This window comes from Alistipes muris, assembly GCF_943193205.1.
Classification (GTDB): domain Bacteria; phylum Bacteroidota; class Bacteroidia; order Bacteroidales; family Rikenellaceae; genus Alistipes; species Alistipes muris.
This window is the reverse complement of sequence record NZ_CALPDD010000001.1, coordinates 115,344-229,865: the sequence shown is the minus strand read 5'-3', so window position 1 is coordinate 229,865 and position 114,522 is coordinate 115,344. Positions and strand designations below refer to the sequence as shown.

Genomic DNA, 114,522 nt, shown 5'->3' with positions numbered 1-114,522 from the left:
GGTTTGGGCGCTTCGCCCTCCCACGCCACACGCACAGGCTGCGCCGGGGCCAGCGCAAGGCCGTCCTTGGCTCCTAAGTTGCGGAACCATTCTATTTTGCCCCATATCGAGTTGACGATTATGTCCGGCAGCCCGTCGCCGTCCCAGTCGGCCACCGACAGCACCGTGTAGCCCCATTTGCGTTCGGCCGGACCTTGTATCGAGCCGTTCTCTCCGGCTTGGATGCGGAGCGGCCGTCCCTCCGCCTTAAAAAGTTTCGGCGCGTCCCACACCGGGTTCTCCCCGCCCGAAAGATTGCGTATCAGCGCGATTTCGCCCGCCGAGTTTCCGGCTATGATGTCTTGTTTGCCGTCGCCGTCCCAGTCGAATGCGCAGGGCGTCGACAGCGCGCCGAATTTCACCAGGTCGGCTTCCTGCCGGAAATAGAGCGGCTGCCCGAACTGCGGCATTCCCTTGCGGACCTTGCCCGTGTTGCGCACCCACGCCACCCGGCCGTCTTCGTCGCCCACTACCAGATCGGGGCGCCCGTCGCCGTCGAAGTCCGACACCACCGGCACGATCATCTCTATATGGAAGCGGATTTCGCCTTTCTTGTTCGCCAGCTGGCGGCCTGCCGCAAAGCGCGGTTCGCTGCGGGTTCCCGTGTTCTCGAACCACGTCAGCCCGTCGACGAATTCGCCGCAAATCAGGTCCAGGTCGCCATCGCCGTCGAAATCGGCGATGCAGGGGTTCGGCGCTCCGTACACGTCTATCGGCATTCCCCCGGCTTCGATTTTGCCGCGGTTCACATAGTTCCCGCCGACGTTCTCCAGCAGATACACATGGCCGTGCAGCGGTCCGCGCGTCCAGCGCCCCTCCGCATCGTATGCGTTGTCCCAGCCGTAATCGTCCCACGTGTCGATGCCTACAACGATGTCTTTGTCGCCGTCGTTGTCCCAGTCCACGTAGTTCCACATGTTGCTGCGCGACTTCTTGTAGGTCGCGCCCAGCACTTCGCCCTCATACTCGATCTGCTGTTTCTCAGCATAGGGCGCCTCGAAGAATCCGAGGTGTTCCGTCTCTTTCGACAGCACATAGGGCGTCCCGTCCACCTCCGAAAGGCGGATGTTGTTGAGTCCTTTTTCGCTGATACGGACCGCCGCGGCGAAAAGGGGTTTCTTCGCCGTGCCGATGTTCTTGAAATAGTAAAGTCCTTTGTAGGGGCGGTCGGGGCACGATACCAGCAGGTCTTTCACTCCGTCGCCGTCATAGTCGTACGGAATCGGAATGCCCCACAGGCCTACGCCCAGGTCGACCGTCAGCCCGGGATTGTTGTAGCGTAAAGCGCTAACGTTTCCTGCCGGACAGAGGGGGGGGGGAATTCAGGGCTTCGCTTGCCGTTTCCGCAGCCCGGACCGGAGTTGCCGTTCCCACCTGCAACAAGGCACCCGCCGCCAAAACGGCACGGGTCAATACAGAGGTACAAATTTTCATGTCTATCATCGTATTTATTATTTAAATCGTTTTAGCAACTTTTCAAAAAAAATAGTTACCTCCCATATCTTGCAGCTTTTTCTGCCCCGCGAATCTTGCTAAAACGTTTTAGCAAATCGGCAAAAAAAGTCGTCACAACGACTTTTCCATTTCTTTTTCAGCGGGTTCCGCCGCCTTGTCCGACACGCCGTACCCGGCGATTTCGGGCGTCAGAACCACCCGCGAGCTGCTCGCAGAGCGTTCCGCACGGTCTTTCTGCGCAATGGTCTTCATCAGCAAGTCGAGGGCTTCGGTCCCGAAACGTTCGATAGGCTGGCGCACATAAGCCACGGCCGTCTTGTAGATGTCGAACGCTTCGTTGCTGTCGAAGCAGGCCATCGCGAAGTCCTGCGGAATCCGCCAGCCGTTGCGGAAAATCGTTGTCAGTCCGACGGTCGCCAGCGTGTTGGTCGCAAAGACAAAAGCCTCCACGCCGCGTTTCTTCGCGTCGCGGACCACTTTCTCCATCCAGTTCAGCTTGTCGTGGCGCAGGTGGTGGATGTGGATATTCTCCGCCAGCCCGGCGCGGGTCATGCAGGCCTTGTAGCCGTCCTCGCGCTGGCGGATGTTCGACAGCGACATGGCGTAGGAAATCATTTCGATGCGGGTGAATCCCTGTTGGAGCAGGGCCGTGGTCGTCTGAAGCCCGGCCCGGCGGTTGTCGAGCACCACGCTGCTCGCCTCGGCGCCCTCGACTTCGCGGTCGAGCAGCACGAGCGGAACGTTCTGCTGCGCCACGTTGCGGATGATGTCGTCCGAACCCTCGCACGGCACCACGATCAGTCCGTCGATGCCTTTGTTGCGGAAAACCTCGATCAGGTTCTCCAGCTTCTGCGGATTCTCGTCCGTGCTGCCGAACAGCACCGTATACTTATGTTTATAGGCCCGGTCTTCGATGCAGCGGGCGATGTCGGCGAAAAACTTGTTCGAGATGTCCGAAACGATCACCCCGATGGTGTTCGTCTTGCCGCTGCGGAGCATCCGCGCCGCGTTGTTGGGCTGGTAGTTGAGCTTGTCGGCTATTTCCAGGATGCGCTGCGCGGTCTCTCTGTTGACCCGGTAGTTCTCCTGCCCGCAGTCCCGGTTGCTCATCACGAACGATACCAGGGCGATGGATACGCCCGCTTCCGTAGCAATGTCCTTGATGGTTACCTTGCGTGTCGCCATAATCTTCGCTGTTTTTGCAAAATCGGGAAATACTCTTACCTTTGCAAAGGTAATTAAAACGTTTTAACAAACAAATTTTTCCCGTTCTTTTTTCCAATCGGACCGTTTGTATTATGGCTGCCTACGGCGAAGACCTCGATTTTCTGAAAGCGCACAGCATCGGCTTTCTCGAACTGACCGACCCCCAGGGTGCCGCCCGGATATGTATCGTACCCGGCTGGCAGGGGCGTGCGATGACCTCGACCGCCGCAGGACGCGCCGGCACGAGTTTCGGCTGGCTCAACCGCCCGCTCATCGCGTCGGGCGCCGTGCGGCCGCAGTTCAATCCGGTAGGCGGCGAAGAACGCTTCTGGCTCGGTCCCGAGGGCGGCCCGTTCTCGCTCTACTTCGCGCCCGGCGCACCGCAGGAATACGCCAACTGGCAAGTACCCGCGGCGCTGGACACCGAACCCTACAAGATAGCGGAACAAAGCGCACAGCACGTACGTTTCACCCACGAAGCAGTTTTCCGCAACGCTTCCGGCACCCGGTTCGAGGTGGGCATCGACCGCCGCATAACGCTCCTGCGGCCCGAAGACGCCGGAATGGAACTGCCCGCCGGAGTGTGCGCAGTGGGGTATCGGAGCGAAAACCGCATCGCCAATCGGGGTTCGGAGCCGTGGACGCCGCAGAGCGGTGCTCCCTCCGTCTGGCTTTTGGGCATGTTTCCGCCGTCGCCCTCGACCACGGTATTCCTGCCTTACGACACGGCGGCCGAGGGCAAGATAGTAAACAGCGATTATTTCGGCATCGTTCCCGCCGACCGCCTTTCGGTGGGCGAGGGGCTGGTCTGCCTGCGCATCGACGGCGCTTTCCGCTCGAAAATCGGTCTGCCGTGCGGCCGCGACTGCGGTATCTGCGGCAGCTACGATTCCGCATCCCGAACCCTTACCTTAATCAGATATGCCCGTTCGCGGCCCGGCACCCGCTACGTCGAAAGCCGTTGGGGCGAGCAGGCCGACCCGTTCGGCGGCGACGCGGTCAACGCCTACAACGACGGTCCGACCGAGACGGGCGAGGTGATGGGGCCTTTCTACGAAATCGAAACCTCCTCGCCGGCCGCGTTCCTACAGCCGGGCGACGAGCTCTGCCACGCGCAGGAGGTATTCCATATCCAAGGACCGGAGCAGGCGCTCGCCGCCGTCATCCGGCCGCTGTTGTCCGCCGACCTCGAGAAGATTAAAAATTTATTCGATTGCTAAAACGTTTTAACAACATGAAGAACCCGACCTACACCATTGGCGTCGACTTCGGAAGCGATTCCGTCCGGTGCCTCGTCGTCGACACGTCCGACGGCCGTGAAATGACCTCGGCAGTGTGTGCCTATCCCCGCTGGAAACAAGGACTTTACTGCGACCCGGCGCAGAACCGCTACCGCCAGCACCCGCTGGACTACATCGAATCGCTGGAACGGTGCGTCGGCGAAGCGCTGGCGAAATGCGGCGCGGAGGTGGCCGCCAACATCCGCGGCATCTCGTTCGACACGACGGCTTCCACGCCTGTACTGACCGACCAGCAGGGCACGCCGCTGGCCCTGCTGCCCGAATTCGCCGAAAATCCCGACGCGATGTTCGTGCTGTGGAAAGACCACACGGCCCTCGCCGAAGCGGATTGCTTAAACGATTTAGCAAAACGCTGGGAGACCGACTATACCCGCTACTGCGGCGGCACCTATTCGTGCGAATGGGTGTGGGCCAAGGTGCTGCACTGCCTGCGCAACGACCCGTCGCTAAGGGCCAAGACCTACTCGTGGGTAGAGCACTGCGACTGGATATGCGCCCTGCTGGCGGGCGACACCACGCCGGAGAAAATAGCCCGCAGCCGCTGCGTGGCCGGCCACAAAGCCATGTGGCACGAGGAGTGGGGCGGGCTCCCGCCGTTCGGGTTCCTGACGGCCGCGGACCCGCTGCTGGGCATCTTCGAGGGGCATCTGTACCGCGAAACCGTCACGGGCGATGTGCGTATCGGGAGCTTGTGCGCCGAATGGGCGTCGCGGCTGGGGCTGCAACCGGGCATCGCCATCGGCATGGGGGCCATCGACTGCCACGTGGGAGCCGTCGGCGCGGGAATCGTACCGGGGACCCTGGTGAAGGTAATGGGGACCTCGACCTGCGACATAGTGGTGGGCACCTACGACGAAGCCGGCGACAAGGCCGTGCGGGGCATCTGCGGACAAGTCGACGGCTCGGTGCTGCCGGGATACGTCGGATTCGAGGCGGGGCAGGCGGCGTTCGGCGACATATACGCATGGTTCCGCCGGCTGATGGCATGGCCGCTGCGCCGGATAGCGCAGAGCGACCCGGCGCTGGAAGAACGCATACTTGAAGAACTGACGGCCGAAGCCGAACGCCTGCCGCTGAGCGACGAAGACCCGGTGGCGCTCGACTGGCACAACGGCCGCCGCACGCCCGACGCCGACCCGCGGGCACGCGGAACACTCGACGGACTGACGCTTGCGACCTCGGCCCCGGCGCTGTTCAAGGCGCTGGTCGAAGCGACGGCGTTCGGCTCGCGCGCCATCAACGAACGGATGCTTGAGGAGGGAGTGACGATAGACAACATCATAGCCATCGGAGGAATCGCCCGCAAGTCGGCGTTCGTCATGCAGACGATGGCCGACGTCATCGGAGTGCCTATCCGGGTAGTGAGCAGCGACCAAGCCTGCGCCCTGGGAGCGGCCATGTTTGCAGCCGTAGTGGCGGGAATCCATCCGTCGGTCGCGGCCGCACAACAAGCCATGAGCCCCGGATTCTCGGCCGAATACCGCCCCGACCCGGAACGCCATGCGATTTACGACCGGCTTTACGCCCGCTATCTGCAACTCGGAAACACCCGCTGAGGACCCGGCAGAACGACGTAGAGACGCGGCTGCGGTCGGCAGAAAACGGGAATTCAACGGGTCCGGAGAGCCGCAGAACGCGATTTTTCCCACAAAAAACGCTATTTTTTTGCTGCGGGATGGGAATTTTAGATAATTTTTATATCTTTGCGAAGAAAACAAACCCAAAAATCATTAGACATGAAAGAGTTGGTAACGAAAATCAATGCTGAGTTCGAGGTATTCGCCGCTAACGCAGCCGCTCAGGTAGAGAAAGGCAACAAGGCCGCAGGTACCCGCGCCCGCAAGTCGGCTCTGGAAATTTCCAAGCTGATGAAGGAATTCCGCAAGGTATCGGTAGAGGCTGCGAAATAAGCCCCCGCGCCGAGCGAAAACCAAAAAGGCCGCCCCTTCAAGGGGCGGCCTTTGTTGTTGGATGGCATAAGCACTTCGCCTTTCCACAGGATGGTGACGTTTCATATAAGGAAAGATTCTTCGTCGCTTACAGCTCCTCAGAATGACAAGGAGGCGGCACTCGAAATGACGAGGCAGGAGAGCCGCGGCGGAAAGAAGAATGCTCAGAATGACAAGACACGGGGAGCACAGCCGGACAACAGGAAACGGACGGGCTCCGGAATGCCCTGGCGAAAACGCAGCGAACTTGAACAACTCAGAGCTCGATACCGTTCTTCCGGAACACCTCCAAGTCCTGCGGCCGAAGCCCGGCACGAAGATAAGGAACGGCCTCGTTGTGGTCATTGAGATAATAACGCGGAGCCCTCCTGTCGAACGCGGGACTGACCAACGACACGGAATCCCTGACATAAGGACTGCTGATGGCGGCGATCTGCGCCATGGTATGGAACAAGGCGTGGGTATTGGCGGGAACGTCGGAATTGGCGGCGGCCGTCTCGGCGACCCCGGGGAACGCGGCGCGATAATCGGGCGAAAACCAGGCGAGCGAAGCGACCCACAACTGATAAGCCGTAGCGGTGGGAGAAGCGTGGAGAAAACGCTGCCGCTCGTCGTCGAGCAAATCCTCGCCGTGGTCGGCGCAATAGAGCACGGCGGACGACACGCCGCTGAGCGAACGGAGGTAAGCGATGGTCTCGGCGAGGAAGTGGTCGGTATAACAAACGGAATTGTCGTAGGCGTTGCACAACTCACGGGCATTCTGGGGCGCGATGGAGACGTTGTCGTCGGGCAGGAACCGCGCGAACTCGCGGGGATAACGCTCATGATAGCTGAAATGCGACCCGTAGCAATGGAGGATGAAGAACAGCCGCGGCGAAGAACTCCGGCGGACGGCTTTCTGCACCTCTTCGAGCAGCTGCATGTCGTGGCGCGGAGAACGGATATAGACCAGATGCCGGGCGTCGTGGGCCAGGCGGTCGATCATGGCCCCCTGCTGCGACTGGTTGGAAATGAACCAGGTATCGAACCCAGCCTCGTTGAAGAGCGCGGGGAGCCCCTTGCGGCGGAACAGCTCCTCGTGCTGGTGGGTACCGACGGACGAAAGGAACAAGGGCACGCTTTTATGGGTGGTGTTGCTCTGGGTGAGTATGTTGCGGAACAAGACGACCTCCTTCTCCTGCGAAAGCCGCGGGTTGGTAGGGCGGCCGTAACCCATCAGCTGCCAGTTCATGGCCCGCGAAGCCTCGCCTATAATATATAGGTAAATCTCGCGCTCGGGCACCCGGTCGGGCCGCGATGCGGAATAAGAGAACCCCTCGGAAGTATCGTCGAAACGGTAGGCCTTGCGGAACTCGATGCCGCTGAGCCGCATGTTATAAAAAGCGTTGACGGGGAAAATCTCGTCGCGCAGGACGTGCTTGTGCTCGCTGAAATGGTAGGCGGGCCACAAAGCCAAGGCCCCGAGGACGAACAACGACGCGCCCGTGAGCCCGACAGTCATGCGGGCGGTGCGGGAAATATAACGCTTATGCCCGATTTCGCGGGCCGCGAACCACAGCAACGGAAGATAAATCGCCAGGACGAGCACCACGGCGGGATAAATGTTCTCCAACAACTCGCCCGCCTCGCCGGGATTGGTAGTCAAGAGGTTGGTGAACATGTCGGTGGCGATGACGGAATTGCCGAAGAGATAAAGCAACACGATCTGAAACGTACTGAAGAAGATGAAAGGAAACGCGCACCAAATCATGATGCCCGAACGCCGCAGGAGGACGCTCCACATCATATAGAACCCCAACGGCAGCAGAATGAGGGCCTCGACCGTCCAAGCCGGATAATGCTCGGTACAGGCCAGCACGCAATTGGGGATGATGAGAGCCACGAAGAAATAGACGGTCAACAAGGTGGTGAAACGGCTGCGCGTATGGCGCCAGACCCTGACACGATGCCTGTTCGGAGAAGTAGCCATGGACTAAAAAGCTTCGTTGATACTGAGCAGGAAACCGCTGGTCTTACGGCCGAAACCGTAGTCGACGCGCACGTTGACCCGCTTTTTGAACTCCCAACGCAGACCGACGCCGTAGTTGGGCAAGGTATGCGACCAATCGAACCGGTCGCCGGAACGCTCGCTGAAGACATTGCCGGCACCGCCCCAGACCGTGCACCCGAAACGCCGCCAGATACGCTGGCGCAATTCGAGCTGGACCGTGAGCAGGCAATTGTCGGTGTAGCGCCCCTCGTAATAACCGCGCATGCGCCGGCTGCCGCCCATGCGGGCGAGCATGGGCCATGGAGCGGCGGCGGAATTGAACTCGCCGTAGAAATCGAACGCCAGGGTACAATCTTTCCAAACACGCTGGAACCAGTCGAACGTGAAAGTAGCGCGGTAAAGGGTAGTTTCGCAGGACCCGAGCGCCTTGGGGAAAATGGTCCCTTCGAGACTGGCGTAGAACCCGCGCCACGGGCCGGGAATGAAATCGCGCGAATCGTACTCGACGATAGCACCGATGCCGGTGAGGGTGTAAGAATGCTTCTGGTGACGGATGTAACTATCGCCCGCAGCGTCGAACTTCGTGCCGTCAGTATGCTGGAAACTGAGCCGCGAACCGACGTAAGTGTGGGGCAGGACGCGATAGACGTAACGCGCATGGACCTTGTACTGCTTCTCGACGTAGGAAGTTTCGGGGTTGCGGCGCGCATCGCAGTAACCGATGCCCCACAAATCGCGGGGCGCCGAAACGAACATGGCCAGATAATCCATCTTGCTGCGGCTGCGCCGGAAATAAGTATTGCCCTCGACGCCGACGGAGTAAAAACCGGAAATGGAGACGGTGGCGAAGACGGAGACGTCGGAGGGCGGGATGAGGGAATCGGTGCGGTCGATGCGATAAAGCCCTGCGGCCAGCACCCCGATTCCGAAGTTGTTGGTTTTGGAATAATTAGGCCCCCCGGCGAAGGTGAGGTCGATCTTCTTCTCGAAAGTACGGTCGACGGCCGACTTGCCGAAGTAGTCGATGATCCGCCCGACGAACGACCTGCGCCGGACGGGCGTATCGGCCGGGAGGGAAAGCGAATCGACGGCAGCGGGAGTGGCGGGACTCTGCGGCCCGCCGGACGGGGAGACCCCGGCCCGAACGACGAAGCACGACCCGAACAACATGAAAAACAAAACGATGCGGCGGAACATCCGGATTTATCTGTAAGGCTCGACCGCCTTGTAGAAAGCCTCCTTGTCCGCCTCGGAAAGCACCCCCTTGCGGATGAAAACCAACTCGCCCTCCTTGGAAACGATCATCAGCACGAACTGGTTGTTGCAATCGCCCAGCCCCCAGGCGGTACTGAGCGTACGGTCCTGGTCGGCGAGCACGACGGCGCCGTTCTTGGCGGTGCGCTTCTTAGCCATGCTGCGAGCCATGCCGTTGGGAATCATGGGAGCGTCCTTGAGGTTCATGACGCCGAAACCGTAGAGGTTGTCGCCGGCGGCCCTGTGGTTCTGCTCCATTTCGATGGTGAAATCCTCGTTCTGCTTATGACGGTCGGGATCGACGTAGAATATCAGGAGGTTCTTTTTACCCCACTGGGGCAACATGGCCGGATTGCCGTCGAGGTCGAGCACCTCGACGTTCGACACCCTGCGGCGCGTCTCCTGCGAACCGGCGAACGGCGCGGAACTCAGAAGCAGGACGACCAGCATCGCGATACGTTTCAATTTCATGGCTTTCACGTTATAATCTGCACTTGCGGATGCGGGACAAAGGTACGACATTTCCCCCAATGTATAACTCCCCGCAGGCGACAATATTGTTCGGAACGTCTTCATTGCCATTTACAAAAAGATTGCCTATCTTCGCGGAAAACAACCGACCATGCCGGAAAAATACAAAATACTTTTCGTCTGCCTGGGCAACATCTGCCGCTCGCCGGCCGCCGAGGGCGTCATGCGGCACCTTGCGGAAACGCAGGGGCTGTCGGAACGGCTCGAAATCGACTCGGCAGGCACCTACGGAGGCCATCGCGGCGAACTGCCCGACCCGCGGATGCGGAGCGCGGCGGCGAAACGGGGACTTGGACTTACGCACCGCTCGCGGAAGATAGAGGAAGAAGACTTCGCGGAATTCGACCGCATCGTAGTCATGGACGACATGAACTACGAAGATGTCCATCGGCTGGCGCCGTCGCGCGAAGCGGCCGAACGGATTGACCGCATGCGCGAATTCTTCCGGAAACACCCGGACCGGAGCCATGTGCCCGACCCGTATTACGAAGGGCACGAGGGTTTCGAGCTGGTGCTGGACCTGCTGGAAGACGGCTGCGAAGGACTGCTGGAAACACTGAAAAAAGAGGGACGCATCTGACGTCCCTCTTTAGGCGAATATCGGGCGGACCCTAAAAATCGAGCCCGAAACTGATGCTGTAAGTATTGCGCAGCAAGGTGTTCTTTTGGGCGAAAAGGTAGGCGAAGTCGAGCCGCAGGTGGAGGATGCGGAGCCCGGCGCCGACGCTGGCATAGGAGGGGTAGTAATCCCGCCGCTCGCCGTAATGGTATCCGGCCCGGAACTGCACGAGCTGCATGAGGTTGTACTCGGCGCCGACCGACACCTGGCACCCGCGCACGGGCGAAGGCGAAAAACAATAACCGAAATCGGCACCGACGGTCAGTTCGTGGGCGTCGGAAAGGAACGTATCCAACGCGACGCCGGCCGTGAGGCTGATGGGGAGCGAATAATCGCTCTTATGGAAATAACCACCCAGATTACCGAGCTTGGCGCCGACGCGCAAAGTGGAAAAGTCGCCGACGCTGTTCAAGGGCTTCATCCAACCCACGCTCAAATCGACCGCCAAGGCATCGCCCGAACCCTCGGAGCGCTTGAAGTGCATGTAACGGGTGACGCCGCCGACGGCCCAACGGTCGCCGATACGGCGCGAATAACCCAAATCGACGGCCATGTCGTTACCGCCCTGCTCGCGGAAGAACTGCCGCCAACCGATTTGGGTGAGGTTGAAATTGTCGAAACGCCAATAACCCGTAACGGCGTAATAATTGGACTTGCCCTGCCCGTAATAAGAAGACGAAACCTGCGACGGCATGAGCGAAAAAGCAGCCATGGCCGGATTGCTGTAAATGGGGTGGGAACCCGAAAGGGCAGTCATGGCGACACCGCCCATGGCGAGCGTCTTGGCGTCGGGCGACGGGAGCCAGGCGACCTCCTGCGCCGGGGCCACCGACAGGCTCAACACGAAGAACGGGATGGACAAGAGACGTTTCATGGGAAAGACGATTAGATAATGCAAAGATAGTGCAATTCTACCGAAACTTGACAGGCAGGGGAGAAACAATTACGTCGCTGCACTCCGTGATTGTCTGCGTCGCGGCGGCAAAACATCTGCGACAGAAAATCCCTGCGGGATACTGCTTCGGGAAGAACAAACCAGCTCAAAATCCGGGGAAACAATTACGTCGCTGCACTCCGTGATTGTTTGCATCGCGGCGGCAAACGAAAATCGCTGAACTTTCCATGAAAGACCGGATATGAAAAAAACACCCGCCCGAATAAACTCGGCGAGTGTTTTTTCATATCCGCGATGTCCGAAGACATCGGTTCAGCGATTTTTCGTCTGCTCGTACCGCTCCTTAACAATTCATAGCGCCACAGCAGTGGATGACCTGGCCGGAGACGTACGACGAGAGGTCGGAAGCGAGGAACAAAGCGACCTTGGCGACGTCCTCGGGCGTACCGCCGCGACGCAGGGGAATCTGCTGGTACCAACCCTCCTTGACCTCGTCGGGCAACTTATCGGTCATGTCGGTGATGATGAAACCGGGAGCGATGGCGTTGGCGCGGATACCGCGGGGACCCATCTCCTTGGCGATGGACTTGGCCAGACCGATCATACCGGCCTTGGAAGCGGAGTAATTGCACTGGCCGGCGTTGCCGCTGACGCCGACGACGGACGACATGTTGATGATCGAACCGCTCTTCTGACGTGCCATGATGGGCGTGACGGCGTGGATGAAGTTGAACGCAGACTTGAGGTTGACCGTCAGCACGGCGTCCCACTGAGCCTCGGACATGCGCATCATCAAACCGTCCTTGGTGATACCGGCGTTGTTGACGAGAATGTCGATACGGCCGAAATCCTTGACGATTTCGTCGATGACCTTGTGCGTATCCTCAAAATTGGCAGCGTTCGATGCGTAACCCTTGGCCTTGACGCCCAAAGCGGCGATTTCGGCCTCGGTAGCCTTGCCGTTCTCGTCGATGTTCAGGTCGGTGAAAGCCACGTTGGCCCCCTCGGCGGCGAACTGCAGCGCGATGGCCTTGCCGATGCCGCGTGCAGCTCCCGTCACGACAGCCACTTTTCCTTCGAGTAATTTCATAGTCTTCAAATATTTTATGTTGAATCGTTTTGCCTGTTGCGCCGCGAAGATACGAAAAATATTTGAAACACGGCCGGAAACTCTTGAATTTCGGCGAAAATGACTTATCTTTACCCATCGAAAGAAGAACCAACAAAAAACCCGCAAAAAACTTATGGAAAGAGATTCCCGGATTTTCGATCTGATCGGTGCCGAACGCAGCCGTCAGATGCACGGCATCGAACTGATCGCCTCGGAAAACTTCGTGAGCGACCAGGTGATGGAAGCCATGGGCTCGGTGCTGACCAACAAGTACGCCGAGGGCTATCCGGCAGCCCGCTACTACGGCGGCTGCGAAGTGGTCGACCAAATCGAAAACCTCGCCATCGAACGCATCTGCCGTCTCTACGGTGCCGAGTATGCCAACGTGCAGCCCCACTCGGGCGCGCAGGCCAACATGGCGGTATTCTTCGCGTGCCTGCAACCGGGCGACACGTTCATGGGGCTCGACCTGGCCCACGGCGGACACCTTTCGCACGGCTCGCCGGTAAACATGTCGGGCAAATATTTCAAGGCCGTAGGGTACAAGCTGGACGAAGCGACGGGACGCATCGACTACGACGCGATGGAACGGCTGGCGCTGGAGTGCAAGCCCAAGCTGATTGTGGGCGGGGCCTCGGCCTACTCGCGCGAATGGGACTACGCCCGGATGCGCGCAATCGCCGACAAGGTGGGCGCGCTGCTGCTGGTCGACATGGCCCACACGGCCGGACTGATTGCGGCGGGGCTGCTGGAAAACCCGGTGAAACATGCGCATATCGTGACCTCGACGACCCACAAGACCCTGCGCGGACCTCGCGGAGGTATCATTCTGATGGGCAAGGACTTCGAGAACCCGTGGGGACAGACCACCCCGAAAGGCGCGGTGAAGATGATGTCGCAGATACTCAACTCGGCCGTATTCCCGGGCATCCAGGGCGGGCCGCTGGAACATGTCATCGCGGCCAAGGCGGTGGCGTTCGGCGAAGCGCTCGACCCGAGCTACAAAGAATACCAGCGCCAAGTGCAGAAAAACGCCCGTGCGATGGCCGACGCCTTTGTGAAACGCGGCTACAAAATCGTGTCGGACGGCACGGACAACCACCTGATGCTGGTGGACCTGCGGACGAAGTTCCCCGACCTGACGGGCAAGCTGGCCGAAAAATGCCTGGTGGCGGCCGACATTACGACCAACAAGAACATGGTGCCGTTCGACAGCCGCTCGCCGTTCCAGACGTCGGGCCTGCGCTTCGGGACCCCGGCCATCACGACCCGCGGTCTGAAAGAAGACAAGATGGACTGCATCGTGGAACTGATAGACCGGGTGCTGCACGACCCCGAAAACGAGGAGAACATTGCATCGGTACGCCGCGACGTGAACGCGCTGATGGCCGAATATCCGCTTTTCGCATGGTAATCCGCCCGGCCGACATGGAAGAAATCGTGGGCTTCTTCCGCCGTTTGGACGAAAACAACACCCGCGAATGGTTCGACGCGCACCGCAGCGAATGGACGCATGTGAAGGCGCTGGCGGCGAAGCTGACCGAAGAACTGATCGAGGGAATCGCGGCGTTCGACCCCACGGTACGGGGACTGCGGGTGCAGGACTGCACCTACCGCATAGCGCGCGACACGCGGTTCTCGAACGACAAAAGCCCCTACAAGAACTGGCTGGGAATCTTCGTGGCGCCGAAAGGCAAGAAATCGGGCTATGCGGGCTACTACCTGCACATAGCCCCGAAAGGCGACCGGATGATAGGCGAGCATATGCTGATTTCGGGCATCTACTGCCCCGAACCGCTGCTGCTGCGCTCGGTGCGCGAAGAAATTCTTGACAACGGAACGGAACTGCAAAAAGCCATCGACGCGGCCAAAGGATTCCGGCTCAACACGGACAACAAACTCAAACGCGTACCGACGGGATTTCCGGCCGACTGCGAACACGCAGAGCTGCTGAAGCACAAGGACTGGTGCGTAGAGAAACCGATAGACGAGAGTTTTCTGTATGCCGAAGATTTCGTGGAACGGGCGGTCCAGGAATTCCGGAAGACGCACGGCTTCATCGAAATCATCAACCGGGCCGTGCAATACGCCTACGAAGAAATGATGTAAGATAAAGGCGCCGACCTCACGAGAAGTCGGCGCCTTTATTTTTTGTTCCAGATTCTTCAGAATGACATTTCCTACTCGACCGTGACGGACTTGGCGAGGTTGCGCGGCTGGTCGACGTTGCGCCCCTTGTAGACGGCGATGTAATAAGCCATGAGCTGCAAGGGAATCGACACGACGATAGGCATGAGGCACTCGGTGATGACAGGCACCTCGATGCAATAATCGGCCGAACGCCGCACCTGCTCGTCGCCGCGCGCCATGACGGCGATGATCTTGCCGCCGCGGGCCCGGACCTCCTCGATGTTGGAAGCGGTCTTCTCGTACGTATGGTCGGGCGTGGCGATGGCGACGGTCGGCATCTCGGCGTCGATGAGCGCGATGGGCCCGTGCTTCATCTCGGCGGCGGGGTAACCCTCGGCATGGATGTAGGAAATCTCCTTGAGCTTCAAAGCCCCCTCCAACGCCGTGGGGTAATTGTAACCGCGGCCGAGGTAGATGAAATTGTGGGCATAGGTGAAAATCTTGGCCAAATCCTTGATTTGGTCGCCGACCTTCAACACCTCTTCGAGCGTCTGCGGCAACTCCAGCAAAGCCTTGGAGACCTCGCGGTAGTAATCGTCGGAGACGGTGCCTTTCTCGCGGCCGATGGCGAGCGCGAGCATGGCCATGACGGTGACCTGCCCGGTGAACGCCTTGGTCGAAGCGACGCCGATTTCGGGTCCGACGTGGATGTAAGCCCCCGAATCGGTGGCGCGGGCGATGGACGAACCGACGACGTTGCAAATGCCGAAGACGAAGGCCCCGGCCTTGCGGGCCAGCTCGACGGCGGCCAAGGTATCGGCCGTCTCGCCCGACTGCGAGACGGCGATGACGATGTCGTCCTCGCGGATGATGGGGTTGCGGTAACGGAACTCCGAGGCGTACTCGACCTCGACGGGGATGCGGCAGATGGATTCGATCAGATGCTCGCCGATGAGCGACGCATGCCACGAAGTACCGCACGCGACGAAGATGATGCGGCGGGCGGCGACGAACTTGTCGCGGTGGTCGATGACGCCCGAGAGCTTGACCTCGTAGGTCTCGGCGTTGATACGGCCGCGGATGCAGTCGACCAACGTACCGGGCTGCTCGTAAATCTCCTTGAGCATGAAGTGGGGATACCCGCCCTTTTCGAGCTGGGAAATCGACAGCTGGAGCTTCTTGATGTCGATGTTGCTCTCCCGGTTGTCGAGGGTGACGACCTTCAAAGGCTTATGGCGGTTGATGACCGCGACCTCGCCGTCGTTGATGTAGACGAAATCTTCGGTATACTCGATGATGGAAGTGGCGTCGGAACTGAGGAAATACTCGTCCTGACCGATACCCACGACCATCGGGCTGCTCTGACGCGCGGCGATGATTTCGTCGGGGTTGTTCTTCTCGATGATGGCGATGGCGTAGGCCCCGACGACCTGCTTCAAAGCCTGCTGCACGGCTTCGAGGAGCGAACAGCTGTTGGTCTTGCGGACGTACTCGATCAGATTGACGAGCACTTCCGAATCGGTGCTGCTGCGGAAAGTATAGCCGTTCTCGACGAGGGCGTCCTTGAGCACGCGGTAATTCTCAATGATACCGTTATGAATCAAGGCGATGTCCTCGGATTCGGAGTAATGGGGATGGGCATTGACGTCGTTGGGCACGCCGTGCGTCGCCCAACGCGTATGGGCGATACCGATATGACCGAAGAGGTCCTTGCCGTCGAGGAAATGCTCCAGATCGGCGACCTTGCCCTTGCATTTGTAGACGTTGAGCCCGCCGCCGGCCCCGACCAACGCGACGCCCGCACTGTCGTAACCGCGATATTCGAGCCTGTGCAGGCCCTTGATAAGGATGGGGCAGGCGTCGCGCCCGCCGACATAACCGACTATTCCGCACATGATGGGTCTTGGTTTTAGGGGTGCTAAATTAAGAAAAAAATCCGAATCGCCCTGCAAAAAGGCCCGGATTTGAATCCGGGCCCTGGCGTCTATTGTGCGAAATACTTATAAAACAGCGGAATAGTCTCGACGCCCTTGTGGAACTGGTCGAGCCCGAAACTCTCGTTGGGCGAATGGATGGCGTCCTCGGCCAACCCGAAGCCCAGCAGCAACGACTTGATACCCAGAATCTCCTCGAATCCGCTGATGATGGGAATCGACCCGCCCGAATAGAAAGGCAGAGGCTTGCAGCCGAAAGTATCGGCGACGGCGCGCTCGGCAGCCTTGTAAGCGGGCATGTCGGTAGGCGCCACGTAGGGCATGCCGCCGTGCAGGAACCTGACGGAGACTTTGACGCTCTTGGGCGCGACGCGACGGAAATGGGCCTCGAAGAGTTTGCCTATCTTCCGGAAATCCTGGTTCGGAACCAGCCGCATCGAAATCTTGGCCGAGGCTTTCGAGGGAATCACCGTCTTGGTTCCCTCGCCGGTATAACCGCCCCAAATGCCGTTGACGTCGAGCGACGGACGGATTCCGGTGCGTTCGAGGGTGGTGAACCCGGCTTCGCCCTCGACGTCGCCGATACTGAGCGAACGCTTGTAGGCGGACAGGCTGAAAGGCGCCTTGTTGAAAGCCCGGCGCTCGGCGGGCGTGAGCTCGCGGACATCGTCGTAGAAACCCGGAATCGTCACGCGGCCGTTCTCGTCGATAAGACCGGCGACGAGCCGGGCCAGCACGTTGGCGGGGTTGGCGACGGCACCTCCGAAGAGCCCCGAATGGAGGTCCTTGTCGGGCCCGGTCACTTCAACCTCCATGTAAGTCAACCCGCGCAACCCGCAGGTAATGGAGGGAGTGGACATGGAGAGCATGGAGGTATCCGACACCAGAATGACGTCGGCTTTCAACAACTTTTTATTGCGGCGGCAGAAACCGTAAAGGCTGGCCGACCCGATCTCCTCCTCGCCCTCCAACATGAACTTGACGTTGCAGGGAAGCGAATCGGTGGCGCACATGGCCTCGAACGCCTTGGCGTGCATCCACAGCTGCCCCTTGTCGTCGTCGGCGCCGCGGGCCCGAATGCGGCCGTTCTCGATGACGGGCTCGAACGGGTCGGTCCGCCACTCGGCACGCGGGTCGACGGGCATGACGTCGTAGTGGCCGTAGACCAGAACGGTTTTGGCCTTGGGGTCAATGATTTTCTCGGCGTACACCACCGGATTGCCGTCGGTAGGCATCACCTCGGCCCGGTCGGCACCCGCCTTGACCAAAGCCGCGGCGAGCCACTCGGCGCAACGCTGCATGTCGGGCTTGTGCTCGGACTGCGCGCTGACCGACGGGATACGCAGCAAGTCGAACAACTCGCTGATGAAACGCTCCTTATTGGCGTCTATATAATGCTTTACTTTATCCATGTCTACAAGTTGCATATGGTTTTGATTTCGCTGATGAAACGCTGGGCCAGCGCATCGGCTTCGGCCATCGTCCGGGCCTCGGTGTAGATGCGGATGATAGGCTCGGTATTGGACTTGCGGAGGTGGACCCAGCAGTCGGCAAAGTCGATTTTGACGCCGTCCGTATCGTTCACGTTTTCATGGGCATATTTGGCCTTTACCTCACGCAGAACTTTATCCACGTCGATAGCCGGAGTGAGCGAGATTTTGTTCTTGGACGCGAAATAGGCCGGGTAAGTGGCCCGCAACTCGGTCATCTTCATGTTCTTGGACGCGAGCCACGTGAGGAACAAAGCCGTGCCCACCAGCGCGTCGCGGCCGTAATGGAGCTCGGGATAGATGACCCCGCCGTTGCCCTCGCCGCCGATGACGGCGCCGACCTCCTTCATCTTGGCGACCACATTGACCTCGCCGACGGCCGACGCGAAGTAACTGCCGCCGTAACGCTGCGTCACGTCGCGCAGAGCCCGCGACGACGAAAGGTTGGAAACCGTATTGCCCGCCTTGCGCGAAAGGACGTAATCGGCCACGGCGACCAACGTATATTCCTCGACGAACATCGAACCGTTCTCGCTGACGAATGCCAGCCGGTCGACGTCGGGGTCGACGACGATACCCAGGTCGGCCTTTTCGCGCACGATGGCTTCGGCGATAGCCGTAAGATTCTCAGGCAGCGGCTCGGGATTGTGGGCGAACTCGCCCGAAGGCTCGCAGTTGAGCTCGACGACCTCGCAGCCCAGTTCGCGCAGCAATTTGGGCATGACGATGCCGCCGACCGAATTGACCGCATCGACGACCACCTTGAAATGCCGTTTGCGCACGGCCTCGGCGTCGACCAGGGGCAGCGCCAGCACGCGGCGGATATGCTCGCCGTTGAAATCCTCGCGAGAGATGACATGACCGATGGCGTCGATGGCGGGGTAGTCGAAACCGCACTCCTCGGCCATGGCCAGCACCCGTTTGCCCTCGGCATCGGAAAGGAACTCGCCCTCGGCGTTGAGCAGCTTGAGGGCGTTCCACTGGCGGGGATTGTGCGACGCCGTAATGATGATGCCGCCGTCGGCCTTTTTAGTGATGACGGCCATTTCGGTGCCGGGCGTGGTACACAGCCCGACGTTGATGACATCGGCGCCGCAGGCCAGCAGGGTGCCCTCGACCAGGTCGCCGACCAACTCGCCCGACAGCCGGGCGTCGCGCCCCACGACTATGGTAAGTTTTTTGCCCGGATTGCGCTCGGCGATGAGCCGGGCGTAGGCCGTAGTGAACTTGATGACGTCGGGCGGCGTCAGGTTGTCGCCCGCAGGCCCCCCGATGGTGCCGCGGATGCCCGAAATGGATTTGATGAGCGTCATGGAAAGTATGCTGCAATTAAAGGTAAACCGGACTTCGGGAACGACGAAATTTTCGCCCGAAGTTTTGTAATTCGATGTAAATATATTACTTTTATGCCAATTATGAAAATCAAAAATCAGACGACCATGCGTACTATTCCCGCTTCCGAATTGATTATCAACGAAGACGGCTCCATTTTCCATCTGCATCTGCGTCCCGAGCAACTGGCCGACACGGTGATTCTCGTGGGCGACCCGGGCCGTGTGGCCCTGGTGGCCGAACATTTCGAGAACGTGGAATGCCGCGTCTCGAACCGCGAATTCAACACCGTGATCGGAACCTACAAGGGCCGGCGCATGACGGTGCTTTCGACGGGCATCGGCATCGGCAACATCGACATTTCGGTGACGGAGCTGGACGCGCTGGCCAACGTGGACTTCGCAACCCGGCAGGAAAAGGCCGAGAAACGGCAGCTCACGCTGGTGCGCCTGGGAACCTCGGGCGCCATCCAGCCCGACATCAAGGTAGGCGACTTCCTGTTCTCGCGCACGTCGGTGGGCTTCGACGGACTGCTGAGCTACTACAAAGGCCGCGACGCCGTCTGCGACCTGGAACTGGAAGAAGCGTTCGTGAAGCACACGGGCTGGTACGAGAAGATGCCGCGCCCCTATTTCGTGAATGCGGACAAGACCCTTTTCGAGCATTTCAAGGATGCGACGACGGAGGGCATGACCATCGCGGCACCGGGCTTCTACGCCCCGCAGGGCCGCTGGGTGCGGCTCGAACCGCACGACGCGCATCTGAACGAAAAAATCGAATCGTTCGACTTCGGCGGCCGACGCATCACCAACTTCGAGATGGAAGGCTCGGCGCTGGCGGGCCTGGCGGCGCTGATGGGGCACCGTGCGGCGACGATCTGCACGATTATCGCCCAACGCATCGCGCTGGACGCCTGCACGGACTACAAACCGTTCGTGAAGAAAATGATTGTCATGGCGCTGGACAAGCTGGCGACCCTGTAAGAGAAAAGCAAAGAACATAACAGAAATAAACAGAAAGAAAAAAGTATGAAATTCTCAGTATCAAGCTCCGCACTGCTCTCGCTGCTGGCGACGACCGGAAAAGTCATCAGCAACAAAAATACGCTGCCCATCCTCGACTACTTCCTGATGGAGTTGAGCGGCAGCGAACTGAAGGTGACCACCTCGGACCTCGAAACGACGCTGGTAGGCTCGATAGCCGTGGAGAGCGTGGAGAGCGAGGGCACGATTGCGGCCCCGGCCAAACTGATGCTCGATTCGCTCAAGGAATTTCCGGAGATGCCGCTGACCGTCGACGTCAACGACCAGAACTGGGAAATCAAAATCAACTGGAAGAGCGGCTCGCTCTCCATCCCGGGAGCCAGCGCCGTGAGCTATCCCGCCGTGCCGCAGCTGAGCGCGGAGAAAAAGGAACTGAAGATGGATGTCGACACGCTGGTGGCGGGCATCAACAAGACGATATTCGCGACGGCCGACGATGAACTGCGCCCCGTGATGAACGGCATATTCATCAGTCTGACGCCCGGCGCGCTGACGTTCGTAGGCACCGACGCCCACAAACTGGTGAAGCACGAATCGGAAATGGAGAACGCGGAGACCGCCTCGTTCATTCTGCCGAAGAAACCGGCAAACCTGCTGAAATCGGTGCTGCTCAAGGAAGACGACGCCATCGAAGTGGCTTTCGACTCGAAGAACGCCCAGTTCAAACTCAAGAGCCACACGCTGGTATGCCGGCTCATCGAGGGCAACTACCCGAACTACAATGCGGTGATTCCGGAAAACAACCCCAACAAGGTGCTGGTGGACCGCATCGAACTGCTGAACGGCATCAAGCGCGTGGCCGTCTGCTCGAACCCGACGACCAACCTGATCCGCATGGACATCGCGGCCAACAAGATAACGCTCACGGCCCAGGACATCGACTTCTCGGTATCGGCCAACGAAACGATTTCGTGCAGCTACGACGGGCAGGAAATCTCCATCGGCTTCAAATCGACCTTCATGGTGGAAATCCTCTCCAACATGGAGACCCCGACCGTGATGGTGGAACTGGCCGACTCGACCCGCGCGGGCGTCTTCAAACCCGTCTACGACGAGAAGCAGACGAGCGCGACGCTGATGCTGCTGATGCCGATGATGATTAACGCATAAGGGCGCGTATGAAACTGAACCTGAAGCGGCCGATCGTCTTCTTCGACCTCGAAACCACGGGTGTGGACGCCTCGAAAGACCGCATCGTGGAAATCTCGATGATAAAGGTCATGCCCGACGGCACGGAAGATACCCGGACCCGCCGCATCAACCCCGGAATGCCCATACCGGCCGAAGCGACGGCCGTGCACGGGATAACGGACGCCGACGTGGCCGATGCGCCGAAATTCGCGCAGGTGGCCAAGTCGCTCGAAGAATTCATCCGCGGCTGCGACTTCGGAGGATTCAACTCCAACCGCTTCGACCTGCCGCTGCTGGTCGAGGAGTTCATGCGGGCGGGGCTCAGCGTAGACCTCAAGCGCCGCAAATTCATCGACGTGCAGAACATCTTCCACAAAAAGGAACAGCGCACGCTGGTGGCGGCCTACAAGTTCTACTGCGACAAGGAACTCGAAGACGCCCACTCGGCCGAAGCCGACACGCGGGCGACCTACGAAGTGCTCAAGGCCCAGCTCGACCGCTACGACGACCTGGAAAACGACGTGGACGCGCTGGCGGCCTACTCCTGCCGGGGCGAAGCGGCCGACTATGCGGGGCGCATCCTCTACAACGAAAAAGGGGAGGAGGTCTTCGGATTCGGCAAGTACAAAGGCCGCTCCGTAGCCGAAATCTTCCGCGAGGAACCGAGCTACTACGCGTGGATGATGAACGGCGACTTCCCGCTCTACACCAAAAAGGTCATTACCGAAATCCGGATGCGCGATAAACTGAAATAAGGAATGAAACGACTGTGCGTCGCCGTGCTGCTGACGGTATGGGGGCTCTGCGCCCTGGCTGCGGAGAAATCCGGAATCATCGTCAGCATCAACGGCACAAAATACTATATCCACACCGTGCAGGCGGGAGAGACGCTCTACGGCCTGTCGAAAACCTATGCGGTCGGCGAACGGGTCATCGTCGAAAACAACCCGGAGACGGCCGCAGGACTGAAAGCGGGGACGAGCCTCAAAATCCCCTACGTGGCCTCGCTGGCCGAACAGATGCCGGAGAAGAAGCTCCGCCGGACCTTCACCAAACACTACGTAGCCAAGGGCGAGACGCTCTATGGGATCTCGCGGGAATACGAAATCCCGATACAGACCATCATCGAGGACAACCCGTCGCTCGACCCGATACGCCTGCGGCCGGGCGAGAGGATACTGATCCGCAAGAAGAAAATCGGCTCGGAAGACGAAGCTGGAAGCCGCGCGCAGTGGGAAGAATACCGCTCGTCGCTCAACAGCATAGCCGCCCCGGGCGACGCCTACCACATTGTCCGGCAGGGCGAAACGTTCTACTCGCTCTCGAACCACTACGGCATCAGCGAAGAAGAACTTTCGCGGCTGAACGACGGGCTGAAACCCTCCGAACTGAAAGCCGGAGCGATGATAAAGGTACCGAGCGCCGAAGCTCCGGCCCCGGCACGACCGGAGACACCGGCAGAAGAACCCGAAACACCCGTCCCGGCCGACACGCTGGAGCAGTCGAAACCTTTCGGCGAAGTGGAATTCCGGGCGCTGAAACCCTCCGAGACGCTCAAGGTGGCCCTGCTGCTGCCGCTCTCGACGCAAACCGCCGGAGCCAACACCAACTACTTGGAATTCTACCAAGGCTTCCTGCTGGGGCTCGACAGCGTGAAAACCCGCTACGGCTATTCTGTCGACCTGACGCTGTTCAACACGGGCCGCGACAAGGAAAAGGTGGAGGAATTCATGAAGAGCGAAGAATTCCGCAGGTCCGACCTCATCGTAGGCCCCATCTACGAAGAGGAAACGCACGCGGTGGTCCGCTTTGCCGAAAAGCGGCGGATTCCGGTGGTATCGCCGCTGGCCCACATCGAAAACCTCGGAAGCGATGCGCTGTTCCAACTGGCACCGGCCCCGGCGCACAAATACGACAAGATAGTCGATTCGCTGGACGGCCGCCGCATCACGCTGATATACACGGCCGACACGGACCATGAATTCGAGGCCGAGATACTGGCGCTGCTCGGCGACCGCGAATACCGGAAGCATACCTATAAATATGAACATCCCAACGACATCGCCAAACACCGCAGCTACAGCCCGGCCGATCTGACGCCATTACTGAACAACGAAGAGAACAACCTGTTCATCATCATGGCCGACAACGAAGTGGACGTGGACCGGATTCTGGCGGCGCTGGCCTCGGCCGACACGAGCATCACGACCCGCGGACGCATCGTACCCCGCTTTGCCGTGCTGGGCAATGCGCGCTGGAACCGTTACAGCAACATCGACCGCGCAATGTTCTTCAAGGACCGGGTGATTTTTCTGACGACCTACCACGCCAAACGCGATGCGGATGCCGTGCGGGCATTCGACGGCGCCTACATCCGGGCGTTCGGAACGCTGCCGACGCTCTACTCGTACCGGGGATTCGACACGGCGATGATTTTCTGCCCGGCCATGTTCGGCGACATCGAATACGACATGGAGGGCCGCCGCTACCGGCCGCTTCAGACGGCCTACGTCTTCGGGCAGGAGCAGGAGCACCAGAACCACGTGAACAACAACTGGATGCGCGTGAACTACCAATCGGATTTCACCATAACCGTCGAATAAGGCATGGGAGCTTTGACCAACGGGATTCCCGAAAAAACCATCGAACGACTGAGCGAATACCGCCGCACGCTGCTGACCAGCCACCGGCAGGGCATCACGCACATCTTTTCGCACGTATTGGCCGGAATCCACGGAATCACGGCCGTGCAGGTGCGCCGCGACCTGATGCTGATAGGCTTTTCGAGCGACACGAAAAAGGGCTACGACGTACAGGTGCTCATCGACTACATCAGCAACATCCTCGACAGCCCGGCGCCGATGAACATCGCCGTACTGGGCATGGGCCACCTCGGGCAGGCGATTACGAAGTACTTCAACGGCAAGGGGCTGAATCTGAAGATCACGGCCGCATTCGACGTCGACCCGGAAAAGGTGGGCAAGAAAATCGACGGCATTCCGTGCTACCACATGAACGCTTTCGAGAAGATGGTCGAAGACAAGGACATTTCGATTGTCATCCTCTCGTCGCCGACGAAAGTCGCGCCGGAGCTGGTGCTGCCCATCATCAACGCCGGAATCAAGGGGGTGCTGAACTTCACCTCCACGCCGCTGAACTTCCCGCAAGGAATCGTGGTCGAGAACTACGACATCACGACGCTGCTGGAAAAAGTGGCCTACCTGGTCAAGGAAAACGACGCTTCCAATCCTTAGGCGATGCGCGTTTTCGAGGGATTCGGTTCGCTGCCGGGTTTCAGACATGCGGCCGTGACGGTAGGCTCGTTCGACGGGGTGCACCTCGGCCACCGGGCGCTGCTCGAACGGCTGACAGCGGAAGCTGAGGCCGCCGACGGCGAAAGCATCGTCATGACTTTCGAGCCGCACCCACGCATAGCGCTGGGCCGGGCCGAAGGACTGCGCCTGCTGACAACCTTGGAAGAAAAGATAGGTCTGCTGGAACAATCGGGCGTCGACAACGTGATTGTCATCCCGTTCGACCGGGCATTCGCCGCGCTGTCGGGACGCGACTTTATCGAACGCTGCATCTGCGGTGCGGCAGGCGCCGAAACGCTGATTGCCGGCTACAACCATCGGTTCGGCCACGACCGAACCGGAGCCGACGAAATCGAAGCGTCGGGGCTGCTGCGGGTAGTGCGGGTCGGCGAATACCGGCTCGACGGACAACATGTCAGCTCCACGGTCATCCGCCGACTGCTCGACGAGGGCAAAACCGCCGAAGCCGAACGGCTGCTGGGGCGCAGAATGAAGAATTAAAAATGAAAAATTAAGAATCCATCTTCTACATCATGAAATCTTTCGACTGCCGGATTCGCGTGTGGTACAAGCACACCGACCAAATGAGCATCTGCCACCACTCGAACTATATCTGCTACTACGAAGCGGCCCGCAGCGAATGGATGCGCGCGCTGGGACTGCCGTTTGCGGAGGTCGAACGCCGCGGCATCATGATGCCCATCCTGGAAGTGCAGTCCAAATACCTGCGTCCGGCCTACTACGACGAACTGCTGACGGTGCGCATCATGCTCAAAGAACTGCCCGCGGCCCGCATCACGTTCCACTACGAAATCTACAACGAACGCGGCGACCTGCTCAACACGGGCATGACGCAGCTAGGATTCATCCACAGCGACACCCGCCGTCCCTGCCGCTGCCCCGAGTGGTTCCTCGAAGTGCTCGGCAAGCAGGAATAAGCGGGCCTGCCGAACTTACGAACAAAAAACGGGAGCGGATTTTTCCGCTCCCGTTGCCATTCGGACGCATCCGGCGCTACTTCTCGATCAACGAAATCGAACGCTGGATGAAATCGGTAAGGCTCTTGCCCTTGAGCATGCCGTTGGTCAGCAAGGCAAGGTCGATGATCTGCCGCACCAGCCGATTGCTGCTGCCGATCTCCTTGAGCCGCTCGTTGCGCTCGTCGCGCAGGGTGACGATTTTCTTGGAAAGCTCCTCGCGCGTGGACTTCTCCTCGGCCGAAAGCTCCTCCTCCTTCTTGCCTTTGACCACTTCGTCGAAGCGCGCCTCCTCGCCGACAGCCGCGTCGATTTTCTTGGTGATGCTCTTGAGCTTGTCGCCGTAGGCTTTCTCCACGTCGGCCAAAATGTCGATGACGATAGGGTGGTTGGCATTGACCGCGATGGTGAAATTGTCGGGCATCTGACCGTAGAACTGGCTCATTCCGCCGCCGCTCACCTGCGCCATCTCCTTCATGCGGCGCATGAACTCGTTCTGCGTGATGACGACGGGGGCTTCGTCGGGCGACATGGGCTCGAACGAAATCTGATAGTGAATCTTCCCGTCGGCGGGCATCTGGCTCTCGAAGACCGGGGTGAGAATCTCCTGCTGGGCTTCGGTCAGCGCCATCTTGAGTTGCTCGTCTTTCTGAATGAGCTTGTCGACCACGTCGCTGTCGACACGGACGAACCGGGTGCCCTGGTTCTTGGATTCGTACCAGTTGATATAGTGGTTGTCGAGCTGGCCGTTCATCTCCAGCACGTCGTAGCCCTTGCCTTTGGCCGCTTCGAGGAACGTGTGCTTCTCCACGGGGTCGTCCACATAAAGGAAGATGAGCGTCTTGTTCTTGTCGGTCTGGTTCTCCTTGACGAGGTCGGTGTACTCCTTGGCCGTGAAGTACTTGCCGTCGACATTCTTCCACAACATGAAATCGTTGGCTTTCTCGGCGAACTTCTCGTCCGTAAGGATGCCGTACTGGATGAAAATCTTCAGATCGTCCCACTTGGCCTCGTAGTCGGCGCGCATGGTGGTGAAGAGTTCCTGCAAGCGGTCGGCGACCTTGCGGGTGATGTAGCTCGAAATCTTCTTCACGTTGGCGTCGCTCTGAAGATAGCTGCGCGACACGTTGAGCGGGATGTCGGGCGAGTCGATGACGCCGTGCAGCAGGGTCAGATACTCCGGCACGATGCCTTCGACCTGGTCGGTGACGAAGACTTGGTTGGAGTAGAGCTGAATCTTGTTTTTCTGAATCTCGAAATTGTTGTGAATCTTGGGGAAATAGAGAATACCCGTCAGGTGGAACGGATAGTCGATGTTCAGATGGATGTAGAAAAGCGGATCGTCGCTCATGGGGTAGAGTTCGCGGTAGAACTCCTTGTATTGCTCCTCGGTGATTTCGGTGGGCTTGCGCGTCCAGAGCGGCTCTACGTTGTTGATAACGTTGTCTTTGTCGGTGTCGACGTATTTGCCGTCTTTCCACTCCTTGACCTTGCCCGAAACGATGGGCACGGGCAGAAAACGGCAATACTTGCGCAGCAGGTCGTCGATTTTCGACTGCTCGGCATATTCGAGGGCGTCCTCGGAGAGGTGCAGCACGATGGTCGTACCGCGGTCGCGCTCCTCGTCGAGCTCCTCCATCTCGAATTCAGGCGTTCCGGTGCAGCTCCAATGCACGGCCTTGGCACCCTCCTGATAGGAGCGGGTGAAGATTTCGACCTTGTCGGAGACCATGAACGACGAATAGAAACCCAGACCGAAGTGGCCGATGATGGCCTGGTTCTGGTATTTGGCCATGAACTCCTCGGCACCCGAGAACGCAATCTGGTTGATGTACTTGTCGACCTCGTCGGCCGTCATGCCGATGCCGCGGTCGGTGACGGTGAGCGTCTTATGCTCCTTGTCGGCGGCGACGCGCACGGAGAGGTCGCCCAACTCGCCCTTCACCTCACCGATGGAAGAAAGGGTCTTGAGCTTTTGGGTGGCGTCCACCGCATTGGAAATCAGCTCGCGCAGAAAGATTTCGTGGTCTGAGTAAAGGAACTTCTTAATCACGGGGAAGATGTTCTCCGTCGTAACTCCGATTTTTCCGTTTTTCATAGTTTTATCGTTGTTATTTGCATTGTTCGTCTGCGCGCAAGAAGCACAAAGGGTGTGCCAGCCCCTTTTTTCTGCCATTTTGGCAGTCCGGGACTGACAAACCGCTGCAAAAAAAGCGGACGACAAAGGGTGTCGGTCCGCTTTTCCAAGAAATATTCCCGCAGCTACCGGGCGTAAAGCCGGAATTTCATGCGCCATTTGTCGCCGGGAGCGACGGCCTGGAATCCGGCAGCGGCGGGGTCGGCGGCATTGGGCGCGTTGGTAGTCCACGACTGCGGTTCGGGACAACAATAAGGCACCTGCCCGCCGTTGTTCCAAACGGTCCAATAGGTCGTCTGCTTGTCGACCTCGTAGAACGTGCGGATGCCCGTCCGCAGATTCTCGACCAGCGCACCGCGGAACGGCTTGCCGTCGACGTCGATTTCGCGGAGCGTGAACCCGGCTTCGATGGGCCCGCACCCGGTCACCTGCAACCCTCCGTCGCGCAACTTGGCGAACTGCTCCGACAAAGGCAACTTCCTGCCTGTGGGAAGATTGCGCCCGCTCAGTTCAACCTGCTCGCCAACTGCGACCCGCATGACGTAATCGGCATCCGTACCGCCGGCGAACGGAATGCGCATGGGGGTATGGAATCCCACCCCCACGGGCATCGGCGTGCGGCTGCGGTTGGCCAGCATGACCTCCTGCTCCAACCCGCCGGCCGAAAGCCGATAGGTGATCTTGCACTTGAACTCATGGGGAAAATCCCTGAAAATCGCGTCGTTGGCCGCATTGGAATAGTAGCGGCACTCGATCAGCACCTCGCCGTCCGTCTCCACGGCCTTGGAAACCGCGAACGGCTGGCTTTTGAGAATGCCGTGGTGGTAGTTGTGCTCCTTCTCGATGGTAATCGGGTACTGGTAAGTACGCCCGTCGAAAGTATAGCGGCCGTCCTCGATGCGGTTGGGCGGAAAGAGAACCGGCAGGCCGAAGACCTGCGGACGGCCCAAGAAGGTCTCCGCCTCGTCGGCCGCGGGAGTGCGCAGAATCTCAGCGCCCAACCGAGTATTGGCCAACCGCACGAGGTTGGCGCCAACCGACGGGACGAGCAAAGCCGTATAATCGCCCTTGGAAAACTCCACGGCCTGCAAGCCGTGGAAATCGACACAGCGAATCATCGCCTACAGCAGATTTTCGATTTTGGCTTTCAACACGTCTTTCGAGACGGCACCGACCTGCTTGTCGACGACCTCGCCGCCCTTGATGAAGACGATGGTGGGGATGTTGCGCACGCCGTATTTCATCGTGATTTCGTCGTTGTCCTCGACGTCGCACTTGCCGATGAGTACCTTGCCCTCGAACTCGGCGGCGAGCTCGTCGACGATGGGGGCGACCATGCGGCAGGGGCCGCACCACTCAGCCCAGAAGTCGATGACGACGGGCTTGTCCTGAGCGAGAATTTCCTGGAAATTCTCCTTGCTGATTGCTAATGCCATAGTGATATGAAATTGAAGTGTTTTATGAAATCGAATAACGTATGTTGTTTTCGTCCAGATAATTAATCAACGACGAAGAAAGGCTGACCTTATGGCTTTTGGAGAAGAAACGGCTGGAAACGTTGTTCGCGGGGTCGAACAGGCTGATTCGGAAAACGGTGTCGCCTTTCGACTCGCGGACCTTCTCGGTCAGCTCCTCGACCAGCTGCCGGGTGACGTCGCCGACGGGCAGCTGCACGCTCAGCTCCTTAATCATCGTATCGCGCAGCTCCTGCAACTGGACCATCGAAATAATCTTGAACTCCAACTCCTTGTCGTTGTAGAGCCGGGGCTGCACCTTGCCGCGCACAAAAAGGAAGTAATCGGCGAAAAGGTACTTGCGGAAGTTTTCATAATCCTTGCCGAACAGCGCGAACTCGTGCGTGCCGTTGTAATCTTCGAGCGTGAACTTGCCCCACGGCTTCCCGGTCTTGGTCATCAGGTTCTGCACGCCGACGACCATGCCGGCCACGGCTATCTCCTGCCCGCGCATGGAATCGAGGTTCTCCAAATCGGAAAGCTGGGTCTTGCACATGTGGTCGATGATGACCTTGTAGTCGTCGAGCGGGTGGGCCGAGAGGTAAAGCCCCATCATTTCGCGCTCCTTGGAGAGGGTTTCCAGCTGGCTCCAATCGGCGCAGGCCGGAATGACGGGCGGCTGGATGTCGACCTGCCCGCCTCCGCCGAAAAGGCTTTGCTGGGCGTTGTTCTTCTCGGCCTGGTAACGCAGCCCATAGCGTATAAGCTGCTCCATGAAGGTGGCGCCGCTCGAATCCCGCAGGTCGGCGCCGAAGAACTTGCCGCGGTGGAACGTGGCAATCGAATCGAAAGCCCCGGCATAGGCGAGGTTTTCGAGACACTTGCGGTTGACGACGGCATAATTGACACGCTCCATGAAATCGTAGATGTCCTTGAACTTGCCGTTCCGGGTCCGCTCCTCGATGATGCTGTCGGCGGCCGCCTCGCCGACCCCCTTGACCGCAGCCAGCCCGAAACGCACGTCGCCCGCCTCGTTGGCCGAAAAGGTCTTCATGGATTCGTTGATGTCCGACCCCATGACGTTGATGCCCATGCGCTTGCACTCGTTCATGTAGATGGTGAGCTGGTCCACGCGCGTGAGGTTTCGGCTCAAGACGGCGGCCATGTATTCGGACGGGTAATTGGCCTTGAGGTAGGCCGTCTGGTAAGCCACCCACGAATAGCAGGTGGCATGCGACTTGTTGAACGCGTAGGAAGCGAACTTCTCCCAGTCGCCCCAGATTTTTTCGAGCACCTTGGGGTCGTGGCCGTTCTTCTGGCCGCCGTGGATGAACTTGGGCTTCAGCGCGTCGAGCTTGTCCTTGAGTTTCTTGCCCATCGCCTTGCGCAGCGTGTCGGATTCGCCGCGCGTGAAGTTGGCCAGCAGACGCGACAGCAGCATGACCTGCTCCTGGTAGACCGTCACGCCGTAAGTATCCTTGAGATACTTCTCCATGATGGGAATGTCGTAGACGATGGGGCTGCGGCCGTGCTTGCGGGCGATGAAATCGGGAATGTAATCCATCGGCCCGGGCCGATAGAGGGCGTTCATGGCGATGAGGTCCTCGAAAGTCGAGGGCTGCAGCTCGCGCAGGTATTTCTGCATGCCGGCAGACTCGAACTGGAACGTACCGACGGTGCGCCCCTCGCCGTAGAGCTTGTAAGTGGCGGGGTCGTTGATAATCGAAAAATCGTCGATGTCGACCTTGATGCCCTTGTTCTGCCGGATGTTCTCGACCGCATCCTTGATGATCGACAGGGTCTTGAGCCCGAGGAAGTCCATCTTGATAAGCCCGGTATCCTCGATGACCGAACCCTCGTACTGCGTCACGAGCATCTTCTCGCCCGTCTCCTTGTCGTCGGCCGTGGCGACGGGCACCCAGTCCGTGATGTCGTCGCGGCAGATGATGGTGCCGCAGGCGTGCACGCCCGTATTGCGGACGTTGCCTTCCAGCATCTTGGCGTAACGGATCGTATCGCTCAGAATGGGATTGTCCGACTGCTCGGCCTGCTTGAGTTCGGGCACATAGTCGATGGCGTTCTGCAAGTTGAGCTTCTTGTCGGGAATCCGGTCGGGCACCAGCTTGCAGAGACGGTCCGATTCGGAGAGCACCAATTTCTGCACGCGCGCCACGTCCTTGATAGCCAACTTGGTGGCCATCGTGCCGTAGGTGATGATATGGGCCACTTTCTCCTTGCCGTATTTCTGCGTCACCCAATTGAGCACGCGGCCGCGGCCGTCGTCATCGAAGTCCACGTCAATATCGGGCAGCGAAATACGGTCGGGATTCAGAAAGCGCTCGAACAGCAGGTCGTAGGCGATGGGGTCGATTTGGGTGATGCCCAGGCAATAGGCCACCGCCGAACCGGCCGCCGAACCACGGCCCGGACCCACCGAGACGTCGAGCTCCTCGCGGGCGGCGCGGATGAAGTCCTGCACGATGAGGAAGTAGCCCGGGAAACCCATCGTTTTCATGATGTGCAGCTCGAAACGCAGGCGGTCCTGGACCTCGTCCGACAGATTTTCGCCGTAACGCTTGCGGGCGCCGTCCATGGTGAGCTTGGCCAAGTAGTCGGCCTCGAACTTGATGCGGTAGAGCTTGTCGTAGCCGCCCAGCTTCTCGATTTTCTTGCGCCCCTCCTCCTCGCTCATGACGACCTGCCCGTTTTCGTCGCGCGTGAACTCGTCGAAGAGCTCCTGCTCGGTGATGCGGGCACGGTACTCCTCCTCGGTCCCGAACTCGGCCGGAATCTCGAAAGTCGGCATGATGGGGGCGTGGTCGATGGAGTAGGATTCGACCTGATTGCAGATGTCGACCGTAGTAGCCATCGCTTCGGGGTCGCTCTCGCCGAAGATGGCAGCCATCTCGGCCGTGGTCTTCAGCCACTCCTGCTTGGAGTAAAGCATGCGCTTGGGGTCGTCGAGGTCCTTGCCGGTCGAAAGGCAGATCAACCGGTCGTGCGCCTCGGCGTTGTCCTCGTCGACGAAATGGACGTCGTTGGTGCAGACCATCCGCACACCGTGCTTCTTGGCCAGCTCGCGCAGCTGTTTGTTGACCTCCAGCTGCATGGGGTAGGCCTCGTGGTTGGCCCGCTCGACAGTGGCCTTATGGAGCTGCAATTCCAGATAATAATCGTCGCCGAAAACGCTCTTGTGCCAACGGATGGATTCCTCGGCCTTTTCCAGGTCGCCCGCCGTAATGGCGCGCGGCACCTCGCCGGCCAGGCAGGCCGAACAGCAGATAAGCCCCTCGTGGTACTTCTCGATTTCGGTCCGGTCGGTACGCGGACGCATGTAGAAACCGTCGGTCCATGCCCTGGAGACGATTTTGGTGAGGTTGTGATAACCCTTGAGGTTCTTGGCAAGCAGGATGAGGTGGTAACCGCTCTGGTCGGGCTTGCCCTCCTTGTCCTGCAAACGCCGCCGGGCAACGTAGACTTCGCAGCCGATGATGGGCTTGAAATCGGGCTGCGCCTCCAACGCGGCGATTTTCTCGCGGCCGACGGCAGGGGCGTAGCCGAACTCCTTGTGCATGATGTCGAGCTGGTCGACATGGGCCTTGGCCTTGGCGTACTTCTCGGCATCCTCGGGCGAATCGTTCTTCCGCCGCTCCATAAGCACCAGCGTGTCGCGCTGCTCGGCCACGTAAATCTGAAGGTCCGGCACCTTGCCGAGCAACTCTTCGAGCGCGGCGAGCGCCTTCTTCAGATTCTTGATGCGGTCGTGCTTCTTGTGATTCTGCTTCTGAACGTAGTTGAAGAATTCCTTGATGCCGAACATATTGCCGTGGTCTGTCACGGCGATGCCGGGCTGTCCGTCGGCCATCGCCTTGTCGACCAGCTTGGGAATACTGGCCTGACCGTCGAGTATCGAATACTGGGTATGGACGTGCAGATGGACGAATTCGGACATGGAAACAGACGATTAAATGACCGCGGAGAAATCCGCCGCCGGCCGGTTCGCCGGAGGGAACTTTTCCGCTACGGCAAATATAACGCTATTTATGCGGAATTCCTTGGCAAGGCTCTTGCAATTTATCAACAAAATGCTTAATTTTATACAACCAACCGAACCCAAGTCCTATGCAAGACGAAACGATGGTTGTACTGGCGGAGTACAACACCTCTACCGAAGCCGAAATCACGAAGTCGATGCTCGACAGCGCAGGCATCTGGTCGACGATCCGCAACGAATACATGTCGTCGATCTATCCTGTGGGCACGATGCCCGCACAGGTGGTCGTCCGCTCGGAAGACTACGACAAGGCGCACGCCATGCTGCGCCACCGCTGAAAGAAAAGCCCTGCTTCCGAGCAGGGCTTTCGCTTCGTATCCGTTTTACGGATTCCAGATTTCCCAAGCCGCTTCGGCCTGCACGCGGAACATGCGTTCGCCGTTCATGACCCGGGCGCCGCGCTGCCGGCCGTAGTCCAGGAACTGCGTCAGCGGCGGATTGTAGACCAGGTCGAGCAGCCGGTGTGCCGGCGTCACATAGGCATAGGGAATGCGCGGGGCATCGTCGACAGCAGGGTAGGTGCCTACGGGCGTGGCGTTGACAATAAGCCGGCTCTGTTCGACGACTTCGCAGGGCAGGTTATCATAAGTGCAGTTGCCTTTGGCCGCGTCGCGCGAAACCAGCGCATAGGGGATATTGCGCTCGGCCAGCGCATATTGCACCGCCTGCGAAGCGCCGCCCGTGCCGAGCACAAGCGCCTGTTCGGGCAGGTCGTCGCCCAACAGCTCATCGAGCGACGCACGCAGCCCCGCAATATCCGTATTGTGCCCCGTCAGCCGCCCGTCGGCTTCGCGGCGCACGCAGTTGACCGCACCGATCATCCGGGCGTCGAACGAAAGCCCGTCCAAATAGCGCATCACCTCGCGCTTGTAGGGGATGGTCACGTTGAATCCCTCCAGTTCGGGCGTCCGTTCCAGCAGACGGGGCAGTTCTTCGATCGCCGCCAGTTCGTAAAGAGCATAGGCGCAGTCGGCGATTCCCTCACGCTCGAATTTCGCCGTGAAGTAGGCCGCCGATGCCGAATGCCCCAGCGGCCGGCCGATAAGTCCGAAGCGCCGCATGGCCTTACTTCCGTTTGCGGACTATGGCCCGGGCCGCGAGCTCGATTCCGTAGATGACCATGAAGCCCGCCACGCACAGCAGCACGGCCTGCATGTCGAACCGCTCCGGCCATACATTGGCCTCGACCAGCGGCTGAATTTTGCCGTGGCTGTCGGTGTAAGTCTCCAGCACTTCTTTCCACGGCCAAACCTTGTTGAGCGAGCCTATCATGAATCCCATCAACGTGGCCACCGTCACGTCGTGCCAATGCCGGAGCAGCCACGACAGCAGATGCGAGAACGAAACGATGCCCGCCACGGCACCCGCCAGGAATAGCGCGAGCACGGGAATATTCAGCTCGCCGACCGCCTGCAAAATAAACTGGTACTTGCCCAACAGCAGCAAAATGAACGCCCCCGAAATGCCGGGCAGAATCATGGCGCAGATGGCGATGGCCCCCGACAGCATGATGAACCACCACGTCTCGGGCGTCTCGGCAGGCGAAGCCACCGTAATCCACCACGCCACGGCTATGCCCGCAAGCAAGGCAGCCGCGCTCCGCCAATCCCATTTCCCGACCTGCCGGGCCACGAGCAGCGCCGAAGCGACAATCAGCCCGAAGAAGAACGACCACACGGCCACCGGGTGGTTCGTCAGCAGGTAGGTCATCAGCCGTGCGAGCGAGAAGACGGCCGTAGCGATACCCAGCAAAACGGGCAGCAGGAACCGCCCGTTGACATGGCGCCAGAATTCCCCGAACCGCAGTCGGCCGAGCAGGCGCAGGGCCGTCAGGTCCGCCCGGCGGATGGATTCGATGAGTTCTTCGTAGATACCCGAAATAAAGGCGATGGTGCCGCCCGAAACGCCCGGCACCACGTCGGCCGTACCCATGGCACAGCCCTTGAGCCACAATAGCAGAAATTTCATCCGTTATGTTTTAATCGTTTTCTTCCAATATCGGCACAGCGAGCTCCTCCCAATGCCGGAGCAACTCCAATGCCTGCGCATAAGCGCTGTGGTCCGCCGCCGCCCCGTTGACGACCCGATAGTAGGCTCCGGTTCCGAACAGACGCTGCGCAGTCAGCGCCTTGAGCTGCACCCGCATCCGGGCGGCCGACGCAGCGAAGCCCGCTTCGTCGAACGGCACGCCCCGTTCTTCTCCGGCGGCCGCCAGTCCACGGAGCAAAGCATCGTCGGGACAATAGTTTTCGAGGAACAGCTCCTCCGCAGGGTATTCCTTTTCGAGCCGCGACCGCTCCTTTTCGAGGTAAGCGACCGCAAAATCGCTGAATACGCCCCGCCGGACCAAAGCGCCATAATAAGCCGAATAGCCCGTCGTATCCGCTTCGGCCAGCAGGTCGGGCCGGATGCCGCCGCCCCCGTGGACCGGACGCCCCGTACGCAGGGTGCGGAAAACCGGCGTTCCGGCGTCGAGCGAATCGCGCACGGCATCGTCGTAGCGGCGCAGATGGTCCATATAGTATCGGCGGCGCTGTCCGTTCTGATAGGGACGCTGAATCATCCGCCCGGACGGGGTATGATAGCGCGCCACGGTCACCCGCACGGCCGAACCGTCGTCGAGCCTCACCTGCCGCTGGACCAGCCCCTTGCCGAAGCTCGGACGCCCGACGACCACGCCGCGGTCCCAGTCCTGCACGGCGCCCGCGACGATTTCCGACGCAGACGCCGACCGCTCGTCAATCAGCACGGCCAACTTGCAGTCCAGCCCCTCGCCGTCGGCGGGCGCCGAATAGCTTCGTTCCGCCACGGCCCGGCCCTCGGTCGAGACGATGACGGCACCGCGGGGCAGGAAAAATCCGGCCATTTCGACCGCCTGTTCCAGCAGACCGCCGCCGTTGCCGCGCAAGTCGAGCAACAATTGCCGGGGCCTGCCCAGCTTGGCGTAGGCTTCGCGGAATTCGTTCATGGTCGTGCGGCCGAAACGGTTGACCTTGATATAACCGGTTCCGTCGTCGACCTTGTAGGCCGCGTCGATAGTGTTCAGCGGAATCCGGTCGCGCTCGATGACGAAATGAAGCGGCGCGGGCTCTCCGTGCCGCACGACGTCGACCGCCACCCGCGAACCGCGCTTGCCGCGCAGGTATCGGGGCACGTCGGAACGCGTCAGCCCCACGGCGTCGAGCGTGTCGATACGCACAATCCGGTCGTTGGGCAGCACACCGACCCGCTCGGCCGGACCGCCGACGATGGTATTGACCACGATGACCGTATCGCGCAAAATGTTGAATTCGACCCCGATGCCGCTGAACCCGCCGTCGAAGCTCGCATCGACGGATTGCATTTCGTCGGCGCTAATATAAGCCGAATGGGGATCGAGCCGTTCGAGCATGCCTTCGACAGCCCCCTCGATCAAGGGCCCGGCGTCCACCTCGTCGACATAGAAACGGTTCAGATAACGGTAAATTTGAAAGAACTTCTGCAACTCGTCCGTCTCTTGCTTAGCGGCCGGAGGTTCACCGTGCGCCAGCAATCCGGCTCCCGAAAGGAGCACGGATGCAAGCAATAGAAAGAGCTGGCGCATGGAATTCTATCCGGTTTTATTTCAAGCTGCACGCAAGGTCAGCAAAGGCCACCTGCCGCTGCTCGCCCGAACGCATCTCCTTGAGCGTCACGACCTGCGCTTCGAGCTCCTGCGAACCGACGATGGCCACGTAAGGAACGCCCCGGCGGTTGGCGTACTCCATCTGCTTCTTCATCTTGCCCGCTTCGGGGTAGATTTCGGCGGGAACACCCGCATCGCGCAGCGCACGCAGCAAACCGAGCGACGCGGCTTCCTCCTCGGCACCGAGGTTGACGAACAGCACCCGCGTGGAGCTGTTGACCTCCTCCGGAAAGAGGTTCAGCCCGGTCATGACATCGTAGATGCGGTCGGCGCCGAACGAAATGCCGACGCCCGACATGTTGGGCATGCCGAAGATGCCCGTGAGGTCGTCATAACGGCCGCCGCCGCAAATCGACCCGATGGCGAAGTCGAGCGCCTTGACCTCGAAGATGGCCCCCGTATAATAGTTCAGCCCGCGGGCCAGCGAAAGGTCGAGGTCGACCTGCAAGCCGAGCCCGAGCCGTTCGGCATAGCCGAAGACGGTTTCCATCTCCTCGATGCCTTTCAGCCCGGTTTCGGAAGCGCCGATTACGGCACGCAACGCATCCAGCTTCTGGCGGTTATCGCCTGCGAGCTCAAGTATCGGCTGAAGTTTCGCGACCGCCTCCGGCTCCAGTCCGCGTTCGAGCAGTTCGGCCTTGACGTTGTCGAGCCCGATTTTCTCCAACTTGTCGATGGCCACCGTTATGTCGGTCATCTTGTCGGCATGCCCGATGGTCTCGGCGATGCCGTAAAGGATTTTGCGGTTGTTCATCTTGAGCGCCACGCGGATGCCCAGCGCCCGGAACACCCGGTCGACGATTTCGATCAGCTCGACCTCGCACAAAAGCGAGCGGGTGCCGATGACGTCGACGTCGCACTGGTAGAATTCGCGGTAACGCCCTTTCTGCGGACGGTCGGCCCGCCACACGGGCTGGACCTGGTAGCGCTTGAACGGGAACGCCAGCTCGCCCTGATGCTGCACGACGTAACGGGCGAAAGGCACGGTCAGGTCGTAGCGGAGGCCCTTTTCGCAGATTTTCGACGCCTGGCGCACCTCGCCGTCGGAGAGCCCGGCGGCATAATCGCCCGAATTGAGAATCTTGAAAAGGAGCTTGTCGCCCTCGTCGCCGTACTTGCCCAAGAGGGTCGAAAGGTTCTCCATCGAGGGGGTTTCGAGCGGCGCGAAGCCGTAGAGCCGGAAAACGCCCCTGATGGTGTCGAAGATATAGTTGCGGCGCATCATCTCCACCGGGGAGAAGTCGCGCGTACCCTTGGGAATCGAAGGTTTCTGCATTTTTACAAGGTGAAAAGTAGAAAGTAAACTTTGCGATTAAGCGAGGGCAGAGACTGCTTGCAGGCTATGCCGAGCGCAAGCAAAGTCAAAAACCCCGCAGGGGTTATTAAAAGTCAAAATGCGGCTGAGGCACCTTATCAGTTTTCGATCAGTTTGCGGTATTTCACGCGGTGGGGCTCCGTATCGCCGCCCTGCGCACGCTTCCACGCTTCGTACTCGCTGTACGAACCCTCGTAGAAAACCACCTGCGAATCGCCCTCGAACGAAAGGATGTGCGTTGCGATGCGGTCGAGGAACCAGCGGTCGTGCGAAATGACGACGGCGCACCCGGCGAAGTTCTCCAGACCCTCCTCAAGCGCCCGCAGCGTATTGACGTCGATGTCGTTGGTCGGCTCGTCGAGCAGCAGCACGTTGCCTTCCTCCTTGAGTACCAGCGCCAGATGCAGGCGGTTGCGCTCACCGCCCGACAGCACGCCGCACTTCTTCTCCTGGTCGGCGCCCGTGAAGTTGAACCGGGCGATGTAGGCGCGTGCATTGACCTGCCGGTTGCCCAGCATGATGAGGTCGGCACCGCCCGACACCACCTCGTAGACCGACTTTTCGGGGTCGATGGACTTGTGCTGCTGGTCGACGTAGGCCAGCTTGACCGTAGGACCTACGCGGAACGAACCCTCGGTAGGCTGTTCGAGCCCCATAATCATCCGGAAAAGGGTGGTCTTGCCCGTACCGTTGGGACCGATGACGCCCACGATACCCGCAGGCGGCAGCGAGAAATTCAGATTTTCGTAGAGAACGCGGTCGCCGAAAGCCTTCGTGACGCCCTGCGCCTCGATGACGACGTCGCCCAGACGCGGACCGTTCGGAATGAAGATTTCGAGCTTCTCTTCCTTTTGCTTCGTATCCTCGTTCATCATCTTGTCGTAGGCCGACAGACGCGCCTTGGACTTGGCATGACGCCCCGAGGGGGACATGCGCACCCACTCCAGCTCGCGTTCGAGGGTCTTGCGGCGCTTGGATTCCTGCTTCTCCTCCATGGCCATGCGGGCGGTTTTCTGTTCGAGCCAGCCCGAATAGTTGCCTTTCCACGGAATGCCCTCGCCGCGGTCGAGTTCGAGAATCCACCCGGCCACGTTGTCGAGGAAATAGCGGTCGTGGGTCACGGCGATGACCGTGCCCTTATACTGCTGGAGATGCTGTTCGAGCCAGTCGATGGATTCGGCGTCGAGGTGGTTGGTGGGCTCGTCCAGGAGGAGGACATCGGGCTGCTGCAACAGCAGGCGGCACAAAGCCACGCGGCGCCGCTCGCCGCCCGAAAGGACCGCAACCTTCTGGTCGGCCTCGGGACACCGCAGGGCATCCATCGCACGCTCCAATATGCTGTCCAGCTCCCAGCCGTTGGCGTGGTCGATTTTCTCGTAGAGCTCGCCCTGCCGCTCGATCATGCGGGCCATTTCGTCGTCGGACATGGGTTCGCACAACTTCATGTTGATTTCCTCGTACTCTTTCAGCAGGGCCACCGTCTCGGCGCAGCCCTCCTCGACGACCTCGCGGACCGTCTTTTCGGGGTCGAGCTTCGGCTCCTGCTCCAGGTAGCCGACCGAATAGCCGGGCGAGAAGACGACTTCGCCCTGGAAATTCTTGTCGATGCCGGCGATGATCTTCATCAGGGTCGACTTGCCCGAGCCGTTCAGACCGATGATGCCTATCTTGGCGCCGTAGAAAAACGAGAGGTAGATGTTGTTGAGCACCTTTTTCTGATTGGTGAAGGTCTTCGAGACACCCACCATCGAGAAGATGATTTTTTCGTCTGCCATATCTAATTTTGCGGAAATAATGTACAAGTATCTAAGACGGTGTCAAAGATAGCACAAGTCGAGAGCAATGCCAAATTTATTTGAGCATTGCCGAGGCGAAGTTTATCTTCTACAAAGATAGCAATAAAATGCCACGCAGGAAAATCCCGGCGCAGAAAAACGCCGATTCGGAGCGGCAGACCGCAGACTCACGGCACCCGACTAAGCCAGCTGCATCCCGGAGCGAGCCCATATAAAAAAGCACGGCACAAAACCCCGTTGGATTTCGTGCCGGCATTCGTCGGGCGCTAAATACGCTAATAGTTCTCTTTCTTCGGCTCGAAATAGGCCTGCGGATGCTGGCAGGCAGGGCATATCCCCGGTGCCTGGGAAGCCTCGCAGACATACCCGCAGTTGCGGCACTGCCACCATATTTTGCCGTCGCGCCTGAAGAAGTCGCCGTCCGAAAAGCGGCTCAGCAGCTTGAGGTAGCGTTCCTCGTGATGCGCTTCGACGGTCGAAATCATGCGGAACGCCGTGGCCACTTCCGGGAAACCCTCTTCCTCGGCGATGCGGCAAAAATCGCGGTACAGAACGTCCCACTCCTCACGCTCGCCGTGGGCCGCGGCCAGCAGATTCTCCTGCGTGGTTCCGATGGGTCCGGCGGGGTAAGCCGCCGTAATTTCGACGTCGCCGCCCTCCAGAAACTTGAAGAAGCGCTTGGCGTGTTCCTTCTCCTGGTCGGCCGTCTCCAGAAAAACCGCGGCCACCTGCTCGTATCCCTCTTTCTTGGCCTTGCTCGCAAAGAACGTGTAGCGGCTCCGTGCCTGGCTCTCGCCCGCAAAGGCTTTCAGCAGATTCTGCTCGGTGCGGGTACCCTTGATGCTTTTTTCCATGATGGTTTGCTTTTGGTTCTGCTCCCGCTGCAAAATCCGCAGCAAACCCGCCGCTCCGGCCCGTTCGGTGCACTTATAGAACCGTTCCGAGCAATGCGTCCGTATCGGCCCGGAAACGCCGGTACTGAAAGGGCAGGGACAGGGTGTCGGCGGCCTCGGGCGGCAGAACGCGGAAACCGGGTACGGCGACCCACACGGGAACGACACGCAGGGCATAGGTCATGCGGCCGCCCGGGTGGCGCGTAGCGTCGATTTCGGCCATCAGCCCGCCGTCGCAGTAACGCCGCTGCTGATTGGAAACGAAATTGCCGAGCGAATAGAGCACCACATGCGCCGAATCGGCTTCGTAAGGCTGGATGACATGGGGATGATGCCCCACGACAATATCGGCCCCGTGGCGTCTGAGAAACCCGGCCAGCTGCCGCTGCGCCGCATTTTCATGGCGCTGATACTCGTTCCCCCAATGGACGCAGACCACCACGCAGTCGACGCTGTCGCGACCAATCGCCCCCAAATCCGCCGCCATGCGCAGCGTATCTATGCGGTTGACCGCCGTGCCTTTCGGGACGGGCAGCCCATTGGTGCCGTAGGTGTAGTTCAGCAGGGCGAAACGGACCCCGCGGCAAACAAGATGCAGCGGATGATTGGCCGCACGGTCCAGGCTGTCCGCGAAAGTTCCGGTGTGACGGATGCCGCAGCGGTTCAGTTCCTCGACGGTCGTCCGGATGCCCACCGCATCGCCGTCGCAACAATGATTGTTGGCCAACGTGGCAACGTCCACCCCTGCGTCGGCCAGCGCATCGGCCAACGCCACGGGCGAACGGAACCTCGGATAGCCCGTGTAGTGCGAGGAGCGGGTGAGGGTGGTTTCCAGGTTGACCACCGTCAAATCGGCCGCCCGGAACCAGGGCCGCACAGCCGCAAAAGTTTCCGTATAGTCGAAGCCCGTTTCCCGCCGGGCCGCCGCGACCTGCGGCAGATGCTGCATGACGTCGCCCGTGAAGAGCAGCCGGACCGTCACCGGACGCTCCGGTTCCGGCTCCGGGTTCGGGGCAGGCGCCGGAACGAAATCGCAGCCTGCCAGCCAAAGCAGCAGGAAATAGCCCGTCAGCCGTTTCATTCGCTCCGCCTTTCCTTTTTGGGAAACCACCCTTTGGCGACCCGCCTGCGCTGCTCAAACAGCTCGCCGATCGACCAGAACGACGACGCGCCCCACACGGCCAGCAGGGTAGACCACAAAATATGGCGCACGGCGACGGAAGCTGCAACGGCCGCCGCCCCCATGACGAGAAACACCCACCAGCACCGCACGCCGAAATGATATTCGCCCTTGATGACCAAAGGATGGAACAGACCGATAATCAAAAACGTGGCGACGCCGATTACCAATCCTGTCAGATTGTATTGAGCCAGAAAATCCATGTTTGCAAAGATAGCGATAATAAGACAAATATTTCGGCTTTGCCCAAAACAGCAAAAAAAACGGGCGGTTCCCCCTCGGGAGCCGCCCTGCGAAAAAACGGGGTGTCTTTTCGGTTTAGAAGCTGTACTGAACCATCAGGTTGACGCGGTTGGCGTGGTTGCGGTCGGTAACCATGTTCTTGCGCGTGCCGTAGAGGTACTCGGCGGCGAAGCGGAAGCGCGACGAAAGGTGGTAGCAGATGTTGCCGAAGATATACTGACCCTGGCGATACTCGTTGTCGGCATAGAAACCGTTCTTATGCTCGACGCGAACCATCGAATAACCGCCCGAGAGAGCTACGCGGCGCGAAAGGTTGATCTGCGCGGCAGCCTGCCAGGCCCACATGGGCGTGGTCTGGATGCGCTCGGCATGCTCGGGGTTGGGCGTGAAGTCGAGGCCCGAACCGGTCAGGTCCTGAATATAGGGAGTGATGCCCTTGCCATAGATACCGTTCATGAAGAGTACTACCGGACGGGCCACCTTGATACGGCCGCTGAACTGGGCGCCCCAGCCGAGCAGCGTGGTGTTGTTGCCCGTGCGGGCGTTGTGGAGGTACATGTCGCGGATGACACCCGATACGCGGATGTGGCTCTCGCGGTTGTTGCCCCAAGCCAGCTGCAAGTAGGCCGGGAAGTCGGGCACGCGCTGGCGCAGCGGCGTGTAGTAGTCGCTGTAGGTGCCGCTCACGTTGGGCATTTCGGCTGCGATACCGAAGGTCATGCGGTCGCGGGCGAAGGTCACCTCGTAGCGGATCATCGTGGCGAAGTTGAAGTTATAGGCGTTGGGACCCCGGAAATCGACGGTCATGGGCGCAGCCTGCAGGTCGCAGAAAGTCGTCACGTCGCGACCCAGCGTAAAGCCGCCGAGCGAAACGTAGGCCGAACGCAGACGGGGCGTGTAGCTGCCCTCGCGGCCGCCGCGGAAATCGGCATCCATGAAGACGATGACACGGCCGAGCACGCCCGAATTGGTAATCGACTTCAGGAAGACGCGCGAGGTCGAGGCATCCATCATGAGCTTCTGACGCGTGTTGTAGCCGCCCGGAATCGGAATGTCGTAGGGTACGAAGTCGATGTTGTCCGAAATGCCGTTGAAGTCGTAGCCCGCACGCAGGGTCACCGAACCGCCCAGAGCCAGCGAGAAACGGTTGTCCTTCGTCGTGAAAACGAACTGCGGTTTGGCCGCCTGCTGGAATCCGTAACGATGGGTTTCATCGTAGTCCTTGATGGCGTTGTTCACGGCCGCGCGGTTGCGTGCGATGGCCTCCTGTGCCGCACAGCCGCAGCCGATGTTCTCGGTCTCCTGTACGGAGATCAGATAAACCGTCGGCGAGTACTCACCCTCGGGGGCTTGGTTCGAGTAGCGCTGCGCCGAGGCGGAAGTTGCGAGCAGCAGTGCCGCAGTCAAAAGTCGAAATGTTTTCATAAGCCGAATAAAATTTGGTTTTTTAATGAATTCTCACGTTTTGCATTTGGAATACAACGGGTTAATTTCACCCGGCAAATTAGCAAGTTGTATGCCAAAAGCCGACAGCGCAAATCGGATTCGCTGGAAGATACCTCAAAACGCACTCTTCGTTACAGCCGCACGACGGCGGAGCAAGAAGATGCCGATGCAAGTTTGCTTTTGCAGGCGGCTTGCGTTATCTTTGTACCGACAAGCCATCGGCAGCGACACGCCGCTTCGGCATCCGGTTTGCAGCCGACCCCTTTATATTTTATAGGTATGCTTTTTTCGATTTCGATTCTGATAGGCCTCTGCACCATAGCCGCCGACATGCACCACTACCGCCGCATGCGGCGCGAAGGCGCCGGCACGCTAAGACGCCGGCTGTTCATCGTATGGGCTTCTCTGACCAACTCGCTGCCCTTGGTCGTAGCTGTCACCAGCCTGTTGCTGTGCGACCATTCCACCACCTACATCCGGTGGTCGATGTGGATATTCTGGGTTTGGATAATTGCCTTGTTTCCGCGAATCGGATTCTATGCGCTCAACGCCCTGCATCGCCCCCGGCTCGGCATCCTGGCGGGTTTCGGTATCGCCGTCCTCATGATTTGGGGTGCGACCGCAGGACGCACGACTTTGCGGATCAACAAAATAGAGGTGTGTTCCGAGCGGCTTCCCGCGAGTTTCGACGGGCTGCGTATCGTTCAGCTGACGGATATTCACGTCGGCACGCTGGTACATCCCGACCGCGAGTTGCAGCGGCTCGTCGACAGCGTCAATGCGCTGAAACCCGACCTGATCGTCTTCACGGGCGACCTGGTCAACATCCGTTCAAGCGAGCTGGAACCCGACGTCATGCAGATACTGGCCCGATTCGCGGCTCCGGTTTATTCGGTCACAGGCAACCACGACATAGGCAGCTACATCAAGGACACCATCCGGCTGCCCAAAGCCGAAAGCCTGGCGCAGGTCATCGAGCGGCAAACGCAAATGGGGTGGCAGGTACTCCAGGACACCACCGTCTACCTGCACCGCGGCAATGACAGCATTTCGCTGTCGGGCATCTCGTTCGACCCGGCATTATACAAGCTCCGCCACGCCTCGGACCTGCATTCTCCGACCTTGGCGAAAGCCTACACAGACGTGCCCGAAGCAATCTACAACCTCACGGCCGTCCATCTTCCCCAGCTGTGGCCGCAGATTCGCAACATCGGCCGCGGCGACCTCACGCTGGCGGGCCACGTGCACAGCATGCAGATGAAAATCCGGATTTTCGGCCATAGCTTCTCACCCGCCGCCTGTCTCTACGAGCAGTGGAGCGGCCGTTACGACGCTGACGGCAAGACGCTCTACATCAACGACGGCATCGGCTACGTGGGTTATCCCATGCGGCTCGGCGCCTGGCCCGAAATCACGCTCATAACCCTGCGCCGATGTTCGTAACCCTCTCCGCTGCCGTCACGGCCGACGGCTTCATGGACGACCGCACGCCCCGGCGGCTGTTGGTTTCGACGCCCGAGGACATGGCCGAAGTCTATCGGCTCCGGGCCGAACACGACGCAATTCTCGCCGGGGCCGAAACCCTGCGCCGCGACAACCCGGCCCTGCTGCTTCGCGACCCCGAAGCACGCCGTCGGCGCACGGAGCTCGGACTGCGGCCCGACCTGGCGAAAATCACGCTGACATCCTCCGGGAACCTCGACCCGTCGATGCGCTTCTTCACCGAGGGCGACGCCGACATCTACGTATTTTCCTCCCGCGGCCTGCCCCATTTGAAAGGCGTTGCTGAAGTCATTCCAGCCGACACGCCCTTATCGGCCCGCGCCATCGTCACCGAATTGGAGAAGCGCGGCATCCGGCGGCTTTTCGTCGAGGGCGGCGCCCGCGTGCTCCGCATGTTCCTCGCCGAGGGCATGGCCGACACCCTGCGTCTGGCCGTCAATCCGGCGCTGCGGCTCGGCGAGGAGGGCAGGGCGCACTTCGCTTTCGCCCCCTCCAGCGACATTCCCTGCAAGCACGAACGCTTCGGCGGCATGGAAGTGACCCAATGGCAGCTGAAGCCCGACACCGCCGAAACCGACCTCCACTATCTGCGCATGGCGGTCGCAGAGAGCCGCAAATGCACGCCCTGCGCAACGTCCTATTGCGTCGGCGCGATTATTGTCGCTTGCGACGGTGCCGTTTTCCGCGGCTACACCCACGAGACCTCGCCGACGCACCACGCAGAACAAGAAGCCATTGCCAAGGCGCTGGCGGCAGGCGCCGACCTCCGCGGCGCGGCGATTTATTCCTCGATGGAACCTTGCTCGCAGCGGGCCAGCGAACCCGAAAGCTGCACGCAGCTGATTCTGCGCCACGGCTTCGCACACGTGGCGTTCGCTCTCTACGAACCCGACCGCTTCGCATGCTGCCGCGGAGCGCTGACCCTGCGCGAAGCGGGTGTCGACGTCCGGTTCCGGCCCGAGCTGGCCGACGAGGTGCGCGCCGCAAACGCCCATCTGTAACGGCGAACGGTCGCAGATTTACACCCATAAGGACCTAAAAATGTTCTAAAATGCCTATCGGAGAAAAACATATCCGATATATTGCTATATTTGCTTCCCACAATTGACAAATCCTATGAGAACAGCACTCAAGACCCTCCTTTCGGCAGCGGCGCTCTTCCTGCTGGCGCCTGCGCCGGCCCAGCAGCCCGCCGCGCTTTCGCTCGAAGAGGCGATTGCGGCCACGCTCGCGGACAACCCCGCCGTCAGGGCGGCCGAATACGAAGAGCGGGCCGCCGTCCAGGAACGCCGGGCCACCATCGGTCTGCGCATGCCGCAGATCAACGTGGTGGGGGCCTATGCCTACCTGGGCAAGGACATCGGGTTCGATTTCAACGAAATGAAAACTCCCGTCAAGGGCTTCGCCGGGCAGATACTCGGCAGCGGGCTGGTGCCGCCGCAGATGATTCCGCAGATTCAGCAGCTCCTCGACCCGATGCTCAACGCCGATTGGTTTCTCAAGATACAGGACCGCAGTCTCGGCACCGTCGGCGGTCAGGTGACCCTGCCTATCTGGCTGGGCGGTAAAATCAACGCCGCGAGCCGCGCCGCCAAAATCCAGGAGCGCACCGCCGTCGCGCAGGGCGACCAGACGCGCAACGCCTTGGTTTCGGAGCTCGTCGAGCGCTATTTCGGCCTTTCGCTGGCCTTGCAGGTGGTCGACGTCCGGCAGCAGGTGGTCGACGGCGTGCGGAAGCACCTGGAAGACGCCATCGCGCTTGAGGAAAACGGCATGATTGCCAAAAGCGAACGGCTCTACGTAGAGTTCAAGATGGCCGAAGCCGAGCGCGAGCTGGCCAACGCCCGCTTGCAGGCACAGACCATTTCGAGCGCCTTGCAGAATACGCTCAACCGCAGCGGCGAGACGCTCCCGCTGACTTCCATGTTCATCGTCGACCGCATCGAGGAGCTGAGCTATTACCAGGACCTCGCCGCCAAGTACAACCCCCTGCTCAACCAGGTCGCCCTGAAGCACGACCTCGCACAGGAGGGCGTCAAGCTCCAGCGCAGCAACTTCATGCCGCAGGTGGTGGCCATGGGCGGCGGTTCGTTCTACAACTACCAGGTCACGGGCATCGTTCCCCGCTGGGCCGTGGGCGTAGGAGTCAACTTCAAGATTTTCGACGGTCTGAACCGCGAATACAAATACTCGGCGGCCAAGCAGACGGTGCGCCGGGTCGGCGAGCTGCAGAACAAGGCCGAAAAGGATATTTCGGTGCTGGTCGAACAGCTCTACAACCAGCTTCTCAACTACCGCAACCAGATGACCTCCATCGACGCGTCGCTGACTTTCGCCGAGGAGTATCTGCGCATGAAAAACGCCGCTTTCCTGGAAGGCATGGCCTCGTCGTCGGACCTCATCGACGCTGAGCTGAATCTCGCAGGCGTGCGGACCGAGCGGCTGCAGGCGGCTTTCAACTACGACAAACTGCTGGCCCAGCTGCTCGAAGCGGCCGGCATCAGCGAAGAATACGCCTCCTATGCCCGCCGCGACAACGCCCGGGCCATCCATTTCGACAAGAAATAAAAACAGATTGATATGAAACGCAAGAACATTATCGCCATCATCGCCGCCGCCGTGGTCATCATCCTCGCGGTGGTGCTCATCAGCCGGTATCTGACCAAACACACGCCGATGCTGATTCAGGGCACGGTGGAGTGCACGACCTACAAAGCCTCGTCGAAAGTCCCCGGCCGCATCGACTGCATGAAGGTGTCGCAGGGCGAACGCGTCGAAAAGGGACAGCTGCTCTACGTGCTCTCGACGCCCGAGCTCGACGCCAAGCTCCAGCAGGCCGAAGCCGTCAAAAGCGCGGCATCGGCTTTGGACGCCGCAGCTGTCGCAGGAGCCCGCACCCAGCAAATCGAAGCGGCGCAGAACATGTGGGAAAAGGCGCAGGCCGGGCTGGAGCTGGCCCGCAAGACCTATGAACGCGTCAAGAACCTCTACGACCAGGGGGTAGTCCCGGCGCAGAAGCTGGACGAGGCTTCGGCCAACTACGAAGCGATGAAAGCCACGGCGCAGGCCGCCAAGGCCCAATATACGATGGCCCGCGACGGCGCCCGCAAGGAAGACAAGGAAGCGGCCGCCGCAAAAGTCCGCCAAGCCGAAGGGGCCGTGAACGAGGTGGAATCCTACATCAACGATGCCATGGTCTACTCACCCGTCACGGGCGAAGTATCGACCATCATCGCCGAGCAGGGCGAACTCGTCGGGAGCGGCTACCCGGTCGTAGCCATTCTGGACACGAGCGACATGTGGGTGACTTTCAACGTGAAAGAGACCCTGCTGCCCCATATCAAGGTCGGCACCCGCATGACAGGCTACATTCCGGCCCTCGGCTACGACACCGAATTCGAGGTGACCTACATCGCCGTGCAGGCCGACTTCGCCACCTGGGCCGCCACCCGCACGCAGGGCGGATTCGACATCCGCACCTTCGCCGTCAAGGCCCGCCCCGTGGGCGGTGTCATGACCCTGCGCCCGGGCATGAGCGTGCTGGTCGACTGGGATCAATTCGAGAAGTAGGGCATGGGCTTCCTGCGCAATACCCGCGACGCACTCGGGCGCGAACTCCGACGGCTGACGCACCAGCCCATGTACTTCGTGCTGATGTTTCTGCTGCCGCTCCTCTCGTTCGTCTTCTTCGCCGTCCTTTTCCAGAAGGGCGTGGCGCGCGACATTCCCATAGCGGTCCTCGACCAGGACCGCTCGACCCTCTCGCGCAAGGTGACCCAGATGATCGAGGAGACCCCCACGGCGCTGGTCGCCTACGGCATCCAGTCGATGGACGAGGGCGAACGGCTCATGCGCGAGGGGCGTATTTCGGCCGTCGTGCAGATTCCGGCGTTCTTCGAGAAGAACATTCTGAGCAACAGCCAGACCCATATCGAAGCCTACATTTCGGGCTCGAACATCACGGTCAACGGTCTCTTGTCGAAAGACATACAGACCGCCGTGACCATGTTTTCGGCCGGCATCCAGATTCAGCTGCTCACCAAGCAGGGCCTTACCGAGCGGCAGGCGATGGCGCAGCTTCAGCCCGTGCGGTTCGACAAGCACGTGCTGTTCAACCCCTATATCAACTACGGGTATTATCTGTCGCCGAGCTTCATGCCGATGATGCTGCTTATCTTCATCGTCATGGTGACGGTCTTTTCCATCGGCACGGAACTCAAGAACGGCACAGCCCGCGAGTGGCTCGCGTCGGCCGACGATTCGATGGGAGCGGCGCTCTTGGGCAAGATGCTTCCCGTCACCGTCATCATGTTCCTGCTGTCGCTGGTCATGTTCGTCATCATCTTCAAGGTGGTGGGCGTGCCGCTCAACGGCAGTTTCACGCTGATTCTGACGGGTACGCTGCTGTTCATTCTCAGCTACCAGTCCATTTCGGTGCTGATTGTCTCGATCATGGCCAACCTGCGTCTTTCGCTCTCGCTGGGCGGAGGTTATTCGGTGCTGGCCTTCACCTTCTCGGGACTGACGTTCCCGATTATGGCCATGTACCCCGTCATGCGCGCGGTGAGCAAGCTCTTTCCGTTCACCTACTACACCGACCTGTTCGTCGACCAGATGCTGCGCGGGGCTCCGGCCCGCTGTTCGCTGCCCGACTTGGGGTGCATGGCGCTTTTCATCGTCTTACCGTTTCTGTGCCTGCGGCGTCTGAGACGTCTTTGCACGGAAGAAAAATTCTGGGGGAAATCGTAGCATGAACCGTTTCGCACGACAACTCAAATCCTACGGTCAGCAGCTGCGCGCCGTCATGGCCAACGAATACCGCACGATTTTCTCGGACGGCGGCGTCATGCTGATTCTGATTTTCGCGCTCTTTATCTACGCCACGGCCTATTCGCTGGCCTACGCGCCGCAGGTCCTGCGCAACGTGCCCATCGGTGTCATCGACCTGAGCCGGACTTCGACGAGCCGCGCGCTGACCGAGACCTTCAACGCCGGGCCGAATACCTACGTAGCTTATCAGCCCGCCGACATGGCGGAGGCCAAGAAGCTCTTCTTCGACCGCGAAATCTACGGCATCGTCTACATTCCGTCGGACTACGAGGAAAAACTGCTCGGCGGACAGCAGGCCGTTGTGGCCATCTACTGCGACGCGAGCTACTTTCTGATGTACAGGCAGGTCTTCCAGGAGGTGGTGACCACTATCGGCAACACCGGGGCGATGGTCGAGTTCCAGCGGCTGATAGCCAAAGGGGCCAACATCCCGCAGGCGCAGGCCACCACACAGCCCGTCATCTACCAGGCCCGCAACATTTTCAACCCTTACCTGGGCTACGGCACCTTCGTCATGCCCGCCATCATCATGGTCATCATCCAGCAGACCATGCTCATCGGCATCGGCATGATCGGCGGCACCTGGCGCGAACACGGGCTCTACCACAAACTCTGTCCGGCGGGGCGGCGGCACATGTCGACGCTGCCCATCGTGCTGGGACGCGGACTGGTCTACGCGTCGCTCTACGCCGTGACGTGTTTCTACATCCTCGGGCTGCACTATCGGCTGTTCCATTATCCGATGAACGGCGCCACAGGCACGATTCTGCTGTTCATGGCCGTCTACATGGCCGCGTGCATCGGCTTGAGCATCGCCGTGTCGACGTTGTTCCGCTACCGCGAGAATTCGCTGCTGTTCCTGCTGTGGACTTCCATTCCGCTGCTGATGCTCAGCGGCGTGTCGTATCCGCGCGAGGGCATTCCCGACTGGCTTTTCCAGTTCGGACAGCTATTCCCCAGCAGCCACGGCGTCAACGCGTTCATCCGCATCCAGACCATGGGGGCCTCGCTCTCGGAGGTCTTCGCCGAAATCAAGGCGCTGGTCATCCTGGCTGTCATCTACGGCGGGCTGGCGTGCATCGGCATCCACCTGGTCATCCGCCGCGAGGGCGGCTGCGCGTGCAGCGCTCCGGAAAAGTAAAGCACCTTTCCCTCCATAGAAAAACCCCGCCTGGCAGGCGGGGTTTTCTCGCAGCACGTTATCTCGGACCGTGGAACGCACCCGGAGGAGGACCGCCCGCACCGGGACCTGCCCCGCGCCGGGTCGGCTGGGCCATGCCGTCGTAGTCCTTGATGTCGCGGGAACCTTTCTTGCCGAAGTGGCGCAGGTTATAGGTGAACTGCACCATATAGTAGCGGCCCACCACGCTGTTGGTGGCGTTCTGCGTCCAACCCGAGCCCACCGTGCGGACGAACGACTTGTTCTGGTTGAAGATGTCGTTGACACCGATCATGATTTCGCCGCGCTGGTTGCGGAACACCTTTTTGCCGATCCATGCGTTGCAAAGCAGATAGTCGTCGTTGTAGTTGTTCGTGAAGCCGACATACTGCGTGTAGGCGGCGCTCGCCGTGAGGGTGAAGCCCAGCGGGAAGACCACTTTCAGATTGCCCTGCGCCGAGTGGTTGAAATAGCGGTTCTTGCCGGCCGCCGCATCCAGCGAGTTCTTGGCTTCGTTGTAGGTGCCGTTCCACGAAAGGGTGAAGTCTACGTTCTCCGAAATGTTGCTGCCCAGCACGGCCCGGAAATTATAGCCCATGTTGCCCGTTTCGTTGCGCTTGCCGTCTATCCGGCTGGGGGTCAGCGAGTAGATGATGCCCGCCATGACGTTGAAGTTGCTCTTCAGAAAGCCTATCGGGAAACCGTAGCTCACGTGGGTCATCAGGTTCCAGTAGCCGCTCATGTTGACCGGACGCGAATACTGGAGGTAGGAGTAGTTGGCATCGACACCCGGAATCTCCACCGTCCCGTTGTAGCGCACATCGTTGGTGATGTAGTTCGACGCCGCCTGCATCGAGAACATCCACATGAACGTGCGGCCTTTCTCCACGTTGGAATTGGTGTAGTGGAAGTTGACACGGTGGTTGTACGACGGATTCAAGCCGGGATTACCGCTCGAAATATATTGCGCATCGGATATGTCGAAAATGCTTTGCAGCTGGGTGACTTCCGGATTGTTCGTGTAGGACGATACGAAAAGGCGCAGCGAGTTTTCGCGGTTGATATTGAGCTGTCCCATCATAAAATAGAGCACGTTGTCGTAGTTGTGCCTGATTTTCTCCGCATCGGTCTGCATCACCTGGCCGTCGAGCGACGAACGCTGATAGTAGACGTTGGCCACGAACGTATTGCGTTCCTTGGAGTAGCGGAAGCCCGGTCCGACGCGCTGGGTCAGGTAGTTGCTTTCGTAGGTGTTGGAAAGCGCAGGCATCGGGGCGATTCCGGCGATGGAAAAGTCGGCGCCCGTTTCATAGCTTTTCTTGTCGCGCTCCTGGTGGTCGTAGGCCGCCCGATATTGGAACGAGAGCTGCGCAAACTTGCTCACGGGTTCCGTGTAGGTGAACTCGCCGCGCAGCGCCAGCGTGGACGAGGGGGCCATGCTGCGCAGGTAGCGCAGCTGCGTGTAGGAATCCGCATCCCATCCCCACGGTGCATCGGCACCATCAGGACGCAATGGCAATACGGGCGCCACGTTGGAATACGAGTTCGAGTTGTTGGTGAAGTCCGAATAGCGGAACATCCCGTCGACGGTTATCGTCCGGCCTGGTTTGCCCAGCTTGGCGCGATAGATGGCGTTCGTCCGGACGTTGTAGCCCGAGCGGGCGCTCTTGCTGAAGTTGTCGGTCGGGGAGTAGCCGCTCTCGCCGTACTGCCAGCCTGTCGTCCGGCTCAGCGGGTCGTTGGACTGGAAGCTGAATCCCGGCCGGATCATCAGATTGTGGTTCGGCGATATTTTCCATTCCAGCCGCGCATTGAAGCGGTGGTTGTAAGCCTGCGTGTCGGAACTTCCGCGGGTCGACAGGGTGTCGATGCTGGGGGTTTCGTACCACTTCTCCACGGTCGATTCGTTTTCCGTGTGGGTGTTGTTGAAGAAATAGCTGCCCTGGAAAGTCACCTGGTCCCTCTTGCCCCACGTGTCGGAATAGTTCACTCCGACGGCGTTGACCGTCGCCACACCGCTCTGCGGCCGCACCATGTACTGGCCCACGCCGCCGCGGCGTCCGCCGCCCGTATTGCCCGAGACGCCCAGAATGTCCTCGAACGAGAAATTCTGCTGGTTGACGTTGTTGAAGAGCCCGATGACCGATATGCGGCTGTCGCCGCTGAAAATGTTGGCGTTGCCGCCCGCCAGATACTTGAAGCGGTCCCCGGTCTTGGTGTCGGCGTCGTAGCCCAGTCCGGCGTAGAACTTGCCGAACTGCCCCTGCCGCATGTTCTTGTGCGTGACGATATTGATGGCTTTGTAGCCCTCGCCGTCGTCCATGCCCGAAAATTCCGCGGCATCGCTCAGCTTGTTGTAGACTTCGATGCGGTCCACCGCCTGCGCAGGCAGCGACTTGATGGCCGTCGTGACATCTTCGCCGAAGAATTCCTTGCCGTCGACGAAGATTTTCTTCACCTCCTCGCCCTGCGCTTCGACCGCTCCGTCCGTAATCGTGATGCCCGGCATCTTCTTCAGCAGTCCCTCCACATCGGCGTCGGCCACCACCTTGAACGCCCCGGCGTTGTAGCTCACCGTGTCGCCTTTCTGCGAGGTGCGCAGCGTCTTGGCTTCCTTGACCACGGCTTCGATTTCCACACCGGGCCTGAGCCGTATTTCGCCCAGATTCTGCCGGGGAGCCGCTACCGTGAAGGTCGTTTCGTAGTTGTTGTAGCCGAGGAACGACACCGACAGCGTATATTCGCCGTAGGCGAGCGACGGCATCGAAACGGCCCCTTTGTAGGCCGACATGAAATGTTGCTGTTTGTCCGGTGCGGCCACGGGCGCCACCGTCAGCACGGCACCGGGTACCATGTCGCCCGTTTCGGCGTCGAGGACCGTAGCCGTGACGGCGCCTTTGCGTTGGGCGGAAGCCGCCGCGGCCGCCAGCGTAAGCAGGGTAGTAAGCAGTATTTTTCTCATCTTGAATCGGGTAACGCAATTTTCGCAGCGCGAAGTTAACTTATTTTGGCCGGACTTCCACCGGCGGCAGGGCGAATCGCCCAAAAAGAGGGGTCAACCGCCCGCCACCGCCGGGCACGAACGCCGCGGCCCCCTCGCTGCTTTTCGGCAGATTCGGAAGCCGCGGCCGGACGTCAAGTGCCGGTTCGTATCGCTATCGGGCCCGCTGGCTATTGTCGCAGGGTCTGTCCGCTCTCTTGCAGTCTTTATTCTGCTTGCAGCACTCCTTCTGCATCTTGCCGCGGTGCGCTCCGGGCATGGGGCCCTGCATCTGCGACCACTTCACGAACTGGTCGGTCGTCAGCAGCGATTTCATCTGCTCGGCTTCGGCCTGGCGGTTCTTGCGCATTTCGGCGTGCATGGCTTCCATCCGCTGAATCCGTTTCAGATTGAGCGCATAGACTTGCTTGGCCTGCGCCTCGTCCAGCCCCAGTTCACGGGTCATCCGTTCGGTCTGACGCTGTGCCATCTGCTCGACGGTGGGGCGTTCCTTGGGCTGCATCCGCCCGTTTTTCGGATTGTTGTTCTGCGCCGAGACGGCCGACCCTGCCAGCAGGCAAAGCGCTGCGGCAACTGCAATAATACGTTGTTTCATAGCTCTGATGAATTTTAAGTTATGGTTCTCCGATGCAAAGGTAGGGCCAAACGCAGAACCCGGGGCGGCACCCCGGGTCAAACGGCACGAACGGCGGGTCAACCGCCTATTCGGCAGGCTGAGCCGACCGCAGCCAGGCTTTGAATTCGGGTGCGCGGGCTTTGGAAACGACGATCCGTTCGGGCGTCGCGACTTGCAGCGACAGCGACAGGCGGCTGCCGAACCACACCACGATTTCTTTGACGGCACGGCGCGAAACGATGAACTGGCGGTTGGCGCGGAAGAAGTCGGCTTCGGGCAGCAGCGCCTGCAATGCTTCCAGCGTCCGGTCGAGCGGATAGATTTCGCCGTCGAAGCCGCAGGCCGTCACTTTTTCGTCGGAGGTGTAGCAGTAGGCGATTTTGTCGCGGTGCAGCGGAATGATCCGGTCGCGCACATGAACCAGAAAGGTCTCCTGCCGTTCGGCCGCCATCGCCTTGACCCGCGCACCGTAGGCCCGGCTCTCGCTGCCCGTCAGCCGGCGGAGTTTTTCAAGGGCCCGCTGCACGTCGGCGCTTTTGAGCGGCTTGAGCAGGTAGTCGATGCTGTTGACCTTGAAGGCTTCGAGCGCATAGCGGTCGTAAGCGGTCGTGAAGATGACCGGAGCCGCGATTTCCACTTCGTCGAAAATCCGGAACGAATCGCCGTCGGCCAGATGGATGTCCATGAAAAGCAGGTCAGGCTGCGGATGGTTCCGGAGATACTCCACGCTCTCGGCCACGCTTTCGAGCACTCCCGTCACCTCCACGTCCGGCGCCGTCTCGCGCAGAACGGCCCGCAGGTTGACCGCCGCCGCGGTCTCGTCTTCGATAATCAGCGCACGGAGCATGTCTCGGGTTTCTGAAGCGGCACCCGCACGGTGAATACCGTCCCGGTGTCGACGATTGCTATTTCGCACCCCGTAATCAGCCGCACCCGGCTGCGCAGGTTCTCCAGCCCGATGCCCGTCGAGGGCTCGGGTTCCAGTTTGGGCGCCTTGGGATTCGACACTTCCAGCCAGCCGGCCGCCACACGCACGCTGATACGGAGCGGATGGGCCTTGGTTATGGCGTTATGTTTCACCGCGTTGCCCACCAGCGGTTGCAGCGACAGCGCGGGCAGCAGCCACGAACGGTATTCTTTCGGCACGTCGATGTCGAAGAAGAGCTTGTCGGCATAGCGGATTTTGAACAGATAGCCGTAGGCTTCGAGGAAATCGAGTTCCTCGCCGAGCGAAAGCAGCGTGCTCTGCCCGTTCTGAATGATATAGCGGAACGTGTAGGAGAGCTGGTCTATATAGGTGAGCGCCTTGTCGTCGAGTTTCTCGCGCACGAGCATCGACAGCGAGTTGAGCGAGTTGAAAAAGAAGTGGGGGTTGATCTGCCCGACGAGCATGTTGTAGCGCGTCGTCAGATTTTCGTTCTTGAGCCGTTCGTTTTCCATCGCCACGGCCTGCTGCTGCGAAATCTGCACATATATCCAGCTGTAAAGCAGCGAAACCACCACGGCGAACGAGCACTTGAGCAGCAGCACATAGTCCAGCATCCGGGGCGCCATGAAAATAGGCAGCAGCCTGCCCGTGCGCCACTCGGTCACAGGGGCCAGGAAATAGAGCCCCGCGGCTACAGCCACGGCCCAGCAGCCGCGCACGATGAAGCGCCGCCGCGAATAGTCGTACCGCACCGGGGTGACGACCGACAGCAGGATGAACGAAAGCAGCAGATAGTAAATCAGCTGCAGAGTCAGCACAGCGCTTTCCGACGGGCGTTTGAAAAGCGCTCCGTAGTCGAATTCCTCGCCGTTGCGCCGCACCACCTTTTTCAGTACGGGGTGGGCGGCTTCCGATGCCGGAGCCGAGACGCTCACCGTCAGACTATCGCCGTCCGCAAGCCCCAACCGCCGGATTCGCGACATGGCCGCGTACACGCTGTCGCCGTTTTCGCCGATCAGATAGCCGTGACCGTCGGGCGACACCCACAGCAGTCCCGCTTCGTATTCTTCGGCCGCCGGCACCTCCTCGGGCGGCGGCGAAGGGGTGTTCGGGTCGACCAACAGCAGCAGCAGGTACGAGAAATTCACGACCAGGCTGACCGCCAGGGCGACCAGCAGGTTCAGCAGCACAGGATATTCGGTCCGCCAGCGCATCGGCCTACTCCTCCTTGAACCACGAGGCGTAGAGCATGTAGTCGTGCGCCGTGCGGCGGATGATTTCGTCGCGCTGTTCGGGCGTCACCTCCTTGACCTTTTTGGCCGGAACGCCCGCATAGACCGAATTGGGTTCCAGCTGGGCATTGGAGAGCACCAGCGCCCCCGCAGCGATGATGCAGCCCGACGGAATCACCGCATTGTCCAGCAGTATCGACCCCATGCCTATCAGGCAGTTGTCGCCGATGCGTGCGCCGTGGACCACCGCATTGTGGCCTATCGACACGTCGTTGCCGATGATGGTCTGCGACGGGTGCTTGGCTCCGTCATAGATGGTGTGGAGCACCGCTCCGTCCTGGATGTTGGTGCGGTCGCCGACCACGATTTTGTTGACGTCGCCACGCAGCACGGCGTTGTACCAGATCGAGCAGTCGCGGCCCACGGTCACATCGCCCAGCAGCACCGCCGTTTCGGCCAGAAAGGTATTTTCTCCTACGACGGGTTCGTGCCCGCGGATTTTTCGGATAAGCGCCATCTTATTCTCTCTTTTTTGCTTCCTGCCAAAGTTCTTCCATCCGCTCCGGCGTAAGTTCGTGCAGCGCATGTCCCTGCGCCGCGGCCTGTTCCTCCATGCAGTTGAAACGGCGGATGAATTTCTTGTTGGTTCGCTCCAAGGCCGATTCGGGGTCCACGCCGTAGAGACGGCAGGCGTTGACCAGCGCAAAGAGCAGGTCGCCGAATTCCGCTTCGAGGTCGGCCTGCGTCCCCGATTTCATTTCGGCCTCCACTTCGGCCGCTTCCTCGCGCACCTTGTCCCATACCTCCTCGCGCCGCTGCCAGTCGAAGCCCGTAGCGGCCGCCTTTTCGCCCACGCGGTAGGCCTTGACCATCGCCGGGAGCGAGCGCGGAACCCCGCCCAGCGTGCCGCTCTTGCGGTTTTTCTTCCGCAGTTTGAGCGCTTCCCAGTTCTCCTTCACCTGGTCGGGGGTATTGGCGTGGATGTCGCCGTAGACGTGCGGATGGCGGTATATCAGTTTGTCGCAGAGCGAATCGGCCACATCGGCATAGTCGAAAAGGCCCTCTTCCTCACCCAGCTTGGAGTAGAAAACCACATGCAGCAGCAGGTCGCCCAGCTCCTCCTTGATTCCCTCCATGTTGCGGTCGGTAATGGCGTCGGCCAGTTCGTAGGTCTCCTCGATGGTGTTGCTGCGCAGCGACTCGAAGGTCTGTTCGCGGTCCCACGGACATTCGCGGCGCAGGGTGTTCATCACCTCCAGAAGCCGCGCCGTGGCCGCAAGCCTTTTATCCTGTTCCATAAGATATAAGGTATTTCTTTGCCGCAAAGGTAAGCAAATCGCCCGGAAAAAAGTAACTTTGCAAAAAACAAATTCCCCAGCCGATGAAATCCCCGCTGCTCCTTCTTTTGTCGTTTCTCGCCTTTTCGGCGGCGGCACAGCCCGCTCCCGGCCCGATGATCCCCCGCGAGGGTGCCTTCGTCTTCGGTCCGGCAACGGCCCTCGCGGCCGACGAAGCGCTCCTGCCGCTGGCCCATTATGCGGCCGAATACCTGGGGCGTCCCGTCCGGCAGCAGATGACGGGTACGGGCGCCATTGTGCTGACCCTCGAACCCGGCGAGCCCTCGGAAGCGTACCGGCTCGAAATCGCCCCCGACTACATCCGCATCGGCGCCACCAGCCCCGGCGGAGCGTTCAACGGATTGCAGGCCCTTTTCCGGCTGCTGCCGCCCGAGGTCTACGCACAGCAGGGCATCCCCGACGGAACGGCGCTCGCCTGCGGCATCGCAGCCGACCGGCCGAAATACAGCTACCGCGGCATGATGCTCGACGTGGCGCGCACCTGGGTGGAAGTGCCCATGCTAAAACGTTTTATCAATCTGCTTTCCTACCACAACATCAACAAGCTCCACCTCCACCTGGCCGACGACGACGGGTGGCGCATCCAAATCCAGTCGCACCCCGAGCTGGCCGAAGTCGGCGGTTTCCGCGGCGGCGATTCGCCCGTGGCGCCCGTCTACGGCAAATGGTCGGAGAAGTACGGCGGTTATTACACGCAGGACGAAATGCGCTCGCTCATCGAGTACGCCGCCTTGCGCAACATCGAAATCATCCCCGAAATCGACCTCCCGGGCCACAGCCGCTGCATCGGTTCGGTCCGTCCCGAAATCCGCTGCAGCTATCCGCCCGACACCGTCACGACGGCCGGGACCGACTACCGCTCGGCGTGGTGCGTCGCACGCGAAGAAAACTACGCCCTGCTCGAAGAGATCCTCGGCGAAATCTGCGAGTTGTTCCCCTCGCCCTACATCCATATCGGCGGCGACGAGGTGGAGGTGACGCAATGGAAGAAGTGTCCCGACTGCCGGGCGATGATGAAGCGGCTCGGAACCGTCAACCCGCACTGGCTGCAAGACTATTTCATGGAGCGGCTCGCCGCCATGCTGGCCGCCCGCGGCAAGCGTCCGGCCGTGTGGAACGAAGCGGCCGCCAGCGGTACGTTCACCCGCGCAAGCCGCGTGCACGGGTGGACGAGCGTCGGCGCCTGCCATGCCGCAACCGCCAAGGGCTACCGCACGGTCATCATGCCGAGCGAGTGCTTCTACTTCGACATGCGCCAGACGCTCCGCGAGGAGGGCCACAGCTGGGCTTCGATTTTCGACGCCCGCCGGACCTACGAATTCGACCCGGCCGCGCGCGGCTTTTCGGACAGACAGCTGCGCCACGTGGAGGGTTTCGAGGGGGCGTTCTGGACCGAAATCTACACTTCGCACGAGCCCGAAAAGCCCGACTACATGGATTACATGTGTTTTCCGCGAATCTGCGCCCTGGCGCGCCTGGCATGGAGCGGCAACGACGAGGGGTGGGAGAGTTACTATCGCGAGCTGGTCACCGACCACTACGACCGGATGGCCGCCATGGGCATCGGCTTCCGGCTTTTCCCGCCGCAGCTCCGCTACGCAAACGGAACGTTCACCGCCACGGCCGACGACAATTCGGAAATCTGCTACACCGTCGACGACGGCCGCCCGAAGCGCTACACCAAGCCCCTGCGAACGGCCGAGCCGCACCGCTACCGCTTCTTCACCCGCTACAAGACGGGCCGCAGCCCGCAGGTGGCGGACAACTCCTATTATAGAGTCATCGCCCCCGCGCTGACCGTCACCTCCTCGATGGCCGAAAATCCCCGCGTCCCCTTCGCCAAGGCCGCCGCCTACAAAGCTCCGGCGCGCACGCGGCGCGCCTGCCGCCGGGGCGACTGGGTACTCTACACCTTCGCAAAGCCGATGTCATGCCGCGAAATCTTCCTCCAGACCGGACACGAACAGCTGCCCAAAACGCAGATAACGACCGGCTACGCCGAAGTTTCCTACGACGGGCAAAACTTCGTGCATATCGGCGAACTGGAGAACGGCAGCATCACGCTGCGGCCCGACCGGAAAATCAAGGCCGTACGTCTCGTCTCCACCTGCCACGGCAACGGCACGCCCTACGTGACCATCCAGCCCCCGCGAATCAAGCCGGTTCTGTAAAACGAAAACCCCGCAGGCTCGCTGGAAGCCTGCGGGGTTCTTTTTGCACGTATCGGCCGCCTAACTGCGCACCGTAGCGCCGCAGCGGCTCTCGAACTGCGCCGCGAGGTTGGCCATGACGCGTTCGATAGTCTTCTCGTCGAGCGTGCGGCTCTTGTCTTCGAGGATGAAGCTCAAAGCGTAGGACTTCTTGCCCGCAGGCAGCTTGTCGCCCTCGTAGACGTCGAACAGCGCGACGCTCTTCAACAGCTTGCGCTCCGTAGCGAAAGCGACGTCGCGCAGGGCCGAAAACGTCACCTGCTTGTCGACCAGCAGGGCCAGGTCGCGTTTCACTTCGGGGAACTTCGAGAGTTCCTCGGCGGCAATCTTGTGTTTCTTGGTCGAACGAACGAGCGCATCGAAGTTCACTTCCATGAAATAAACCTCCTGCTTGACGTCGAGCATCCGGCGGATGCGGCCGCTCACCGTACCGATTTGCAGCAGCTCCCTGTTGCCGAGCGACATCGAAAGCCCCTCGCCGTAGAGGTCGCTCTGCAAGCTCTCGGTTTTGAGGGCATAGATGTCCACCCCGAAGCGGCGCAGCAGCTTTTCGGCCACGGCCCGCAGCGTGAAGAACGACGCCTTTTCGGGCTTGGCGTTCCACGACTGCGGCACGGCCAGCCCCGTCACGGCTACGGCCAGCCGGTACTCCTCCGAATAGGCGGCCAACGGGTTTTCGTCGGTGCGCTTCTCCGCATCGTAGAAATAACAATTGCCGAATTCATAAAGCTGCAGGTCGCTGTTCTTGCGGTTGGCGTTGAGCGCCACGGCCTCCAGCATGTTGAAAAGCAGCGTCTGCCGCATGACGTTAAGGTCGGTGCTCAGCGGATTGAGTATCCGCACGCAGCGTTCCGCCGGGCAGGAGATCAGCCCCTCGTAGTAGGCGCCCCTGGTCAGGGAGTTCGACATGATTTCCGTGAAGCCGTTGGCCGTCAGAAAATCGGCCGCCATGTTCATCAGCTTGCTGCGGTCCGGCCGCGGCGCATAGGAGAGGGTCGAACGCACACGGGTGGGAATCTCCACGTTATTGTAACCGTAGATGCGCAGAATGTCTTCGATAAGGTCGGCTTCGCGCTGCACGTCGACCCGATAGGGCGGCACGGCCACGGTCAGCACACCCTCCTTTTCGCCGAGTATCTTCACTTCGAGCGCCGCGAGGATGGCACGCACAGTCTCTTCGGGGATTTCCTTGCCTATCAGCGCATTGACCCGCGCGAACGACAGGTCGAAAACGAAGTCGGCAATCGGGGCGGGGCAGATGTCCGTGATGTCGCTCGAAATCTTGCCGCCGGCCAGTTCCTTCATCAGCAGAGCCGCCCGCTTGGCCGCATAGACCTGCATGTTGGGGTCGGCGCCGCGCTCGAAACGGAACGAGGAATCGGTGTTCAGCCCGAAACGCTTGGCGGTCTTGCGCACCCACACCGGGTTGAAATAGGCGCTTTCGATGAAGACGTCCGCCGTCTCGTCGCCGATGCCCGAATCCAGCCCGCCGAAAACTCCGGCTATGCACATGGGCCGTTCGGCCGAACATATCATCAGGTCGTCGGCCGTGAGTTTGCGTTCTACGCCGTCGAGCGTCACGAACGGCGTTCCCTCGGCACACGTGCGGACCACCACTTCGCCGCCCTCTATCTTGCGGGCATCGAACGCATGCAGCGGCTGGCCCAGCTCGAAAAGGACGAAATTGGTAATATCCACCAAGTTGTTCTTGGGATTGATTCCCGCGGCACGCAGGCAGTTCTGCATCCACTCGGGCGACGGACCTATCTTGCAGCCCGTAACGGTCACTCCGGCATAGCGGGGCGCCGCTTCGGTGTTCTCCACACGGATTTTGATGTTCAAATCGTGGTTGTCGGGGGCGAACGCCGACACGTCGGGCATCCGGACCTCGGTCTTCCGGCCGCGGCTGGTCAGATAGGCGGCCAGGTCGCGCGCCACGCCGATATGCGACGCCGCATCCACGCGGTTGGGCGTCAGCCCGATTTCAATCAGATAGTCGTCCTCGATTCGGAGGTATTCGCCGGCAGGCATCCCCACGGGCGCATCGGCAGGCAGTTCCATGATTCCGTCGTGCGACGCTCCGATGCCCAGTTCGTCCTCGGCGCAAAGCATGCCCAGCGATTCGACGCCGCGGATTTTGCTGCGCTTGATTTTGAACTCCTCGTCGCCTCCGTCCGGATAGAGCACAGCGCCGACGGTCGCGCACAGCACTTTGAGCCCGGCCCGGCAGTTGGCCGCACCGCAGACTATCTGCAAAGGCTCGGCAGCCCCGACATCGACGGTCGTAATGTGCAGGTGGTCGGAATCGGGATGGTCGGTGCAGGTCAGCACCTCGGCGACCACCACGCCCCGAAGCCCGCCCTTGACGGTCTCGATTTTCTCGAAGCCCTCGACTTCGAGCCCGATGTCCGTGAGCACGGCCGCCGTCTCCTCGGCCGAAAGGCCGGTGTCGACATAGCGTTTGAGCCAGTTATAGGAGATATTCATGGTAAAAGCGAATTAAATTATCGGTAATTTCGGCATTCGCAAAGATAGGCAATAATTATGAATTGTGAATTATGAATTGTGAATTTCTGCCGGCGGCTATCGCGACCCGAGCCACAGAAAGACCATGCCCGCCAGGATGAAAGCCAGGTCCACGGCTTTCGAGCGCAAGTTGCGTTCGTGGAAAAGCACCGCTCCGCACAGGAACGACACCACGACCGAACCGCGCCGAATCATCGAGACCACCGAAATCATCGCATCCGAATCGCGCAGGGCCATCAGGTAGGCGAAATCGGCCAGCGACAGAAATATGGAAATCAGCGGAATCGCCCAGCTCCAATGGAACGGGGTGGTGGTGCGGCGCCGCGGCCACCACAGGACTGCGACGACGGCCGCCATCATCAGAAACTGATAGAGGTTGTACCAGCCCTGCACGAAAACCGCATCGAGCCGCGTCATGATGAACTTGTCGTAAAGTCCGCTGACCGCTCCCGTCACGGCTGACAAAGCGACGAAAACAATCCAGATATTGTGGGCGAAATCGACCCCTTCGCGGCGGCTGGAGCGGCTGAGCATGAAAAGCGACAGCAGCGCCAGCCCGACGCCGACCCATTGACAGAGGTTGAGCCGTTCGCCGAAGACCAGCATGGCCCCCACGAGCACCATCACAGGCCGCGTGGCATTGATGGGCCCGACAATCGTAATCGGCAGATGCTTGATGCCGAAATAGCCGAATATCCACGACGTCAGCACGATGGCCGACTTGAGCAGCACCAGTCCGTGGGCTTCGGCCGTACCGGTCGCCGACGCGAGCACCGTGCCGTCGAACCAGCCCCAGCCGCCCTCGGCCGAGAGAATCGTGGGCAGGAAAATCAAGGTGGAAAAAAGCGTATTCAGCAGCAGTACAGGCAACACGGCATTCTCCGTGAGTGCCTTTTTCTTGGCCGCGTCATACAGTCCGAGCAGCGCCGCCGAAGTGAAAGCAAGGGTGAGCCACATCTTCCGTCGATTTTAGGCCGCAAATATAGTGCAAGCCGAGTGCAAAAGCAAGCTCGTTTGCTTTTGCCGAGGCGCCGCCTACCTAAATCGAAGTATCGGTTCATAAATCCCGGCTCTTAGCCGGGCAAGCCGAGTGCAGTCACAAATTTATTTGAGGACTGCCAAGGCGCAGCCTATGTTCTGTAAATATAGTGCAAGCCGAGTGCAAAAGCAAGCTCGTTTGCTTTTGCCGAGGTCCCGCCTGTCTTCTCTATCAATTTTTTTTGGCACTCAGCCCGGCTTACATTATCTTTGCCGAAAAATAAACTGCCGCTCAGCCAGCGGTTTTTCTATGAAAAACATCCGTAACTTCTGCATCATAGCCCACATCGACCACGGGAAAAGTACGCTCGCCGACCGTCTGTTGGAAAAGACCAACACGCTCAACCAGCGCGAAATGCAGGCGCAGGTGCTCGACGACATGGACCTCGAGCGCGAAAAGGGCATCACCATCAAGAGCCACGCCATCCAGATGGAATACACGGCCCGCGACGGCCAGCGCTACGTGCTCAACCTCATCGACACCCCGGGACACGTCGATTTCTCCTACGAGGTCTCGCGCGCCATCGCTTCGTGCGAGGGGGCCCTTTTGGTGGTCGACGCTACGCAAGGTATTCAGGCACAGACCATCTCGAACCTCTACCTCGCCGTCGGCCACGACTTGGAGATCATCCCCGTGCTCAACAAGATCGACATGGATTCGGCCATGATCGACGAGGTGAAGGACCAGGTCATCGACCTTATCGGCTGCAAGGAGGAGGACATTCTGCTGGCATCCGGCAAAACGGGCCTCGGCGTGGAGGAGGTACTCGAAGCCATCGTGCAACGCATCCCGGCCCCGCAGGGCGACGAAAACGGCCCTTTGCAGGCGTTGATTTTCGATTCGGTTTTTAACCCCTTCCGCGGCATCATCGCCTATTACCGCGTCTTCAACGGCACGCTCCGCAAGGGCGACCACGTGAAGTTCTTCAACACGGGCAGCGAGTACGATGCCGACGAAATCGGCGTGCTGAAGCTCAAGATGCAGCCCCGGCAGGAAATCAAGGCGGGAGACGTGGGGTATATCTGTTCCGGTATCAAAACCTCGGCGGACGTCAAGGTCGGCGATACGATTACGGCCGTCGACCGCCCGGCTCCCGAGGCCATCGCCGGATTCGAGGACGTAAAGCCGATGGTCTTCGCAGGCGTCTATCCCGTCGAAGCCGACCAGTACGAGGACTTGCGCGCCTCGCTCGAAAAGCTGCAGCTCAACGATGCGTCGCTGACCTTCGAGCCCGAGAGTTCGCTGGCCCTGGGCTTCGGTTTCCGCTGCGGATTCCTCGGGCTGCTGCACATGGAAATCATCCAGGAACGCCTTTACCGCGAGTTCAACATGGACGTCATCACCACCGTGCCGAACGTGTCGTACCGCATCACCACCACGCAGGGCGACACGCTGGAAGTCCACAACCCCTCGGGGCTGCCCGAAATCACGAAAATCGCCAAAATCGAGGAGCCCTATATTCTGGCGCAAATCATCACCAAGTCCGAATTCCTCGGCAACGTCATCAAGCTCTGCATCGACAAGCGCGGCGTCATGAAGAACCAGACTTTCATCACGCAGGACCGTGTGGAGGTCAATTTCGACATGCCGCTTTCGGAAATCGTCTTCGACTTCTACGACAAGCTCAAAAGCATCTCCAAGGGCTACGCCTCGTTCGACTACCACCGCACGGGTTACCAGCTCTCCAAGCTCGTCAAGCTCGACATCCTGCTCAACAGCGAGCCGGTCGATGCCCTTTCGTCGCTCATCTACGCCGACCACGCCTACGACTTCGGGCGCAAAATGTGCGAGAAGCTCAAGGAGCTCATCCCGCGCCAGCAGTTCGACATCGCCATCCAGGCGGCTATCGGCGCCAAGATTATCGCCCGCGAAACGGTCAAGGCCGTGCGTAAGGACGTGACGGCCAAGTGTTACGGCGGCGATATTTCGCGTAAGCGCAAACTGCTCGAAAAGCAAAAGAAGGGTAAGAAGCGCATGCGCCAGATCGGTAACGTCGAGGTGCCCCAATCCGCGTTCCTCGCCGTGTTGAAAATGGATTGACCTCGTTTCGAGCTGCACAAAGACGTATTATTCCCGGATTTCTCCCCGCAATTCGTGCTCTTTGCAAGCGTTCCGATTAGTGGAGAGAGAATAGGGTAGGAGCGTTCACAAATGCGCCTGCAATTTTTTTTCGCCCGAAATTTGATTTCTCCGTTTTTTCCGCGTATCTTTGCGCTCGCATTGCGGAAATAGCTCAGTTGGTAGAGCATCAGCTTCCCAAGCTGAGGGTCGCGAGTTCGAGTCTCGTTTTCCGCTCCAAATTTCAAACAAAGAGAGAAGTTCTAATCAAGGGCTTCTCTTTTTTTGTGAATTTTGGAAACGAGCTTGGGCGGACTAACCAAGAGTAGGGACTATTGAAAAATTCGCGGAAAATATCTAAATTCGTTATACGAAACGAATGACGGAGCTTATGCGGAACCGGACGAAGCGACTGATATTCCTCCTACTGGCCCTCTGTGCGGCGGCGGTATCGTGCCGCTCGAACGCCCGTGTGGAAGCGGAACTGCTGTGCGCGGAACAATGCCTGTACGCCGCGCCCGACAGCGCGCTGTGCATCCTCAGCCGCATCGACCCTGACGACATTTCGCGGCGCAGAACGCGGGCGGAATATGCGTTGCTCTACACCATGGCGCAGGATAAGAACTACATCCTTGCGGAAAACGATTCGCTGATCCGCATCGCCCGCAGCTACTACCGCCGCCGGCCCAAAGAACTGCGAAGACATTTCCTATCGGAATACTATTACAGCCAGATTCTGCACAACCGCGGCGAGGATTCGCGGGCGCTGGTCCACTTCCTGCGCATCGAGGACGAGGGGCGGCGGCTCGGCGACCCCTATCTGCTGGGGCTGCTCTACCAGCGCATCTGCGAAATCTACGAAACGCAGTACAACTATGCCACCACGCTGGAATATGCGCGGCTGGCCTACGAGAATTTCAAGCAGGCCGGCAAAAACTACCATTGCGGATATGCCTTGTCGGACATCGGTTCGGCGCATTTCGACATGAAGCAATACGACAGCGCCTACACGTATTACTCGCAGTCGTTGCGGCTTGTCGAATCCGAACGCGATACGGCCATGATGCAATTTACGCTCGGCGATTTGGCTTATACCCGGATTGCACAAGACATGCCCGATGAAGCCTGTGCCCTGCTGTGGCAAATCCGGCATCGGCTGCATCGCAATTGGTCGGACCGGGAACGTGTCATCATAACTTTGGCCCATTTGTCCGCAGGCAGACTTGACAGCGCTCGCTATTACTTGCATCGGGCTCAAGCCGCCATAGTTTTCGATTCTCCCTCACGAGTTTTTTTGAATGAAGTTGCCGCACAAGTCCATTATCGAACGGGCGATTATCGGAAGGCGGCAGAAGAATATCGGAATGAAGCATTTTTGCAAGATTCTTTGATGCGTATTGCGGTAAAACAACCGTATGCCAATGTCCATCGAAATTTTGCAGACAAAGAAAAACGGATTGCACAGCGGCGTCTGCGCGGCATGCGGCTCAATTTTTTCTTGACGCTTGCACTGGCTATCGTGGTGATTTCGTTCGCCGGATTCGTGGCCTACATCAATTATCGGCGGCGGCAGCTGACCGTAGCGGAACACCTGTCAGCGCTCGATGAAATCCGGAATACCAACAAAATGCTGTTGATGAAACTGGAAGCGCAGCACCGCTCGGAAACCGAGGAATTGCAGCAGCTCGTCAAGGAGCGTTTTGCCGAAATCAACGAACTTGCGGCAACCTACTACGAGCGGAAAGGCGCCAACGAACAGCGGGCCATATATAATAAGGTAAGGGCGCTGCTCGAAACTTACGCTTCGGGGACGGACGGCAGGCGGGAAATCGAACGGGTGGTCGACACCTGCCACGACAATATCATGCAAAAAATCCGCGCTGAACTGCCCGAGCTCAAGGAATCCGAATTGGACCTGCTGGGGTATGTCTATGCCGGTTTTTCGCTTCAGGTCATCAGCGTTTTCACGGGCGACAGCATCAACTATACGGCGGTCAAGAAATCGCGTTTGAAAGCCAAAATCGCCCGCTCTGCCGCTCCGTCCAGGGAATTGTTTGTCAGTTTGATGTAATAAATGATTGAAATACAGCCATTTGATTTGATATGTCGTTCGCTGTATTCGTATGTTGTTGATATTCAGCAAATTGCAATCTTATAATTATTTCACCTTTGAGTGTAGGAATATTTAACTGATAATCAACATCTTATAAAATCGCCTTGTAATGTTTTTACAAGGCGATTTTTTGTTACCCATATTCCGCAGCGGTAATTTTGCAACAGCAATTCTAACCTATTTTTATTATGAAAACTGCTTTTTTTCGAACCGTTTTTCTGCTTCTGACCTTGGGGTTTGTTTCCGTTGTTTTGACAGCGACAGCCCGCGAAGAAAAGCCGCCTAAATCTAAAAATGAAAACCGACATATATTCTTAGGAACAGATCGGTCGGAATCTTTGCCGCCCCGTCCCCGAATGCCTGCACACATCGCTATCGAGTGCATGTACGAAGCGGCCGGCGAATCGTTGTCGTTCCAGTTTTTCGAGGAGATGGGCGGCGTGACCGTTACGGTGGTCAATACGACGACCGGAGAAATGTTCTTCGATGTGTGTTCCTCCACCCCGGGCAGCTGCCGCACAGCGCTTTCGGGCGATGCCGGGGCCTATGCTATCGTCCTCGAAGACGACTTGGGCCGCACCTATTCGGGCAGCTTCACCTTATAATTGAAAACATAGTGGATGCCGAAAAACTCAAGAGTAGGCATAATTCGATTTATAATTCAATTGTTTCATGAAATTCACAAAATTTGTTTTGCTGGCGGCTGCCATTATGGCCTGCGCCTGCGAAAAAGAGATGCCGACCGACACCATGCCGGAAGCAACGAACAACATGACCCGAACAAAAACCGAAATACTATCGTTCGCATCGGTCGAAGAAATGGAAGAACAAATCGGCATATTACGGATTATGGCACCTGAGGAAATGGCCGGTTGGTATGCTGTGCAGAATTTTGAATCCCAATACGATGCACTTTATCGTGCGGCCGAAGAAATCGACAACGCTACGACGCTGGAGGAAGCCGAAGCCATCAAAACGAAATATTCACCGTATTTTCTCTACAATGACAATCCGGCGGACGAAGAACCGTTCAATCCCTATTTGCCGAACGAAAAACCGGATTATGCCTATGTCTGCAATATCAGCGGCGAAGTAATGATTGGCGGCGAAGTTGTAAACTATAATACGATTACGAACGTAGCGGACACGCACGAATACCAACTGGCCCATGCTCCAATGACCAGGTCAGACAATATCACCAGAGATAATATATTGAAAAGAACAGCTGGCAAACATAAATTTTGGGCAGAGGGAAGAATGGATCAGAACGAAATCGTATGTATCGAATTCACCGCTCACAAAAAAACTATATTTGGCTGGAACAAATGCCAGATGAGCTATCATATACGGTCCGGAAGATGGCTCACTAATGATGGTTGGCGTAGCTATTCTCCTTGGTTCCTTCAGTTTAAGGAAAATACCCCTGACGGGGCTTGGACTAAGAAAATACCATCTCATACATTTGTGCCCGTTGGGCGGCCGAAATACAATCAGACAGGAGTAATGAACTTCCGGATTTATAGCAAGGGAACTGGGCCGGAAAGTGAAGGAAATTTAACGTTGTATTATACTTCAACAAAAGAATAAGAATATGATGTCTCAAATAGTTAAAACGAGTATTGCTGCCCTTGTTATCGGTTGTTTGTTTTGCGGCTGCAAAGACGATAAAATAGAAATACCGAAGACGCTTAACGGAACGGTTTGGACTGCTCAAACTGTTGAAAATCAAGCAGCGAATTATACACTTGCATTCAAAGAAACTGAATGTACGCTTGAAAAAAGCATAGTTGCCAAAGAGGGTTCCGACGAAAAAACGGTAATATTGTATGATTATACTTATAATCGCCCTCGGGTGCAGATGGTCAATCCGAAAGATGAAACCGATGTTCTGGCCGGAGAGATCCGTACGGACGGAAAGAGTTATCTGATTGTCCTGTTACAAAATGACAACGGTTCTTTCAACGTTACCTTTTGGAAACAATAAAACAAGCGGACAGATTCGGAACAAATTTTTCCGAATCTGTTGAATGAATACTACCACAAAATGAAAAAACTATTATTCGCCATTATGGCTGCGTTCGCCTTTGCGGCATGCGACAAGGACGAACACCAAACCCGTTATCAAGACATGATGTGTTTTGTAGAGAGCATTCCTACGGACGACGGCTATGCTTCAGCGACGACCCACATTACGGCCGCATCCGACGCATCGGCTTTGCAGCTGTATGTCATGCGCAGCCCGATGGCTGCCGGACAGCATCCCCGGCAAACGGCCCGCATTGTTGTGGATAAAGAGAATTCCACAGCTATAGAGGGTACGGATTTCACGCTTTCTGCCACGACTTTCGATTTTGAAAATAGCGAAGTATTTCGTCTTTTCACGATTGATTTTCACGATGCGGCCGGAAAGACTATCGCGCTGGAACTCGACTATGCCTATTACGACGAATGCCCGGCCGATACCCGCAAGCAGGACCGACTGACGATAGAAATCAAGTAGTTAACAGCAAAGATGAAATGTCTGAAATGGATTGTTGCTGCGTGCCTTTTGGTACTTTTGGCTCCGGCGTGCTCCAAAGACCGCGACACGAACAAGGTCCGGTTCGTAATAGACAGCAATACACCGGAAACTCCGATTCGGGTATACGGTGCACACACCGGAGCCGACTATATCGTAGTAAAGAATCACTTCGAGAATACTATCGAAACAGATGAAACCCTTGTTATTTTGGATGCTCGTTGCGATGACTCCAATACGCTGATAACGCTGGAGGTGCACGTAAACGGCAAGATCAAAAGACGGGTCACCGGCAACAGATGGGTCACTACCGGCGAAGTCCGGCTGAAATGACTATTCCTATCAAGCCGACACAAGGTGTCCTTTGTTTAACAGAAAGGCCTGTCCTTATTTTTACTAAATAAAAATTTCACCTTTTTGATACCGAAAAACTCAAGAGTAGGCAGAATTTTCCCTCCCTAAAATTATGTTACAAATGAACAAATTGCGCTTCATGTATGCTGCAATGGCTATACTCATGATTTCATGTACAGAAGACCCGGTTCAAAACGAAGAAAATTCTTTGCGTACAGAGGAAACATGCCCGACAAATGTACTGCAATTCAGTTCTACGGAAGAATTGGCATCGACTATTTCGGAGCTGAAAGAGACCGGAAATTTCGATATCAAGTCGCTTGCCCGCACGCGAGCGGTGGCTTCTGCGGAATATTTCATATCTTTACGTCAACATTTGTGTGAACAGGGCTTAAGAGAATTTACGGATGCCGAGTTAGCTGAAATCATTCGGGATTCATTGGAATATGAACCTGAAGACAGCCTGATAGTCGACCCCTATATGACCGCTGTTCTCAATGAAGACAGGGAAGTACAGGTAGGAACAAAAATTTGCCGCTTTGTGAATGAGGGTATGGTTGCTTATGAAGCAGATGGCAGAAAACCAGAACTTGCACCTGAACTTATCGAAGCGCAAGTTCGGACGAATACCCTTACTCACGGGCAATCGGTAAAGATTGTGGATTCCAAAGGTGTATCGGCTGAATTTGTCAAAATTGATTATGCTCGCAGAACAACGGTCATTGATGATATTGGCAACGAACCCAATGATAATGTTACCTATAATTATGATGGGAGCATCACGCTGACAAACGGTGTGAGAATTCCTGCCAATATGATATGCCGAACCACCTATCGGAAAGGCGGCGGAAACGGCAGTTGGCTGGCAAAGGGTGTTTCGGGATTATTCGGGAAAAATGTAACCATAACGAATAATTACGACAAGAAACACCGGATGAAATTGCGCATGTATGAACAGGACTACATTATATATCGGGCAGTCGGAATGACCGTGCGTATGCAGGCTCGCAAACTTGGTATCTGGTGGAGAAAAAAAGCGCAGGAATTCCGATATGGCTGGTCGGCTATCGAATGCGAATACAATTTCCCGAAACCGACATTCCAGGACCCTCCGAAAATGCCGAACGGACAACCTCAATATGCCAAATATCCGACCGGAATGACTAAAAAGTTCCCGTTTGCCAATTCTGAAATAGTTCTGTTCCATATTCCGCTGGCTGAGTACGACATAACGACCGGGGATGTAAACAAAGCGATGAGTATAGGAATGAAAAAATTGACTTCGGCTATTCAATCATGGTTTAACAAGTCGGAAAATAAAGGGTTGTCGAAAAATCCCCGAGGACTGTTTACCACCCGCGACGAAGATAAAAAGATAGTTGTAATATTCCCCCAAGGCGAAGAAGTTGATTACCGAACCGGCCGCGAGGTTGTCAGATGGGACAAACAATGGTTCTCGGGAAACTTTACTCTCGGCTTTGGTTCTAATCTTGCGGGCGGCGGTTTTCATTATAAAAAAGTTAGTTTTTCACCCTCGAAAGATGTTTCGATTATTCGAGGCCGTGTCTATGGTGCCGTCAAATATAACGATCAATGGCGGGCTTGTGTCATTGAAACCAATTAGTATATGAAACCAATCGTCTGTTTACTTACCATGTTCTGGGCATTTACAGTAAATGCCCAGAACATTGCTTCCGTCGCCGAAGTTCGGCGTTTCGAGGGCGAAATCGGCGTCGGTCTTGTTTTCGGCGCCGACAAACTCGATTTCGACCGTAACCAACTCGGCGCTTCCCTCCATGCCGAAGTCCGCTACAACCTGCGTCGGCTGCCGTTGGATGTCGGCATACAAGTCGGCGGAACGATTTTTCACCGGGAATCGGATTATGCCGGACAGCTGAAATTCCGAAGCTGGAATATCATGGCCGTAACCGACTACAATTTCCGGCAGACGAAGAAGATTTCCTTTTTCGGCGGACTGGGCTTGGGTTACGCTTCGCTGGGAGCGTCGGCCCCCGTTTCGTTCGACGGTTCGCAGCCCAATTGGGGAGGATTCGTCACAGGGCGGAAAGACGGGTCGTTTTGTGTGATGCCACGGGTCGGAGTCGAATTCTTCCACCATCTGCGCGTGACGCTCGATTACAAATGGCAAGAAAAGGCAAACCGTCATTTCGATGTGTCGATAGGCGTAGTCTTCGGGGGCGGTCGTAAGAAATAGCCGCAACTCCGTTTTTCTGAAACTTTTAGCTGAATTCGGCGATAATTCGCCGAATTCAGCTATTTTTGTAAAAACGCGGTTTTATGAAAAAACTTATCCTTTCAGCCATTGTGCTGCTGTCGGTTTCGTCGTGCGATTTATTAAAAATATTCCAGATGGATCCGTTCGAGCCGGAACATACGACGGAATGGTACATAAAAAATCTATCGGATGAAACAATCTTGATTACGACGCGGAATTTATATGGAGCGAGGACCGTGGAGGTCGGGGATTCCGTCTGCATTATTGCATTTCATCCTTGGCAATCCAAGGGTATACCAACATTCGATTCGTTCTTCGATCATTGGCAGCCAGACGGAAGCGGCAGAGAACAATATCTGATAGTATCTTCGACCGAGGACGAGGTATTGAAGAGATGGAAATATACTCCCGAAAGCGCTGCCGATGACCCGTTCTTTCAAGAATCGTCGTGGCGGTTTTATCAGAAAGAATACGACAGGTATCCAGACTTGGAGCTGACATGGGTGTACGATTATCAATAATACAGATATGAAAAAAACGATATTTTTACTTAGCATTATCTTTCTGTTTACGGCCTGTAGGATGTTGGACATATTCCGAACAACCAAAACGGACCCGACGCATACTGTAATTTGGTGTGTGAAAAATAGGACGCAACAACCATATAGATTGCTGATGCGCGATTGGGGAAAAGAAAAAAACATTGCTCCGGGAGATTCCATCAACCTTTTTAGAGTCCGATTTCCTCAAGTAGACGGCATTCCGACATTCGATCCGTTTTTTAAGTGCTGGCAAACCGACTATTGGGGCGACGAACAATATCTGACAATATTTTCTGCCGACGGAGAGGTATTGAAGAGATGGAAATATACTCCCGAAAGCGCTGCCGATGACCCGTTTTTCCAAGAATCGTCGTGGCGGTTTTATCAGAAAGAATACGAAACAAATTCTGAATTGGAACTGACTTGGGTATACGACCTGCGACCGGAAGATTTGGTATCGGACGAGACCGTATATTGACTATAGCTGCGACCTTATCAGGAAAAACACCCCCGCCGGCTTCTTTGCCGGCGGGGGTGTCGTATGGAAAAGTCGGGCGTTTTACCGATAGATTTCGTTCAAGAGACGAGCCAAGCGAAGACCGCCGCGCAGAAACTGCTGCTCGATGACGGGCGCATACTTAGCAATGTAATCGTAGGAAATCTTGGTGCCCTCGGGGGTGAAATCGTAGATTTCGGTACAGATAGCGTGCGTTTCCAGCACCCAATCGCGCGGTTCGCCGGACTGGACGCATGCGACCTCCTCCTTGCTGAGACGGTCGAGCTGCTGCTGCCACTCGGTATAACTCCACCGATGGGCCGCTTCGGGAAGCGCCGAATCCCACACCGAATGGAGGTTGGAGGGGCTGGCGAACATACGGACGGGCCGCTGGTTGCCGCCGCGGTCGCTCAGCCGTCCCGTGTGCATCGGGCAGTGCATGTCGCCGACCAGGTGAATCAGCATCTTGAGCGCGAGGGTCTCCTCCTCGGGTGCGAGGTCGCCGCTTTTGAGTTGCGCGACAAGCGAGGTGACGGCTTCCAGCACGTCGCCGTCCGGATTCTTGGGCATCGTTTCGAGTGTCCGGCCCTCGTCTATATTCAGATAGTGCCACGTTTTGGTGTAGGCGTATTCGGGCGTGTGGCTGGCGTTGTCGAGCCAGTTGGCGTAGTAGACGGGAGAATGGCCGCCCAGCGCCTTGTCGATTTTCTTGGCCGCCTTGGGCGTCAGGTGGCATTCGGCAATATAGGCCGTGACGTCGTGGCCTTTCTGCCCCCACGCCAGCACGCTCTGCGCCGCAAGCAGGCAGCAGACGAACAACAGCAGTTTCTTCATGACAGGTTGGTTTAGTGGTTCATCGTGGCGAGGAACTCCTCGTTGTCGTCGGTTTGGCCCATCTGCTTCTGGAGGAACTCCATTGCTTCGACGGGGGTCATGTCCGACAGATATTTGCGCAGCACCCACGTGCGGTTCATCACCTCGCGCGGCAACAGCAGGTCCTCGCGGCGCGTACCCGAAGCAATGACATCGACAGCCGGGTAAACGCGTTTGTTGGCCAGCTTGCGGTCGAGCTGCAATTCCATGTTGCCCGTACCCTTGAACTCCTCGAAAATCACTTCGTCCATCTTCGACCCGGTGTCGATAAGGGCCGTGGCGATAATCGTGAGCGAACCTTTCTCCTCGGTGTTGCGCGCCGCGCCGAAGAAACGCTTGGGCTTGTGGAGGGCATTGGCGTCGACACCGCCCGAAAGCACCTTGCCCGAAGCAGGCTGCACCGAGTTGTAGGCGCGGGCCAGGCGGGTAATCGAGTCGAGGAAAATCACCACGTCGTGACCGCACTCGACCATGCGTTTGGCTTTGTCGAGCACCATTTCGGCGACCTTGACATGGCGCGAAGCCTGTTCGTCGAACGTCGAAGCGACGACTTCGGCCTTGACGTTGCGGGCCATTTCGGTCACCTCCTCGGGGCGTTCGTCGATCAGCAGGACAATCATGTAAACTTCCGGATGATTGTCGGCAATGGCGTTGGCGATGGATTGCAGCAGCATCGTTTTACCCGTCTTGGGCTGGGCGACGATCAGCGCGCGCTGGCCCTTGCCGATGGGCGAAAAGAGGTCGACGATGCGGGTCGACATGTTGTTGTGGCCGTTGCCCGTCAGGCAGAATTTCTCGCTCGGGAAGAGCGGCGTCATGAACTCGAACTGCACGCGGTCGCGGACATAATCGGGCTTCAGACCGTTGATTTCGTTGACACGGACCAGCGGGAAATATTTCTCGCCCTCCTTGGGCGGACGGATGGCGCCGTTGACCGTGTCGCCGGGCTTGAGCCCGAAAAGTTTGATTTGCGACGGCGAGACATAGATGTCGTCGGGCGAATTGAGATAATTGTAGTCGGCCGAGCGGAGGAAACCGTAACCGTCGGGCATGACCTCCAGCACGCCCTCGCCCTCGATTTCGCCGATGAAGTCGTCTTTGGTGACGGTCTCTGCGCTTTCATGCGCCGCGGGCTGTTCCAGCGCGGGGTGCGATTGGGGCGTTTGCTGTGGTGCCTGGATTTTGGGCTTCCGGCCGCGGCGTTTGGGTTGTTCGGCCGGTGCCGCAGGTGCAGCAGTCGGTTCCGCATCTTCTGACGGCTGCTTCGCAGCGGGTGCATCGGTAACTTGTCCGAACAGGTCGTTCGACGGAACTTCCGCCGCCGCTTCGGATTGCGCAACACGCGGACGACGGCCACGGCGGGGTTTCTCCTGCGGGGCGGCTTCTGCCGCTCTGTTTTCGGCGGGTGTTTCACCGGAGGTCGCTCCGGCGATTTTTTCTATCAGTTCGCGTTTCTTGATCATGACGTTGTCGATGCCGATCGCTTTGGCTATTTCGCGCAGTTCGGCGAGGCTTTTTCCTTGGAGCGCGTTCAAATCCTCCATATTTGTTTGTTTATAGTATGTAGTCGGATTTTGGCAGTCCGGCGAACGCCGGACCTCGAATCGGATACAAAGATAGTGCAAGCCGAGAACACTGCCAAATTTATTTGAGCATCCGCCTACTTGAATCGAAGTATCGGTTCATAAGTCCCGGCTCACAAAAAAGTCTCCCGATGCACAGGAGACTTTTTCACACACAAACAATTAACAATACAAAACAATGTATGGCTGTAATCATTGTTTCCGGGTGCAAAGATCATACAAATCCCATCGGCATACAATCCCTATTTTCAGGTATTCTGTCCTTAGTCGGCCATATCGGGCCGTTCTGCCGCCGTTCGCGCCCGAATCCGGCAGACGCATGAACCGGCTGCCGCCGATATGCAACCGCACAGGCCCCGTTTCGTCACAGAATGATATTGAACAGATACCCCGACAACACGATGAACAGCGTCACCGCACCAAAGAAAATCCCGACCAACCGCCATGTCATCACCTTTTTGAGCATCGTGGCTTCGGGCAGCGACAATCCGACGACACCCATCATGAAGGCGATGGCCGTTCCGAGGGGAATGCCCTTGGCAACAAATACCTGAATCACAGGGACAATACCCGCAGCGTTGGCATACATCGGTACGGCGCAAATCACAGCCAACGGTACGGCGAACCAATTCTCCGTTGCCATGTATCGCTCGAAAAATCCCTCGGGAACATACCCGTGCATGGCGGCGCCGATGCCTATTCCGATCAGTACATAGACGGCCACACCCCGCACAACGCCCCATGCGTCGCGTACGATGACGGGAATCCGTTCGGCAAAAGGCGTGTGCGTTTTCGCCCAAACTTCCGACTTCGTATCGGACTGCGCCTGCAGCTGCCGTACCCATGGCGAGAGATAGCGCTCCAACCGGAAGCGACCGAGAACGAAGCCCCCGAGGGTACCGAGCAGAATGCCGCTCGTGACGTAGATTACCGTCGCGCGCAGACCGAACGAGCCGAGAAACATGGCCACAGCGACCTCGTTCACCAACGGGGAGGTAATCAGAAAGACGAATGTCACCCCCAAGGGAATGCCGCCCTTGACGAACCCGATGAAAAGCGGAATCGACGAGCAGGAACAAAACGGAGTAATCGCTCCGAACAGCGAAGCGAACAGGTATTGAAACCCGTACAAATTGCGCGTCGTAAGGTAGTGGCGCAAACGGTCGATCGGGAAATAGGCGTTGACAACGCCCATCGCGATACTGATAAGAAACAGCAGAATAATGATCTTTATGCTGTCGTAGAAAAAGAAATTGACCGCACTGCCCAAATGCGTTTCGGCACTCATCCCGAACACACCGCAGACAAGCCAGTCGGCAAATTGCTGAATCATGTTTTTTAACAGAAATAAATGACACCGTAATAGATACCCGCAGCAATAAAAAGCGTTCCGGCAATCCGCGCAACCCATTTTTGAATCGTCTGCATCCGGTTGTAGAACACACCTATTCCGGTCACGCTGTAAGCCAAAAGCCATGCGGCCACTACCACAGGCAGTCCCGTCGCAGCAGCGAAAACGGCCGGCAGAAAGTAACCGCCCGGTTCGGCGGCCGACAACGGAATCAACATGCCGAAATAGAAGACGCCGCTGGTCGGACAAAAGGCCAGCGAAAAGAGCATTCCCAAAAGCAGCGAACCCCATCCTCCGCGTCGTGCGATTCGTTCGCCGCTTCCCCGAAATCCGAACTTCGGCAGATCGAGCCGATGGCCGAAAAGCAAAAACAGTCCGATTGCCGCCAGCACCGGAGCAATCGACGGTTCGCCCCATCGGGCGAGCGTCTTTTCAATGGTAAAAACGCTTGCCCCTTGGCGCAACACGATAAGCAGTGCGGCACCAAGCAGCGTATAGGCCAATATGCGTCCGAACGTATAGAGCACTCCGTTGCGGAAAACCCGCCGTCTGTTTTCGATGTCTTTCGACAGATAACCGATTGCCGCGATATTGGCAGCCAGCGGGCAGGGGCTTATGGCCGTCAGCAGTCCGAGCAAGAAAGCCGTAACGGCGGGAACGGTCGAACCCTCCAGCAGATTTTGCAGATATTCCATCGTTTATTCGGCAAGCAGTTTTTCGATTTCGGTTTTCAGTCCCGCCTTGAATTTGTCGGGATTCGTGCGGGCATTGGCAAAAGCGAATTGCGTGAGGTTCCTCACTCGCTCTTTTCCGCCTTCACGATGATTGACGAGAAGCGACGACCAAGCGATTTCATATTTGTTTGCCAAAGCTTCGTTTTCGGTAATGTCCGTGACACGCAGCGCCAATGAACCGTCAGCAAGTTGTGCCGCGAATTCTGTTTCGATCACTTCGCGCGTCAGCTGCTCAATGGCGACGCAGGTCGGACAGCGCTTTTTGGCATGGAACGACAGCACCTCCACACCATCCGTCATCGTCTGCTCTCCGATGCTTTGATTTTTCGGTGATTGCCCGCACGCGAGAAACACGGCGGAGAGCAGCGGAATCAATCTTTTTTTCATTTCGCCAACAGCTCTTTTACTTCCGCAGGCGACAGCTTGCGGCCTTTCGCTGCCACTTGGCCGTCTACTACCAATGCCGGCAGCTGCATTACGTTGTAGGACATAATCTTCATGATGTCCTCCTCCTTTACGACCGTTGCATCCAATCCTAATTCGGCAACAGCCTGCTTTACCGTTTCATGGAGCGCCCTGCATCCGGCGCACCCTGTTCCCAATACTTTGATTTCCATATTTGTTTTTTTAGATGTAGTTCGTCGAACTACGAACAATATCGGCAAAAAAATAACCGTCTATTTGCAACACGAATTTTTCTTAGCATAGTCCGAGAAGAAGCCTGCAAACAGCGACCGGGCTTCCGTCCAGTTCTTGCTGTCGATGCAGTATTTCACTTTCGGAGGTTGGATTTCGCCTTGAATCAATCCGGCTTCTTTGAGTTCTTTGAGGTGCTGGGATACCGTCGCTTTGGCGATAGGCAGCACTTCGTGGATGTCTCCGAAAAAGCAGCTGTCCTGTTCGGCAAGGAACCGCAGAATGGCCATCCGCGCCGGATGTCCCATCGCTTTTGCAAAACGGGCCATGCGCTCTTCCTGTTCCGTATAGTTCTTCTTCGCCATCTTTACGACTTTCGTTCGCAAATATACGAACAATCTTTGAAAAACAACCAACTATGCCCGAATTTTTCCTTCTTATTATTCCCGGATTGCCGTAAGTCCGTGATAATGTTCGGGGCAGTTAATTGTATAACCCTCAGTCCGCAGAAGCCTAAAAAATAAAGGAGGATTGATTTCTCAATCCTCCTGTTTTTGAGCGGAAAACGAGACTCGAACTCGCGACCCCAACCTTGGCAAGGTTGTGCTCTACCAACTGAGCTATTTCCGCATGATTACTGAATGCGGGTGCAAAGATAGGCAAAAAAAACGAAACTCCAAATATTAGAGCCGCAAAGCATGCAAAATTCTTGCTGACAATCCATCAACACCGCTCCGATAGCCATTCCTACAGGACGAAATAACTGCGAACGGGAGGAACAAGGGCCCCAAAAATAAAAATAGTAGAACCAAAAACAGCAACACCTCAATAAGCAAAACAGCAGTCAGCAGCGCTGCTCACCTGAAAATCCGCATCCGTGCCTCCACGGGCTCGAACATCTTCTCCGCAGGAGGTGCCAGCGGCAGTCCGAACGGCATCTGCGCAATCAGCCGCCACTCCTCCGGCAGTCTCCACTGCGTCCTCACATCCTTGTCAATCAAAGGATTGTAATGTTGCAGCGACGCTCCGAACCCCGCTTCTTCCAGCAGGGTCCACAGCGCCAGTTGGTGCATGGCCGAAGTATGTTCTGACCAGACCGGAAAGTTCCCGGCATAGGTCGGGAAGCGTTGTTGCAGAGCCCTCACCACCGCCGAATCTTCGTAGAAAAGCACCGTGCCGTAGCCTGACGCAAAACTGCGGTCGACCTTTTCCTCCGTGCGGGCGAACGCTTCTTCCGGAACAATGGCCCGCAGCGTCCGTTTCACGATTTTCCAAAGTTCCGCATGGTGTTCATGCAGCAGCAGTACCAGCCGCGTCGATTGCGAGTTGAACGCCGACGGTATGTGTTTCAGCGCAAACCGCACGATTTCTTCAATCTGCGCGTCGCTCACGGGCGATTCGGCCGAAAGTTCATAATAGCTGCGGCGGCGTTTGAACAATTCTTCGCAGATTCTTTCCATGGTCGTTCTTTTTCATGCAGGTTTTCTCGCCCCGGCGAAACCCAGGCAAGACTACATTTGTTCTCTCGTAATCGTTGCAAAAATGGCGCCTGTCCCGGCAAAAGCAACCCGGAATGCAGAATATAGACGGTGTCTAAGCAATACGAACACGCTTGTTTTTGCCCTCGGCTTGCACTTTATCATCGCTGCGCTTGGTTTAGATAGGCGGCGCCTCAGCTGTCTGCAAATAAATTTGCGACTGCCCTCGGCTTGCACTATCTTTACAGAATATAGGCTACGCCTCAGCAGTCCTCAAATAAATTTGTGACTGCCCTCGGCTTGCACTATCTTTGCAACTATGAAGGATGCTATCGGACTTTTTTCCGCTTTGGGCGAACGGCTCCGCGATTTCGGCAACACAGCACAGACACAGCACGTTATCGACGGCGCCTGCCGGGCGAACGGGTGGTTTTCGCCCCAAGAAATCAGCCGTGCCGCAGCGGCCATCGCCGACCGGATGCTCCAGCGCGAGACGCTCGAACCGTGGCTCGCCGCTTATCCCGTTCCCGCCGCCGCGCCGCGCCGCGTGCTCGTCATCATGGCCGGAAATATCCCGTTGGTAGGGTTCTTCGACCTGCTGTGCGTCGTCGCCAGCGGCCATCGGTGCATCGTCAAGCCGTCGGCCAAAGACACCGTGCTGATGCGGTATGTCGTCGAGCAGCTGCGCGCCATCGACCCCGACGTTCCCATTGAGTTCTACGACGGCCACCAGGACACCGACGCCGTCATCGCCACAGGCAGCGACAACGCCCGCCGTTACTTTCAGGCGCACTACGCCGGAAAGCCCGCTCTGCTGCGGGGCCATCGTCAGTCGGTCGCCGTACTCTCGGGCCGCGAAACTCCCGAACAGCTGGCCGGGCTCGCCGACGACATCTGGGCTTATTCCGGACTGGGCTGCCGCAGCGTCTCCCGGCTCTTCCTGCCCGAGGGCTGCGAGCTTCGGCTCGCCATGCCCTCCATGAACCGCAAATACCGCAACAACTACCTGCGCTCGCGTGCTTTGCTGACCATGACCGGCCGCCCGTTCATCGACCTGGGGTGCGCCGTCGCCGTCGGGCAGACCGGGTTTCCGGCGTCGTTGAGCCAAATCGCCTATACCCGTTACCGCGACCTTGCCGAAGTCGAAACATGGCTCGCCGACCACGACGGCGAGTTGCAGTGCGTCGTTTCGGAATGCGTCGGCCACAGCCGCCGCACGGGTTTCGGATGCGCGCAGTCGCCCGGCCTGACCGATTACCCCGACGACCTCGACGTGATGGCCTGGCTGACCGAAACCGTACAATAGCCGAACATTCGCAAACTTATAGCAAACTACGACCCTATGTCAATGATCTTCCGTTTCCGCATGCTGAGCGACGAAAACGACCGTTTCGTCCGCGACTACGAGGTGCAGTACGACACTACGCTGCTCGATTTCCACCGTTTCATCCTCTCCTCGCTCGAATACGAGGAGTGCATGGCGTCGTTCTTCACCGCCGACGACCGTTGGGAGAAGCAGCGCGAATTCACCTGCATGGATATGGGCGAGGGGGAGGGTGCTCCCGAATCCATGGAGCGGGTGACCCTCGGACAGATTATCCACAACAGCCGCGACCGGCTGATCTATCTGTTCGATTTGTTCGGCGACCGGGCTTACTATCTGGAACTCACCGGGACTTACGAGGCCGAAAAGGGGGCTTCCTATCCTCGTGAAATCTTCGCCCAGGCCGAGGTTCCCGACCAATACGACCCCTCCCGAAACCGCGTCGACGACGAGGGTTCCATCTTCGACGACATGATGAGCGATTTCAGCGATTTCGAGGGCGACGACAATTACGACGACGAATATTAGCGTCCGGCCCGGCCATCCCACGCAAACGCCCCGACACTCTCCGCCGGCCCGGCCCGCAAGTAAACATTCCGCGACAGCCAACGCCTGCCCGGCCCGCAAGTAAACACCCGAAGCCCCGGCAATCCCTCGCCGGCCTGTCCCGCCACCGTCGGATTCCCGCAGGCTGACGCCCCCCCCCGGCCCGGGCGCAAAGTTTTGCGAAGTCGCGTTTTTTTGCTACTTTTGCCGTCGCTTCCCGTTTCGGGACGCGGTCGCTCGGATGGTGGAATAGGTAGACACGCCGGACTTAAAATCCTGTGACCAGCAATGGTCGTACGGGTTCGATTCCCGTTCCGAGTACAACAGCAAGGTTGCCCGCCACCACGGCAGGCAACCTTGTTCTTTTATGTAAGGAAGTCATTTCCGGCCCTGCGCCGCTACGGCCGCCATCGCCGCGGCCACTTTCCCGGGGTCGCCCAGAAAGTAGTCGCCCACGCAGTTCAGCCCCTCGTCGAATTCAAATACATAGGGCATGGCCGTCGGCAGGTTCAGCTCCGCTATGGCGTCGTCCGAAATCCCTTTCAGGTGTTTCACGATTCCCCGCAGGCTGTTGCCGTGGGCCACTACCAGCAGCGCGTCGCAGCGCGCCAGCTCCGGCAGTATCTCGCATTGCCAGTAGGGCAGTGTCCGTTTCACGGTCTGCGACAGCGATTCGGTCAGCGGCAGTTCGGCTTCGGGTATCCCCTTGTAGCGCAGGTCGAAGCGTGGGTTGCGCGGGTCGTTCGCCGCCAGCGGTTCCGGCGCCACATCATAGCTGCGGCGCCATTCGTACACCCGTTCTTCGCCGTATTTTTCGGCCGTCTCGCGTTTGTTCAGTCCTTGCAGTGCGCCGTAGTGTTTTTCGTTCAGCCGCCAGCTTTTCGCCACTTCTATCCAGTCCTGGTCCAGCGCGCCGAGTACCAGGTCCAGCGTCTTCACCGCCCGTTTCAGATACGACGTGTAGGCTTTTCCGAAGCGGAATCCCTCGTTCCGGAGCAGTTCTCCGGCTTCGGTCGCTTCGGCCCGGCCGCGGTCGCTCAAGTCCACGTCGGTCCAGCCCGTAAATCGGTTTTCGCGGTTCCATTGGCTCTCGCCGTGGCGGAGCAGTACGATTCTTTTCATAAGTTGCCGTCGTTACGCCATGCCCGCCACCGGGTCGGGGCATACTATGTTGGTCAGTTTCTTGCCTGCGTCGAATTCCAGCATGTTTTGCAGGGTCACATGCGCTATGTTGTCGAGCGCCTCACGCGTGAAAAACGCTTGGTGGGAGGTGACTATCACGTTGTTGAACGACAGCAGGCGCGCCAGCACATCGTCGTCCATAATCCGGTCCGAGGTGTCCTCGTAGAAATAGGCCGCTTCTTCTTCGTAGACGTCCAGCCCCGCCGCGCCGATTTTCTTCTCTTTCAGACCGTCGATCAGCGCTTCCGTGTGAATCAGTTGGCCGCGGCCCGTGTTGATGATCATCACCCCCGGTTTCATCCGCCCGATGGCTACGTCGCCTATCATGTAGCGCGTCCCGTCCGTCAGCGGGCAGTGGAGCGAAATCACGTCCGAGCGTTCGTAGAGTTCGTCCAGCGCCACATACGAGATGCCCGCTTCCCACGCGAAGCGTTCGTCGGGATGGGGGTCGTTGGCCAGCACTTCCATCCCGAATCCCTTCAGTATCCGAATCAGTTCGCGGGCTATCCGGCCCGTGCCTACGATTCCCGCCGTCTTGCCGTACATGTCGAATCCCAGCAGGCCGTGCAGCGAGAAGTTACCGTCGCGCGTGCGCCAGTAGGCACGGTGGATTTTGCGGTTCAGCGACAGCATCAGCGCCACCGCGTGTTCCGCCACCGCGTGGGGAGAGTAGGCGGGCACCCTCACCACCGACACCCCGTGGCGTACGGCCGCCGTCAGGTCCACATTGTTGAATCCCGCGCAGCGCAGCGCTATCAGTTTCACGCCCATTTCGGCCAGCTGGCGGATGGTTTCGGCGTCGGCCGTGTCGTTCACGAATATGCACACCGCATCGGCCCCCGACGCCAGCGCTACGTTCTGCGCGTTCAGGTGGCTCCGATGATAGCATATCTCGAATCCGTAGGCGGCGCCGGCCCGGTCGAACGCTTCGCGGTCATAGGGCTGTACGCCGAAAAAGGTGACTTTCATAGCGGAGACTTTTTCCCGTCTCCTTTGCAAATTCCGGGCCCTTACTCCTTCGCGTGGCGGTATTCGGTGGGGGAGTAGCCTGTGTGGTGCTTGAAGTAGCGGCCCAGGTACGACTGGTCCGGGAACCGCAGGCGGTAGGCGATTTCCTGCACCGACAGGTCGGTCGACTGGAGCAGCATCTTGATTTCCAGCACCACCGCCCGGTCGATGAATTCCTTCACCGAGCTGTGGACCATCCGGCGCACGATGCCCGACAGGTAGCGTGTCGTGATGCACAGACGGTCAGCATAGAACGCCACTTCGCGGTGGGTCGTGCAGTATTCGTGAGTCAGGTCCACAAAACGGTGGAACAGGTCCGTCTGCCGCGACCGTTTGTCCGGCGCCGTCCGGCGCTGCGTGCCGAATCGCAGGTACTTGTCATAGCTTCCCAGCAGCATGTTTTGCAGGCGGTTGCGGATAATCGTGTTGCGGTATGTGTTTTCCTTGTCGCGATAGGTGTATTCCATCATCCGGAACCACGCTTCGGCCCCTTCGGCCATTCCGTCGGTCATCGTACCGAGCGGGCATTCGCGCAGGGCCTGGAAAAAGGCCGGTTCAAGACGGAACGCCGCTTCGGCAAACATCTCTTTCGAGAATGCGCAGTAGTTCATCCGGAAGTCTTCCGTGCAGTCGGTCAGCATCAGCACCCACCCGGGCAGCAGAAACAGCCACGTGTTGCGTTCCAGCGTTCCCCGGTGTTGGTTGACCGTCGCTTCCGCGCGGCCTCCCGTGCACCACGCCAACGCAAAGCTCCGGCAGCGCGACGCATAGTTGCCGTAAAACGCAAAGTCGGAGTTCCCGACCGCAAATTGTTCTTCGGGGGTGGTCACCAGCGGGTCGGCGGATGAAAACATAGGCTATTTATTTGAGCGTTCGTATACTACGAACGTTTCTTCCGGCGTTAGTTCTTCCGTAAAGCAGGCTTCGCCGAAAGGTTACCGGTGCAAAACGTTATTCTTTTTTCGGACAAAAATAGCGTTTTTTCGTTCGCCAAGCCGAAAATCATTCCGAAAATGAACAACACTTTTCGCAATATCCACTTCGCAGCTTCGCAAATTTAGCCTATTTTTGCATCCTTGATATATATATAACGTAGAAAGAAAGATGATTATGAAGCAGAAATTCGTAAAAGCGGCCGTCGCAGCCTGCTGCGCCGCGGCCGTCGGCTGTGTCGAAGCTCCCGTCGCCGCGGGTCCCGAGCACTACGCCGTCCAGACCGTCGCCACTTCCGACCGGGAGATTCCCGTTTATTATTCGGCTACCGTCCGCGGGCGGCAGGACATAGATATCTATCCCCAGATTTCGGGCACCGTTTCCGAGCTTTGCATCACCGAGGGCCAGCAGGTCGACGAGGGGCAGACGCTCTTCATCATCGACCAGGTGCCTTACAAGGCCGCGCTTCAGACCGCCGAAGCCAACGTCGCCGCCGCCAAGGCCGGGGTTTCCACCGCCAAGCTGGTCCGCGACAGCAAGAAGCAGCTTTTCAGGCGCAAGGTCGTTTCGCAGTTCGACCTCTCTTCCGCCCAGAACCAGCTCCTCACCGCCGAGGCTCAGCTCGCGCAGGCCGAGGCCCAGCGGGTCAGCGCCGCCAACAACCTCTCCTATACGGTTGTCAAGGCTCCGTCCAAGGGCGTTGTCGGCACTTTGCCGTTCCGCGTCGGCGCTTTGGTCGGTCCGTCCGCCAAGCTCACCACCGTTTCCGACAATTCCGAGATGTACATCTACTTCTCGATGACCGAGAACCAGCTGCTCAACCTCACCCGTCGTTACGGCTCCACGGCCGCTACCTTGCAGAACATGCCCGACGTGCAGCTGCAGCTCAGCGACGGGTCGCTCTACGACCACTCCGGGCGCGTCGAGTCCATCAGCGGCGTCATCGACGCTTCGACCGGCAGCGTCCAGCTGCGTGCCGCGTTCCCCAACAAGAACGGGCTGTTGCACAGCGGCGGGTCGGGCAACATCATCCTGCCCTCCGTCTATAAGGATTGCATCGTCATTCCCCAGACCGCTACGTTCGAGATCCAGGACAAGGTCTATGTCTATAAGGTCATCGACGGCAAGGCTTCGTCGGCCATGATCGACGTCGAGAAGGTTACCAACGGCCGCGAGTACATCGTCCGTTCGGGCCTTGAGCCCGGCGAGACCATCGTCGCCGAGGGCGTCGGTCTCCTGCGCGAGGGTACGCCCATCGTCCCCAAACAACCGCAGGCCGAGGCAGAAGCCGTGGCCGAAACCGTTCCCGACGCCCAAACCGCCAAGGAGGAATAGCCCATGACACTCAGACACTTCATCGAGCGCCCCGTGCTGGCGTCCGTCATCTCCATCGTCATCGTCATCGCCGGTCTGATCGGTCTGGCCACGCTGCCCATCGAGCAGTATCCCGACATCGCGCCGCCTACGGTCATGGTCCACGCGTCCTATCCCGGCGCCAGCGCCGAGACCATCCAGAAGTCGGTCATCGTGCCCCTCGAGGAGGCCATCAACGGCGTCGAGGACATGATCTACATCCAGTCCAGCGCCACCAACGCCGGTTCGGCTTCCGTCACCGTCTACTTCAAGCAGGGCACCGACGCCGACATGGCTACGGTCAACGTGCAGAACCGCGTCGCCACCGCCACCGGGTCGCTGCCCGCCGAGGTCACCCGCATCGGAGTCACCACCATGAAGCGGCAGACTTCCATGCTGCGCGTCTTCGCCTTGAACAGCCCCGACGATTCCTACGACGAGGTCTTCCTCGCCAATTACATGAACATCAACATCAAGCCGCGCATCCAGCGTATCCAGGGCGTGGGCGAGTTCATGGCCCTGGGCGCCGATTACGCCATGCGTATCTGGCTCAGACCCGACGTCATGGCGCAGTACGGGCTCGTTCCGTCCGACGTCACCTACGCGCTCTCCGAGCAGAACATCGAGTCGGCGGTGGGGCAGTTGGGCGAGAATTCCGACAACGCGTTCCAGTATACCATGAAGTACCGCGGCCGCAGGATGACGCCCGAGGAGTTCGGCAATATCGTCATCCGCTCCACCCCCGACGGGCAGGTGCTGCGGCTCAGCGAGATCGCCGACATCGAGCTCGGCGGCGAGTCCTATGCCTATAAGGGCTACGCCAACGGCCACCCCGGCATCGCCGCCATGGTCTTCCAGACCGCCGGGTCCAACGCCACGCAGGTCGTCGAGGACATCGAGGACCTGCTCGACGAAATCCGCGCCGAGCTGCCCAAGGGCATCGAAATCGTCAGCCTTCAGAACGTCAACGACTTTCTCTACGCTTCCATCAACGAGGTCGTCAAAACCCTCTTCGAGGCCATCATCCTCGTCGTGCTGGTCGTCTACGTCTTCTTGCAGGACATCCGGTCCACGTTGATTCCCACGGTTTCGATTCTCGTCGCACTTATCGGTACCTTCGCGTTCCTCTCCGTCGCCGGGTTCTCCATCAACCTCCTGACGCTGTTCGCCCTCGTGCTCGCCATCGGCACCGTCGTCGACGACGCCATCATCGTCGTCGAGGCCGTGCAGGCGCGTTTCGACGCCGGGTACAAGTCTTCTTACATGGCCACCATCGACGCCATGTCGGGCATCACTTCGGCTATCGTCACTTCTACGTTGGTCTTCATGGCCGTCTTCATCCCCGTCGCCATGATGGGCGGTACGTCGGGCGTCTTCTACACGCAGTTCGGTCTGACCATGGCCGTCGCCGTCGGCATCTCCGCGCTCAACGCCCTTACGCTGTCGCCCGCGCTCTGCGCCATCGTCATGAAGCCCTATATGGACGAGAACGGCGAGATGCGCGACAACTTCGCCGCCCGCTTCCGCAAGGCGTTCAATACGGCGTTCAGCGCCATCGTCGGCAAATACAAGCACGGCGTCATGTTCTTCATCAAGCACAAGTGGCTCATGTGGGCTACGCTCGGATTGTCGTTCGCTGCTTTGGTCGTGTTGATGAATTCCACCAAGACGGGTCTCGTCCCCGACGAGGACCAAGGCACCGTCATGGTCAACGTCACCACCGCTCCCGGCACTTCGCTCGCCGAGACCGACAAGGTCATGCAGGAGGTCGGGCGCCGGTTGCAGGGGATTCCCCAGGTCCGCGACTTCAACCAGGTCGCAGGTTACGGCATGATCGCCGGGCAGGGCAATTCCTACGGCATGTGTATCGTCAAGCTCAAGAATTGGGAGGAGCGCCCCGACAAGCAGGACGCTGTCGATGCCGTCATCGGGCAGATCTACGCCCGCACCGCCGACATCAAGAACGCGCAGGTCTTCGCCGTCGCACCGCCCATGATTTCGGGTTACGGTACTTCCACCGGGTTCAACATGTTCTTGCAGGACCGCACCGGGGGCGACATCCGCGATTTCTATAATGTCTACCTCCGGTTCGTCGGCGCCCTGAACCAGCGTCCCGAAATCGGCCGCGCCTATTCGACCTTCGACATCAGTTTCCCGCAGTACGTCGTCGACATCGACGCCGCCAAGGCCAAGCGCGCCGGGGTTTCGCCCACGGAGATCCTCTCCGTGCTCTCGGGTTACTACGGCGGGCAGTACATCTCCAACATCAACCGTTTTTCCAAGGTCTACCGCGTCACCATGCAGGCCGACCCCAAGTACCGTCTGGATACCGAATCGCTCAACAACATCTTCGTGCGGATGCAGTCCGGCGAGATGGCTCCCGTCAGCCAGTTCGTCGAGCTCACCAAGGTCTACGGTCCCGAGGTGCTCAACCGCTTCAACCTCTACAATTCCATCGCCGTCACCGGTACTTCGGCCGACGGTTATTCGTCGGGCGACGCCATCCGGGCCATCCGCGAGACGGCCGCCGAGGTGCTGCCCAAGGGCTACGGATTCGAGTTCGGCGGCATCACGCGCGAGGAGGCGCAGACCGGCAGCAACACCGTCATCATCTTCGGCATCTGCATCCTCCTCATCTACCTTATCCTCAGCGCTTTGTACGAGAGTTTCATCATCCCGTTCGCCGTCATCCTCTCCGTGCCGTGCGGTCTGATGGGTTCGTTCCTCTTCGCCAAGTTGATGGGGTTGGAGAACAACATCTATTTGCAGACGGGTCTCATCATGCTCATCGGTCTGTTGGCCAAGACGGCCATCCTCCTCACCGAGTACGCCGGCGACCGCCGACGCGCTGGCATGAGCCTCACGCAGGCCGCTGTTTCGGCCGCCAAGGTCCGCCTGCGTCCCATTCTGATGACCGTCCTGACGATGGTCTTCGGTATGATTCCGCTCGTCCTCGCCAGCGGCGTGGGCGCCAACGGCAACTCTACGCTCGGCACAGGCGTCGTCGGCGGCATGATCGTCGGTACGCTCGCCCTGCTGTTCCTCGTCCCGACGCTTTTCATCGTGTTCCAGGCGTTGCAGGAGAAAATCAAGCCGTTGGAGTTCGACCCCGCCCCGCAGTGGTCCGTCCGCGCCGAGGTCGAAGCATGCAGAAACCAGAAAGAAGAAGAGCTCTGATCATGAAAAAGTTCATCATCCTGTGCCTGGCCGCCGCATCGGTCGGCTGCGGCATCTACAAGCCCTATACCCGCCCCGAGATTTCGACCGACGGGCTCTACGGCTCGGCCGAGAGCGCCGACACCGCCACCTTCGGCAACGTCCGTTGGCAGGAGGTCTTCACCGACCCGCACTTGCAGTCGCTCATCGAGGAGGCTCTGGCCAACAACACCGACCTGCAGTCGGCCCATTGGCGCGTCAAGGAGACCGAAGCGTCGCTCAAGTCGGCACGGCTCGCTTACCTGCCGTCGTTCAACTTCGCGCCGCAGGGGAACATCAGCAGTTTCGACAACGGCCCCGCCGTCAAAACTTACAGCGTCCCCATCACCGCCAGCTGGCAGTTCGACATCTTCAACGCGCTCACCAATACCAAGCGCAAGTCCAAGGCGCTCTACCTCCAAAGTATCGAGTACCGCCAGGCCGTGCGCACGCAGTTGATCGCCAGCGTCGCCAACCTTTATTATACGTTGCTGATGCTCGACAGCCAGCAGCAGGTCACCCGCGAAACGGCCGACCGTTGGAAAAAGAGCGTCGAGACCATGCGTTCCATGAAGGAGGCCGGCATGACCACCGAGGCCGGGGTCGCTCAGTACGAGGGTAATTACTACGCCATCGAATCCTCGCTCCGCGACCTCGACCACCAGCTACGCCAGGTCGAGAACAGCCTTTGTTCGCTCCTCGGGCGTACTCCGCAGGCCGTCGGGCGCGGGTCGTTCTCCAGCCGCCACCTGCCCCGCGAAATCACCGTCGGCGTTCCCGTCCAGCTTCTTTCCAACCGGCCCGACGTCCGCGCTTCCGAGTTCGCCTTGATGCAGGCTTATTACGCCACGGCCGAAGCCCGGTCGGCGCTCTATCCCTCCATCACCCTCAGCGGGGCGGCAGGGTGGACCAACAGCGCCGGGTCGATCATCGTCAATCCCGGTAAATTGTTGCTCAACGCCGCGGCTTCGCTCTTGCAGCCCATCTTCAACGCCGGGGCCAACCGCGCGCGCGTCAAAATCATGAAGGCCCAGCAGGAGGAGGCCAAGCTCTCGTTCCGGCAGACCCTGCTCAACGCCGGGGCCGAGGTCAACAACGCCTTGTCGCAGTACCAGACGGCCCGCGCCAAAAGCGAGCTGCGGGCCAAGCAGATCAAGGCCATGAAGCGGGCCGTCGAGAGCACCGAGTTGTTGATGGAGCATTCGTCCACCACTTACCTGGAGGTCCTCACCGCCCAGCAGTCGCTCCTCTCGGCCCAGTTGTCGCAAATCGCCGACCGCTTCGACGAGATACAGGGCGTAATCAACCTCTACCAGGCCCTCGGCGGCGGCCGCGACACCGAGCCCGAGCCGAAGAAAAAGTAACGCCACTTCCGGCCAAATGAAAAATCCCGGACTTGCCAAGCAAGTCCGGGATTTTTTGCTCTTTCCCGAGTTCTATTCGTCTTTCACACAGCGTACCTGCATGCCGTTGGCGCGGCCCATCGGGCGGCCGTTGCGTACATCGCTCGCCGCCACGTCGTCCGCCTTGTACCAGAAGCAGAAAGCAGGGGAGAGCGCTCCCACCTCGCCGGCGGTCCAGTAGTAGCCTACCCACGGCTGCATCTCCACCGCCCGCGCAGGCAGCGATTCGTCGAAATAGTTCTGCACGCTCGCATCGCGCCAGCTCCGGCGTCCGGCGCCCGCAAAGTACGATTCGGCCGTTCCGTCGCCCAGCGTCCAGCCGTACTGCGACGCGTAGTCGGCGTCCGCGGCCAGGTCGTCCTTTATCGACAGGTTGTCGAAAGCCGACACAGGGGCCACCCGCCACCCGTGCGGGCAGGGGTCATAGAGCGTTTTCTCCTCCTCCGACCAGCGCACCGTCGTGCCGCCTTGCAGCCAGTCGGCATCCTTTTCGGCCGCCGTGATGAATTCCAGCGGGTGTTCCACCGCATAGGCCATCGTGCCCGTCTCGGCCGTCGACGCCGTCGCTTTCAGCGATACGCCCGTTCCCGAGCCGTCGTACATCTTCGCCGAGACGCCGCCCGACGCAGCATTGTAGGTCAGCGGGCCGATAAACGGTTCCTTGCGGCCCCATTGGTAATAGAGTCCGTAGGAAGCCAGCTTCTCCGCCGCCGTCGCATGGCTTTCGGTCCGGGCGCCGAGGTTGCGGGCCATCAGCGTGCGGCCGTTCAGCACCAGCGGCTGTGCCTCCGGGTCGAAGTCCGCCACCCATATGTGCCAGCTCCACAGCAGTTTGTCATGTGCATCGTAGGCGCCTATCAGTGCGTTGCCCTCCTTGATGCGGGTCGCATCGTCTTTGTCGGCACCTATATAGAACGAGCCTTTCTGCCCGTCGAAATGCAGGTGCTGCACCAGCTCCGACGCCGACTGCCAGATGATTCCCAGCCGGGCCGTGGCCAGTTCTTCCTCGCCCTCGCCTTTGTGCAGGGCGTCGAACAGGTATTCCGTCTCTTTCTTGTTCGCCAGATAGCTGTTGGCAGGGTAGGCGCTCAGGTCTTCCGTTCCCGCAATGCTCACGAACAGGGTGCCCGAAGCCACCGAGCCGCCACCGCCCGGCACGCCGGTCAGCACCACTGAGCCCGACGACGCCGTCTCGCCCTCTATGGCGGCAGGGGCCGTCACCGTCAGGGTCTTCTCCGCCGCGTTGACCTCGATTTGTTCCCAGCCAGTCGGGCGGGAGGTCACCGAAAGGGTCCGCAGGTCGATGTTGTCGGTCGTGAAAGCCACCGTCGCCGTGCGGCCCTGCGACAGATAGAGCGCCGGGCGGTCGAAACGGATGTCGCCCGTCTCCTTCTCCTTGCCGCACGCCGTCAGCAGCGCCGCAGCCATCGCAGCCGCGGCCGCCAGTCTTGCCAATGATTTCATATCGTTCAATTTATCGTCTTCCGAAAGTACAAAGATACGAATTTTGACAAACCAGCAAAATCATGGCAAAGAATACAACGCAGCGCCAGGTCATCTTAGACTTCGATTTGAATGCGTCGGGTGCCTTGAAGCCGGGATATAAGAAACCCCGTTCTGCGGGAACGGGGGCGGGAGAAATGGTCATATCTTTTTTCTTAAATCCGGCCACCGTTTCTCACGTTGCCGACGTGCGGATCGTCGGGCGAAAGCATCCAACCCTACGATTAGCGCTGTAAAAAGCAAACCTGCAATTGCACAGAATAATCGGTCCATCGCAAATGATGTTATAGTAACAATGCAAATATACTAATAAAAGGTAAACTTAAAAACTCATCCGGCGGCACGAACAGTTCCGTTGGGAACAATTATTGCCGTCCGCTTTACAAACGTACCGTTCAACCCTGCAAGTATGTCCGCACACAAAACTCCCACGGATTCCGACCCGGCCGCTGGCCGGGTCTCCGTCACCGTCACCGAAAAAGGGCCCTACTTGGTCTACGGGCGGCCGCCTTTCTGCGAGCAGTTCATCATGCCCGACCCCGACAACGAAAGTTGGTATTTCCAGGAGGGGCGCCATTTCTCCACCGAAGCGGAGCCTACGGCGCTCTGCCGGTGCGGGGCTTCGCAGCGCAAGCCTTACTGCGACGGGGCCCACGTCCGCGCCGACTGGGACCCGCAGCTCACCGCTTCCCGGCGGCCGCTGCTCGACGGGGCCGACAAGACCGAGGGCGCCACGCTCACCATGACCGACAACCCCCAATATTGCGTCTTCGCCCGCTTCTGCCACCCTTTCGGCGGGGCCTGGACGCTGACCGAGCTCTCCTCCGACCCCGAAGCAAGGCGGCTGGCCGTCCGCGAGGCTTCGATGTGTCCCAGCGCGCGGCTCACAGCTTGGGACAAGGCTTCGGGCACTCCCTACGAGTTCCGTTTCGAGCCCAGCCTGGGCCTTATCGAAGACCCCGCCGTCGGCGCCAGCGGCGGGCTGTGGATTCGCGGCGGCATTCCCATGCGCCGCGAAAACGGCGAGTTCTACGAGCTCCGCAACCGGGTGGTGGTGTGCCGCTGCGGGCAGTCGGCCAACAAGCCCTATTGCGACGGCACCCACGCCGCCGTCAAGTGGCGCGACGGGCTCCAGGGCGACCCCGTAGGCGAGACCCTGCCCGAGGAGGTGTATTAAAAACGAAATGGCCGGCCCCGAGGGTCGGCCATTTCGTTTCCGGCGTCTGCCGTTTATTTCTTCTCCGGCCGGGCGATGGATTCGCGCATGGTCGTGTCGGCCATCATGTTCTTCATCCTGTAATAGTCCATGATGCCCAGATTGCCGTTGCGGAACGCCTCGGCCATCGCCATCGGCACCTCCGCTTCGGCCAGAATCACCTTCGCGCGCGCATCCTGCGCCTTGGCCTTGTTTTCCTGTTCCAGCGCCACGGCCATCGCGCGCCGTTCTTCGGCCTTGGCCTGCGCGATGTTCTTATCGGCCTGCGCCTGGTCCATCTGAAGCTGTGCGCCGATGTTCTTGCCCACGTCGATGTCGGCAATGTCGATCGAAAGTATCTCGAACGCCGTTCCCGCGTCGAGCCCCTTTTCGAGCACCACCCGCGAAATCGAATCGGGGTTCTCCAGCACGATTTTGTGCGAGGCCGCCGAGCCTATCGACGAGACGATTCCTTCGCCCACACGCGCCAGCACCGTCTCCTCGCCCGCGCCGCCGACCAGCTGCTTGATATTGGCGCGCACCGTCACCCGGGCCTTGGCTATCAGCTGGATGCCGTCCTTGGCCACCGCGGCTACGGGAGGCGTGTTGATGACCTTGGGGTTCACCGACATCTGCACCGCCTCGAACACGTCGCGGCCCGCCAGGTCGATGGCCGTCGCCATCTTGAAGTCGAGCAGGATGTTGGCTTTCTGGGCCGAAACCAGCGCATGCACCACGTTCGAGACGTTGCCGCCCGCCAGGTAGTGGGCTTCCAGTTCGTTGGGATTGAGTTTCAGCCCCGCCTTCGTGCTTTCGATCATCGACGCCACGATGGTCGAGGGCGGAACCTTGCGCCAGCGCATCAGAATCAGTTGCAGCAGGCTGATGCGCACGCCCGAAACCAGCGCCGAGAACCACAGCCCCACCGGCACGAAATAGAATACGAGCCAGATGGCGAACAGGCTCACGAAGACAATCAATGCAATCAATGCGGGTTCCAACATAATCTTATGGTTTTTTAGTCGGTTGTTTTAACGATGACGCTGAAGTTCTCGAAGCCCGTCACTTCCACTTCCCTGCGCGGGTCGACATAGGGACCCTGCGACTTGGCTTCATAGATGCGGCCCCCGATTTCCACCTTGCCCATGGGCGACAGTCGCGAAAGGGTAGTGCCGCGGTCGCCCACGCGGAGTTCTTCCTCGGGGCGGGGCATCGACGACGAGCGTATTTCCTGCTTGAGCGAGAAACGCTGCCATGTCTTGGCCCGCAGCGACACGACGGTCGCCACCAGCGACAGCAGCCCGATGGCCAATATCGCCGCAACGCCCGCCAGCGGGCCTAAATTGCGGAACGCCAGGTAAATGGCGCTTCCGTAGCATACCAGCGACAGCACGGCGCCCACCGACACGCCCGGCAGGAAAACCAGCTCGGCCACCAGAAACAGCACCCCGAAGAGCACCAGCAGAACAACATAGAACATATCCATAACCGCAGGTTTTGATGAATACGTTATAAAGGTAGCGAAATTTTCCGGTTATTCGGCCGTTTCCGCAATTTTTATTTCCAGGTCGGGGTCGGCGCGCCGCACGGCCTGGGCCACCTGTTCGGCCACGGCCCGGTCGTCGAACATCCCCACGATGAATTTCTGCCCCGCGCGCGACAGCCCCGCACCGCGGGCCGTGCGGGCGATGGCCTGCTTCACTTCGTCGGACAGCGGCCCCGGGGCGGCGATTTCCACCCGGTACGTTTCCGCCGCCGCATCGCCGTCGAGCGAGACGTTGCGGTACTCACCGTCGTGCCACACCACGATTTCGGGCCGCGCAAAGCCGCGTTTCTTCAGCCGGGCCTGCGCTTCCTCGGCTTCGCGGCGGGTGGCGAATCCGCCCGCATAGTAGCACCACTTGCCGTCGCCGTCGATCAGATACGACAGCGGCGCGGCCCCCCGGAACGTCGACACCGGGCGTTTGGTGCTGAAACGGCCCAGCAGGATGCGGTAAATCGTTCCCCGCGAGTAAATCCGGCACTCGGGAATCGGGTGGCGGGTGTCGTAGGGCGACACCGACGGAAAGGCAATGTCGTCGTAGACCAGGAAATAGCGTTCTTCGACCTCGCACCGCGGCAGCCGGTAGTCGACCGTGCAGAGCTGCATGGAGACATTGCGCAGCGAATCGGCCGCCCGGGCCAGTCCCAGCACATGGGCCACCGTCACCTCGTAGTCCACCAGCACCTGCTTGCGCAGTACGTAGTCCACCACCTCGTCCGACGCCGTGGTGCCTTGCAGTTCGGCAAACGTGCGGGCCATTTCGGCCAGAGCATCTTCCTGCACGGCAAGCAGTTCGGTGTGGCCCAGCTTGTCGAGCATGTAGTCGTAGGCATAGCTCTTGTTGTCGAAAATGTAGTTCCACGCCCCCGACAGCGAATCGGCCAGCGTGCGGTTCAGCCCGTCGAGCGTCTGATAGCTGGCGTAGATTTCCAGCGCCTCGGCTTCGGCCGTTGCCGCACGGTAGGCGTCGGCCAGCTGGCCGAGGGTCGTATGGTTGGCGCAGTAGCGGCGCATCCACTCGGCCGCCCGGCATTCGAGCTGCTGGGCCCGCTGCAAGGCGGCATAGTCCTGCGCAGGCAGTTCGTCGCGGAAACAGCGGTTGTCCGTCAGGTTGCGCACCCCCTCCGTCCGCACGGCAGGTGCGGGCGGCGCCGCGGGTTCGGGTTCGGCCGTCGCCTTGTTCAGATTGGCCAGCACCCATTCCTGTTCGATGGTGTTGATGCGGTCGATGATCCGCCCTTTGGCCGTGCGTATCTCGAAAATGCGGTTTTCCAGCTCCAATATTTCGTCGGCCAGCGCCGCACGGTCGGCTTCGCGGTCGTCGCGCAGGCGCCGCCGCAGCCCCTCGACCGCATGGCCCACCGAATCCTCGCGCTCCTGCAGCCGGGCATCCTCTTCCAGCAGCGACATGTATTCGCCGTTGCCCTCCAGTCCCGCGATGCGGGCTTCGACGGGAGGCTGCGAAGCACCCGTACCCACGGCTCCGAACAAAAGCGCCCCGAGCAGGCCAATATTGCGCAATAACTTGGTCATCGCCACCATTTGATGAAAAAGAGCTGAATAAGTCCGAATATCTCCAGACGCCCGAAGAGCATCAGAAACGAATCGAAGAGTTTGAGGGCCGCCGGAAGTTCGGCGTAGGTGTTCATCGAACCCACCTGCCCGAATCCGGGCCCCACGTTGCCCAGCATCGCCACCGAGCCCGTGAAAGCCGTGGTCAGGTCGGTGCCGCAGAGCGCCGCAAAGACCGTTCCGGCGGCTATGAGCATGAAGTAGGCTACGATAAAGGTCATCACCGTGTGCAGGAATTCGGTCTCCTGCACCACGCCGTCGAGCCGGATGCGCAGGACCGCATTGGGGTGCTGCTGCTGCCGGAGCCGCGCCCGCATCATCTTCACCGCCAGCACCAAGCGGTTGATCTTGATGCCGCCCGACGTCGAACCCGCCGACGCGCACACGATGGAACCGGCAATGAGCAGCACCACCGCCAGCGGAGGCCACAGATTGGTGTCGGCCGTCGCGAATCCCGTGGTCGAGACCAGCGACACGAACTGGAACAGCGCATAGCGCAGCGAGGTCCCGAACGTAGGGTAGAGCCCCGCCGCATAGAGCGTCACGGCGATGACCGCCGCGCCCGCCAGCAGCAGACCCACGTACCAACGGGTCACCTCCGAACGGAATATGTTGTTGCGCTTGCCCGTCACGGTGGCGTATATCAGCCCGAAGTGGATGCCGGCCAGCGTCATGACCAATACCAGAATCGCGTCTATCGAGGGGCTGTTGTAGTAGGCGATGCTCGCGTTGCGGGTCGAGAATCCGCTCGTGGCGCACGCCGACATCCCGTGGCACACCGCATCGAACCAGTCCATGCCCGCCAACTTGAGCAACAGCGACGAGAGCACCGTCAGTCCCACGTAGACCACCAGCAGGATGCGCACGATGATTTGCGTGCGGTAGCGATAATTGTCTTTGGCCAGCGTCGAGAGCTCCATGTTGGAAAGGGTCATCTTGCTGCGGCCTATCGAGGGCAGGATTACCAGCGCGAACATCACCACGCCCATGCCGCCTATCCACGTCGTCGAGATGCGCCAGAACTGCATGCCGCGGGGCAGGACCTCTATGTCGGTCAGCACGGTGGCGCCCGTCGTCGTGAAGCCCGAGACGCTCTCGAACAGCGCATTGACGAGGCTGAATTCGCCGCCCCATATCAGATAGGGGAAGGTCCCGACCACGCAGGCCACCAGCCACGAAGCCACCACCACGCAGAACCCCTCCTTGTTGGTGAGCTGCTCTTTCTTCTCCACGAAAATCAGCGGGAAAGCGCCCAGCAGCGCCGTCAGCAACGCCGCGAGAAGCAGTGCATAGAACGACGAATCCATGCCGCCGAGCCACGAAATGCCGGCCGACAGCAGCATGAACCCGGCGATGAACAGCATCACCATGCCTACGTACCTCATTACGACATCTACCCGCATCGCCCCTCTACGCTTTGTTCTGCTTCAGAAGCGCTATCAGCGCGTCGATTTTCTCACGGAGTTCGAGCACCTCGTCCTTCAGGTCGCCCTTCACCGCAAACGGCACCCGGAACGTCAGCCAGTCGCCCAGCCCCTTGTTCATCTGGACGATGGGATTGACGCAGTATATCGACATGAAGTAAAAGAGCATCAGCACGATGGCTATCATCACCGACAGCGAGATCAGCACCGGCGTCACCGCGCGGTAGGCGTTCTTCTTCATCTGCTCGGTGCGGGGGGCCAGCGAACTCTGCGTCGAGGTCATGTAACTCTTGATAGCCGCCGTGAGCCGTTCGTAGACCGCTTCGTACTGGTCGTTGTACCACCGGGCTCCCACCGGGTCGGCGTAGCCTGCCGCCGCGGGTTTCGACGCAGGGCGTTCCGACACGCCGAACGCCAGATAGTTGTCCGTCAGCAGGCGCAGTTCGGTCGCCGCAAAGGCCAGCGAATCGAGAAACGATTTTTCCAGCGCTTCGTGCTGGGCCGCCTGCAAGCTGCTTTCGAGCCGTTCGAGGCTGGCCATGCACAGGCTGTCATACTGCCGTTCGCCGAACACCGCCAGCCGGATAAGCGCCACGTTGTGGCCGTGCGCCGCGTCGAGCATCGTCTTCGCCAACTCGATGTTGCGCTGGTTGGTCCGCAATATGCCGTCCGTGTCGCGGCTCAGGCGGCTCAGTTCCACCAGCGAGACCATCCCCGAAAAGAAGAGCAGGCAGACGATACTCAGGAATCCGATCGTCACCCTTCTGCGCATACCCGTCATATAGCTTTCTCTAATTATTGTATAAGCCTGCAAATATACTTATTATTCCCGGATTTCTCCCCACAAATCGTGCGAATCGTCCATCGCGCCCAGCCGGACCCGGCACACGGCGTTGATGCGCGCAGGGTCGTAGGGGGCTTTCACGCGGCGGTATTCGCCCGTGTAGCCGAACATCAGCCCGCCGCGCATCGTGCTCTCGAACAACACTTCGGCTTCGGTCCCCGTGCCGCGGGCGCAGAATTCGCCGTGCAGCCGTTCGCACAGCTCTTCCAGTTCGCCCGCACGCCGCGTCGCCACCGATGCCTGCACCTTGTCCGGCAAATCCACTGCCGGAGTGCCCGCACGTTCCGAAAAGGGGAAAATATGCAGGAACGCAGGTTGCAGTCCGGCCAGAAAGTCGTAGGTCGACCGGAAGTCGGCTTCCGTTTCGCCCGGGAATCCCACGATGACGTCGATTCCGATGAACGCATCGGGCATCGCACGCCGCACGGCCGCCACCCGCTCGGCAAACCGGGCCGTGGTGTAGCGGCGGCGCATCAGCCCCAGTATGCGGTCCGAGCCGCTTTGCAGCGGGATGTGGAAATGGTGCTGGAACTTGGGCGACGAGGCGCAGAACGCGATGATTTCGTCGGTCAGCAAGTTGGGCTCGATGGACGAAATGCGGTAGCGGTCGATCCCCTCCACGGCGTCGAGCGCCCGCAGCAGGTCGATGAACTTCTCGCCCGTCGTGCGGCCGAAATCGCCCGTGTTGACCCCCGTGATGACGATCTCGCGCTGGCCCGCCGCCGCTATCTGCCGCGCTTCGTCGACCAGGTCGGCGATGGGCATGTTGCGGCTCGCTCCGCGGGCGTAGTGGATCGTGCAGTAGGAACAGCAGTAGTCGCAGCCGTCCTGGACTTTCAGAAAAGCCCGCGTGCGGTCGCCGCTCGAAAAGGCCGCGAAGAACGAGGTCAGCGAATCTGTGTCGCAGCTGAAAACCTGTGCCCGGCACTTGCCCCCGAGCGCGGCGACCCGGCGGTACAGCTCGCCCTTGTCGTTGTTGCTCAGCACCAGGTCCACCCCCTCGATGGCGGCGATTTCCTGCGGCTTGAGCTGCGCGTAGCACCCCGTCACGGCAATGATGGCCTGCGGGTTGCGGCGGTGGAGCTTGCGAATCAGATTGCGGCATTTCTTGTCGGCGTGTTCGGTCACCGAACAGCTGTTTATCACGCAGATGTCGGCCGGAGCGTCCGCCGCCACGCGCTCGAAACCGCCGCGCGCGAACTCGCGGGCCAGCGTCGAGGTCTCCGAAAAGTTGAGTTTGCAGCCTAAGGTATGGAAATTGACTTTGCGAGGTGACATAACGGGATATTTACGGTTGCGAAATTACGAAAAGCGGCCGGAAAAAAGCGGCATTTCCCGGAAAAAAGCGTAAATTTGCGCGCATTCGGCTAACACGGTATGGAATTCTTCGGCGACCTCTTCCAATACGGCTATCTGTCCAACGCGCTGGCGGCCTGCATCCTCTCGGGCATAACCTGCGGGATAGCAGGCACCTACGTCGTGTGCCGGCGGATGGTCTTCCTCGCCGGAGGCATCACCCACGCCTCGTTCGGCGGGCTGGGCATCGCGTTCTACTCAGGCACCGACCCCATCGCAGGCGCCATGCTTTTCGCCGTACTCTCGGCCTTGGGCATCGAGTGGGCCGGAAGCCGCGGCCGCATCCGCGAGGATTCGGCCATCGGCATCATCTGGTCGGTCGGCATGGCCGTCGGAGCGCTCTTCATGAGCCTGCGGCCGGGCTACACGTCGGGCGACCTGTCGGCCTACCTCTTCGGAAGCATCATCACCGTCACGCGCGGCGACGTGGCCGGACTGGCCGTGCTCACATTCCTGCTGCTTATCGGCGCGGCACTGTGGCTCCGGCCCGTCATGTACGTGGCTTTCGACCGCGAATTCGCCCGCAGCCGCGGCATCCGCACCCGCACGATTTCTTACCTGACGGCCGCCCTCGTGGCCGTGACCATCGTACTCTCCATACGCATCATGGGCATCGTGCTGCTCATTTCGCTGCTCACGCTGCCCGTGGTCATCGTCAACGCCTTTTCGCGTTCCTACCGCACGCTGACCCTGTGGGCCCCCGTCGTCGCCGTGGCCGGCAACGTCGCCGGGCTCGCCGCCAGCTACCACCTCGAAGTCCCGCCCGGCGCGGCCATCATATTTACGCTCACCCTGACGCTCGTTGCGGTAAAACTGCTAACTTTGCGTCGCAGAAAAACGGTAACGGCCGCATGAAAACCATCCACAAACTCGTTCTGAAAGCCTACCTCGGGCCGATGATCCTCACGTTCTTCATCGTCATGTTCGTGCTGATGATGAACTTCGTGTGGCGCTACATCGACGAGCTGGTGGGCAAGGGGCTGAGCGCCGGCATCGTCATCGAGCTGATGACCTACGCCATGGCCAACATGCTGCCGCTGGGGCTGCCGCTGGCCGTGCTGCTGGCCGCCATCATGACGATGGGCAACCTGGGCGAGAACTACGAACTGCTGGCCATGAAGTCCGCCGGGCTCTCGCTCGTGCGCATCACCCAGCCGCTGCTCATCTTCGTCAGTCTGATTGCCGTGGGGAGCTTCTTCATCGGCAACAACCTGGTGCCCTACGCCAACAAGAAGATGTACAGCATCATCTCCGACATCCGCCAGCAGCGCCAGACGCTCGAATTCCGCGACGGGCTCTTCTTCAACGGACTGGACGACATGTCCATCCGCGTAGGCCACCAGGACCCCGACACCCACCTGCTCTACGACGTGCTCATCTACGACAACCGCCCGACCAACCGCGGCAACATGAACACCATCGTGGCCGATTCGGGCTACATCCGCCTCTCGGACGACCGCCGCTCGCTGCTCGTAACCCTCTACAACGGCGAGACCTACGAGCAGACCCGCAACGGCCAGTGGTACACCAAGAGCGCCCTGCGCCACCATACGTTCGACCTTCAGAAGCAGGAGATTCCGATGGACGGCTTCGTCATGGAACGCAGCGACAACAACATATCCAACAGCCAGACGAAGAACATCAACGAGCTGCAAAACGACATCGACTCGCTCGAAATCAAGGTCAACGCCGCCACGACCAGCTCCTACGAACCCTTGCTCAAGGAACAGATTTTCGTCCGCGACCACAGCGTCCTGCCGCTTCCCGACAGCCTGCGCATCGACAAGCGCGGCTTCCGCGACATGCAGACCGCCGACTCCATCGCCCGGCTGCCCCTGCGCGAAAAGGAGCGCATCTGGAGCCAGGCGCGGTCGCTGGCCAAGAACTCGCGCAACATGTTCTCGTTCGACGAGACGACGGCCAAGCAGACGCTCAGCCAGCTTTACCGCTCGAAAGTGGAGTGGCACAAAAAGGTGTCGCTGCCCGCGTCGATCATCATCTTCTTCCTCATCGGCGCACCGCTCGGCGCCATCATCCGCAAGGGCGGACTGGGACTTCCGGTGGTGGTGTCGGTCATCTTCTTCGTGGTCTACTACATCATCAGCCTTTCGGGCGAAAAACAGGTCAAGGAGGGCAACTGGGAAGCCGTGTGGGGCATGTGGATCTCATCGTTCATCCTCACCCCCATAGCCGTCTATCTGACCTACAAGGCTACCAACGATTCGGCTTTGCTCGACACCGACTGGTACGCGGGCAAGTTCAAGGCGCTGCGCGAGAAGGCGGAGCCGCGGCTGCTGAAATTCAAGAACGCGATAAAATTCAAACTTCATGGCAAACCAAACGACGCTCAATAGCGTAGAGGAGGTCATCGACGACTTCCGCGCGGGCAAGGTCGTCATAGTCGTCGACGACGAGGACCGCGAGAACGAAGGCGACTTCATCGTGGCGGCCGAAAAAATCACGCCCGAAATCGTCAACTTCATGCTCAAGGAGGGACGCGGCGTGCTGTGCGCCCCGTTGAGCGAGGAGCGGTGCGAGCAGTTGGGGCTCAACATGATGGAGGAGAACAACACCTCGCTCTTGGGCACGCCGTTCACCGTGACGGTCGACCTCCTGGGCGGCGGCTGCACCACGGGCGTGTCGATCCACGACCGCGCCGCTACCATCCGCGCGCTTGCCGACCCCGCCACGCGTCCCGCCGACCTGGGCCGTCCGGGCCATATCAATCCGCTGCGGGCCCGCGAGAAAGGGGTGCTGCGCCGTCCGGGCCACACCGAAGCGGCCGTCGACCTGGCACGGCTGGCCGGCCTGCAACCCGCCGGAGCGCTTATCGAAATCATGAACGAGGACGGCTCCATGGCACGGATGCCGCAGCTGCGCGAAATCGCCCGGAAATTCGGGCTGAAAATCATCTCGATAGCTTCGCTTATCGCTTACCGTCTGCGCGAAGAATCGCTCATCGAAAAAGGGGTCACCGTACCGCTGCCCACCGAGTGGGGCGACTTCAAGATTACGCCGTTCCGCCAGAAATCCAACGGCGTGGAGCACGTGGCGCTGACCAAGGGCGAATGGGCCGACGATGAACCGGTCCTTATCCGCGTCCATTCGTCGTGCGCCACGGGCGACATCTTCGGCTCCTACCGCTGCGACTGCGGCGACCAGCTCCACCGGGCCATGCAGATGATCGACAAGGAGGGCAAGGGAGCCATCGTCTATCTCAACCAGGAGGGGCGCGGCATCGGCCTGTGCAACAAGATTCACGCCTACAAACTCCAGGACGAGGGGCTCGACACCGTCGACGCCAATCTGCGCCTGGGCTTCAAGGCCGACGAGCGCGACTACGGCGTGGGGGCGAGCATCATCCGCGAGCTGGGCATCCGGCGCATGCGGCTGATGACCAACAACCCCCTCAAGCGGGCCGGGCTGGAGGGCTACGGGCTCCAAATCGACGAAATCGTACCCATCGTCATCGCGCCCAACAAGTACAACGAACACTATCTGGAGACCAAGCAGGAGCGCATGCAGCACACGCTGGGGCTCAACAAGAAATAACATGGATTCCAAGCAGATACGAATCGTTTTCATGGGCACGCCCGAATTCGCCGTACCGTCGCTGAGGGCGCTGGTCGAAGGAGGCTACAACGTGGTAGGGGTGGTGACGACGCCTGACAAACCCGCCGGACGCGGACAGAAACTGCACGAAAGCGAAGTAAAGATCGCCGCCCGCGAACTGGGGCTGCCGATTCTGCAACCCGAAAAACTGCGCGCGCCCGAATTCCTCGAAGCGCTCCAGGCCTGGCAACCCGAGCTGGGAATCGTCATCGCGTTCCGGATGCTGCCCGAAAGCGTGTGGGCGCTGCCCCGGCTGGGCACGTTCAACCTCCACGCGTCGCTGCTGCCGCAATACCGCGGTGCGGCACCCATCAACCGGGCCATCATGAACGGCGAAACGGAGACGGGCGTGACGACCTTTCTGCTCAACCACGAAATCGACAAGGGGGCCATCCTCGCGCAGGAACGGATGCCGATTCTGCCCGACGACAACGTGGGCACGCTCTACGACAAACTGATGCACGCCGGGACGAAGCTCGTCACCGACACGGTGGACCGCATCGCCGCGGGCGACGTCGCACCCATCGAACAGCAGCACATCGACGAATCGACGCTGCGGCCCGCCCCGAAGATATTCAAGGAGGACTGCCGCATAGACTGGACGCAGCAGGGCAGCGCAATCGTCAACCTCATACGCGGGCTGTCGCCCTATCCGGCGGCGTGGACCACGCTGCGGCGGGAAGACGGCGGAGAGGAAACTACCGCCAAGATATTCAAGGCCCGGTTCGAGCCAACGGCCCACGGCGCAACCCCCGGAACCGTGGAGAGCGACTGCCGCACTTTTGTGCGCGCAGCGTGCGCCGACGGCTGGATAGCGCTGGAAGAATTGCAGATAGCAGGCAAGAAACGCCTGCCCGTCCGCGACCTGCTTTTAGGCTGGCGCGACGTACTGCAATACCGCTTCGGCGAATAAGCCGCACATAAATTCTTCGCTGCGCTCAGAATGACAATTCACAACGAAAAAAGCCCGTTCCTTTGCCGGAACGGGCTTTTCGGTAGGGCGAACATCCCATTATTTACGCCTTTTCGTAAGCCTTGGACTTCTCTTTGTCCGCCTTGTCCATCGCCAGAGGCTTGGTACAGAAATACCAATCGTAACACTTCATCCCCTCGGCCGACTTGTCGGTCCCGTCGTAGGTGGTGGGAGCGGGCACGATGATGTCGTCGCCGGGCCGCCAATCGGCAGGCAGAGCCACGTGGTACTTGTCGATGGTCTGCAACCCCACGAGCACGCGCTTGAGCTCGTCGAAATTACGCCCGAGCTGCATGGGATAATAAATGACGGCGCGAATCGTAGCCGTCGGGTCGATGAAGAAAACCGCCCGCACGGCCGCCGTAGTGGAGACCCCGGTCTGAATCATGCCGTATTTGCGGGCCACCTCCATCGACATGTCGGCGACGAGCGGGAAATTGAGCTCGACGCGCTTGTGCCCCTTGAACTCGATGCGCTCGTGGATGGAACGCAGCCAGGCGATGTGGCTGGCGTTGGTGCCGACCGAGAGCCCGACCAACCGGCAGTTGAGCGCCTCGAACTCCGCCTGCATGGCACCGAACATCACGAACTCCGACGTACAGATGGGGGTGAAATCCGACGGATGGCTGAACAGGATGACCCACTGGCCCTTGAAATCCTCCGGAAAACGGATTTTGCCCTGCGTGGTCTCGGCCTCGAACGACGGGGCCTTGTCGCCGATCAGAGGCATCATGTAGGTTTGATTGTCCATAGTCTGAAAATTTAGGTGTTTCCCGCTCTGCAAATACGGTGCCTGTCCGAACGGCACCCGCATCGGCTCGTTTGTGGTATGCAATTTGCCGCGAAACGGTCAAATCCTAAAAAAACAAGACCATGAAAACGGACAACACCAAGACGATGCCGAACACGAAAACGACGACCGGCAACAAAACGACCGAAGAAGGCTACCGCATGCCGGGTAACAAGACGACGGACAAGTGGACGAGCCCGGCGCAGACCGAATTCCACTGCTTTTTCGTCGACCAGCTCAAGGACATCTACTGGGCCGAGAAACACCTGAAGAAAGGACTGAAGAAGATGAGCAAGGCCGCGACGAGCCCCAAGCTGCGCGACGCGTTCGAGAAACACTACAACGAAGGCGACAAGCAAATCGCCGAACTGGAGACGATTTTCGGCCTGATGGGCGAGAAACCCGAGACCAAACGCTGCGAAGCGATGGCAGGACTGCTGGAAGAAGCCGACGGCATGATTTCGGACACGCAGAAAAACAGCTTCGTGCGCGACGCGGGGCTGATTCTTGCCGCCCAGAAAGTGGAGCACTACGAAATCGCGACCTACGGCACGCTGCGTGCGCTGGCGGCCTACCTGCCCGAGAAGAAAATCCGCAAGATGCTGGAAACCATCCTGGCAGGCGAAAAGAAGACCGACGAACTGCTCACGCGAATCGCCGAAGAATTCGTCAACGAATGCGCAGCGGTGGAATAACGCAACCGCTTCGGACGACGAAAAAGAGGACCTTTGCAGGGCCCTCTTTTTTTATACGGCAGGGCTTCTATGAGCAAAGCGAAGTATGGACGCAAGAAGTCCCCCGGTGCACGAAGCACACCGGGAGACTAATTCCGAGGCTGCCGGCCTCACCTCATAAGGCGGGCAATTGAGCATCTGTCGGACCATATATCCATAACGCATCCTGAAGAGGTGAAAACGTCGGAAAATGGAAGACACGACCGGAAAGGAAAAACGGGAAAGCGAAAAAAGAATCGGCGCCGACTGGGAAAAATTGCGGAAAAACAATCGACCCGGACGGAAATTGCGCTGCTGTGCACCGCTATCGTCGTATTCAAAGAATCAAGCGCGCTGACGACGATACGCAAAACCGCGGGGACGAGACAAATATACAACCTGAAAAAGCGTTTGTCAAGAGGAAAAGGCAAAAAAGATGAATAATTAACAACGAATAGTGAATAAGGACCATGTCATATAGCCCGGGAGGTTACGACCTACCGAGAGATTGCCACGCTCGTTGCTCTCGCTCGCAATGACATTGCTACAAATTTAGATTCTTCGTCGGGCAACGCCCTCCTCAGAATGACAGGACGTGGGTTTGCTGACGCTCAGAATGACAAAGAGACTGGGGGCAGAATGACAAGGGAGGGAAACCCGGAACGGCAGGCAATCTGCAAAAAAAGACCCCACCCGAAAGGTGAGGTCCGAATGGCAAACGCCCGACCGAACTACCGGATTTTGCGGATGATCTGGCCGCCGTGGATGATGGCCTTTTCGTTGTCGGGCAACATTTTCCAAGCGCGCTCGGGCAACGACTTCTTGAGCCCGATCATGACGTTCTGCATCTCGACGACGGGCCGGACCTTGAGGTAACCGCCCAAAATCATCGTGTTGAACAACTTGGCCTGCCCGAGCCGTGCGCACTCGGCCGTGGCGTCGATGGCGAAGACCGAAATGTCGTCGCGGACGGGGTGGCGCGTAATGCCGTTGGTATCGTAAATCAACACGCCGCCGGGCCTGACCATCGGCTCGAACTTCTCCATCGACTGCTGATTGAGGATGATGGCCGTGTCGAACTCGTGGGCGATGGGCGACGAAATCTTGCGGTCGGAGAGGATGACCGTGACGTTGGCCGTACCGCCGCGCATCTCGGGCCCGTAGGAAGGCATCCATGTCACCTCGAAGTCCTGCATCACGCCCGAATAAGCGAGAATCTTACCCATCGAAAGGACGCCCTGTCCTCCGAAGCCTGCTATAATCAATGTCTCTTTCATAATCGTCTGCGCTCTTATTCAACCACTTTGATGTCGCCCAGCGGATAGAACGGCAACATGTTCTGCTCCAACCACTCGTTCGACGCCACGGGCGAGAGCTTCCACCCGCTGTTGCAGGTCGAAACGACCTCGACGAGCGAAAAACCCTTGCCGTCCATCGAACGCTGGAAAGCCTTTTTGATGGCGGCCTTGCACTTACGGACGTTGGCGGGCTTATGGACGCTCTGGCGGGTGATGTAAGTGGCACCGTCGAGGTGGGCCATCATTTCGGCGATCTTGTAGGGATAGCCGTTGAGCCGCGGGTCACGACCGTAGGGCGTAGTGGCGGTCTTCATACCCAAGAGGGTAGTGGGAGCCATCTGCCCGCCCGTCATGCCGTAAATGGCGTTGTTGATATAGATAGCCACGACGTTCTCGCCGCGGGCCGCGGCGTGGATGGATTCGGCCGTACCGATGGCCGAAAGATCGCCGTCGCCCTGGTAGGTGAAGACCATCGTCCCGGGCTTGAGCCGCTTGACGGCCGTAGCGACGGCCAACGCACGGCCGTGAGCCGCCTCGATCCAATCGACGTCGATATAATTGTAAGCGAACACCGAACACCCCACGGGCGACACGCCCACGGTCCTGTCGGCCAACCCTAACTCGGCGATGACCTCGGCGACGAGCTTATGCACGGTGCCGTGGCTGCAACCGGGGCAATAGTGCATGACGTTGTCGGTTATAAGCTCCGGCTTGGCGTAAACCAGATTCTCCTGTTTGATTTCAACCTCTGCCATGGTCTTTACTTTTTAATCAATTTATCCTTGAGCGCCGCGAGCACCTCGTCGGGGTTGAACAACATACCGCCCTGACGGCCGTAGTGCTCGACCGGAGCCTTGCCGTTGACGGCCAGCCGCACGTCCTCGACCATCTGCCCGGCGTTGAGCTCGGCGGAGAGGAACCCTTTGACCCCGCGCACGGCCAAATCGGCGATCTGCTTCGAGGGAAACGGGTAGAGGGTAATGGGGCGCAGAAGCCCGACCTTCAAACCCTCGGCACGCGCCATTTCGACGGTGGCGGAACAGATGCGGGCCGACGAACCGAAAGCGACGATGACGTAATCGGCATCGTCGCACCCGACGGCCTCGAAACGCACCTCGTTCTCCTCCAAAGCCTTGTACTTGGCCTGCAAACGCTGGTTGATGATCTCCATCTTCTCGGACTGCAATTCGAGCGACGTGACGACGTTGCGCCCGCGGCCCGACGGCTTGCCCATGGCGGCCCAGGCGTCGCACTCGGCTTTCAGTTCTTCGTCGGTCTTGCGGGGACGCTGCGGCGCGAGAACGACCTTCTCCATCATCTGCCCGATGGCGCCGTCGGCGAGAATCATGGCGGGATTGCGGTACTTGAACGCGAGGTCGAACGCCTCGGCGACATGGTCGTGCATCTCCTGCACGGAATTGGGCGCGAAGACGATCAACTTGTAATCGCCGTGGCCGCCGCCCTTGACGGCCTGGAAGTAATCGCCCTGCGACGGCTGAATGGTACCCAAACCGGGCCCGCCGCGCTGGCAATTGATGATCAGGCACGGCAACTCGGCGCCTGCCAGATAACTGATACCCTCGGCCATCAACGAAATACCGGGGCTGGACGACGATGTCATGACGCGCTTACCGGTCGAAGCACCGCCGTAGACCATATTGATGGACGAAATCTCGGACTCGGCCTGCAAGACGACCATGCCGGTGGTCTCCCAAGGCTTCAACTCCATCAAAGTCTCCATCACCTCGGACTGCGGCGTAATGGGGTAACCGAAATAACCGTCGCAGCCGTAACGGATGGCGGCATGGGCAATCACCTCGTTGCCCTTCATCAACTTCACCTCTTTCTCTGCCATAGTCCTACTCGAATTTTTGACGATAAACCGTAATGACGCTGTCGGGGCAGATCACCGCACACGAAGCGCACCCGGTGCAGGCATCGGGGTCGGCCATCCGTGCGACGGGATAACCCTTGCTATTGACCTCGGCCGACAAGACCAGCACGCTGCACGGACACGAAGCCACGCAGACCCCGCACCCCTTGCACCGCTCCTTGTCGACGACGATAGTACCTTTGATTTTAGCCATAATGCCGATTGATTAATATTCGGAAACAAATATAACGAAAAAAAGCGAATCATAACCAAAAAAGAGGTGCTTTTCGACAAGCACCTCTGAAAACCAGGCAATCCGCGGAACGGACTATTCGCCGAAACTGTGGATGACGACGCCCGAACGGAGCTTGGGCTCGAACCAAGTGGTTTTGGGCGGCATGATGTTGCCCGTGTCGGCGATGTTGATGAGCTGCTGCATCGAAACGGGATAGAGGGCGAAAGCGGCTTTCATCTCGCCGCTGTCGACGCGCCGCTTCAACTCGCCCAAGCCGCGGATGCCGCCCACGAAGTCGATGCGCTTGGAAGTGCGCAAATCACCGATGCCGAGAATCTTGTCGAGAACGAGGTCGGAAAGCACCGTGACGTCGAGCACGCCGATGGGGTCGCTGTCGTTGTAAGTGCCCGGCTTGGCGGTGAGGCTGTACCACCTGCCGTCGAGATACATGGAGAAATTGTGCAAGGCGGCGGGACGGTACTCCTCGGCGCCTTTCTCCTCGACGATGAAATTCTCGCGGAGCTTATCGACGAGCTGGGCGGGCGTGAGACCGTTCAAATCCTTGACGACGCGGTTGTAGTCGATGATGCGGAGCTGTCCGGCGGGGAAGGTGACGGCCAGGAAATAACAATACTCCTCCTCGCCGCAATGGCCGGGATTCTTGGCCTTGCACTCGGCACCGACGCGGGCGGCGGCGGCGGTACGATGGTGGCCGTCGGCGACGTAGAGCGCAGGGATGCCCTTGAAAATCTCGGTGATGCGGTCGTTGGTCTTGCGGTCGCGGATGACCCACAGACGATGTCCGAAACCGTCGGCCGCGGTGAAGTCGTACTCGGGCGCACTGCTGCTGACCACGCCGGCGACGATGGCGTCGATTTCGGCGTTGTCGGGATAAGCGAAGAAGACGGGCTCGATATTGGCCTGCTGGTTGCGGACGTGAATCATCCGGTCCTCCTCCTTATCGGGCCGTGTGAGCTCGTGCTTCTTGATGGCGCCGGAGAGGTAATCCTCGAAGTGGCAACACATGGCCAACCCGTACTGCGTCCGGCCCTCCATGGTCTGCGCATAAATATAATAGTACTCCTCGGGGTCCTGCTGCAGCCACCCCTCGCTGCGCCAACGGCGGAAATTGTCGACGGCCCGGTCGTAGACCTGCTGCGAATGCTCGTCGGCGATGGGCTCGAAGTCGATTTCGGGCTTGATGATGTGCAGGAGCGAACGCTCCGTAGCCTCGGACTTGGCCTCGGCGGAATTCAGAACGTCGTAAGGCCGCGATGCGACCTCGGCAGCATGCTCCCGGGGCGGGCGGACGGCGCGGAAAGGCTTGATTCTAACCATATTTTCAGAAATTTAAGCTACAAAATTCATCACTAATAAAATCCCGCACTCGTGGAAATGGCGGGGGTTGGTTCGTCGAGAGCCCGGAGCGGGTGTTAGGAACAGCGTAAAACATCGCCGGGGAGAAGCCCGAAAAGTTACGGCGTAATATTCAGATTGCCACGCTCGTTACACTCGCCCGCAATGACGAAGCCGTAACAGATTCTTCGTCGCTACGCTCCTCAGAATGACAAGGAGGAAGCCCGGAATGACAGGGAGGGGGCCCGGAATGACAACCAAGCAACCCGCCATGACAAAGAACGCTTCTACCCTTTGTTCACCTGGAAACGGGTGCAACCGTCGGTGAAGAACCCGACGATCTGCCGGGCAGCGGCCAAGCCTGCGTTGAGATTGGCCTCGGCGGTCTCGGCACCCATCTTCTTGGCGGTAGCGAAAACGCGCTTGCCGAACTTCTCGTCGAACTCGGGCTGGACGGCGGCGGCGATGTCGGTCACGTACTTCAAATCCTCGCGCTCGGTCAAGGCACGCATGACACCCTGCTCGTCGATGACCTCCTTGCGGGCGGTATTGACCAGCGTAGCCCCCTTGGGCATAGAGGTCAGCAACTCGTAACCGATCGAACCCGTAGTCTGCGGAGTGGCGGGAATATGGAGCGACAGATAATCGGAGACCCGGTAAAGCTCCTCGACGGAAGAAACCTGCTCCACGCCGTCGGCCGCGAAGACCTGGGGGTCGGAAACGAACGGATCGTAAGCTACAACCCGCATGCCGAGCGCCTTGCCCTTGCGGCCGACCAACCGACCGACGTTGCCGTAGGCGTGGATGCCGAGCGTCTTGCCCTGAATCTCCGACCCGGTGCCGGGCGTGAAACGGTTGCGGGCCATGAAAATCATCATGGCGACGGCCAACTCGGCCACGGCGTTGGAATTCTGCCCGGGGGTATTCATGACGACGATACCGCGGGCCGATGCGGCGGCCAAATCGACATTATCGTACCCGGCGCCTGCGCGAACGACGATTTTGAGGTTGGGGGCGGCGGCGATGACCTCGGCCGTGACCTTGTCGCTGCGGACAATCAAGGCGTCGGCATCGGCCACAGCGGCCAACAACGCGGACCTGTCGGCGTACTTTTCGAGCAGGGCGAACTCGTAACCCGCGCCCTCGACGATTTCACGGATACCCTCGACGGCCTTTTTGGCGAAGGGCTTTTCGGTGGCGACCAATACTTTCATAGAGTGTATCAATGTAGTGGATTCTTGCAATTCGGTTTGTTCCCACGCGGTCACCTCGCCCGTGAGGGCGCTGTAGGCCGTGGGAATCTTGAACTGGTAAGCCATCGGCCTACTTCAGATGGAGCTTCTCGAACTCCTGCATGCAGCCGACCAACGCCTGCACGCTCTCGATGGGCAAGGCGTTGTAACACGAAGCGCGGAAACCGCCGACGAGCCGGTGGCCCTTGATACCGACCATGCCGCGCGCCTTGGCGAACTCCATGAACTCGGGAGCGAGCTCCTCGTGACCCTCGGCCATGACGAAACAGATGTTCATGAGCGAACGGTCCTCCATCTCGACGGTACCGCGGAACAGGGAATTGCGGTCGACTTCGTCGTAAAGCAACTTGGCCTTGGCGATGTTGCGGCTGTAAATCTCCTCGACGCCGCCGATTTTCTTGAGCCACCGCAGGGTCTCCATCAAGACGTAGATGGGGAAGACGGGCGGCGTATTGAACATAGAATTGTTCTCGACGTGCGTGCGGAACGAAACCATCGTAGGCAGGTCGCGGACGATTTTGTCGAGCATGTCCTCACGGATGATGACGAAAGAAACGCCCGCAGGAGCGAGGTTCTTCTGCGCGCCGCCGTAAATCATAGCGTACTTGGAGACATCGACCGGACGCGAGAGGATGTCGGACGACATGTCGGCGATGAGGGGCACGGGCGACGAAATATCCTCGTGGAACTCGGTGCCGTAGATGGTATTGTTGGTGGTGATGTGGAGATAATCGAGGTCGGCGGGAATGGCGAAACCCTTAGGAATGTAAGTGAAATTGCG

The 114,522-nt window shown here is 59.1% G+C and carries 102 protein-coding genes and 3 tRNA genes (2 of these 105 running past the window's edge); 47 read left to right on the top strand and 58 right to left on the bottom strand.

The features are described 5' to 3' along the window. Nucleotides 1-1,235: the 5' portion of an FG-GAP repeat domain-containing protein gene (locus NFR47_RS01080; protein ID WP_251213730.1), read on the bottom strand. The gene continues 562 nt to the left of window position 1, outside the view; only the first 1,235 of its 1,797 coding nucleotides appear in the window; its start codon is at nt 1,233-1,235; the stop codon falls past the left edge of the window. A gap of 370 nt (nt 1,236-1,605) precedes the next feature. Then, entirely contained in the window at nt 1,606-2,679 is a 1,074-nt protein-coding gene (locus NFR47_RS01075) for a LacI family DNA-binding transcriptional regulator (protein ID WP_251213729.1), read from the bottom strand. Nucleotides 2,680-2,792: 113 nt separating this feature from the next. Between NFR47_RS01075 and NFR47_RS01070 the strand changes: the two genes are divergently transcribed. The 3 genes from NFR47_RS01070 to NFR47_RS01060 all read left to right on the top strand — a co-directional run bounded on the left by NFR47_RS01070 (nt 2,793) and on the right by NFR47_RS01060 (nt 5,911). Beyond that, nucleotides 2,793-3,920, top strand: a complete 1,128-nt coding sequence (locus NFR47_RS01070; RefSeq protein WP_251213728.1) for a DUF6786 family protein — start codon at nt 2,793-2,795, stop codon at nt 3,918-3,920. Between the two features lie 14 nt (nt 3,921-3,934). Then, the gene (locus tag NFR47_RS01065; protein ID WP_251213727.1) at nt 3,935-5,557 is read left to right on the top strand and encodes a ribulokinase; all 1,623 of its coding nucleotides are present in this window, start codon (nt 3,935-3,937) and stop codon (nt 5,555-5,557) included. A 180-nt stretch (nt 5,558-5,737) separates the two neighbouring features. Then, nucleotides 5,738-5,911, top strand: coding sequence for a histone H1 (locus tag NFR47_RS01060; RefSeq protein WP_251213726.1), 174 nt, complete (start codon nt 5,738-5,740; stop codon nt 5,909-5,911). Between the two features lie 295 nt (nt 5,912-6,206). Here the strand turns inward: NFR47_RS01060 and NFR47_RS01055 are convergent, their stop codons facing one another. The 3 genes from NFR47_RS01055 to NFR47_RS01045 are packed head-to-tail and all read right to left on the bottom strand — an operon-like array spanning nt 6,207 to nt 9,665. Next, nucleotides 6,207-7,919: a phosphoethanolamine transferase family protein gene (locus NFR47_RS01055; RefSeq protein ID WP_251213725.1), complete on the bottom strand. Its 1,713-nt coding sequence runs from the start codon at nt 7,917-7,919 to the stop codon at nt 6,207-6,209. A 3-nt stretch (nt 7,920-7,922) separates the two neighbouring features. After that, nucleotides 7,923-9,137 carry a BamA/TamA family outer membrane protein gene (locus NFR47_RS01050; protein WP_251213724.1) on the bottom strand — a complete coding sequence of 405 codons (1,215 nt, stop codon included), beginning with the start codon at nt 9,135-9,137 and terminating at the stop codon, nt 7,923-7,925. A 6-nt stretch (nt 9,138-9,143) separates the two neighbouring features. Next, nucleotides 9,144-9,665, bottom strand: coding sequence for a hypothetical protein (locus NFR47_RS01045; protein WP_251213723.1), 522 nt, complete (start codon nt 9,663-9,665; stop codon nt 9,144-9,146). 151 nt (nt 9,666-9,816) lie between these two features. Between NFR47_RS01045 and NFR47_RS01040 the strand changes: the two genes are divergently transcribed. Beyond that, on the top strand, nt 9,817-10,305 hold the full coding sequence (locus NFR47_RS01040; RefSeq protein ID WP_251213722.1) for a low molecular weight protein-tyrosine-phosphatase: 489 nt from the start codon (nt 9,817-9,819) through the stop codon (nt 10,303-10,305). Nucleotides 10,306-10,336: 31 nt separating this feature from the next. Here NFR47_RS01040 and NFR47_RS01035 read toward each other — a convergent pair whose 3' ends face one another. Both NFR47_RS01035 and fabG read right to left on the bottom strand, forming a co-directional pair. Beyond that, nucleotides 10,337-11,218, bottom strand: coding sequence for a PorV/PorQ family protein (locus NFR47_RS01035; protein ID WP_251213721.1), 882 nt, complete (start codon nt 11,216-11,218; stop codon nt 10,337-10,339). Between the two features lie 364 nt (nt 11,219-11,582). Further along, nucleotides 11,583-12,329, bottom strand: a complete 747-nt coding sequence (gene fabG, locus NFR47_RS01030) for a 3-oxoacyl-[acyl-carrier-protein] reductase (protein WP_251213720.1) — start codon at nt 12,327-12,329, stop codon at nt 11,583-11,585. Nucleotides 12,330-12,483: 154 nt separating this feature from the next. Between fabG and glyA the strand changes: the two genes are divergently transcribed. Together glyA and NFR47_RS01020 are read left to right on the top strand one after the other, a co-directional pair. Then, a complete protein-coding gene (gene glyA, locus NFR47_RS01025; RefSeq protein ID WP_251213719.1) occupies nt 12,484-13,764 on the top strand; it encodes a serine hydroxymethyltransferase in 1,281 nt (426 codons plus the stop codon). Next, nucleotides 13,758-14,459, top strand: coding sequence for a DUF2461 domain-containing protein (locus NFR47_RS01020; protein WP_251213718.1), 702 nt, complete (start codon nt 13,758-13,760; stop codon nt 14,457-14,459). Before glyA ends, NFR47_RS01020 begins: the two co-directional genes overlap by 7 nt. 71 nt (nt 14,460-14,530) lie before the next feature. Here the strand turns inward: NFR47_RS01020 and glmS are convergent, their stop codons facing one another. The 3 genes from glmS to glmM form a co-directional block, all read right to left on the bottom strand. Next, entirely contained in the window at nt 14,531-16,375 is a 1,845-nt protein-coding gene (glmS, locus tag NFR47_RS01015) for a glutamine--fructose-6-phosphate transaminase (isomerizing) (RefSeq protein WP_251213717.1), read from the bottom strand. 89 nt (nt 16,376-16,464) lie between these two features. Next, the gene (locus tag NFR47_RS01010; protein ID WP_251213716.1) at nt 16,465-17,826 is read right to left on the bottom strand and encodes a dipeptidase; all 1,362 of its coding nucleotides are present in this window, start codon (nt 17,824-17,826) and stop codon (nt 16,465-16,467) included. A gap of 2 nt (nt 17,827-17,828) precedes the next feature. Beyond that, nucleotides 17,829-19,217, bottom strand: a complete 1,389-nt coding sequence (gene glmM / locus NFR47_RS01005; protein WP_251213715.1) for a phosphoglucosamine mutase — start codon at nt 19,215-19,217, stop codon at nt 17,829-17,831. 126 nt (nt 19,218-19,343) lie between these two features. Here glmM and NFR47_RS01000 point away from each other — a divergent pair, with 126 nt between their 5' ends. The 7 genes from NFR47_RS01000 to NFR47_RS00970 are packed head-to-tail and all read left to right on the top strand — an operon-like array spanning nt 19,344 to nt 25,662. Continuing rightward, entirely contained in the window at nt 19,344-20,219 is an 876-nt protein-coding gene (locus tag NFR47_RS01000; RefSeq protein ID WP_251213801.1) for a nucleoside phosphorylase, read from the top strand. A 45-nt stretch (nt 20,220-20,264) separates the two neighbouring features. Beyond that, nucleotides 20,265-21,389 (top strand): DNA polymerase III subunit beta, encoded by a 1,125-nt coding sequence (gene dnaN / locus NFR47_RS00995; protein WP_251213714.1) that lies wholly within the window; start codon nt 20,265-20,267, stop codon nt 21,387-21,389. Nucleotides 21,390-21,397: 8 nt separating this feature from the next. Next, nucleotides 21,398-22,165: a 3'-5' exonuclease gene (locus tag NFR47_RS00990; protein WP_251213713.1), complete on the top strand. Its 768-nt coding sequence runs from the start codon at nt 21,398-21,400 to the stop codon at nt 22,163-22,165. 3 nt (nt 22,166-22,168) lie between these two features. Continuing rightward, nucleotides 22,169-24,013, top strand: a complete 1,845-nt coding sequence (locus NFR47_RS00985; protein WP_251213712.1) for a LysM peptidoglycan-binding domain-containing protein — start codon at nt 22,169-22,171, stop codon at nt 24,011-24,013. 3 nt (nt 24,014-24,016) lie between these two features. Further along, nucleotides 24,017-24,664, top strand: a complete 648-nt coding sequence (locus NFR47_RS00980) for a redox-sensing transcriptional repressor Rex (RefSeq protein WP_251213711.1) — start codon at nt 24,017-24,019, stop codon at nt 24,662-24,664. A gap of 3 nt (nt 24,665-24,667) precedes the next feature. Further along, on the top strand, nt 24,668-25,225 hold the full coding sequence (locus NFR47_RS00975; RefSeq protein WP_251213710.1) for an FAD synthetase family protein: 558 nt from the start codon (nt 24,668-24,670) through the stop codon (nt 25,223-25,225). A 32-nt stretch (nt 25,226-25,257) separates the two neighbouring features. Continuing rightward, complete coding sequence (locus tag NFR47_RS00970) at nt 25,258-25,662, top strand: acyl-CoA thioesterase (protein ID WP_251213709.1); 405 nt, start codon at nt 25,258-25,260, stop codon at nt 25,660-25,662. A 76-nt stretch (nt 25,663-25,738) separates the two neighbouring features. Here the strand turns inward: NFR47_RS00970 and htpG are convergent, their stop codons facing one another. The 4 genes from htpG to dnaE all read right to left on the bottom strand — a co-directional run bounded on the left by htpG (nt 25,739) and on the right by dnaE (nt 33,244). Further along, nucleotides 25,739-27,799, bottom strand: a complete 2,061-nt coding sequence (gene htpG / locus NFR47_RS00965) for a molecular chaperone HtpG (protein WP_251213708.1) — start codon at nt 27,797-27,799, stop codon at nt 25,739-25,741. 164 nt (nt 27,800-27,963) lie between these two features. After that, complete coding sequence (locus tag NFR47_RS00960; protein WP_251213707.1) at nt 27,964-28,956, bottom strand: aldose 1-epimerase; 993 nt, start codon at nt 28,954-28,956, stop codon at nt 27,964-27,966. A gap of 3 nt (nt 28,957-28,959) precedes the next feature. Continuing rightward, complete coding sequence (gene trxA / locus NFR47_RS00955) at nt 28,960-29,280, bottom strand: thioredoxin (RefSeq protein ID WP_289181939.1); 321 nt, start codon at nt 29,278-29,280, stop codon at nt 28,960-28,962. A 16-nt stretch (nt 29,281-29,296) separates the two neighbouring features. Next, nucleotides 29,297-33,244: a DNA polymerase III subunit alpha gene (gene dnaE, locus NFR47_RS00950; protein WP_251213705.1), complete on the bottom strand. Its 3,948-nt coding sequence runs from the start codon at nt 33,242-33,244 to the stop codon at nt 29,297-29,299. Nucleotides 33,245-33,414: 170 nt separating this feature from the next. Between dnaE and NFR47_RS00945 the strand changes: the two genes are divergently transcribed. Continuing rightward, nucleotides 33,415-33,624, top strand: a complete 210-nt coding sequence (locus NFR47_RS00945) for a putative signal transducing protein (RefSeq protein ID WP_251213704.1) — start codon at nt 33,415-33,417, stop codon at nt 33,622-33,624. A 45-nt stretch (nt 33,625-33,669) separates the two neighbouring features. Here the strand turns inward: NFR47_RS00945 and NFR47_RS00940 are convergent, their stop codons facing one another. The 9 genes from NFR47_RS00940 to NFR47_RS00900 all read right to left on the bottom strand — a co-directional run bounded on the left by NFR47_RS00940 (nt 33,670) and on the right by NFR47_RS00900 (nt 43,862). Then, entirely contained in the window at nt 33,670-34,407 is a 738-nt protein-coding gene (locus NFR47_RS00940) for a shikimate dehydrogenase family protein (protein WP_251213703.1), read from the bottom strand. Between the two features lie 4 nt (nt 34,408-34,411). Continuing rightward, nucleotides 34,412-35,314: a DUF368 domain-containing protein gene (locus NFR47_RS00935; protein WP_251213702.1), complete on the bottom strand. Its 903-nt coding sequence runs from the start codon at nt 35,312-35,314 to the stop codon at nt 34,412-34,414. 10 nt (nt 35,315-35,324) lie between these two features. Then, nucleotides 35,325-36,929, bottom strand: coding sequence for a S41 family peptidase (locus NFR47_RS00930; RefSeq protein ID WP_251213701.1), 1,605 nt, complete (start codon nt 36,927-36,929; stop codon nt 35,325-35,327). Between the two features lie 16 nt (nt 36,930-36,945). After that, the gene (hisS, locus tag NFR47_RS00925) at nt 36,946-38,286 is read right to left on the bottom strand and encodes a histidine--tRNA ligase (RefSeq protein WP_251213700.1); all 1,341 of its coding nucleotides are present in this window, start codon (nt 38,284-38,286) and stop codon (nt 36,946-36,948) included. Between the two features lie 137 nt (nt 38,287-38,423). After that, entirely contained in the window at nt 38,424-40,100 is a 1,677-nt protein-coding gene (ettA, locus tag NFR47_RS00920; protein ID WP_251213699.1) for an energy-dependent translational throttle protein EttA, read from the bottom strand. 296 nt (nt 40,101-40,396) lie between these two features. Then, nucleotides 40,397-40,975, bottom strand: coding sequence for a rubrerythrin (gene rbr / locus NFR47_RS00915; protein ID WP_251213698.1), 579 nt, complete (start codon nt 40,973-40,975; stop codon nt 40,397-40,399). A gap of 73 nt (nt 40,976-41,048) precedes the next feature. Continuing rightward, nucleotides 41,049-42,095 (bottom strand): CapA family protein, encoded by a 1,047-nt coding sequence (locus NFR47_RS00910; RefSeq protein WP_251213697.1) that lies wholly within the window; start codon nt 42,093-42,095, stop codon nt 41,049-41,051. Beyond that, complete coding sequence (locus NFR47_RS00905; protein WP_251213696.1) at nt 42,092-42,397, bottom strand: DUF4491 family protein; 306 nt, start codon at nt 42,395-42,397, stop codon at nt 42,092-42,094. The genes NFR47_RS00910 and NFR47_RS00905 overlap by 4 nt, the downstream gene beginning before the upstream one ends. Nucleotides 42,398-42,512: 115 nt before the next feature. Continuing rightward, nucleotides 42,513-43,862 carry a DcaP family trimeric outer membrane transporter gene (locus tag NFR47_RS00900; protein ID WP_251213695.1) on the bottom strand — a complete coding sequence of 450 codons (1,350 nt, stop codon included), beginning with the start codon at nt 43,860-43,862 and terminating at the stop codon, nt 42,513-42,515. A gap of 300 nt (nt 43,863-44,162) precedes the next feature. Between NFR47_RS00900 and NFR47_RS00895 the strand changes: the two genes are divergently transcribed. The 6 genes from NFR47_RS00895 to NFR47_RS00870 all read left to right on the top strand — a co-directional run bounded on the left by NFR47_RS00895 (nt 44,163) and on the right by NFR47_RS00870 (nt 51,357). Further along, nucleotides 44,163-45,326: a metallophosphoesterase gene (locus NFR47_RS00895; protein WP_251213694.1), complete on the top strand. Its 1,164-nt coding sequence runs from the start codon at nt 44,163-44,165 to the stop codon at nt 45,324-45,326. After that, entirely contained in the window at nt 45,317-46,387 is a 1,071-nt protein-coding gene (locus NFR47_RS00890; protein WP_251213693.1) for a dihydrofolate reductase family protein, read from the top strand. The genes NFR47_RS00895 and NFR47_RS00890 overlap by 10 nt, the downstream gene beginning before the upstream one ends. A gap of 115 nt (nt 46,388-46,502) precedes the next feature. After that, entirely contained in the window at nt 46,503-47,954 is a 1,452-nt protein-coding gene (locus tag NFR47_RS00885) for a TolC family protein (protein WP_251213692.1), read from the top strand. 12 nt (nt 47,955-47,966) lie between these two features. Continuing rightward, complete coding sequence (locus NFR47_RS00880) at nt 47,967-48,956, top strand: HlyD family secretion protein (RefSeq protein WP_251213691.1); 990 nt, start codon at nt 47,967-47,969, stop codon at nt 48,954-48,956. A gap of 3 nt (nt 48,957-48,959) precedes the next feature. Beyond that, nucleotides 48,960-50,135, top strand: coding sequence for an ABC transporter permease (locus tag NFR47_RS00875; protein WP_251213690.1), 1,176 nt, complete (start codon nt 48,960-48,962; stop codon nt 50,133-50,135). A gap of 1 nt (nt 50,136) precedes the next feature. Continuing rightward, a complete protein-coding gene (locus NFR47_RS00870) occupies nt 50,137-51,357 on the top strand; it encodes an ABC transporter permease (RefSeq protein ID WP_251213689.1) in 1,221 nt (406 codons plus the stop codon). 58 nt (nt 51,358-51,415) lie between these two features. Here the strand turns inward: NFR47_RS00870 and NFR47_RS00865 are convergent, their stop codons facing one another. The 6 genes from NFR47_RS00865 to mazG form a co-directional block, all read right to left on the bottom strand. Next, complete coding sequence (locus NFR47_RS00865) at nt 51,416-54,337, bottom strand: outer membrane beta-barrel protein (protein WP_251213688.1); 2,922 nt, start codon at nt 54,335-54,337, stop codon at nt 51,416-51,418. Nucleotides 54,338-54,530: 193 nt separating this feature from the next. Next, entirely contained in the window at nt 54,531-54,971 is a 441-nt protein-coding gene (locus NFR47_RS00860; RefSeq protein ID WP_251213687.1) for a DUF4890 domain-containing protein, read from the bottom strand. Nucleotides 54,972-55,077: 106 nt separating this feature from the next. After that, entirely contained in the window at nt 55,078-55,839 is a 762-nt protein-coding gene (locus tag NFR47_RS00855; protein ID WP_251213686.1) for a LytR/AlgR family response regulator transcription factor, read from the bottom strand. Continuing rightward, nucleotides 55,824-57,134 carry a sensor histidine kinase gene (locus tag NFR47_RS00850; RefSeq protein ID WP_251213685.1) on the bottom strand — a complete coding sequence of 437 codons (1,311 nt, stop codon included), beginning with the start codon at nt 57,132-57,134 and terminating at the stop codon, nt 55,824-55,826. Before NFR47_RS00850 ends, NFR47_RS00855 begins: the two co-directional genes overlap by 16 nt. A gap of 4 nt (nt 57,135-57,138) precedes the next feature. Beyond that, nucleotides 57,139-57,669, bottom strand: coding sequence for a gamma carbonic anhydrase family protein (locus NFR47_RS00845; RefSeq protein WP_251213684.1), 531 nt, complete (start codon nt 57,667-57,669; stop codon nt 57,139-57,141). 1 nt (nt 57,670) lies between these two features. Next, nucleotides 57,671-58,450 carry a nucleoside triphosphate pyrophosphohydrolase gene (gene mazG / locus NFR47_RS00840; RefSeq protein ID WP_251213683.1) on the bottom strand — a complete coding sequence of 260 codons (780 nt, stop codon included), beginning with the start codon at nt 58,448-58,450 and terminating at the stop codon, nt 57,671-57,673. A gap of 83 nt (nt 58,451-58,533) precedes the next feature. Here mazG and NFR47_RS00835 point away from each other — a divergent pair, with 83 nt between their 5' ends. After that, nucleotides 58,534-60,681 carry a beta-N-acetylhexosaminidase gene (locus NFR47_RS00835; protein ID WP_251213682.1) on the top strand — a complete coding sequence of 716 codons (2,148 nt, stop codon included), beginning with the start codon at nt 58,534-58,536 and terminating at the stop codon, nt 60,679-60,681. A 60-nt stretch (nt 60,682-60,741) separates the two neighbouring features. Here NFR47_RS00835 and pheT read toward each other — a convergent pair whose 3' ends face one another. Together pheT and NFR47_RS00825 are read right to left on the bottom strand one after the other, a co-directional pair. After that, nucleotides 60,742-63,207: a phenylalanine--tRNA ligase subunit beta gene (pheT, locus tag NFR47_RS00830; RefSeq protein WP_251213681.1), complete on the bottom strand. Its 2,466-nt coding sequence runs from the start codon at nt 63,205-63,207 to the stop codon at nt 60,742-60,744. A gap of 96 nt (nt 63,208-63,303) precedes the next feature. Beyond that, the gene (locus NFR47_RS00825) at nt 63,304-64,203 is read right to left on the bottom strand and encodes an EamA family transporter (protein WP_251213680.1); all 900 of its coding nucleotides are present in this window, start codon (nt 64,201-64,203) and stop codon (nt 63,304-63,306) included. Nucleotides 64,204-64,534: 331 nt separating this feature from the next. On the opposite strand from NFR47_RS00825, the gene lepA reads away from it, so the two are divergent. The 12 genes from lepA (at nt 64,535) to NFR47_RS00765 (ending at nt 74,584) form a co-directional block, all read left to right on the top strand. Next, nucleotides 64,535-66,325 (top strand): translation elongation factor 4, encoded by a 1,791-nt coding sequence (lepA, locus tag NFR47_RS00820; RefSeq protein ID WP_251213679.1) that lies wholly within the window; start codon nt 64,535-64,537, stop codon nt 66,323-66,325. Between the two features lie 182 nt (nt 66,326-66,507). Continuing rightward, nucleotides 66,508-66,583 (top strand) — tRNA-Gly (locus tag NFR47_RS00815). A 151-nt stretch (nt 66,584-66,734) separates the two neighbouring features. Beyond that, a complete protein-coding gene (locus tag NFR47_RS00810; protein WP_251213678.1) occupies nt 66,735-68,414 on the top strand; it encodes a hypothetical protein in 1,680 nt (559 codons plus the stop codon). A gap of 398 nt (nt 68,415-68,812) precedes the next feature. Next, nucleotides 68,813-69,061 carry a hypothetical protein gene (locus NFR47_RS00805; protein WP_251213677.1) on the top strand — a complete coding sequence of 83 codons (249 nt, stop codon included), beginning with the start codon at nt 68,813-68,815 and terminating at the stop codon, nt 69,059-69,061. A 67-nt stretch (nt 69,062-69,128) separates the two neighbouring features. Beyond that, the gene (locus tag NFR47_RS00800; RefSeq protein ID WP_251213676.1) at nt 69,129-70,043 is read left to right on the top strand and encodes a DUF4848 domain-containing protein; all 915 of its coding nucleotides are present in this window, start codon (nt 69,129-69,131) and stop codon (nt 70,041-70,043) included. Nucleotides 70,044-70,047: 4 nt separating this feature from the next. Continuing rightward, nucleotides 70,048-70,440, top strand: coding sequence for a hypothetical protein (locus NFR47_RS00795; protein WP_251213675.1), 393 nt, complete (start codon nt 70,048-70,050; stop codon nt 70,438-70,440). Between the two features lie 60 nt (nt 70,441-70,500). Further along, nucleotides 70,501-70,956: a hypothetical protein gene (locus NFR47_RS00790; protein ID WP_251213674.1), complete on the top strand. Its 456-nt coding sequence runs from the start codon at nt 70,501-70,503 to the stop codon at nt 70,954-70,956. Nucleotides 70,957-70,968: 12 nt separating this feature from the next. Continuing rightward, nucleotides 70,969-71,307 (top strand): hypothetical protein, encoded by a 339-nt coding sequence (locus NFR47_RS00785; RefSeq protein WP_251213673.1) that lies wholly within the window; start codon nt 70,969-70,971, stop codon nt 71,305-71,307. A gap of 142 nt (nt 71,308-71,449) precedes the next feature. Then, entirely contained in the window at nt 71,450-72,952 is a 1,503-nt protein-coding gene (locus NFR47_RS00780; protein ID WP_251213672.1) for a hypothetical protein, read from the top strand. A 3-nt stretch (nt 72,953-72,955) separates the two neighbouring features. Further along, nucleotides 72,956-73,543: an outer membrane beta-barrel protein gene (locus NFR47_RS00775; protein ID WP_251213671.1), complete on the top strand. Its 588-nt coding sequence runs from the start codon at nt 72,956-72,958 to the stop codon at nt 73,541-73,543. Between the two features lie 83 nt (nt 73,544-73,626). Then, nucleotides 73,627-74,085, top strand: coding sequence for a hypothetical protein (locus tag NFR47_RS00770; RefSeq protein WP_251213670.1), 459 nt, complete (start codon nt 73,627-73,629; stop codon nt 74,083-74,085). Between the two features lie 7 nt (nt 74,086-74,092). After that, nucleotides 74,093-74,584 carry a hypothetical protein gene (locus tag NFR47_RS00765; protein WP_251213669.1) on the top strand — a complete coding sequence of 164 codons (492 nt, stop codon included), beginning with the start codon at nt 74,093-74,095 and terminating at the stop codon, nt 74,582-74,584. Between the two features lie 81 nt (nt 74,585-74,665). Here the strand turns inward: NFR47_RS00765 and NFR47_RS00760 are convergent, their stop codons facing one another. The 9 genes from NFR47_RS00760 to NFR47_RS00720 all read right to left on the bottom strand — a co-directional run bounded on the left by NFR47_RS00760 (nt 74,666) and on the right by NFR47_RS00720 (nt 81,239). Then, nucleotides 74,666-75,436: a S1/P1 nuclease gene (locus NFR47_RS00760; RefSeq protein WP_251213668.1), complete on the bottom strand. Its 771-nt coding sequence runs from the start codon at nt 75,434-75,436 to the stop codon at nt 74,666-74,668. Between the two features lie 11 nt (nt 75,437-75,447). Then, on the bottom strand, nt 75,448-77,019 hold the full coding sequence (gene rho, locus NFR47_RS00755; protein ID WP_251213667.1) for a transcription termination factor Rho: 1,572 nt from the start codon (nt 77,017-77,019) through the stop codon (nt 75,448-75,450). A 403-nt stretch (nt 77,020-77,422) separates the two neighbouring features. Then, a complete protein-coding gene (locus NFR47_RS00750) occupies nt 77,423-78,391 on the bottom strand; it encodes a permease (protein ID WP_251213666.1) in 969 nt (322 codons plus the stop codon). Between the two features lie 5 nt (nt 78,392-78,396). After that, nucleotides 78,397-79,104 carry an aromatic aminobenezylarsenical efflux permease ArsG family transporter gene (locus NFR47_RS00745; RefSeq protein WP_251213665.1) on the bottom strand — a complete coding sequence of 236 codons (708 nt, stop codon included), beginning with the start codon at nt 79,102-79,104 and terminating at the stop codon, nt 78,397-78,399. Nucleotides 79,105-79,107: 3 nt separating this feature from the next. Then, nucleotides 79,108-79,530 (bottom strand): nitrophenyl compound nitroreductase subunit ArsF family protein, encoded by a 423-nt coding sequence (locus NFR47_RS00740; RefSeq protein ID WP_251213664.1) that lies wholly within the window; start codon nt 79,528-79,530, stop codon nt 79,108-79,110. Next, nucleotides 79,527-79,760: a thioredoxin family protein gene (locus NFR47_RS00735; protein ID WP_251213663.1), complete on the bottom strand. Its 234-nt coding sequence runs from the start codon at nt 79,758-79,760 to the stop codon at nt 79,527-79,529. The genes NFR47_RS00740 and NFR47_RS00735 overlap by 4 nt, the downstream gene beginning before the upstream one ends. 60 nt (nt 79,761-79,820) lie before the next feature. Beyond that, entirely contained in the window at nt 79,821-80,144 is a 324-nt protein-coding gene (locus NFR47_RS00730) for an ArsR/SmtB family transcription factor (RefSeq protein ID WP_251213662.1), read from the bottom strand. A gap of 192 nt (nt 80,145-80,336) precedes the next feature. After that, nucleotides 80,337-80,409: transfer RNA gene (locus tag NFR47_RS00725), tRNA-Gly, on the bottom strand. A gap of 227 nt (nt 80,410-80,636) precedes the next feature. After that, the gene (locus NFR47_RS00720; protein ID WP_251213661.1) at nt 80,637-81,239 is read right to left on the bottom strand and encodes a nitroreductase family protein; all 603 of its coding nucleotides are present in this window, start codon (nt 81,237-81,239) and stop codon (nt 80,637-80,639) included. A 337-nt stretch (nt 81,240-81,576) separates the two neighbouring features. Here NFR47_RS00720 and NFR47_RS00715 point away from each other — a divergent pair, with 337 nt between their 5' ends. The 3 genes from NFR47_RS00715 (at nt 81,577) to NFR47_RS00705 (ending at nt 83,448) form a co-directional block, all read left to right on the top strand. Further along, entirely contained in the window at nt 81,577-82,563 is a 987-nt protein-coding gene (locus NFR47_RS00715; RefSeq protein WP_251213660.1) for an acyl-CoA reductase, read from the top strand. Between the two features lie 36 nt (nt 82,564-82,599). Then, entirely contained in the window at nt 82,600-83,109 is a 510-nt protein-coding gene (locus NFR47_RS00710) for a plasmid pRiA4b ORF-3 family protein (protein ID WP_251213659.1), read from the top strand. Nucleotides 83,110-83,362: 253 nt separating this feature from the next. Next, nucleotides 83,363-83,448, top strand: a tRNA-Leu gene (locus tag NFR47_RS00705). A 57-nt stretch (nt 83,449-83,505) separates the two neighbouring features. Here NFR47_RS00705 and gpmA read toward each other — a convergent pair. From gpmA to NFR47_RS00690, 3 genes are read right to left on the bottom strand one after another with little or no spacing between them, the layout of a single operon-like run. Beyond that, on the bottom strand, nt 83,506-84,249 hold the full coding sequence (gene gpmA, locus NFR47_RS00700) for a 2,3-diphosphoglycerate-dependent phosphoglycerate mutase (RefSeq protein WP_251213658.1): 744 nt from the start codon (nt 84,247-84,249) through the stop codon (nt 83,506-83,508). A gap of 12 nt (nt 84,250-84,261) precedes the next feature. Continuing rightward, nucleotides 84,262-85,278 carry a 2-hydroxyacid dehydrogenase gene (locus NFR47_RS00695; RefSeq protein ID WP_251213657.1) on the bottom strand — a complete coding sequence of 339 codons (1,017 nt, stop codon included), beginning with the start codon at nt 85,276-85,278 and terminating at the stop codon, nt 84,262-84,264. A gap of 41 nt (nt 85,279-85,319) precedes the next feature. Next, a complete protein-coding gene (locus NFR47_RS00690) occupies nt 85,320-86,171 on the bottom strand; it encodes an AraC family transcriptional regulator (protein WP_251213656.1) in 852 nt (283 codons plus the stop codon). 250 nt (nt 86,172-86,421) lie between these two features. On the opposite strand from NFR47_RS00690, the gene NFR47_RS00685 reads away from it, so the two are divergent. Genes NFR47_RS00685 through NFR47_RS00675 form a run of 3 tightly spaced genes read left to right on the top strand, consistent with a single transcriptional unit; the run spans nt 86,422 to nt 92,162 of the window. Next, complete coding sequence (locus NFR47_RS00685) at nt 86,422-87,585, top strand: efflux RND transporter periplasmic adaptor subunit (RefSeq protein WP_251213655.1); 1,164 nt, start codon at nt 86,422-86,424, stop codon at nt 87,583-87,585. Between the two features lie 3 nt (nt 87,586-87,588). Further along, nucleotides 87,589-90,780 carry an efflux RND transporter permease subunit gene (locus NFR47_RS00680; RefSeq protein WP_251213654.1) on the top strand — a complete coding sequence of 1,064 codons (3,192 nt, stop codon included), beginning with the start codon at nt 87,589-87,591 and terminating at the stop codon, nt 90,778-90,780. Between the two features lie 2 nt (nt 90,781-90,782). Next, nucleotides 90,783-92,162, top strand: coding sequence for a TolC family protein (locus NFR47_RS00675; RefSeq protein ID WP_251213653.1), 1,380 nt, complete (start codon nt 90,783-90,785; stop codon nt 92,160-92,162). Between the two features lie 72 nt (nt 92,163-92,234). On the opposite strand, the gene NFR47_RS00670 is transcribed toward NFR47_RS00675, so the two are convergent. Then, a complete protein-coding gene (locus tag NFR47_RS00670) occupies nt 92,235-93,665 on the bottom strand; it encodes a hypothetical protein (RefSeq protein ID WP_251213652.1) in 1,431 nt (476 codons plus the stop codon). Nucleotides 93,666-93,727: 62 nt separating this feature from the next. On the opposite strand from NFR47_RS00670, the gene NFR47_RS00665 reads away from it, so the two are divergent. Both NFR47_RS00665 and NFR47_RS00660 read left to right on the top strand, forming a co-directional pair. Continuing rightward, entirely contained in the window at nt 93,728-93,940 is a 213-nt protein-coding gene (locus tag NFR47_RS00665) for a hypothetical protein (RefSeq protein WP_251213651.1), read from the top strand. A 173-nt stretch (nt 93,941-94,113) separates the two neighbouring features. Next, complete coding sequence (locus NFR47_RS00660) at nt 94,114-94,881, top strand: CDGSH iron-sulfur domain-containing protein (protein WP_251213650.1); 768 nt, start codon at nt 94,114-94,116, stop codon at nt 94,879-94,881. Nucleotides 94,882-94,934: 53 nt separating this feature from the next. Here the strand turns inward: NFR47_RS00660 and floA are convergent, their stop codons facing one another. The 6 genes from floA to mtaB are packed head-to-tail and all read right to left on the bottom strand — an operon-like array spanning nt 94,935 to nt 101,560. Further along, nucleotides 94,935-95,903 (bottom strand): flotillin-like protein FloA, encoded by a 969-nt coding sequence (gene floA / locus NFR47_RS00655; protein ID WP_275556992.1) that lies wholly within the window; start codon nt 95,901-95,903, stop codon nt 94,935-94,937. Nucleotides 95,904-95,917: 14 nt separating this feature from the next. Further along, nucleotides 95,918-96,385 carry an NfeD family protein gene (locus NFR47_RS00650; protein ID WP_251213649.1) on the bottom strand — a complete coding sequence of 156 codons (468 nt, stop codon included), beginning with the start codon at nt 96,383-96,385 and terminating at the stop codon, nt 95,918-95,920. Nucleotides 96,386-96,433: 48 nt separating this feature from the next. Continuing rightward, nucleotides 96,434-97,975 (bottom strand): SPOR domain-containing protein, encoded by a 1,542-nt coding sequence (locus NFR47_RS00645; protein WP_251213648.1) that lies wholly within the window; start codon nt 97,973-97,975, stop codon nt 96,434-96,436. Beyond that, nucleotides 97,972-99,417, bottom strand: a complete 1,446-nt coding sequence (locus tag NFR47_RS00640; protein ID WP_251213647.1) for a TrkH family potassium uptake protein — start codon at nt 99,415-99,417, stop codon at nt 97,972-97,974. Before NFR47_RS00640 ends, NFR47_RS00645 begins: the two co-directional genes overlap by 4 nt. 7 nt (nt 99,418-99,424) lie before the next feature. Then, complete coding sequence (locus tag NFR47_RS00635) at nt 99,425-100,219, bottom strand: hypothetical protein (RefSeq protein WP_251213646.1); 795 nt, start codon at nt 100,217-100,219, stop codon at nt 99,425-99,427. A gap of 42 nt (nt 100,220-100,261) precedes the next feature. Then, a complete protein-coding gene (gene mtaB, locus NFR47_RS00630; RefSeq protein WP_251213645.1) occupies nt 100,262-101,560 on the bottom strand; it encodes a tRNA (N(6)-L-threonylcarbamoyladenosine(37)-C(2))-methylthiotransferase MtaB in 1,299 nt (432 codons plus the stop codon). A gap of 99 nt (nt 101,561-101,659) precedes the next feature. Between mtaB and NFR47_RS00625 the strand changes: the two genes are divergently transcribed. The 4 genes from NFR47_RS00625 to fmt are packed head-to-tail and all read left to right on the top strand — an operon-like array spanning nt 101,660 to nt 106,163. Further along, complete coding sequence (locus tag NFR47_RS00625; protein ID WP_251213644.1) at nt 101,660-102,493, top strand: metal ABC transporter permease; 834 nt, start codon at nt 101,660-101,662, stop codon at nt 102,491-102,493. Continuing rightward, entirely contained in the window at nt 102,490-103,992 is a 1,503-nt protein-coding gene (locus tag NFR47_RS00620; protein ID WP_251213643.1) for an LptF/LptG family permease, read from the top strand. The genes NFR47_RS00625 and NFR47_RS00620 overlap by 4 nt, the downstream gene beginning before the upstream one ends. Beyond that, nucleotides 103,967-105,190, top strand: a complete 1,224-nt coding sequence (locus NFR47_RS00615) for a bifunctional 3,4-dihydroxy-2-butanone-4-phosphate synthase/GTP cyclohydrolase II (RefSeq protein WP_251213642.1) — start codon at nt 103,967-103,969, stop codon at nt 105,188-105,190. Before NFR47_RS00620 ends, NFR47_RS00615 begins: the two co-directional genes overlap by 26 nt. Nucleotide 105,191: 1 nt before the next feature. Then, nucleotides 105,192-106,163: a methionyl-tRNA formyltransferase gene (gene fmt / locus NFR47_RS00610; RefSeq protein WP_251213641.1), complete on the top strand. Its 972-nt coding sequence runs from the start codon at nt 105,192-105,194 to the stop codon at nt 106,161-106,163. 103 nt (nt 106,164-106,266) lie between these two features. Here fmt and NFR47_RS00605 read toward each other — a convergent pair whose 3' ends face one another. After that, entirely contained in the window at nt 106,267-106,974 is a 708-nt protein-coding gene (locus NFR47_RS00605) for a peroxiredoxin (RefSeq protein ID WP_251213640.1), read from the bottom strand. A gap of 122 nt (nt 106,975-107,096) precedes the next feature. Between NFR47_RS00605 and NFR47_RS00600 the strand changes: the two genes are divergently transcribed. Both NFR47_RS00600 and NFR47_RS00595 read left to right on the top strand, forming a co-directional pair. Next, complete coding sequence (locus tag NFR47_RS00600; protein ID WP_251213639.1) at nt 107,097-107,708, top strand: YciE/YciF ferroxidase family protein; 612 nt, start codon at nt 107,097-107,099, stop codon at nt 107,706-107,708. A gap of 213 nt (nt 107,709-107,921) precedes the next feature. Continuing rightward, the gene (locus NFR47_RS00595) at nt 107,922-108,170 is read left to right on the top strand and encodes a hypothetical protein (RefSeq protein WP_251213638.1); all 249 of its coding nucleotides are present in this window, start codon (nt 107,922-107,924) and stop codon (nt 108,168-108,170) included. A gap of 287 nt (nt 108,171-108,457) precedes the next feature. Here NFR47_RS00595 and NFR47_RS00590 read toward each other — a convergent pair whose 3' ends face one another. From NFR47_RS00590 to serC, 7 genes are all read right to left on the bottom strand, one after another. Continuing rightward, nucleotides 108,458-109,003, bottom strand: coding sequence for a 2-oxoacid:acceptor oxidoreductase family protein (locus tag NFR47_RS00590; RefSeq protein ID WP_251213637.1), 546 nt, complete (start codon nt 109,001-109,003; stop codon nt 108,458-108,460). Between the two features lie 14 nt (nt 109,004-109,017). Then, nucleotides 109,018-109,779, bottom strand: a complete 762-nt coding sequence (locus NFR47_RS00585) for a thiamine pyrophosphate-dependent enzyme (protein ID WP_251213636.1) — start codon at nt 109,777-109,779, stop codon at nt 109,018-109,020. A gap of 5 nt (nt 109,780-109,784) precedes the next feature. Continuing rightward, nucleotides 109,785-110,879, bottom strand: a complete 1,095-nt coding sequence (locus NFR47_RS00580) for a 3-methyl-2-oxobutanoate dehydrogenase subunit VorB (protein WP_251213635.1) — start codon at nt 110,877-110,879, stop codon at nt 109,785-109,787. A 4-nt stretch (nt 110,880-110,883) separates the two neighbouring features. Then, nucleotides 110,884-111,111 carry a 4Fe-4S binding protein gene (locus tag NFR47_RS00575; protein ID WP_251213634.1) on the bottom strand — a complete coding sequence of 76 codons (228 nt, stop codon included), beginning with the start codon at nt 111,109-111,111 and terminating at the stop codon, nt 110,884-110,886. A 114-nt stretch (nt 111,112-111,225) separates the two neighbouring features. Then, a complete protein-coding gene (locus NFR47_RS00570) occupies nt 111,226-112,470 on the bottom strand; it encodes a DUF1015 domain-containing protein (protein WP_251213633.1) in 1,245 nt (414 codons plus the stop codon). Nucleotides 112,471-112,775: 305 nt separating this feature from the next. After that, nucleotides 112,776-113,702, bottom strand: coding sequence for an NAD(P)-dependent oxidoreductase (locus NFR47_RS00565; protein ID WP_251213799.1), 927 nt, complete (start codon nt 113,700-113,702; stop codon nt 112,776-112,778). Between the two features lie 109 nt (nt 113,703-113,811). Then, nucleotides 113,812-114,522 carry the 3' portion of a 3-phosphoserine/phosphohydroxythreonine transaminase gene (gene serC / locus NFR47_RS00560; RefSeq protein ID WP_251213632.1) on the bottom strand. The gene runs 363 nt beyond the window's last position, so 711 of the gene's 1,074 nt are visible here — the last part of the coding sequence; its start codon lies off the right edge, out of view; the stop codon is at nt 113,812-113,814.

What these genes read in the sequence shown, in the direction of transcription:
- dnaN (WP_251213714.1), top strand. Translation starts at nt 20,265, where the DNA reads ATGAAATTCTCAGTATCAAGCTCCGCACTGCTCTCGCTGCTGGCGACG.
- NFR47_RS01075 (WP_251213729.1), bottom strand. Translation starts at nt 2,679, where the DNA reads ATGGCGACACGCAAGGTAACCATCAAGGACATTGCTACGGAAGCGGGC.
- NFR47_RS00930 (WP_251213701.1), bottom strand. Translation starts at nt 36,929, where the DNA reads ATGCGCCAGCTCTTTCTATTGCTTGCATCCGTGCTCCTTTCGGGAGCC.
- NFR47_RS00730 (WP_251213662.1), bottom strand. Translation starts at nt 80,144, where the DNA reads ATGGCGAAGAAGAACTATACGGAACAGGAAGAGCGCATGGCCCGTTTT.
- NFR47_RS00960 (WP_251213707.1), bottom strand. Translation starts at nt 28,956, where the DNA reads ATGATTCGCTGTGTCGATTTCCACGGCTTGCAGGCCGTGGAGTTTTCC.
- NFR47_RS00680 (WP_251213654.1), top strand. Translation starts at nt 87,589, where the DNA reads ATGACACTCAGACACTTCATCGAGCGCCCCGTGCTGGCGTCCGTCATC.
- hisS (WP_251213700.1), bottom strand. Translation starts at nt 38,286, where the DNA reads ATGCAGAAACCTTCGATTCCCAAGGGTACGCGCGACTTCTCCCCGGTG.
- NFR47_RS00770 (WP_251213670.1), top strand. Translation starts at nt 73,627, where the DNA reads ATGAAAAAACTTATCCTTTCAGCCATTGTGCTGCTGTCGGTTTCGTCG.
- NFR47_RS00845 (WP_251213684.1), bottom strand. Translation starts at nt 57,669, where the DNA reads ATGGCGCTTATCCGAAAAATCCGCGGGCACGAACCCGTCGTAGGAGAA.
- NFR47_RS00715 (WP_251213660.1), top strand. Translation starts at nt 81,577, where the DNA reads ATGAAGGATGCTATCGGACTTTTTTCCGCTTTGGGCGAACGGCTCCGC.
- rho (WP_251213667.1), bottom strand. Translation starts at nt 77,019, where the DNA reads ATGGAGGATTTGAACGCGCTCCAAGGAAAAAGCCTCGCCGAACTGCGC.
- NFR47_RS00800 (WP_251213676.1), top strand. Translation starts at nt 69,129, where the DNA reads ATGAAATTCACAAAATTTGTTTTGCTGGCGGCTGCCATTATGGCCTGC.
- glmS (WP_251213717.1), bottom strand. Translation starts at nt 16,375, where the DNA reads ATGTGCGGAATAGTCGGTTATGTCGGCGGGCGCGACGCCTGCCCCATC.
- NFR47_RS00720 (WP_251213661.1), bottom strand. Translation starts at nt 81,239, where the DNA reads ATGGAAAGAATCTGCGAAGAATTGTTCAAACGCCGCCGCAGCTATTAT.
- NFR47_RS00835 (WP_251213682.1), top strand. Translation starts at nt 58,534, where the DNA reads ATGAAATCCCCGCTGCTCCTTCTTTTGTCGTTTCTCGCCTTTTCGGCG.
- NFR47_RS00620 (WP_251213643.1), top strand. Translation starts at nt 102,490, where the DNA reads ATGAAAACCATCCACAAACTCGTTCTGAAAGCCTACCTCGGGCCGATG.
- NFR47_RS01050 (WP_251213724.1), bottom strand. Translation starts at nt 9,137, where the DNA reads ATGTTCCGCCGCATCGTTTTGTTTTTCATGTTGTTCGGGTCGTGCTTC.
- NFR47_RS00745 (WP_251213665.1), bottom strand. Translation starts at nt 79,104, where the DNA reads ATGGAATATCTGCAAAATCTGCTGGAGGGTTCGACCGTTCCCGCCGTT.
- NFR47_RS00970 (WP_251213709.1), top strand. Translation starts at nt 25,258, where the DNA reads ATGAAATCTTTCGACTGCCGGATTCGCGTGTGGTACAAGCACACCGAC.
- NFR47_RS00975 (WP_251213710.1), top strand. Translation starts at nt 24,668, where the DNA reads ATGCGCGTTTTCGAGGGATTCGGTTCGCTGCCGGGTTTCAGACATGCG.
- NFR47_RS00690 (WP_251213656.1), bottom strand. Translation starts at nt 86,171, where the DNA reads ATGTTTTCATCCGCCGACCCGCTGGTGACCACCCCCGAAGAACAATTT.
- NFR47_RS00990 (WP_251213713.1), top strand. Translation starts at nt 21,398, where the DNA reads ATGAAACTGAACCTGAAGCGGCCGATCGTCTTCTTCGACCTCGAAACC.
- lepA (WP_251213679.1), top strand. Translation starts at nt 64,535, where the DNA reads ATGAAAAACATCCGTAACTTCTGCATCATAGCCCACATCGACCACGGG.
- mtaB (WP_251213645.1), bottom strand. Translation starts at nt 101,560, where the DNA reads ATGTCACCTCGCAAAGTCAATTTCCATACCTTAGGCTGCAAACTCAAC.
- NFR47_RS00710 (WP_251213659.1), top strand. Translation starts at nt 82,600, where the DNA reads ATGTCAATGATCTTCCGTTTCCGCATGCTGAGCGACGAAAACGACCGT.
- NFR47_RS00640 (WP_251213647.1), bottom strand. Translation starts at nt 99,417, where the DNA reads ATGCGGGTAGATGTCGTAATGAGGTACGTAGGCATGGTGATGCTGTTC.
- NFR47_RS00665 (WP_251213651.1), top strand. Translation starts at nt 93,728, where the DNA reads ATGGCAAAGAATACAACGCAGCGCCAGGTCATCTTAGACTTCGATTTG.
- NFR47_RS00740 (WP_251213664.1), bottom strand. Translation starts at nt 79,530, where the DNA reads ATGAAAAAAAGATTGATTCCGCTGCTCTCCGCCGTGTTTCTCGCGTGC.
- NFR47_RS00775 (WP_251213671.1), top strand. Translation starts at nt 72,956, where the DNA reads ATGAAACCAATCGTCTGTTTACTTACCATGTTCTGGGCATTTACAGTA.
- dnaE (WP_251213705.1), bottom strand. Translation starts at nt 33,244, where the DNA reads ATGTCCGAATTCGTCCATCTGCACGTCCATACCCAGTATTCGATACTC.
- NFR47_RS00860 (WP_251213687.1), bottom strand. Translation starts at nt 54,971, where the DNA reads ATGAAACAACGTATTATTGCAGTTGCCGCAGCGCTTTGCCTGCTGGCA.
- NFR47_RS00880 (WP_251213691.1), top strand. Translation starts at nt 47,967, where the DNA reads ATGAAACGCAAGAACATTATCGCCATCATCGCCGCCGCCGTGGTCATC.
- fmt (WP_251213641.1), top strand. Translation starts at nt 105,192, where the DNA reads ATGGATTCCAAGCAGATACGAATCGTTTTCATGGGCACGCCCGAATTC.
- NFR47_RS00590 (WP_251213637.1), bottom strand. Translation starts at nt 109,003, where the DNA reads ATGAAAGAGACATTGATTATAGCAGGCTTCGGAGGACAGGGCGTCCTT.
- glmM (WP_251213715.1), bottom strand. Translation starts at nt 19,217, where the DNA reads ATGACGCTCATCAAATCCATTTCGGGCATCCGCGGCACCATCGGGGGG.
- NFR47_RS00650 (WP_251213649.1), bottom strand. Translation starts at nt 96,385, where the DNA reads ATGGATATGTTCTATGTTGTTCTGCTGGTGCTCTTCGGGGTGCTGTTT.
- NFR47_RS00780 (WP_251213672.1), top strand. Translation starts at nt 71,450, where the DNA reads ATGAACAAATTGCGCTTCATGTATGCTGCAATGGCTATACTCATGATT.
- mazG (WP_251213683.1), bottom strand. Translation starts at nt 58,450, where the DNA reads ATGGAACAGGATAAAAGGCTTGCGGCCACGGCGCGGCTTCTGGAGGTG.
- NFR47_RS00870 (WP_251213689.1), top strand. Translation starts at nt 50,137, where the DNA reads ATGAACCGTTTCGCACGACAACTCAAATCCTACGGTCAGCAGCTGCGC.
- NFR47_RS00635 (WP_251213646.1), bottom strand. Translation starts at nt 100,219, where the DNA reads ATGACGGGTATGCGCAGAAGGGTGACGATCGGATTCCTGAGTATCGTC.
- NFR47_RS00615 (WP_251213642.1), top strand. Translation starts at nt 103,967, where the DNA reads ATGGCAAACCAAACGACGCTCAATAGCGTAGAGGAGGTCATCGACGAC.
- NFR47_RS00855 (WP_251213686.1), bottom strand. Translation starts at nt 55,839, where the DNA reads ATGCTCCGTGCGCTGATTATCGAAGACGAGACCGCGGCGGCGGTCAAC.
- NFR47_RS01070 (WP_251213728.1), top strand. Translation starts at nt 2,793, where the DNA reads ATGGCTGCCTACGGCGAAGACCTCGATTTTCTGAAAGCGCACAGCATC.
- NFR47_RS00875 (WP_251213690.1), top strand. Translation starts at nt 48,960, where the DNA reads ATGGGCTTCCTGCGCAATACCCGCGACGCACTCGGGCGCGAACTCCGA.
- NFR47_RS00760 (WP_251213668.1), bottom strand. Translation starts at nt 75,436, where the DNA reads ATGAAGAAACTGCTGTTGTTCGTCTGCTGCCTGCTTGCGGCGCAGAGC.
- NFR47_RS00570 (WP_251213633.1), bottom strand. Translation starts at nt 112,470, where the DNA reads ATGGTTAGAATCAAGCCTTTCCGCGCCGTCCGCCCGCCCCGGGAGCAT.
- NFR47_RS00805 (WP_251213677.1), top strand. Translation starts at nt 68,813, where the DNA reads ATGCCTGCACACATCGCTATCGAGTGCATGTACGAAGCGGCCGGCGAA.
- NFR47_RS00790 (WP_251213674.1), top strand. Translation starts at nt 70,501, where the DNA reads ATGAAAAAACTATTATTCGCCATTATGGCTGCGTTCGCCTTTGCGGCA.
- NFR47_RS00795 (WP_251213675.1), top strand. Translation starts at nt 70,048, where the DNA reads ATGATGTCTCAAATAGTTAAAACGAGTATTGCTGCCCTTGTTATCGGT.
- NFR47_RS01065 (WP_251213727.1), top strand. Translation starts at nt 3,935, where the DNA reads ATGAAGAACCCGACCTACACCATTGGCGTCGACTTCGGAAGCGATTCC.
- NFR47_RS01060 (WP_251213726.1), top strand. Translation starts at nt 5,738, where the DNA reads ATGAAAGAGTTGGTAACGAAAATCAATGCTGAGTTCGAGGTATTCGCC.
- NFR47_RS00765 (WP_251213669.1), top strand. Translation starts at nt 74,093, where the DNA reads ATGAAAAAAACGATATTTTTACTTAGCATTATCTTTCTGTTTACGGCC.
- NFR47_RS00945 (WP_251213704.1), top strand. Translation starts at nt 33,415, where the DNA reads ATGCAAGACGAAACGATGGTTGTACTGGCGGAGTACAACACCTCTACC.
- NFR47_RS00660 (WP_251213650.1), top strand. Translation starts at nt 94,114, where the DNA reads ATGTCCGCACACAAAACTCCCACGGATTCCGACCCGGCCGCTGGCCGG.
- NFR47_RS00565 (WP_251213799.1), bottom strand. Translation starts at nt 113,702, where the DNA reads ATGAAAGTATTGGTCGCCACCGAAAAGCCCTTCGCCAAAAAGGCCGTC.
- NFR47_RS00885 (WP_251213692.1), top strand. Translation starts at nt 46,503, where the DNA reads ATGAGAACAGCACTCAAGACCCTCCTTTCGGCAGCGGCGCTCTTCCTG.
- NFR47_RS00685 (WP_251213655.1), top strand. Translation starts at nt 86,422, where the DNA reads ATGATTATGAAGCAGAAATTCGTAAAAGCGGCCGTCGCAGCCTGCTGC.
- NFR47_RS01010 (WP_251213716.1), bottom strand. Translation starts at nt 17,826, where the DNA reads ATGGATAAAGTAAAGCATTATATAGACGCCAATAAGGAGCGTTTCATC.
- pheT (WP_251213681.1), bottom strand. Translation starts at nt 63,207, where the DNA reads ATGAATATCTCCTATAACTGGCTCAAACGCTATGTCGACACCGGCCTT.
- ettA (WP_251213699.1), bottom strand. Translation starts at nt 40,100, where the DNA reads ATGGCAGACGAAAAAATCATCTTCTCGATGGTGGGTGTCTCGAAGACC.
- NFR47_RS00605 (WP_251213640.1), bottom strand. Translation starts at nt 106,974, where the DNA reads ATGGACAATCAAACCTACATGATGCCTCTGATCGGCGACAAGGCCCCG.
- NFR47_RS00900 (WP_251213695.1), bottom strand. Translation starts at nt 43,862, where the DNA reads ATGAAAACATTTCGACTTTTGACTGCGGCACTGCTGCTCGCAACTTCC.
- NFR47_RS00625 (WP_251213644.1), top strand. Translation starts at nt 101,660, where the DNA reads ATGGAATTCTTCGGCGACCTCTTCCAATACGGCTATCTGTCCAACGCG.
- glyA (WP_251213719.1), top strand. Translation starts at nt 12,484, where the DNA reads ATGGAAAGAGATTCCCGGATTTTCGATCTGATCGGTGCCGAACGCAGC.
- NFR47_RS01040 (WP_251213722.1), top strand. Translation starts at nt 9,817, where the DNA reads ATGCCGGAAAAATACAAAATACTTTTCGTCTGCCTGGGCAACATCTGC.
- NFR47_RS00580 (WP_251213635.1), bottom strand. Translation starts at nt 110,879, where the DNA reads ATGGCAGAGAAAGAGGTGAAGTTGATGAAGGGCAACGAGGTGATTGCC.
- NFR47_RS01045 (WP_251213723.1), bottom strand. Translation starts at nt 9,665, where the DNA reads ATGAAATTGAAACGTATCGCGATGCTGGTCGTCCTGCTTCTGAGTTCC.
- NFR47_RS01000 (WP_251213801.1), top strand. Translation starts at nt 19,344, where the DNA reads ATGCGTACTATTCCCGCTTCCGAATTGATTATCAACGAAGACGGCTCC.
- NFR47_RS00910 (WP_251213697.1), bottom strand. Translation starts at nt 42,095, where the DNA reads ATGAAACGGCTGACGGGCTATTTCCTGCTGCTTTGGCTGGCAGGCTGC.
- NFR47_RS00825 (WP_251213680.1), bottom strand. Translation starts at nt 64,203, where the DNA reads ATGTGGCTCACCCTTGCTTTCACTTCGGCGGCGCTGCTCGGACTGTAT.
- NFR47_RS00895 (WP_251213694.1), top strand. Translation starts at nt 44,163, where the DNA reads ATGCTTTTTTCGATTTCGATTCTGATAGGCCTCTGCACCATAGCCGCC.
- NFR47_RS00985 (WP_251213712.1), top strand. Translation starts at nt 22,169, where the DNA reads ATGAAACGACTGTGCGTCGCCGTGCTGCTGACGGTATGGGGGCTCTGC.
- NFR47_RS01020 (WP_251213718.1), top strand. Translation starts at nt 13,758, where the DNA reads ATGGTAATCCGCCCGGCCGACATGGAAGAAATCGTGGGCTTCTTCCGC.
- NFR47_RS00675 (WP_251213653.1), top strand. Translation starts at nt 90,783, where the DNA reads ATGAAAAAGTTCATCATCCTGTGCCTGGCCGCCGCATCGGTCGGCTGC.
- NFR47_RS00785 (WP_251213673.1), top strand. Translation starts at nt 70,969, where the DNA reads ATGAAATGTCTGAAATGGATTGTTGCTGCGTGCCTTTTGGTACTTTTG.
- floA (WP_275556992.1), bottom strand. Translation starts at nt 95,903, where the DNA reads ATGTTGGAACCCGCATTGATTGCATTGATTGTCTTCGTGAGCCTGTTC.
- NFR47_RS00980 (WP_251213711.1), top strand. Translation starts at nt 24,017, where the DNA reads ATGGGAGCTTTGACCAACGGGATTCCCGAAAAAACCATCGAACGACTG.
- rbr (WP_251213698.1), bottom strand. Translation starts at nt 40,975, where the DNA reads ATGGAAAAAAGCATCAAGGGTACCCGCACCGAGCAGAATCTGCTGAAA.
- NFR47_RS00735 (WP_251213663.1), bottom strand. Translation starts at nt 79,760, where the DNA reads ATGGAAATCAAAGTATTGGGAACAGGGTGCGCCGGATGCAGGGCGCTC.
- NFR47_RS00940 (WP_251213703.1), bottom strand. Translation starts at nt 34,407, where the DNA reads ATGCGGCGCTTCGGACTTATCGGCCGGCCGCTGGGGCATTCGGCATCG.
- NFR47_RS01035 (WP_251213721.1), bottom strand. Translation starts at nt 11,218, where the DNA reads ATGAAACGTCTCTTGTCCATCCCGTTCTTCGTGTTGAGCCTGTCGGTG.
- NFR47_RS00695 (WP_251213657.1), bottom strand. Translation starts at nt 85,278, where the DNA reads ATGAAAGTCACCTTTTTCGGCGTACAGCCCTATGACCGCGAAGCGTTC.
- NFR47_RS00600 (WP_251213639.1), top strand. Translation starts at nt 107,097, where the DNA reads ATGAAAACGGACAACACCAAGACGATGCCGAACACGAAAACGACGACC.
- NFR47_RS00810 (WP_251213678.1), top strand. Translation starts at nt 66,735, where the DNA reads ATGCGGAACCGGACGAAGCGACTGATATTCCTCCTACTGGCCCTCTGT.
- NFR47_RS00575 (WP_251213634.1), bottom strand. Translation starts at nt 111,111, where the DNA reads ATGGCTAAAATCAAAGGTACTATCGTCGTCGACAAGGAGCGGTGCAAG.
- NFR47_RS01055 (WP_251213725.1), bottom strand. Translation starts at nt 7,919, where the DNA reads ATGGCTACTTCTCCGAACAGGCATCGTGTCAGGGTCTGGCGCCATACG.
- NFR47_RS00850 (WP_251213685.1), bottom strand. Translation starts at nt 57,134, where the DNA reads ATGCGCTGGCGGACCGAATATCCTGTGCTGCTGAACCTGCTGGTCGCC.
- fabG (WP_251213720.1), bottom strand. Translation starts at nt 12,329, where the DNA reads ATGAAATTACTCGAAGGAAAAGTGGCTGTCGTGACGGGAGCTGCACGC.
- NFR47_RS00935 (WP_251213702.1), bottom strand. Translation starts at nt 35,314, where the DNA reads ATGAAATTTCTGCTATTGTGGCTCAAGGGCTGTGCCATGGGTACGGCC.
- NFR47_RS00865 (WP_251213688.1), bottom strand. Translation starts at nt 54,337, where the DNA reads ATGAGAAAAATACTGCTTACTACCCTGCTTACGCTGGCGGCCGCGGCG.
- htpG (WP_251213708.1), bottom strand. Translation starts at nt 27,799, where the DNA reads ATGAAAAACGGAAAAATCGGAGTTACGACGGAGAACATCTTCCCCGTG.
- NFR47_RS00645 (WP_251213648.1), bottom strand. Translation starts at nt 97,975, where the DNA reads ATGACCAAGTTATTGCGCAATATTGGCCTGCTCGGGGCGCTTTTGTTC.
- NFR47_RS00670 (WP_251213652.1), bottom strand. Translation starts at nt 93,665, where the DNA reads ATGAAATCATTGGCAAGACTGGCGGCCGCGGCTGCGATGGCTGCGGCG.
- NFR47_RS00585 (WP_251213636.1), bottom strand. Translation starts at nt 109,779, where the DNA reads ATGGCAGAGGTTGAAATCAAACAGGAGAATCTGGTTTACGCCAAGCCG.
- NFR47_RS00890 (WP_251213693.1), top strand. Translation starts at nt 45,317, where the DNA reads ATGTTCGTAACCCTCTCCGCTGCCGTCACGGCCGACGGCTTCATGGAC.
- gpmA (WP_251213658.1), bottom strand. Translation starts at nt 84,249, where the DNA reads ATGAAAAGAATCGTACTGCTCCGCCACGGCGAGAGCCAATGGAACCGC.
- NFR47_RS00905 (WP_251213696.1), bottom strand. Translation starts at nt 42,397, where the DNA reads ATGGATTTTCTGGCTCAATACAATCTGACAGGATTGGTAATCGGCGTC.
- NFR47_RS00750 (WP_251213666.1), bottom strand. Translation starts at nt 78,391, where the DNA reads ATGATTCAGCAATTTGCCGACTGGCTTGTCTGCGGTGTGTTCGGGATG.